Annotated in this window: 108 protein-coding genes and 6 pseudogenes (1 of these 114 only partly in view); 53 read left to right on the forward strand and 61 right to left on the reverse strand. The window is 71.7% G+C overall.

Annotation, left to right across the window (positions count from 1 at the left end):
* The 4 genes and pseudogenes from ACLF5H_RS14415 to ACLF5H_RS14430 all read left to right on the forward strand — a co-directional run.
* Positions 1-675, forward strand: a pseudogene (locus tag ACLF5H_RS14415) (serine/threonine protein kinase); the annotation flags it as partial.
* 159 nt (positions 676-834) lie between these two features.
* Complete coding sequence (locus ACLF5H_RS14420; protein WP_421676468.1) at positions 835-1,536, forward strand: DUF4232 domain-containing protein; 702 nt, start codon at positions 835-837, stop codon at positions 1,534-1,536.
* A gap of 115 nt (positions 1,537-1,651) precedes the next feature.
* Positions 1,652-2,875 carry an SLC13 family permease gene (locus ACLF5H_RS14425; protein ID WP_421676469.1) on the forward strand — a complete coding sequence of 408 codons (1,224 nt, stop codon included), beginning with the start codon at positions 1,652-1,654 and terminating at the stop codon, positions 2,873-2,875.
* A gap of 15 nt (positions 2,876-2,890) precedes the next feature.
* A complete protein-coding gene (locus tag ACLF5H_RS14430) occupies positions 2,891-3,382 on the forward strand; it encodes a universal stress protein (protein WP_421676470.1) in 492 nt (163 codons plus the stop codon).
* A 92-nt stretch (positions 3,383-3,474) separates the two neighbouring features.
* Here ACLF5H_RS14430 and ACLF5H_RS14435 read toward each other — a convergent pair whose 3' ends face one another.
* Positions 3,475-4,443: an aldo/keto reductase gene (locus tag ACLF5H_RS14435; RefSeq protein ID WP_421676471.1), complete on the reverse strand. Its 969-nt coding sequence runs from the start codon at positions 4,441-4,443 to the stop codon at positions 3,475-3,477.
* Between the two features lie 101 nt (positions 4,444-4,544).
* Here ACLF5H_RS14435 and ACLF5H_RS14440 point away from each other — a divergent pair, with 101 nt between their 5' ends.
* A complete protein-coding gene (locus ACLF5H_RS14440; protein ID WP_421676472.1) occupies positions 4,545-5,351 on the forward strand; it encodes an endo alpha-1,4 polygalactosaminidase in 807 nt (268 codons plus the stop codon).
* Positions 5,352-5,487: 136 nt separating this feature from the next.
* Positions 5,488-6,345: a hypothetical protein gene (locus ACLF5H_RS14445; RefSeq protein ID WP_421676473.1), complete on the forward strand. Its 858-nt coding sequence runs from the start codon at positions 5,488-5,490 to the stop codon at positions 6,343-6,345.
* On the opposite strand, the gene ACLF5H_RS14450 is transcribed toward ACLF5H_RS14445, so the two are convergent.
* From ACLF5H_RS14450 to ACLF5H_RS14460, 3 genes are all read right to left on the reverse strand, one after another.
* Positions 6,342-6,884 carry a flavoprotein gene (locus ACLF5H_RS14450; protein WP_421676474.1) on the reverse strand — a complete coding sequence of 181 codons (543 nt, stop codon included), beginning with the start codon at positions 6,882-6,884 and terminating at the stop codon, positions 6,342-6,344. The two genes, ACLF5H_RS14445 and ACLF5H_RS14450, sit on opposite strands and share 4 nt — an antisense overlap.
* 62 nt (positions 6,885-6,946) lie before the next feature.
* Positions 6,947-7,723 carry a thioesterase II family protein gene (locus ACLF5H_RS14455; RefSeq protein ID WP_421676475.1) on the reverse strand — a complete coding sequence of 259 codons (777 nt, stop codon included), beginning with the start codon at positions 7,721-7,723 and terminating at the stop codon, positions 6,947-6,949.
* Complete coding sequence (locus tag ACLF5H_RS14460; protein WP_421676476.1) at positions 7,720-8,718, reverse strand: LLM class flavin-dependent oxidoreductase; 999 nt, start codon at positions 8,716-8,718, stop codon at positions 7,720-7,722. Before ACLF5H_RS14460 ends, ACLF5H_RS14455 begins: the two co-directional genes overlap by 4 nt.
* A 348-nt stretch (positions 8,719-9,066) precedes the next feature.
* On the opposite strand from ACLF5H_RS14460, the gene ACLF5H_RS14465 reads away from it, so the two are divergent.
* The 5 genes from ACLF5H_RS14465 to ACLF5H_RS14485 all read left to right on the forward strand — a co-directional run bounded on the left by ACLF5H_RS14465 (position 9,067) and on the right by ACLF5H_RS14485 (position 13,687).
* Positions 9,067-9,936: an AfsR/SARP family transcriptional regulator gene (locus ACLF5H_RS14465; RefSeq protein WP_421676477.1), complete on the forward strand. Its 870-nt coding sequence runs from the start codon at positions 9,067-9,069 to the stop codon at positions 9,934-9,936.
* Positions 9,937-10,319: 383 nt separating this feature from the next.
* Complete coding sequence (locus ACLF5H_RS14470) at positions 10,320-11,774, forward strand: flavin-containing monooxygenase (RefSeq protein ID WP_421676478.1); 1,455 nt, start codon at positions 10,320-10,322, stop codon at positions 11,772-11,774.
* 196 nt (positions 11,775-11,970) lie between these two features.
* Entirely contained in the window at positions 11,971-12,936 is a 966-nt protein-coding gene (locus ACLF5H_RS14475; RefSeq protein ID WP_421676479.1) for an alpha/beta hydrolase, read from the forward strand.
* 110 nt (positions 12,937-13,046) lie between these two features.
* Complete coding sequence (locus tag ACLF5H_RS14480) at positions 13,047-13,310, forward strand: hypothetical protein (RefSeq protein ID WP_421676480.1); 264 nt, start codon at positions 13,047-13,049, stop codon at positions 13,308-13,310.
* Between the two features lie 164 nt (positions 13,311-13,474).
* Positions 13,475-13,687, forward strand: coding sequence for a hypothetical protein (locus ACLF5H_RS14485; RefSeq protein WP_421676481.1), 213 nt, complete (start codon positions 13,475-13,477; stop codon positions 13,685-13,687).
* 442 nt (positions 13,688-14,129) lie between these two features.
* On the opposite strand, the gene ACLF5H_RS14490 is transcribed toward ACLF5H_RS14485, so the two are convergent.
* Genes ACLF5H_RS14490 through ACLF5H_RS14500 form a run of 3 tightly spaced genes read right to left on the reverse strand, consistent with a single transcriptional unit; the run spans position 14,130 to position 20,600 of the window.
* Positions 14,130-15,713: a long-chain-fatty-acid--CoA ligase gene (locus tag ACLF5H_RS14490; protein WP_421676482.1), complete on the reverse strand. Its 1,584-nt coding sequence runs from the start codon at positions 15,711-15,713 to the stop codon at positions 14,130-14,132.
* Positions 15,710-20,248 (reverse strand): type I polyketide synthase, encoded by a 4,539-nt coding sequence (locus ACLF5H_RS14495; RefSeq protein ID WP_421676483.1) that lies wholly within the window; start codon positions 20,246-20,248, stop codon positions 15,710-15,712. The genes ACLF5H_RS14490 and ACLF5H_RS14495 overlap by 4 nt, the downstream gene beginning before the upstream one ends.
* Before the next feature lie 25 nt (positions 20,249-20,273).
* A complete protein-coding gene (locus ACLF5H_RS14500; protein ID WP_274506008.1) occupies positions 20,274-20,600 on the reverse strand; it encodes an acyl carrier protein in 327 nt (108 codons plus the stop codon).
* 135 nt (positions 20,601-20,735) lie between these two features.
* Between ACLF5H_RS14500 and ACLF5H_RS14505 the strand changes: the two genes are divergently transcribed.
* Positions 20,736-22,190, forward strand: a complete 1,455-nt coding sequence (locus ACLF5H_RS14505) for a CoA transferase (protein ID WP_421676484.1) — start codon at positions 20,736-20,738, stop codon at positions 22,188-22,190.
* Between the two features lie 35 nt (positions 22,191-22,225).
* Complete coding sequence (locus ACLF5H_RS14510) at positions 22,226-22,783, forward strand: carboxymuconolactone decarboxylase family protein (protein WP_421676485.1); 558 nt, start codon at positions 22,226-22,228, stop codon at positions 22,781-22,783.
* 493 nt (positions 22,784-23,276) lie between these two features.
* On the opposite strand, the gene ACLF5H_RS14515 is transcribed toward ACLF5H_RS14510, so the two are convergent.
* The 3 genes from ACLF5H_RS14515 to ACLF5H_RS14525 form a co-directional block, all read right to left on the reverse strand.
* The gene (locus ACLF5H_RS14515; protein ID WP_421676486.1) at positions 23,277-23,486 is read right to left on the reverse strand and encodes a ferredoxin; all 210 of its coding nucleotides are present in this window, start codon (positions 23,484-23,486) and stop codon (positions 23,277-23,279) included.
* A gap of 12 nt (positions 23,487-23,498) precedes the next feature.
* Complete coding sequence (locus ACLF5H_RS14520) at positions 23,499-24,728, reverse strand: cytochrome P450 (protein WP_421676487.1); 1,230 nt, start codon at positions 24,726-24,728, stop codon at positions 23,499-23,501.
* 162 nt (positions 24,729-24,890) lie between these two features.
* Positions 24,891-25,349, reverse strand: a complete 459-nt coding sequence (locus ACLF5H_RS14525; protein WP_421676488.1) for a nuclear transport factor 2 family protein — start codon at positions 25,347-25,349, stop codon at positions 24,891-24,893.
* 190 nt (positions 25,350-25,539) lie between these two features.
* On the opposite strand from ACLF5H_RS14525, the gene ACLF5H_RS14530 reads away from it, so the two are divergent.
* Complete coding sequence (locus ACLF5H_RS14530; protein ID WP_421676489.1) at positions 25,540-25,989, forward strand: nitroreductase family deazaflavin-dependent oxidoreductase; 450 nt, start codon at positions 25,540-25,542, stop codon at positions 25,987-25,989.
* A 96-nt stretch (positions 25,990-26,085) separates the two neighbouring features.
* Here the strand turns inward: ACLF5H_RS14530 and ACLF5H_RS14535 are convergent, their stop codons facing one another.
* Complete coding sequence (locus tag ACLF5H_RS14535; RefSeq protein WP_421676610.1) at positions 26,086-27,057, reverse strand: cation diffusion facilitator family transporter; 972 nt, start codon at positions 27,055-27,057, stop codon at positions 26,086-26,088.
* A 230-nt stretch (positions 27,058-27,287) separates the two neighbouring features.
* Between ACLF5H_RS14535 and ACLF5H_RS14540 the strand changes: the two genes are divergently transcribed.
* Positions 27,288-28,304: a glutathione S-transferase family protein gene (locus ACLF5H_RS14540; protein ID WP_421676490.1), complete on the forward strand. Its 1,017-nt coding sequence runs from the start codon at positions 27,288-27,290 to the stop codon at positions 28,302-28,304.
* 28 nt (positions 28,305-28,332) lie between these two features.
* Positions 28,333-28,707, forward strand: a complete 375-nt coding sequence (locus ACLF5H_RS14545) for a DUF4235 domain-containing protein (protein WP_421676491.1) — start codon at positions 28,333-28,335, stop codon at positions 28,705-28,707.
* A gap of 18 nt (positions 28,708-28,725) precedes the next feature.
* Here ACLF5H_RS14545 and ACLF5H_RS14550 read toward each other — a convergent pair whose 3' ends face one another.
* Positions 28,726-29,208 (reverse strand): pyridoxamine 5'-phosphate oxidase family protein, encoded by a 483-nt coding sequence (locus ACLF5H_RS14550; RefSeq protein ID WP_421676492.1) that lies wholly within the window; start codon positions 29,206-29,208, stop codon positions 28,726-28,728.
* A gap of 309 nt (positions 29,209-29,517) precedes the next feature.
* On the opposite strand from ACLF5H_RS14550, the gene ACLF5H_RS14555 reads away from it, so the two are divergent.
* Positions 29,518-30,468 carry an NADP-dependent oxidoreductase gene (locus ACLF5H_RS14555; RefSeq protein WP_421676493.1) on the forward strand — a complete coding sequence of 317 codons (951 nt, stop codon included), beginning with the start codon at positions 29,518-29,520 and terminating at the stop codon, positions 30,466-30,468.
* A 126-nt stretch (positions 30,469-30,594) separates the two neighbouring features.
* Positions 30,595-30,975: an anti-sigma factor antagonist gene (locus tag ACLF5H_RS14560; RefSeq protein WP_421676494.1), complete on the forward strand. Its 381-nt coding sequence runs from the start codon at positions 30,595-30,597 to the stop codon at positions 30,973-30,975.
* A gap of 20 nt (positions 30,976-30,995) precedes the next feature.
* Here ACLF5H_RS14560 and ACLF5H_RS14565 read toward each other — a convergent pair whose 3' ends face one another.
* The 9 genes from ACLF5H_RS14565 to ACLF5H_RS14605 form a co-directional block, all read right to left on the reverse strand.
* On the reverse strand, positions 30,996-31,940 hold the full coding sequence (locus ACLF5H_RS14565; RefSeq protein WP_421676495.1) for a ribose-phosphate diphosphokinase: 945 nt from the start codon (positions 31,938-31,940) through the stop codon (positions 30,996-30,998).
* A 43-nt stretch (positions 31,941-31,983) separates the two neighbouring features.
* Positions 31,984-32,859 (reverse strand): hypothetical protein, encoded by an 876-nt coding sequence (locus tag ACLF5H_RS14570; RefSeq protein ID WP_421676496.1) that lies wholly within the window; start codon positions 32,857-32,859, stop codon positions 31,984-31,986.
* The gene (locus ACLF5H_RS14575) at positions 32,811-34,121 is read right to left on the reverse strand and encodes a glycosyltransferase family 39 protein (RefSeq protein ID WP_421676497.1); all 1,311 of its coding nucleotides are present in this window, start codon (positions 34,119-34,121) and stop codon (positions 32,811-32,813) included. The genes ACLF5H_RS14570 and ACLF5H_RS14575 overlap by 49 nt, the downstream gene beginning before the upstream one ends.
* 153 nt (positions 34,122-34,274) lie before the next feature.
* The gene (locus tag ACLF5H_RS14580; RefSeq protein ID WP_421676498.1) at positions 34,275-36,044 is read right to left on the reverse strand and encodes a complex I subunit 5 family protein; all 1,770 of its coding nucleotides are present in this window, start codon (positions 36,042-36,044) and stop codon (positions 34,275-34,277) included.
* Positions 36,044-36,403, reverse strand: coding sequence for a sodium:proton antiporter (locus ACLF5H_RS14585; protein WP_421676499.1), 360 nt, complete (start codon positions 36,401-36,403; stop codon positions 36,044-36,046). The genes ACLF5H_RS14580 and ACLF5H_RS14585 overlap by 1 nt, the downstream gene beginning before the upstream one ends.
* Positions 36,400-37,140: an MnhB domain-containing protein gene (locus ACLF5H_RS14590; RefSeq protein WP_421676500.1), complete on the reverse strand. Its 741-nt coding sequence runs from the start codon at positions 37,138-37,140 to the stop codon at positions 36,400-36,402. Before ACLF5H_RS14590 ends, ACLF5H_RS14585 begins: the two co-directional genes overlap by 4 nt.
* Complete coding sequence (locus tag ACLF5H_RS14595; protein WP_421676501.1) at positions 37,137-37,397, reverse strand: hydrogenase subunit MbhD domain-containing protein; 261 nt, start codon at positions 37,395-37,397, stop codon at positions 37,137-37,139. Before ACLF5H_RS14595 ends, ACLF5H_RS14590 begins: the two co-directional genes overlap by 4 nt.
* A gap of 60 nt (positions 37,398-37,457) precedes the next feature.
* Positions 37,458-37,910: a monovalent cation/H+ antiporter complex subunit F gene (locus ACLF5H_RS14600; RefSeq protein WP_421676502.1), complete on the reverse strand. Its 453-nt coding sequence runs from the start codon at positions 37,908-37,910 to the stop codon at positions 37,458-37,460.
* Positions 37,907-38,101, reverse strand: a complete 195-nt coding sequence (locus tag ACLF5H_RS14605) for a hypothetical protein (protein ID WP_421676503.1) — start codon at positions 38,099-38,101, stop codon at positions 37,907-37,909. Before ACLF5H_RS14605 ends, ACLF5H_RS14600 begins: the two co-directional genes overlap by 4 nt.
* A 291-nt stretch (positions 38,102-38,392) precedes the next feature.
* Between ACLF5H_RS14605 and ACLF5H_RS14610 the strand changes: the two genes are divergently transcribed.
* On the forward strand, positions 38,393-39,634 hold the full coding sequence (locus tag ACLF5H_RS14610) for a lectin (RefSeq protein ID WP_421676504.1): 1,242 nt from the start codon (positions 38,393-38,395) through the stop codon (positions 39,632-39,634).
* A gap of 9 nt (positions 39,635-39,643) precedes the next feature.
* Here ACLF5H_RS14610 and ACLF5H_RS14615 read toward each other — a convergent pair whose 3' ends face one another.
* A complete protein-coding gene (locus tag ACLF5H_RS14615; RefSeq protein WP_421676505.1) occupies positions 39,644-39,889 on the reverse strand; it encodes a hypothetical protein in 246 nt (81 codons plus the stop codon).
* Between the two features lie 89 nt (positions 39,890-39,978).
* On the opposite strand from ACLF5H_RS14615, the gene ACLF5H_RS14620 reads away from it, so the two are divergent.
* Both ACLF5H_RS14620 and ACLF5H_RS14625 read left to right on the forward strand, forming a co-directional pair.
* On the forward strand, positions 39,979-41,019 hold the full coding sequence (locus ACLF5H_RS14620; protein ID WP_421676506.1) for a PHP domain-containing protein: 1,041 nt from the start codon (positions 39,979-39,981) through the stop codon (positions 41,017-41,019).
* Between the two features lie 47 nt (positions 41,020-41,066).
* Complete coding sequence (locus ACLF5H_RS14625; RefSeq protein ID WP_421676507.1) at positions 41,067-41,726, forward strand: HAD family hydrolase; 660 nt, start codon at positions 41,067-41,069, stop codon at positions 41,724-41,726.
* 287 nt (positions 41,727-42,013) lie between these two features.
* Here ACLF5H_RS14625 and ACLF5H_RS14630 read toward each other — a convergent pair whose 3' ends face one another.
* Positions 42,014-42,907, reverse strand: coding sequence for an alpha/beta fold hydrolase (locus ACLF5H_RS14630; protein ID WP_421676508.1), 894 nt, complete (start codon positions 42,905-42,907; stop codon positions 42,014-42,016).
* Positions 42,908-43,142: 235 nt separating this feature from the next.
* Between ACLF5H_RS14630 and ACLF5H_RS14635 the strand changes: the two genes are divergently transcribed.
* The 3 genes from ACLF5H_RS14635 to ACLF5H_RS14645 all read left to right on the forward strand — a co-directional run bounded on the left by ACLF5H_RS14635 (position 43,143) and on the right by ACLF5H_RS14645 (position 45,379).
* Complete coding sequence (locus ACLF5H_RS14635; protein ID WP_421676509.1) at positions 43,143-44,174, forward strand: SDR family oxidoreductase; 1,032 nt, start codon at positions 43,143-43,145, stop codon at positions 44,172-44,174.
* A 50-nt stretch (positions 44,175-44,224) separates the two neighbouring features.
* Entirely contained in the window at positions 44,225-44,557 is a 333-nt protein-coding gene (locus ACLF5H_RS14640) for a hypothetical protein (protein WP_421676510.1), read from the forward strand.
* A 69-nt stretch (positions 44,558-44,626) separates the two neighbouring features.
* Entirely contained in the window at positions 44,627-45,379 is a 753-nt protein-coding gene (locus ACLF5H_RS14645; protein ID WP_421676511.1) for a dienelactone hydrolase family protein, read from the forward strand.
* A gap of 30 nt (positions 45,380-45,409) precedes the next feature.
* On the opposite strand, the gene ACLF5H_RS14650 is transcribed toward ACLF5H_RS14645, so the two are convergent.
* Entirely contained in the window at positions 45,410-46,702 is a 1,293-nt protein-coding gene (locus tag ACLF5H_RS14650) for an ROK family protein (protein ID WP_421676512.1), read from the reverse strand.
* Between the two features lie 93 nt (positions 46,703-46,795).
* On the reverse strand, positions 46,796-47,677 hold the full coding sequence (locus ACLF5H_RS14655) for a DUF3626 domain-containing protein (RefSeq protein WP_421676513.1): 882 nt from the start codon (positions 47,675-47,677) through the stop codon (positions 46,796-46,798).
* Between ACLF5H_RS14655 and ACLF5H_RS14660 the strand changes: the two genes are divergently transcribed.
* The 3 genes from ACLF5H_RS14660 (at position 47,676) to ACLF5H_RS14670 (ending at position 50,795) form a co-directional block, all read left to right on the forward strand.
* The gene (locus tag ACLF5H_RS14660; protein ID WP_421676514.1) at positions 47,676-48,170 is read left to right on the forward strand and encodes an FBP domain-containing protein; all 495 of its coding nucleotides are present in this window, start codon (positions 47,676-47,678) and stop codon (positions 48,168-48,170) included. The two genes, ACLF5H_RS14655 and ACLF5H_RS14660, sit on opposite strands and share 2 nt — an antisense overlap.
* Before the next feature lie 97 nt (positions 48,171-48,267).
* Positions 48,268-49,518: an FUSC family protein gene (locus ACLF5H_RS14665; protein ID WP_421676515.1), complete on the forward strand. Its 1,251-nt coding sequence runs from the start codon at positions 48,268-48,270 to the stop codon at positions 49,516-49,518.
* An 83-nt stretch (positions 49,519-49,601) separates the two neighbouring features.
* A complete protein-coding gene (locus tag ACLF5H_RS14670) occupies positions 49,602-50,795 on the forward strand; it encodes a lactonase family protein (RefSeq protein WP_421676516.1) in 1,194 nt (397 codons plus the stop codon).
* Here ACLF5H_RS14670 and ACLF5H_RS14675 read toward each other — a convergent pair.
* Positions 50,763-51,488, reverse strand: coding sequence for a DUF2470 domain-containing protein (locus ACLF5H_RS14675; RefSeq protein WP_421676517.1), 726 nt, complete (start codon positions 51,486-51,488; stop codon positions 50,763-50,765). The two genes, ACLF5H_RS14670 and ACLF5H_RS14675, sit on opposite strands and share 33 nt — an antisense overlap.
* 149 nt (positions 51,489-51,637) lie before the next feature.
* Positions 51,638-52,243 (reverse strand): TetR/AcrR family transcriptional regulator, encoded by a 606-nt coding sequence (locus ACLF5H_RS14680; protein ID WP_421676518.1) that lies wholly within the window; start codon positions 52,241-52,243, stop codon positions 51,638-51,640.
* 121 nt (positions 52,244-52,364) lie between these two features.
* On the opposite strand from ACLF5H_RS14680, the gene ACLF5H_RS14685 reads away from it, so the two are divergent.
* Positions 52,365-53,924: a cytochrome P450 gene (locus tag ACLF5H_RS14685; RefSeq protein WP_421676519.1), complete on the forward strand. Its 1,560-nt coding sequence runs from the start codon at positions 52,365-52,367 to the stop codon at positions 53,922-53,924.
* A gap of 495 nt (positions 53,925-54,419) precedes the next feature.
* On the opposite strand, the gene ACLF5H_RS14690 is transcribed toward ACLF5H_RS14685, so the two are convergent.
* Positions 54,420-55,274, reverse strand: coding sequence for a pentapeptide repeat-containing protein (locus ACLF5H_RS14690; protein ID WP_421676520.1), 855 nt, complete (start codon positions 55,272-55,274; stop codon positions 54,420-54,422).
* Between the two features lie 209 nt (positions 55,275-55,483).
* Between ACLF5H_RS14690 and ACLF5H_RS14695 the strand changes: the two genes are divergently transcribed.
* A complete protein-coding gene (locus ACLF5H_RS14695) occupies positions 55,484-56,638 on the forward strand; it encodes a glutathione-independent formaldehyde dehydrogenase (RefSeq protein WP_421676521.1) in 1,155 nt (384 codons plus the stop codon).
* A gap of 55 nt (positions 56,639-56,693) precedes the next feature.
* Here the strand turns inward: ACLF5H_RS14695 and ACLF5H_RS14700 are convergent, their stop codons facing one another.
* Positions 56,694-57,995, reverse strand: a complete 1,302-nt coding sequence (locus ACLF5H_RS14700; RefSeq protein ID WP_421676522.1) for an alpha/beta fold hydrolase — start codon at positions 57,993-57,995, stop codon at positions 56,694-56,696.
* Between the two features lie 469 nt (positions 57,996-58,464).
* Between ACLF5H_RS14700 and ACLF5H_RS14705 the strand changes: the two genes are divergently transcribed.
* The 4 genes and pseudogenes from ACLF5H_RS14705 (at position 58,465) to ACLF5H_RS14720 (ending at position 62,587) form a co-directional block, all read left to right on the forward strand.
* Positions 58,465-59,220 carry a (Fe-S)-binding protein gene (locus ACLF5H_RS14705; RefSeq protein ID WP_421676523.1) on the forward strand — a complete coding sequence of 252 codons (756 nt, stop codon included), beginning with the start codon at positions 58,465-58,467 and terminating at the stop codon, positions 59,218-59,220.
* A pseudogene (locus ACLF5H_RS14710) lies at positions 59,217-60,715 on the forward strand (lactate utilization protein B). The gene ACLF5H_RS14705 and the pseudogene ACLF5H_RS14710 overlap by 4 nt, the downstream one beginning before the upstream one ends.
* On the forward strand, positions 60,712-61,356 hold the full coding sequence (locus ACLF5H_RS14715; protein ID WP_421676524.1) for a LutC/YkgG family protein: 645 nt from the start codon (positions 60,712-60,714) through the stop codon (positions 61,354-61,356). The pseudogene ACLF5H_RS14710 and the gene ACLF5H_RS14715 overlap by 4 nt, the downstream one beginning before the upstream one ends.
* A 76-nt stretch (positions 61,357-61,432) precedes the next feature.
* Complete coding sequence (locus ACLF5H_RS14720) at positions 61,433-62,587, forward strand: ABC transporter ATP-binding protein (RefSeq protein ID WP_421676525.1); 1,155 nt, start codon at positions 61,433-61,435, stop codon at positions 62,585-62,587.
* 27 nt (positions 62,588-62,614) lie between these two features.
* Here the strand turns inward: ACLF5H_RS14720 and ACLF5H_RS14725 are convergent, their stop codons facing one another.
* Genes ACLF5H_RS14725 through ACLF5H_RS14735 form a run of 3 tightly spaced genes read right to left on the reverse strand, consistent with a single transcriptional unit; the run spans position 62,615 to position 64,895 of the window.
* On the reverse strand, positions 62,615-63,550 hold the full coding sequence (locus ACLF5H_RS14725) for an ABC transporter substrate-binding protein (RefSeq protein ID WP_421676526.1): 936 nt from the start codon (positions 63,548-63,550) through the stop codon (positions 62,615-62,617).
* On the reverse strand, positions 63,547-64,218 hold the full coding sequence (locus ACLF5H_RS14730) for an ABC transporter permease (RefSeq protein ID WP_421676527.1): 672 nt from the start codon (positions 64,216-64,218) through the stop codon (positions 63,547-63,549). The genes ACLF5H_RS14725 and ACLF5H_RS14730 overlap by 4 nt, the downstream gene beginning before the upstream one ends.
* On the reverse strand, positions 64,215-64,895 hold the full coding sequence (locus ACLF5H_RS14735) for an ABC transporter permease (protein WP_145484434.1): 681 nt from the start codon (positions 64,893-64,895) through the stop codon (positions 64,215-64,217). Before ACLF5H_RS14735 ends, ACLF5H_RS14730 begins: the two co-directional genes overlap by 4 nt.
* A gap of 197 nt (positions 64,896-65,092) precedes the next feature.
* On the opposite strand from ACLF5H_RS14735, the gene ACLF5H_RS14740 reads away from it, so the two are divergent.
* The 9 genes and pseudogenes from ACLF5H_RS14740 to ACLF5H_RS14780 all read left to right on the forward strand — a co-directional run bounded on the left by ACLF5H_RS14740 (position 65,093) and on the right by ACLF5H_RS14780 (position 72,232).
* Positions 65,093-65,950, forward strand: coding sequence for an AAA family ATPase (locus ACLF5H_RS14740; protein ID WP_421676528.1), 858 nt, complete (start codon positions 65,093-65,095; stop codon positions 65,948-65,950).
* Positions 65,947-67,299 carry a vWA domain-containing protein gene (locus ACLF5H_RS14745; protein ID WP_421676529.1) on the forward strand — a complete coding sequence of 451 codons (1,353 nt, stop codon included), beginning with the start codon at positions 65,947-65,949 and terminating at the stop codon, positions 67,297-67,299. The genes ACLF5H_RS14740 and ACLF5H_RS14745 overlap by 4 nt, the downstream gene beginning before the upstream one ends.
* Before the next feature lie 114 nt (positions 67,300-67,413).
* Complete coding sequence (locus ACLF5H_RS14750; RefSeq protein ID WP_421676530.1) at positions 67,414-68,382, forward strand: pyridoxal-phosphate dependent enzyme; 969 nt, start codon at positions 67,414-67,416, stop codon at positions 68,380-68,382.
* Positions 68,383-68,526: 144 nt separating this feature from the next.
* The gene (locus ACLF5H_RS14755; RefSeq protein WP_421676531.1) at positions 68,527-68,979 is read left to right on the forward strand and encodes a hypothetical protein; all 453 of its coding nucleotides are present in this window, start codon (positions 68,527-68,529) and stop codon (positions 68,977-68,979) included.
* Positions 68,980-69,040: 61 nt separating this feature from the next.
* The gene (locus tag ACLF5H_RS14760; RefSeq protein ID WP_421676532.1) at positions 69,041-69,694 is read left to right on the forward strand and encodes an RNA polymerase sigma factor; all 654 of its coding nucleotides are present in this window, start codon (positions 69,041-69,043) and stop codon (positions 69,692-69,694) included.
* Complete coding sequence (locus ACLF5H_RS14765) at positions 69,691-70,041, forward strand: hypothetical protein (RefSeq protein ID WP_421676533.1); 351 nt, start codon at positions 69,691-69,693, stop codon at positions 70,039-70,041. The genes ACLF5H_RS14760 and ACLF5H_RS14765 overlap by 4 nt, the downstream gene beginning before the upstream one ends.
* 66 nt (positions 70,042-70,107) lie before the next feature.
* A pseudogene (locus ACLF5H_RS14770) lies at positions 70,108-70,731 on the forward strand (pirin family protein); the annotation flags it as partial.
* 87 nt (positions 70,732-70,818) lie between these two features.
* Positions 70,819-71,244 (forward strand): annotated as a pseudogene (locus tag ACLF5H_RS14775) (pirin-like C-terminal cupin domain-containing protein); the annotation flags it as partial.
* 205 nt (positions 71,245-71,449) lie between these two features.
* Entirely contained in the window at positions 71,450-72,232 is a 783-nt protein-coding gene (locus ACLF5H_RS14780; RefSeq protein WP_421676534.1) for an IS5 family transposase, read from the forward strand.
* On the opposite strand, the gene ACLF5H_RS14785 is transcribed toward ACLF5H_RS14780, so the two are convergent.
* The gene (locus ACLF5H_RS14785; protein WP_421676535.1) at positions 72,198-72,674 is read right to left on the reverse strand and encodes a hypothetical protein; all 477 of its coding nucleotides are present in this window, start codon (positions 72,672-72,674) and stop codon (positions 72,198-72,200) included. The genes ACLF5H_RS14780 and ACLF5H_RS14785 overlap by 35 nt on opposite strands.
* Before the next feature lie 292 nt (positions 72,675-72,966).
* Here ACLF5H_RS14785 and ACLF5H_RS14790 point away from each other — a divergent pair, with 292 nt between their 5' ends.
* Positions 72,967-73,344, forward strand: coding sequence for a hypothetical protein (locus tag ACLF5H_RS14790; protein WP_421676536.1), 378 nt, complete (start codon positions 72,967-72,969; stop codon positions 73,342-73,344).
* Between the two features lie 284 nt (positions 73,345-73,628).
* Here the strand turns inward: ACLF5H_RS14790 and ACLF5H_RS14795 are convergent.
* Positions 73,629-74,302, reverse strand: a pseudogene (locus ACLF5H_RS14795) (HNH endonuclease family protein).
* 823 nt (positions 74,303-75,125) lie between these two features.
* On the opposite strand from ACLF5H_RS14795, the gene ACLF5H_RS14800 reads away from it, so the two are divergent.
* Complete coding sequence (locus ACLF5H_RS14800; RefSeq protein WP_421676537.1) at positions 75,126-75,359, forward strand: hypothetical protein; 234 nt, start codon at positions 75,126-75,128, stop codon at positions 75,357-75,359.
* A gap of 88 nt (positions 75,360-75,447) precedes the next feature.
* Here ACLF5H_RS14800 and ACLF5H_RS14805 read toward each other — a convergent pair whose 3' ends face one another.
* The 7 genes from ACLF5H_RS14805 to ACLF5H_RS14835 form a co-directional block, all read right to left on the reverse strand.
* A complete protein-coding gene (locus ACLF5H_RS14805) occupies positions 75,448-75,843 on the reverse strand; it encodes a GNAT family N-acetyltransferase (protein ID WP_421676538.1) in 396 nt (131 codons plus the stop codon).
* A gap of 40 nt (positions 75,844-75,883) precedes the next feature.
* Positions 75,884-76,819, reverse strand: a complete 936-nt coding sequence (locus tag ACLF5H_RS14810) for a phosphotransferase (RefSeq protein ID WP_421676539.1) — start codon at positions 76,817-76,819, stop codon at positions 75,884-75,886.
* Between the two features lie 192 nt (positions 76,820-77,011).
* Positions 77,012-77,665, reverse strand: coding sequence for an HAD family hydrolase (locus tag ACLF5H_RS14815; protein ID WP_421676540.1), 654 nt, complete (start codon positions 77,663-77,665; stop codon positions 77,012-77,014).
* Positions 77,662-78,189, reverse strand: coding sequence for an orotate phosphoribosyltransferase (locus ACLF5H_RS14820; RefSeq protein WP_421676541.1), 528 nt, complete (start codon positions 78,187-78,189; stop codon positions 77,662-77,664). Before ACLF5H_RS14820 ends, ACLF5H_RS14815 begins: the two co-directional genes overlap by 4 nt.
* Positions 78,186-78,734 carry an LOG family protein gene (locus tag ACLF5H_RS14825; RefSeq protein WP_421676542.1) on the reverse strand — a complete coding sequence of 183 codons (549 nt, stop codon included), beginning with the start codon at positions 78,732-78,734 and terminating at the stop codon, positions 78,186-78,188. The genes ACLF5H_RS14820 and ACLF5H_RS14825 overlap by 4 nt, the downstream gene beginning before the upstream one ends.
* Positions 78,731-79,651: a nucleotidyltransferase domain-containing protein gene (locus ACLF5H_RS14830; RefSeq protein WP_421676543.1), complete on the reverse strand. Its 921-nt coding sequence runs from the start codon at positions 79,649-79,651 to the stop codon at positions 78,731-78,733. The genes ACLF5H_RS14825 and ACLF5H_RS14830 overlap by 4 nt, the downstream gene beginning before the upstream one ends.
* Before the next feature lie 34 nt (positions 79,652-79,685).
* Positions 79,686-80,558: an aspartyl/asparaginyl beta-hydroxylase domain-containing protein gene (locus tag ACLF5H_RS14835; protein WP_421676544.1), complete on the reverse strand. Its 873-nt coding sequence runs from the start codon at positions 80,556-80,558 to the stop codon at positions 79,686-79,688.
* A gap of 208 nt (positions 80,559-80,766) precedes the next feature.
* Here ACLF5H_RS14835 and ACLF5H_RS14840 point away from each other — a divergent pair, with 208 nt between their 5' ends.
* Positions 80,767-82,140 carry a transcriptional regulator gene (locus ACLF5H_RS14840; RefSeq protein WP_421676545.1) on the forward strand — a complete coding sequence of 458 codons (1,374 nt, stop codon included), beginning with the start codon at positions 80,767-80,769 and terminating at the stop codon, positions 82,138-82,140.
* Positions 82,141-82,478: 338 nt separating this feature from the next.
* On the opposite strand, the gene alaS is transcribed toward ACLF5H_RS14840, so the two are convergent.
* The 3 genes from alaS to tsaD are packed head-to-tail and all read right to left on the reverse strand — an operon-like array spanning position 82,479 to position 86,762.
* Complete coding sequence (gene alaS, locus ACLF5H_RS14845) at positions 82,479-85,121, reverse strand: alanine--tRNA ligase (RefSeq protein WP_421676546.1); 2,643 nt, start codon at positions 85,119-85,121, stop codon at positions 82,479-82,481.
* 19 nt (positions 85,122-85,140) lie between these two features.
* Positions 85,141-85,710: a GNAT family N-acetyltransferase gene (locus ACLF5H_RS14850; protein WP_421676547.1), complete on the reverse strand. Its 570-nt coding sequence runs from the start codon at positions 85,708-85,710 to the stop codon at positions 85,141-85,143.
* Positions 85,707-86,762, reverse strand: coding sequence for a tRNA (adenosine(37)-N6)-threonylcarbamoyltransferase complex transferase subunit TsaD (tsaD, locus tag ACLF5H_RS14855; protein ID WP_421676611.1), 1,056 nt, complete (start codon positions 86,760-86,762; stop codon positions 85,707-85,709). Before tsaD ends, ACLF5H_RS14850 begins: the two co-directional genes overlap by 4 nt.
* A gap of 428 nt (positions 86,763-87,190) precedes the next feature.
* Between tsaD and ACLF5H_RS14860 the strand changes: the two genes are divergently transcribed.
* Positions 87,191-87,346 carry a hypothetical protein gene (locus ACLF5H_RS14860; RefSeq protein WP_421676548.1) on the forward strand — a complete coding sequence of 52 codons (156 nt, stop codon included), beginning with the start codon at positions 87,191-87,193 and terminating at the stop codon, positions 87,344-87,346.
* 53 nt (positions 87,347-87,399) lie between these two features.
* On the opposite strand, the gene ACLF5H_RS14865 is transcribed toward ACLF5H_RS14860, so the two are convergent.
* From ACLF5H_RS14865 to ACLF5H_RS14890, 6 genes are all read right to left on the reverse strand, one after another.
* Positions 87,400-88,041: a hypothetical protein gene (locus ACLF5H_RS14865; RefSeq protein WP_421676549.1), complete on the reverse strand. Its 642-nt coding sequence runs from the start codon at positions 88,039-88,041 to the stop codon at positions 87,400-87,402.
* Between the two features lie 2 nt (positions 88,042-88,043).
* Complete coding sequence (locus ACLF5H_RS14870; protein WP_421676550.1) at positions 88,044-88,283, reverse strand: RNA polymerase sigma factor; 240 nt, start codon at positions 88,281-88,283, stop codon at positions 88,044-88,046.
* A 42-nt stretch (positions 88,284-88,325) separates the two neighbouring features.
* The gene (locus ACLF5H_RS14875; RefSeq protein ID WP_421676551.1) at positions 88,326-88,676 is read right to left on the reverse strand and encodes a hypothetical protein; all 351 of its coding nucleotides are present in this window, start codon (positions 88,674-88,676) and stop codon (positions 88,326-88,328) included.
* A 3-nt stretch (positions 88,677-88,679) separates the two neighbouring features.
* Entirely contained in the window at positions 88,680-88,880 is a 201-nt protein-coding gene (locus ACLF5H_RS14880) for a hypothetical protein (RefSeq protein WP_421676552.1), read from the reverse strand.
* A gap of 419 nt (positions 88,881-89,299) precedes the next feature.
* Positions 89,300-89,530 (reverse strand): hypothetical protein, encoded by a 231-nt coding sequence (locus ACLF5H_RS14885; RefSeq protein WP_421676553.1) that lies wholly within the window; start codon positions 89,528-89,530, stop codon positions 89,300-89,302.
* Between the two features lie 10 nt (positions 89,531-89,540).
* A complete protein-coding gene (locus tag ACLF5H_RS14890; protein ID WP_421676554.1) occupies positions 89,541-89,738 on the reverse strand; it encodes a DUF6233 domain-containing protein in 198 nt (65 codons plus the stop codon).
* A gap of 568 nt (positions 89,739-90,306) precedes the next feature.
* Here ACLF5H_RS14890 and ACLF5H_RS14895 point away from each other — a divergent pair.
* Both ACLF5H_RS14895 and ACLF5H_RS14900 read left to right on the forward strand, forming a co-directional pair.
* Entirely contained in the window at positions 90,307-96,720 is a 6,414-nt protein-coding gene (locus ACLF5H_RS14895; protein WP_421676612.1) for a DNRLRE domain-containing protein, read from the forward strand.
* Positions 96,717-97,070: a hypothetical protein gene (locus ACLF5H_RS14900; protein WP_421676555.1), complete on the forward strand. Its 354-nt coding sequence runs from the start codon at positions 96,717-96,719 to the stop codon at positions 97,068-97,070. The genes ACLF5H_RS14895 and ACLF5H_RS14900 overlap by 4 nt, the downstream gene beginning before the upstream one ends.
* 293 nt (positions 97,071-97,363) lie before the next feature.
* On the opposite strand, the pseudogene ACLF5H_RS14905 reads toward ACLF5H_RS14900, so the two are convergent.
* Positions 97,364-97,869, reverse strand: a pseudogene (locus tag ACLF5H_RS14905) (hypothetical protein).
* 257 nt (positions 97,870-98,126) lie between these two features.
* Between ACLF5H_RS14905 and ACLF5H_RS14910 the strand changes: the two are divergent.
* From ACLF5H_RS14910 to ACLF5H_RS14920, 3 genes are all read left to right on the forward strand, one after another.
* Positions 98,127-99,584 (forward strand): NF041680 family putative transposase, encoded by a 1,458-nt coding sequence (locus ACLF5H_RS14910; RefSeq protein ID WP_421676556.1) that lies wholly within the window; start codon positions 98,127-98,129, stop codon positions 99,582-99,584.
* 146 nt (positions 99,585-99,730) lie between these two features.
* Positions 99,731-100,348, forward strand: coding sequence for a DUF6461 domain-containing protein (locus ACLF5H_RS14915; protein WP_421676557.1), 618 nt, complete (start codon positions 99,731-99,733; stop codon positions 100,346-100,348).
* Positions 100,349-100,507: 159 nt separating this feature from the next.
* Complete coding sequence (locus tag ACLF5H_RS14920; RefSeq protein WP_421676558.1) at positions 100,508-100,837, forward strand: hypothetical protein; 330 nt, start codon at positions 100,508-100,510, stop codon at positions 100,835-100,837.
* Positions 100,838-100,979: 142 nt separating this feature from the next.
* On the opposite strand, the gene ACLF5H_RS14925 is transcribed toward ACLF5H_RS14920, so the two are convergent.
* From ACLF5H_RS14925 to ACLF5H_RS14965, 9 genes are all read right to left on the reverse strand, one after another.
* The gene (locus ACLF5H_RS14925) at positions 100,980-101,231 is read right to left on the reverse strand and encodes a hypothetical protein (RefSeq protein ID WP_421676559.1); all 252 of its coding nucleotides are present in this window, start codon (positions 101,229-101,231) and stop codon (positions 100,980-100,982) included.
* Positions 101,232-101,706: 475 nt separating this feature from the next.
* The gene (locus tag ACLF5H_RS14930; protein ID WP_421676560.1) at positions 101,707-101,949 is read right to left on the reverse strand and encodes a hypothetical protein; all 243 of its coding nucleotides are present in this window, start codon (positions 101,947-101,949) and stop codon (positions 101,707-101,709) included.
* On the reverse strand, positions 101,946-102,194 hold the full coding sequence (locus ACLF5H_RS14935; RefSeq protein WP_421676561.1) for a hypothetical protein: 249 nt from the start codon (positions 102,192-102,194) through the stop codon (positions 101,946-101,948). Before ACLF5H_RS14935 ends, ACLF5H_RS14930 begins: the two co-directional genes overlap by 4 nt.
* A gap of 1,159 nt (positions 102,195-103,353) precedes the next feature.
* On the reverse strand, positions 103,354-103,566 hold the full coding sequence (locus tag ACLF5H_RS14940; RefSeq protein WP_421676562.1) for a hypothetical protein: 213 nt from the start codon (positions 103,564-103,566) through the stop codon (positions 103,354-103,356).
* A gap of 187 nt (positions 103,567-103,753) precedes the next feature.
* Complete coding sequence (locus tag ACLF5H_RS14945; protein WP_421676563.1) at positions 103,754-104,284, reverse strand: hypothetical protein; 531 nt, start codon at positions 104,282-104,284, stop codon at positions 103,754-103,756.
* A 9-nt stretch (positions 104,285-104,293) separates the two neighbouring features.
* Positions 104,294-104,653, reverse strand: coding sequence for a NucA/NucB deoxyribonuclease domain-containing protein (locus ACLF5H_RS14950; RefSeq protein ID WP_421676613.1), 360 nt, complete (start codon positions 104,651-104,653; stop codon positions 104,294-104,296).
* 67 nt (positions 104,654-104,720) lie between these two features.
* Positions 104,721-105,239, reverse strand: coding sequence for a hypothetical protein (locus ACLF5H_RS14955; protein ID WP_421676615.1), 519 nt, complete (start codon positions 105,237-105,239; stop codon positions 104,721-104,723).
* Positions 105,240-105,975: 736 nt separating this feature from the next.
* A complete protein-coding gene (locus ACLF5H_RS14960) occupies positions 105,976-106,110 on the reverse strand; it encodes a hypothetical protein (RefSeq protein WP_421676564.1) in 135 nt (44 codons plus the stop codon).
* A gap of 329 nt (positions 106,111-106,439) precedes the next feature.
* Complete coding sequence (locus ACLF5H_RS14965; RefSeq protein ID WP_421676565.1) at positions 106,440-106,574, reverse strand: hypothetical protein; 135 nt, start codon at positions 106,572-106,574, stop codon at positions 106,440-106,442.
* 1,484 nt (positions 106,575-108,058) lie between these two features.
* Between ACLF5H_RS14965 and ACLF5H_RS14970 the strand changes: the two genes are divergently transcribed.
* Together ACLF5H_RS14970 and ACLF5H_RS14975 are read left to right on the forward strand one after the other, a co-directional pair.
* Entirely contained in the window at positions 108,059-108,229 is a 171-nt protein-coding gene (locus ACLF5H_RS14970; protein WP_421676614.1) for a helix-turn-helix domain-containing protein, read from the forward strand.
* 103 nt (positions 108,230-108,332) lie between these two features.
* Positions 108,333-109,460, forward strand: a complete 1,128-nt coding sequence (locus tag ACLF5H_RS14975) for a tyrosine-type recombinase/integrase (RefSeq protein ID WP_421676566.1) — start codon at positions 108,333-108,335, stop codon at positions 109,458-109,460.
* A gap of 384 nt (positions 109,461-109,844) precedes the next feature.
* Here the strand turns inward: ACLF5H_RS14975 and ACLF5H_RS14980 are convergent, their stop codons facing one another.
* Positions 109,845-110,250, reverse strand: the 3' end of a protein-coding gene (locus ACLF5H_RS14980; RefSeq protein WP_421676567.1) for a tyrosine-type recombinase/integrase. It continues 746 nt past the right edge of the window; only the last 406 of its 1,152 coding nucleotides appear in the window; its start codon lies off the right edge, out of view; its stop codon occupies positions 109,845-109,847.

A 110,250-nucleotide genomic window follows, 5' to 3' on the forward strand; every position in this document is an offset into this window, starting at 1 on the left:
GACCGGGCGCGGCGCTGGCCCGGCGCCGGTGAGTTCGCCGCCGAGCTGGACCGGCTGGCGGGCGGGCCCGCGGCCGCGCGGAGGCTCGGGTGGCCGCGTCTGGACCGGGTACGGGGGCGGCTGAACACGGTGACGCTGGCGGTGGCCGCGCTGGTCGCCGCCGCGCTGGCGGCGGGCACGGTGACCGTGGTGCTGCACCGCGGCGGGGCCCCGGAGCAGCCGCGGGTGGCGGACGCGGGCGGCCGGGTGAGCGTCCGGGTGCCCGCGGGCTGGGACCGCGAGCTGCGCGACTCCGGCTGGGATCCGCGGGCGCTGGGTCTGGGCTCCGGGCATGAACCGGGCCTGGTGGTGGCCGACGATCTCGCCCGGTGGCCCGATCTGAAGGCCCCGGTCGACGGTGTGTTCGTCGGGGTCAGCGCGCACGGCGATGTCACCGCACGGGTGAAGGCGCTCGCGCACTCCGGCTGTCACTACTCCAGCAGCCGTGACTTCCGCGGCGCCGACTGGCACGGGCTGGTGCGGGCCTGGAGCGGCTGTCCGGACGGCGGTTCGATCACCGAGTCCGCGCTCGTCCCGGCGGGCGGCGCCACCGAGCCGCAGGTGTATGTGCAGCTACGCCAGCGGGGTGACGGCGACGCCACCGATGGCGTACTGCGCTCCCTGCGGGTGCGCTGAGGGGTGAGCCGAGGGTCGGTCCGGGGCCGAAGCGGGGAAAAGAACCCTCGTGTTCCGAACTTTTCCCACCCTCCGTGCATCGGAGTGGGGTGACGGCGCACTCGGCACCGTAGGCACGCGTCCGTCGCGTGCCCCGACCAACCAGGAGTGTTGAGCGACATGGTGTACACCCCACGGTCCGCGCGGCGCGGAGCCCTGTTCGCGGGCTCGGTCGCCGTGCTGGGCCTGCTGACCGCCTGCGGCACCGGCCAGACCGTGCACAGCAGTTCCCCCATGACGTCCTCGGGTACGGCGGCGCCCGCGACCGGCGACTCCTCCGCACCGGCGCCCTCCGGCACCGCGACCACGCCCTCCCCCGCCTCCTCCGCGCCCACCGGCGCCCCCTCGACGGCGTCCACCCGGGCGACCGCCACCTCGGGCGGCGGCACCACCGCGGCGGCGAGCACCCGCTGCCACACCTCCGAACTGCGGGCCTCCGTGGGCCGCAACGACCCGGGCGCCGGGCAGGAGAACTTCCCCGTGGTGCTCACCAACACCTCCGGGCGCACCTGCACCGTGCGCGGCTTCCCGGGCGCGGCCTTCGTGAACGCCTCCGGCGGCCAGCTCGGCCCCAACCCCGGTCGGGAGTCGGGCTCGTCGACGACGGTCACGCTCAAGCCCGGCCAGAGCGCCTGGGCCGGGCTGACCTTCTCCAACCCGGGCGTCAGCGGCGCGAAGACGGCCAAGCCGGCGGCCCTGCTGATCACCCCGCCCGATGAACGCGATCATCTGAAGGTGACATGGCCGGGCGGCGAGGTCCCGGTCTCCGGCAACTCCTCGGCCGTCTTCCTGACCGTGTTCAGCCCCGGCACCGCTCCCTGACCGCCTGGCCCCGGCCGTCGCAAGGCGGCCGGGGCCATCTGTTTTCATGGGCGGGAAAGCGTGATCGAATCCGGAAGGACCCGCCCTGAACAGCGCGCTCGCCGAAGCACTCTCCGTGGTACTGCTCCTCGCGGTGCTCGCCTTCGCCGTCGTACGGCCCTTCGGGTGGCCGGAGGCGGTGCCGGCCGTCCCGGCCGCCGGGATCGTGATCGCCTCCGGCGCCCTCTCCCTCGACCATGCCCGCGCCGAGGCCGAGCGGCTGGGTCCGGTGGTCGGTTTCCTCGCGGCGGTCCTGGTGCTCGCCCACTTCTGCGCCGTGGAGGGCCTGTTCCGGGCGTGCGGGGCGTGGATGGCCCGCTGGGCGGCGGGGCGTCCGGTGCGGCTGCTGACGGCGGTCTTCGTGCTCGCGTCCGCCATCACCGCCGTACTCAGCCTGGACGCCACGATCGTGCTGCTCACCCCGGTGGTGTTCGCCACCGCCGCGCGCACCGGCGTACGCCCCAAGCCGCATGTGTACGCCTGCACGCATCTGTCGAACACGGCGTCGCTGCTGCTGCCGGTGTCCAATCTGACGAACCTGCTGGCGTTCGCGGCGAGCGGGCTGAGCTTCACCCGCTTCGCCGGGCTGATGGCGCTGCCGTGGCTGGCGGCGATCGGCGTGGAGTACGTGGTGTTCCGGCGGTTCTTCGCCGGTGACCTCGCGGCGGCGGCCCCGGCCGGCCGGGACACCGGCGAGCCGCCCGTCTTCCCCCGGTTCGCGGTGGTGACCGTCGGCTGCACCCTTGCCGGGTTCGTGGTGGCCTCGGCGTTCGGCGTCGAGCCCGCGTGGGTGGCGGCGGCCGGGGCGCTGGTGCTGGCCGGGCGGGCGCTGCTGCGCCGCGAGGCGACCCCGGTGGCGGTGGTGAAGGCGGCGGCCCCGGCGTTCCTCGCGTTCGTGCTCGCGCTGGGCATCGTGGTGCGGGCAGTGGTGGACAACGGGCTCGCCGACGCGCTCGGGCAGGTCGTGCCGGGCGGCACCGGGCTGCCCGCGCTGCTGGGGATCGCCGCGCTGGCCGCCGTCCTCGCGAACATCGTCAACAACCTGCCCGCCGTGCTGGTCCTGCTGCCGCTCGCGGCCCCGGCGGGTCCCGGCGCGGTGCTCGCGGTGCTGCTCGGGGTGAACATCGGCCCGAACCTGACCTACGCCGGGTCGCTGGCCACGCTGCTCTGGCGGCGGATCGTGCACCAGCACGAGCACGGCGTGAACCTCGGCGAGTTCACCCGGCTGGGTCTGCTCGCCGTGCCGTCCTCCCTCGCGGTCGCGGTGGTGGCACTGTGGGGGTCGCTGCACGTTCTGTGACGGGAGGCCGATGCGATGCGGGTGATCGTCTGGCTGGTCGAGGGCACCTGGCCCGCCTGTGTGGACGCCGTGCGCGAGCATGCGCCGGAGTCCGCCGAGGTGGTGCTGCTGCATGTCAGCGGGCCCGATGTGCCCGGGGTCGCGCACGGCGCGTTCGCGGGGCTGCTGGGCCGGGGGCACCCGGAGCGCGATCCCGGTGTCCTGCTGGAGGAGCTGGGCGGGACGTCGGCGGCCGAACTCCTCGCGGCGGCGGCCGAGCGGCTGGACCGGCCCGCCGGGTGCGAGGAGCGGACGGGCCGGGTGGAGCGGGAGGTGGTGGCCGCCGCCGAGGGCGCCGACCTGCTGGTGCTGGCCCGGGACGGCGACCGGTCCCGGCTCGGCCCGCGCAGCCTCGGCCCCGCGGTCCGCTTCGCCGTCGACCACGCCCCCTGCCCGGTCCTCCTGGTCTGGCCCGAACCGGCCCCCGGCCTCGCGACCCTCCCGCCTCCGCCGCCGCACCACCCCTGAGACCGCCATGGGGGCCGTTCGGCGCGGCACATCGGGGCGTGCGGCACAGAATCCGCGCCGCACGGACCGTGCTGAGCGAGGCCGCGCAGCGCTCAGTGGCCGCTGATCGCGCGCGGTGTGTAGGGCCGCTCCAGCTCCTCGATCTCCTTTTCGGTGAGGGTGAGTTCGACGGCGGCGACCGCGTCCTCCAGATGCCGGGCCTGGCCGGCGCCGACGATCGGGGCGGTCACCGGGCTCTGGTGCAGCAGCCAGGCGAGGGCCACCTGGGCGCGCGACACGCCCCGCTCCCCGGCGATCCGGGTGACGGCCTCCACGATCGCGCGGTCGCCCTCCTGGTAGAGCTTGCCGCCGAAGACATCGTGCTCGCTGCGCTCGGTGACCGTGCCCCAGTCGCGGGTGAGCCGGCCCCGGGCGAGCGGGCTCCACGGCAGCACGCCGACGCCCTGGTCGACGCAGAGCGGCAGCATCTCCCGCTCCTCCTCGCGGTAGAGCAGGTTGTAGTGGTCCTGCATGGAGACGAACTTCGTCCAGCCGTGCCGCTCCGCCGTGTACTGGGCCTTGGAGAACTCCCACGCGTACATCGAACTCGCCCCGATGTAGCGGGCCTTGCCCGCCTTGACCACGTCGTGCAGCGCCTCCATCGTCTCCTCGATCGAAGTGGCGTGGTCATAGCGGTGGATCTGGTACAGGTCGACGTAGTCGGTGCCGAGGCGGCGCAGGCTGTGATCGATCTCGGTCATGATCGCCTTGCGGGACAGCCCGGCGCCGTTGGGACCCGGCCGCATCCGCCCGTGCACCTTGGTGGCCAGCACGATGTCGTCGCGGTGCGCGAAGTCCTTGAGCGCCCTGCCGACGATCTCCTCGCTGGTGCCGTCGGAGTACACGTTGGCGGTGTCGAAGAAGGTGATGCCCGCCTCCAGCGCCTGCCGGATCAGCGGACGGGCGGCCTCCTCGTCCAGGGTCCATTCGTGGTTGCCGCGCTCCGGCACCCCGTAGGTCATGCAGCCCAGACAGACGCGCGACACGTCCAGGCCCGTCGAACCGAGCTTCACATACTGCATCGTTGCTGCTCCTGCCTTCGGGACGGGTGATCACGGCCGAGCCTACGACGTGGCCGGACACCGCCTTGACGGTCGAGGCGTTTGAACGCTTTGATCCAGACATGTTCCGCGCCGCGTCACTCGTCGTACTGGCCGTCACCGTCTCCGTCCTGACGGGCTGTGCGACCACCGGAAAGGACGACGGCGGAAAGCCGCCGTCGGTCCGGCTGCCACCCCGGCATGCCGGGTTCGACTACCAGATCGGCGGCGCCTATCCCCCGCCGTCCGGCGTCCGCGTCGTCAGCCGCGACCGGTCCGACTCCCCCGCGCCCGGCCTGTACAACATCTGCTACGTCAACGCCTTCCAGGCCCAGCCCGCCGAACGCGCCTCCTGGCCGCGCGACCTGCTGCTGCGGGACGCGCACGGCAGGGTCGTCATGGACAAGGACTGGAACGAGGCGCTGCTCGACATCGGCACCCCGGCCAAGCGGAAGCGGGTGGCGCGGCGGGTGGACGGCTGGATCGACGACTGCGCGCGCAAGGGCTTCGACGCCGTGGAGCCGGACAACTACGACAGCTACACCCGCTCCGACGGGCGGCTCTCCCCCTCCGACGCGATCGCGTTCATCGCCCTGCTGTCCCGGCACGCGCACGAGCGGCACCTGGCCATCGCGCAGAAGAACACCTCCGAACTGGCCGGTGCGCGGCGCCGGGCCGGGCTGGACTTCGCGGTGGCGGAGGAGTGCGGGCAGTACGACGAGTGCGGGGTGTACGCGAAGGCGTTCGGGGACCGCGTGGTCGACATCGAGTACACGTCGGACGGTCTGCGCAAGGCCCTCACCGGCTGGGGCAAGCGGCTGAGCATCGTCCGCCGGGACCGGGACGTCACCACTCCGGGCGCCTCCGGGTATGTGCGGGCGGTGCGCTAGGGCCCGTCCGGGCGGGTGTGTTGGTGCCCCCAGGTGACCGTTCGGCGTGGGAGGCGAGGGATGGTCGTACCGTCGGATGATCCTCAGGGGCAGGCGACCGGCGCGCGGCCGGTCCGGGCCGCCCGGGAGGAACGCGGTGCCGACTCGTCCGACCACCCTGAGAGCACTGGCCGGGGCGGCACTGCTGCCCCTGGCCCTCGTCACCCCGGCCTGGGGCAGCCCGGGCGCCGCCCCGGCCCCGAAGGCCGAGGGCCCGGCCACGCTGTGCGCGGTCGCCGGGACGCTGCGCGGCGATCACGGCCAGCACGCGCTGGTCAGCCTGTGCGCGGGCAGCGGCACCCCGCAGTTCGCGGTCTCCGCCCCGGCCTCCTGCGGCCGCGCCGGCACCCGGGTCCGCTACAGCTGCCGCACCAACGGCACCTGGTCCGCCGAGCGTTCCGGGAAGGCCCTGGCCGGCGGCCCGCTGCCCGGTTCGGGCGACTACCCGGGGCCCGGCACGTACGACATCACGGCCACCGTGCGGGTACGGTCCGCGCCCGCCGGGGTGGACCTCACGGGCCAGGTGCGGGCCACGCTGACGCTGACCGCGCCCAAGGCGCCGCCCACGCACGCCATCACCGTCGACCGCACGACGCTGCGCCGCAACGCCACGACCACGCTTGTCTACACGGTGCGCCGGGACAGTACGGAGGGCGACGGCAGCGCCCGGTTCGGGCTGATCGGCGAGGCCGCCAGCGGTGTCCGGATCACCACCTCCGACGCCCGCTGCGTCAACCCGCTGATGGGCAGGTACCCGGCGAAGACCCGGCTGCCGTACTCCCTGGACTGTGCGCTGACCGAGCTCCAGCCCGGCCACCCGGAGCGGGTCGAGGTCCGTGTCACCGTCGGCGCCACCTGCTCCACGGTGGTCTCCAAGCTCGGCTACTGGATGCCCGACGGCCAGGCCCTGTACACCGGCGGCATGCTGCAGGGACCCGAGCTGACCTGTTCCTAGCCGCGTTCCAGCAGGTCCAGCGCGGTCCTCCAGGGGAACGCCGGGCGGCCGCCGTCGGGACCCGGCGCGCCGGAGTACGGGTCCCCGAAGCGCACGCCCATCCCGCGCAGCCGTACCAGGCTGTCCTGGTAGGCGGGATGGGCGGCCAGCGCGGGGCCCACACAGGGCAGCACCGCGATCGGCACCCCGAGGCCCGCGGCCTCGCACAGGGTGCCGACGGCCAGGGTGTCGCCGATGCCCGCCGCCCACTTGTTGACGGTGTTGAAGGTGGCGGGCGCGACCGCCACGGCGTCGGGCGCCGGGAACGGCCGCGGATCGGCCGGAGAGCGCCATGCCGACCGTACGACCCTGCCGGTACGGTCCTGGACCGCCGCGACGTCGAAGAAGCCGCCCATCGCGACCGGTGTGGCGATGACCCCGACCTCCCAGCCCCGCTCCTGCGCGGCCGCGATCAACTCCCCCACCCCGGCGGCGATACCGGCCGCGCAGACGACGACGTACAGGAACGGCTTCTCGGATGCTCCGGCGTGTTCGCTCACCCGGGAAGCGTATCGACCGGCGACGGGCCGATGCCGTGGTCCGGTGCTCCGGGGTGAGGCCGTCAGAGCCGGGCGGACAGGCGGCGCAGCCGGCGGTCCAGGCTGTGCTGGAGGGCCGCGGTGTGTTCGAAGAGGTAGAAGTGGCCGCCGGGGTACTGGGTCGCGCCGAGGAAGTCGGGGCAGTGGTCGGCCCAGGCGGCCATGTCGCCGGGTGCCACGATGGGGTCGGTGGTGCCGCAGTAGGCCGCGACCGGGCAGGGCGCCGGTTCGCCGTCCTCGCGCAGGCTGCCCGCGGCCAGGAAGTCGGCGCGCAGCGCGGGCATGATCGAGGCCAGGGTGGCCGGATCGAGCGTCGTGCCCTCCGGCATCAGACCCAACTGGCCGACCCGGTCGAGAAGTTCGTCATCCGACATGGTGGCGACGCGGGCCAGTTCGGCGGTCGGCTCCAGGGCCGGGGCCCAGGCCGAGACGCCGAGGAGCGCGGGGGCCGGCAGGCCGTTCCACGCGGTGGCCACGGACAGCCGGTAGGCGAGCAGCGCGCCGAAGCTGTGGCCGAACAGCAGATAGGGCCGGCCGTCGAGTTCGGCCTCGAAGACCTCCAGGAGCGCGTCCAGCAGGGGCTCCACATCGGTGAACGGCTCCTCGCCCAACCGCTCCTGGCGGCCCGGCAGTTGCAGGGTGCGTACGTCCATGGTGGAGGGCAGGGTGGCGGCCCACGCCTGGTAGGCCGGGGCGGTGCCGCCCGCGTGCGGGAACAGGAACACCTGGTGGTCGGCGTGGGGGTCGGCCCCGGCGGTGGTGAACCAGCGGGCACGTCGGGTGCTGCCGGCGGTGCTCATGTGCTCTCCTGATCTGTCTGGCGGGCCGTGGAGACGAGTACGTCCGCTATCTCCCGCAGGTGTGTCTCCGGTCGCAGCGATCCGATGCGGAGCAGGATGTGCCGGGCGCCCGCCCGCACATAGTCGGCGAGGCGCTGCGCGCAGTGTTCGCTGGGCCCCCACGCGCAGGCGCGCATGGCCGACATCTGCTCCAGGGCGCGTCCGTAGCAGTGTTCGAGGTAGTCGTCCAGCTCGACCCTGGCCCCGCGCTCGTCCGGGCCGACCGTGACCGTCAGATACAGGGCCGGGGTCACCGCACCGGCCCGGCGTCCCGCGCGCCGGCAGAGGTCCTCCAGGCGGCGCCGGGCACCGGCGTAGGACTCGGCCGAGGTGCGGGACGACAGCCAGCCGTCGTAGAGGCGGGCGGCCCGTTCGAGCGCGCGGGCGCCGTCGGCACCGGCGGCGAGCCACAGCGGCGGTCCGTCCGGCGCGGCGGGGCAGATCAGCCGGTCCAGGCCCTCCTCCTGCCAGTGCCGGCCCGTGAAGTGCGTGGGCGCGCCGGGCCGGGTGCTGCTCCAGGCCGTCCGCCACAGCGCGGTGACCTCGTCGAGGGTGCCGGCCCGGGCGGCGGACGAGGCGCCCACGGCGGCCAGTTCCTCCTCGGTCTCCGGCACCGGGAAGCCGGATCCCACGCCGAGGACGAGTCGGCCGGAACTGACGTGGTCCAGGCTGCTGACCATGCTCGCGGCCATGAGCGGGTGGCGCAGCGCCGGTGTCATGGCCGCGGTGCCCAGCAGCACCCGGCGGGTCACCGCGCCCACGGCGGACAGCACCACCAGGGGGTCGAGCCGGGGGCGCGCGGTGAGCGAGTCGCCCGTCCACAGGGAGTCGAAGCCGAGCTGTTCGGCGCGTCGCGCGAAGTCCAGCAGGGAGGAGGCGCTGTGCTCGCCGAGGATCGCCTGCTCCCGGGTCGGCAACAGGACCCCCACGCGGAGCGGCTGACGAACGGGCCCCATCACACACCTCTTTCTGCGGTCGCGGTCGGCGGTACCCGCGATCCAAGCAACCCCACCTGACAGGTTCCTGATCGTCCGATGAAAGCGGGCACGGGAATTGGAAAACCGTTAATGCTGCTCCTTAACCGGCCGTGGCTGTGCTCGATAATCAGCACGACAGGGTGGCGAACGCGCAATGATGATGTCCGACATGCACCGGTCCATCCCGACATCACCGGCGGAAATCAGCATTGTTGCAATGGACACGCACTGGCCTGGAAGCGACGGCCGACTCTCCTCGATACTTGCGGTTGCGAAGGTTACTGGAGTCAATTAAAGGAACCGCGCACGGCTCGGCAGGAGGAAAAAGTGATCACCTATTCGCAGTTCGAGGACGCCCATCCGAACAACGACCGGAGACTGCCTTCCGGGCCCTCGGCTCGTGACGTTTCCCCGACGCGTCCGGTCTGCGCGTTCCTGGGCCCCCTGGAGGTGCGCACCGGCGGCCGTACGCACACCGTCGGCGGCAACCGGCAGCGGACCCTGCTGGCGGCACTGCTGGTGAGCCTCGGCCGGCCGCTGGCCGCCGAGCAGCTGTACACCGAGCTGTGGGGGGAGAACCCCCCGCCCACCTTCGAGAACTCGCTCCAGGCCCATGTGTACCGGTTACGCCGGACCCTCCAGCAACTGGCCGGGCCGGACGGCCGGGCACCCGAGCTGCTCACCCGCTCGTCCGGGTACGTGCTGGAGCTGGGTGACGAGGAGACCGACGCGGCGGCCTTCCGGCGGCTGGCCGGCCAGGCCCGCGCCTGCGCCCGGCACGCCCCCGACCAGGCGCTTCAGCTGCTCGACGAGGCACTGGCGCTGTGGCGCGGCGCGCCCTTCCAGGACGTCGCCCAGGGGCCCATGTCGCAGAGCGTGGCGCTGGCCCTGGAGGAGGAGCAGCTGTGCGCGGTCGAGGACAAGCTCTGGCTGGAGATACAGCTGGCGGACCCGGTGCACAGCATCAGTGAGCTGAAGCGCATGCGCACCATCCACCCCTGGCGGGAGCGGCTGACCGAGATGCTCATGCTGGCCCTGTACCGGACCGGGCGGCAGGCCGAGGCGGTGGAGACGTACAACAGCACGCGGCACCGGCTGGCCAGTGAGCTGGGCATGGAGCCCTCGCTCAAGCTGCGCCAGCGGCTCCAGCAGATCCTCAACCAGGCGCCCTCACTGGACGCCGCCGTGCCCGCCTAGGGGCCGGCGACAGGCAGCGACGAGGCTGCGGCAGTACGCCCGGAAAACCGCCGGGGGCGTACCGCCGCAGCCTCGTTCTTCATTTCCGCTCCGGCCTCGCCCGAGAACGTCCGCGGCGCGTCAGCTCCGTGTCAGCGCCACGCGCGAGACTATTCCTCGCGCATACCCCGCACAGGAAATCGGCACGAGCACGAAGAGAGCGCTGTCAAAGCATTCTTCGGTGCTTTTATCCGCCGCGTCGGCGAGGGTTTATTTGCCGTATCCTTTTCTCTTGCAATTATCGTGAGCAAATGTCTGCCCTCGGTCCATCAGTCATTCTTCAGCCGTCGATCAGCAGCCCTGTCCAGGGTGGACCGCGAAGAGGCACTACGAAGGGGATGACTATGGACGAGGACTTCGAGATCGTCATCATCGGCGCCGGGATGTCGGGCCTCGGCATGGCCGCCCGTCTCAAGGAGGCCGGCCGGGACACGTTCACGGTGCTGGAGAAGGCCCCCAGCATCGGCGGGACCTGGCGCGACAACACGTACCCCGGCGCGGCCTGCGATGTGCAGTCCCACCTGTACTGGTACTCCTTCGGCGAGCAGCCCGACTGGAGCCGTACCTACGCCGGGCAGCCGGAGATCCTGCACAACCTCGAACGGTTCGCGAAGAGCCAGGGGCTGATGGAGCACATCCGCTGCGGCACCGAGGTCACCCAGGCCACCTGGTCGGACGAGGACGGCCGCTGGCTGCTGCGCACCGCGCGCGGCGAGCGGCTGCGGGCCCGGGTGCTGATCACCGCGTGGGGACAGCTCAACCTGCCGGCCTGGGCGGGCATCGAGGGCGCGGAGCGCTTCACCGGGACCCAGGTGCACACGGCGCGCTGGCCCGAGGACCTGGATCTGACGGGCAAGCGGGTCGCCTGCATCGGCAGCGCGGCCAGCGCCGTCCAGCTGGTGCCCGCCATCGCGGGGGACACCGAGCGGCTGACGGTGTTCCAGCGGTCCGCCAACTACCTGCTGCCGCGCCAGGACCAGGCGCTGAGCGACGACGAGCGCGCCGGACTGCTCGCCGAGCCGCACTGCTACGACGAGCTGCGCGAGGGCCTCTACCGTGAGCGCGACGGCTGGGCCGTCGGCCTGCGCGACGACGGCAACCCGGTGCGGGACGAGTTCCTGCGGGTGGCCAAGGACCATCTGGCCGCGCAGGTCGCCGACGAGGAGCTGCGCGAGCGGCTCACCCCCGACTACGCGTTCGGCTGCAAGCGGGTGCTGATCAGCGACGACTACTACCCGGCCGTCTCCCGTGACAACGTCGAACTGGTCTCCGAGCCCATCGCGAGGATCGAGCCGGAGGGCATCAGGACCGCGGACGGGCGGCTGCACGACGTCGATGTGATCGTGCACGCCACCGGCTTCCAGCCGCTCGACCGCACCGGCGGGGCGGAGATCGTCGGACGGGACCTGCTGACGCTGCGCGAGGCGTGGAAGGACGGCGCCGAGGCGTATCTCGGGGTGTCGGTCAGCGGCTTCCCGAACATGTTCATGCTCTACGGCCCGAACACCAACCTGGGCCACCACTCGATCCTGTTCATGGTGGAGTGCCAGATCGACTACGTCCTCAAGGCGCTCGGCTCCCTCGACGGCGACCGGAACCGCGCCCTGGACGTCGACCCCGGGGTGCAGCGCCGCTACAACGAGGAGCTCCAGCGGGACCTCGCGGGCACGGCCTTCGCCGCCGGGTGCGCGAGCTGGTACAAGACGGGCGACGGGCGCGTGGTCAACAACTGGCCCGCCAGCATCGAGGCGTACAAGGAGCGCACCGCCGTCTTCGAGCCGCGGGACTACACCCGCTAGGCGGCTGCCGATCCGCTCCCGGTCGGGGCTCGGGGAAGGCACCGCGGCCGTGTCGCGTCCGGCGGTCCCGGGCGGCAACGCCTCGGTGCCGCCCGGGCGTTCACGGTCGCCGCGCCCCGGCCGGCATCGCCCGCGCGGCCGGGTCCCCCGCTTCGGGCGACGCCCCCTTGTTCCGATCCCGGGAAGGAAAGAGACCATGGCCTACGACATCGACCCCGAGCTCGCGGCCGCGCTGGCCGCCCTGCCCAAGGCCCCGAACGGCTCCCTGCTGGACCTTTCCGACATCCGCGCGTGCCGCGAGCGGGTGGCGGCGGCCGAGGAATGGCTCCCCGCGCCCGACCCGGACCCGCGCGTCAAGACCGAGACGCTCAGCGTGCCGCGCGCGGACGGGACCGTGCTCGACGTGCTGATGTTCCACCCCGGCGACGCCGACCACGACCGGCCCGCCCTGGTCTACTTCCACGCCGGTGGGCAGGTGCTCGGCAGCGCCCACGACCGCACGGCCCGGGCGTACGGCGCGGCCCTGGCGCTGCGGCTCGATGTCGTACTGGCCGCCGTCGACTACCGGCTGGCCCCGGAGACCCCGGCGCCGGGCGCGGCCGAGGACGGCCATCTGGCGTACACGTACCTCACCGCGCACGCCGCCGCGCACGGGATCGACCCGGACCGGATCGGGCTCGCGGGCGCGAGCGGCGGCGGGGCGGTCGCCACGGCCACCGCGCTCATGGTCCGCGACCGCGGCGAGCGCCCCCCGCGGCTGCTGTCGCTGCACTACCCGATGCTCGACGACCGGGGCGAGACCCGCTCCAGCCGGGAGATCACCGACCTCGGCGTCTGGGACCGGCAGGAGAACCTGTACGCCTGGGCCACGGTGCTGGGCGACCGCGTCGGCGCGCCGGACGTGCACCCGTACTCCGCGCCCGGCCGCGCCACCGATCTCGCGGGTCTGCCGGACACCTTCATCGCCGTCGGCCAGTTCGACGTCTTCCGCGACGAGGACATCGACTTCGCGCGCCGGTTGCTCGCCGCCGGTGTCCCGGTCGACCTGCATGTCTACGCGCACGCCTTCCACTCGTGGGACGTGTTCGCGCCGCGCTCGGCCCTCGCCAGGACCTTCGAACAGACCTGGCACGACTATCTGCGCCGCCATCTGCACGGCTGAGCCCCGCCGTCCACACCCGTGCCGCGTCGCCGACGATCTGTACGAACTGCCCGGCGCCCGGGTGGTGATGCGCGGGGAAGAAGCCCGGCACCACGCCAAGGAGCCTTCCCGTGGCGGGATCCCACGCGGACAGACCCGCGGCGCTGTCGGCGTCCCCGCCGCTGAACAGACGGGTGCCGTCGCTGAAGAACTGTCCCGACGGGCCCTCGAACGAGGCGAGTTCCACGGCCGTCGTCGCGCACCACGGATCGCCCTGGGCGGTCCGGGTCGAATCGAAGATCCGTGCGCCGGGCCGTATGACCTCCTCGTCGTCGCCGAGGCCCGCGACCGCGATCCTGATGGAGTCGATCCAGGTCATGGGCCGGTCCCAGTAGTAGGCCCGGCCGCAGAGCCGGACCCCGCTCGGGCCGCCCGCCGGCTCCCGCGCCGCGCCCTGCGGCCACGCGGCCGGATCCCATACGGTGGGGATCCCGACGGGGTGCCACACCCAGCCGTCGTCCAGGACGCGCCTGCCGTCCGGGCTCACTTGGAGCGCACCGTGGAAGTAGTCGTGTTCCGGGCGGCCCCGTTCATCGGCGGGGCCCGTGAGCAGGGCGCCGGTCCGCGCGTCGGACACGTCCAGCCGGTTCCGGTCCGTGCGATGGACCACGACGTCACGGTCGCCGCGGCGGGCGAACGCCAGCGAGAACGGCACGGTCTCCTCGTGACCCCCCTGATGCTCCAGGGTGAGCGTGGTCCGGCCGGTCCGTAGCTCGATCACCTCGCCGAGTCGGCCGTAGTCGTTGACCACCGCGGCGAACATCCCGTCGCCGGACGCGTGCAGCCGCCGACGGCACCGGTGGCCTGCCCACGGTTCGCGATCCGGCTCCGTCGCGAGGGTGGTGGCCGCCACCGGCTCATGGATCCCGGCCGCCATGTCCCAGCGGCCGATCGTCCCGTCCGCGCCCAGCACCAGCCACACCGGCCGCCCGGCATCGCGCACCGGCGCCAGGGAGGCGATCTCCCCCACGCCCCTCGGCACCGGGACCTCCCGGACCCCGCCGTCGCCACCGATCAACGCCGTTCCTCCCCGAGACCGAGCCCAAGCCGAACGGGCAGCATATCCAGGCGGGTTCAGCGGACCGGGGTCCTCCCGTACGACGCCGGCCCGCCCCTCGGTGAGGTGGCGGGCCGGCGTCGTGCGGGAGGTGCGGTCAGCTCTTCGCGGCGGCGAGTTCGTCGCGTACCGCCCGGCGCAGTACCTTGCCGCTGGGGTTGCGGGGCAGGGCGTCGGCGAAGTCGTACGACGTGGGCATCTTGAAGTCCGCCAGCCGGCCGCGCAGGAAGAGGTGCAGGTCCCTGGGCCCCGCCTCCTGGCCCGGCTCCAGGACCACCCGGGCGTGCACGGACTCGCCCCAGCGCTCGTGCGGCAGGCCCACCACGGCGGCGCCGGACACGGCGGGGTGCCGGGCGAGGGCGTCCTCGATCTCCTTCGGGTAGACGTTCTCACCCGCCACGATGATCATGTCGTTGACGCGGTCGCGGACGTAGAGGTAGCCGTCCTCGTCGAGGTACCCGGCGTCCCCCATGTGCACCCAGCCCTCCACCACGGTGCGCTCGGTGGCCTCCGGCAGCCGCCAGTAGCCGAGCATCCGGGCGGGGGTGCGCACACAGACCTCGCCGACCTCGCCGGTGGGCAGCACCCGGCCCTCGGGGTCCTCGATGCGCACCTCGATCCCCGGGTAGGGGCGGCCCGCGGCGCGCAGTCGCGGGCTGCCGGGGACATGGTCGGCGGGCGGCAGGCAGACGGCGAAGTTGCCGGTCTCGCTGCTGCCGTAGATCTGGAGGAAGTCGCAGTCCATGAGGTCGATCGCCCGGCTCAGCAGGTCCTCGCCGATCGGCGAGCCACCGTAGACGACCTTGCGCAGCGAGCCGAGGGCGCCCCTGGCGGCGGCCGGTTCGAGGAGCATCAGCTCCAGCATGGCGGGCGCCACGATGCCGGTGGTGACCTTCTCCTCCTCGATCACCCGCACCGCGTCGGAGCTGATGAAGGCGGGCAGCGACACCACGGTGACACCGGCGTTGAACGCCTGCATCGCGTAGGAGAGACCGCCGATGTGGAAGCCGGGCAGGCCGATCAGGCTGCGGTCGCCGGACTGCCAGTCGAGCCAGTCCAGGCCGTTGTCGTCCATCGCCTCGGCGACGTTGAAGAAGCTGCGGTGCGGCAGCACGACGCCCTTGGGCAGCCCGCTGGTGCCGCTGGTGTAGATCTGCACGACGGGGCTCTCCGCGTCGTCCGGCACCTGTCGGCCGCAAGGCTTTCGCGGACCGGTCCCCGCGGCCACCGCGGCCTTGCGGGCGGCCAGCGACTCGGCGCCGGGCATGTCGGCGTCCAGGCAGACCAGGGTGCGCAGCGTCGGCAGCCCCTCGCGCACCTCGGCGGCCACCGGCAGGTGCTCCGCGTCCACCAGCAGCACCTGGGTGGTGGAGTCCCGCAGGATGTGGTCGACCTCCTGGGAGGTCAGCCGCCAGTTGACGGGGACCAGGACCGCGCCGGTGCGGGCACAGGCGAAGGCCAGCTCCCAGTACTCGACGGCCTCCTTGCCGAGGTAGCCCACCCGGGCGCCGGGTACGACCCCGGCCGCGCGCAGCACCTCGGCCGTACGCGCGCTCTCCCGGTCCAGTTCCCGGTAGGTGAGCGACCGTCCGGCGCAGACGACGGCCGGCTGGTCGGGCCGGAGCGCGGCCTGCCGGGAGATCACTTCCCCCAGGGTCCGCGATCGTGTGGCTGTGGTCATCGGTGTGCTCCCGTTCCCGCCTCGTGTGCCGGTGCCTCGGCACCGGACAGCAGTTCTTCGATGTATGCGCCGAGCAGGTCCACGCCGGGCCGGTCGAAGGTGACCGACGCGGGCAGCGTGATCCGGAAGGCCGCCTCCAGCGAGTTGCGGATCTCGACCGCGTTGAGCGAGTCCATGCCGAGGGCGGCGAGTTCGGCGTCGGGTTCGATGTCGTCGGCCGACTCGAAGCGCAGCACGTCCGCGAGCCGGGCCCGCACGATGGCGTTGATCCCGGCCGAGCGGGCGGCCCCCGGGGTGTCGGCCAGGGCGTCGACGCCGGTCGGCGCCCCGTCCGCGGCGGTCCCCGAGACCAGCTCGGCGAAGAGCGCGCTGGGCGCCCTGCGGGCCACGAAGCGGTTCCAGTCGCAGCGGCCCATCAGGACCTGGGCGCGCCCGGCGTCCAGCAGCGCGGGCAGCGCGTCGGTGGCCTCGTCCTCCTCCAGGAGCGTGATGCCCTGCCCCTCCCAGCTGCGGACCAGCGAGGAGCTGAGCTGCCGCCCGGGCTCCCGGGGCGTCCAGGGGCCCCAGTTGACGGCGGTGGCGGGCAGCCCGGCACCGGCGCGCTGGGCCATCAGATGGTCGAGGAAGGCGGCGCCCGCACCGGCACCGGTCTGCGTCGCGGCGCCGAACAGGGCGCCCGCCGTGGAGCAGCCGAGGAAGAAGTCCAGCTCGGGCAGGTCGGCGGTGGCCTCGTGCAGCAGCCAGGCGCCGTAGACCTTGGCCTGGAACACGGCGTCCAGGCTCTCCCAGGTCTGCTGGGCGAGCGGCAGGTCCCGCGCGGCCTCCTGGGCGGCGTGCACCACACCGCCCACCGGGGGCGCGGTGGCGGCGAGTTCGGCCAGGACGCGGGTCACGTCCGGCGCGGAGCCGAGGTCGCAGGCATGGACCCGCGCCGTGACGCCGTCGCCGAGGGCCGGTGCGGGGCCGCCGGTGCGGCTCAGCAGGGCCAGGTGGCGGGCGCCGAGGGCGACGAGGCGGCGGGCGAGGGCCCGGCCGACCATGCCCGTCGCGCCGACCACCACATAGGTGCGGTCGGGGCGGACGGTGAGGGGGCGGGAGTCCGCGGGCACGGGGTCGGCCGTGCGCAGCCGCCGTACCCAGCGCCCGCCGTCGCGGTGGACGATTTCCAGCTCGCTCTCCTGGGCTGCCGTCCACTCCCCCACCAGGCCCGCGGCGCCGTCGCCGCCGGGCGGCAGGTCCAGCAGGGTGACCCGGTAGCCGGGGAACTCGGCGCCCAGGGCGCGGCCGAAGCCCCACAGGGTGGCGGCGGCCGCCGGTTCGGTGTCCTTGTCGCCGGGCAGGTGCTGGGCGCCCTCGGTGACCAGCCACAGGCGTTGGCCCCGGCCGAAGCCCGAGCGGGCCAGCCTGTCCAACACGGCCAGCAGTTCACGGTAGTTGGCCTCGGACTCGGCGCGCAGCCGCGCCGCTCCCGTCTCCTCGCCGGTGTGGGCGCGCCACAGCCAGCACACATCGGTGGGCGGCTCGCCCGCCAGCGCCCCGGCGAGGGCCGCGGGGTCGGGTACGGCGTCGAGGGTGACGCCCTGGGCCGCGGCCGCCTCGGCGAGGGCGCGCGGCAGCCGGTCCGTGTCCCCGGCGACGAGGACGCGCCGTCCGTCGCGGCGGGTGTCCGGCAGGGGCTGCGCGACCCAGTGCTGCTCGTAGAACAGGCCGCCGTTCGCGCCCTGTTGGTCCTCGCCGGTCCGCTCCGCCTGCCAGGCGGCCTCGGCGGCCCGGCGCTGCGGGGTGGGCAGCCAGTACCGCTTGCCGTCGAAGGGGTACGACGGCACGGGGATCCGGCGCCGCGGGGCGCCCTCGTGGTAACCCGCCCAGGAGACGGGCACGCCCGCCTCGTACGCCTTGGCGAGGGAGCGGCGGATCATGTCGCCGTCGCGGTCGTCGCGGAAGGTGCTGCTCAGCCAGACGTGGTCGGCGTCGACGGCCGAGGTCCTGGCCAGCGCGGTGAGCGCGCCGGAGGGGCCGAGTTCGACGAAGACGTGCCGGCCGCGCTGGTCCACCGCCTGGACACCGGCCTCGAACTGCACGGGTTCGAGGAGGTGGCTGATCCAGTACTCGGGGTCCGCCATCTGCCGGCCGCGGGCCACCCGGCCGGTCACGTTGGACACCAGGGCCATGCCCGGGGTGCGGAACTCGACTCCGGCGAGGACCTTGCGGAACGCGTCGGTGATCTCCGCCATCAGCGGCGAGTGGTAGGGCACGGCGCCCTTCAACGGGGTGAATTTCACGCCGCGTTCGGCCAGTTTCCGGCCCGCGTCGGCGAGCGAGTCGTGGCCGCCGGTGAGCAGGCACTGGCCGGGGCCGTTGACGGCGCCGATGGTCAGGTCCGGGTAGTCCTCGATCAGCGGGGCGATCTCGGCGGCGGGCGCGCCGACCGCGGCCATGCCGCCCTTGCTGCGCAGCGCCTCGCTCAGCCGGCCGCGGGCGGCCACCAGACGGGCGCCGTCTTCCAGCGAGAACAGTCCGGCCACCGCGGCGGCGGCGAACTCGCCCAGGCTGTGGCCCATCAGCACCGAGGGGCGGGCGCCCCAGGACAGCCAGAGCCGGGCCATCGCGTATTCCAGGCTGAACAACGCGGGCTGGAGGTAACGGGGTTCGTGGATGCGCTCGGGTGCCTCGCACTCGCCGCGGATCAACGCGCCGAGCGGGACGCCGAGCAGCGGGGTGAGGATGGCGTCGCACTCGTCCAGCGCGGCGCGGAAGGCCGGGTACTGCCGGTAGAGCGCGGCGCCCATGCCGGGGTACTGGGTGCCGGTGCCGGAGAAGAGGAAGGCCACCTTCGGGGCGCTCGCCGAGCCGCCGCGGGCGGTGCCCGCCGCCAGGGACTCGGCCCGCTTGCCCAGGGCCCGGACGGCGCCGTCCCGGTCGCCCACCACCTCGGCGATCCGGTAACGGAAGTGCGCGCGCCCGGTGTTGGAGGTGCGGCACAGGTCCGCGAGCGGGGTGTCGGGGTGGCGGTCCAGGTGGTCGAGGTAGCGCTCGGCGAGCCGGCGCAGCGAGGCGCGGCTCTTGGCGGACAGCGTGAGCACGGCGCTCGGACGGGCCTCGGCCGCCGTTTCCCCGGCGGGTGCGGGCGGCGCCTCCTCCAGGACGACGGAGGCGATCGTGCCCGTCACGCCGAACCCGTTGACCATCGCGCGCCCGGGGCCGGTGCCGGGCCAGGGGCGGCACTCGGTCGGCACGGTGACGGGCGCCTCGTCCCAGGCGATGCGCCGGGAGGGGGTGACGAGGTTCAGGTGCGGGAAGACCGTACGCTCCCGCAGCTGGAGCACCGCCTTGATGAGCGAGCCGGCCCCGGCCGCGCCCTCCATGTGGCCGATGTTGGTCTTCAACGAGCCCACCACCACGGGCCGTTCCTTGGTGTGCGACTGCGCGAACACATCGCTGATCGCGTCCATCTCGGTGGGGTCGCCGAGCGCGGTGCCCGTGCCGTGGGCCTCGACGTAGTGGATGTCGCCGGGGGTGAGCCGGCAGCGGGCCAGGGCGGAGCGCATGACCTGCTCCTGGGCGGCGCCGTTGGGGGCCGTCAGGCCCGCGCTCTCGCCGTCCTGGCCGACCGCGGAGCCCCGGATCACGGCGTGCACGGTGTCGCCGTCGCGCAGCGCGTCGGACAGCCGTTTGAGGACCAGCACCCCGCAGCCCTCGGCGCGGGCGTAGCCGTCGGCCCGCTCGTCGAAGGTCTTGCACGACCCGTCGGCGGAGAGCACCCCGCCCAGCTTCAGGATGGTGTGGTTCTGCGCGTTGTGGATGACGTTGACGCCGCCGCTCAGCGCGATCCCGCACTCGCCGCCGCGCAGGGCCTGTACGGCGAGGTGGGTGGCCGTCAGCGAGGAGGAGCAGGTGGTGTCGACGGTCATGCAGGGGCCGCGCAGCCCGAGGAAGAACGACATCCGGCCCGAGACGGCGCTGTGGGTCAGTCCGGGCGCGAGGTAGCCGTCGAGGTCGGCGGGGGCGAGGTCGGTGGACTCGAAGATGTAGTCGAGGGTGGTGACGCCCATGAACACGCCGGTGTCGCCGTGCCGCAGCGAGGTGGGGTCGATGCCCGCGTGCTCCAGCGCCTCCCAGGCGGTCTGGAGGGCCAGCCGCTGCTGGGGGTCGATGTAGGGGGCCTCCTTGGGGGAGATCGAGAAGAAGGCGGCGTCGAAGCGGTCGACGTCACGGAGGAAGCCGCCGCGCGGCCGGTCGTCGTCCCCTTCCCCGCTCTCGCCGTCGCCGTCGCCGGGGGCCATCTGGCGGCGCTCGTCGGCCGGCAGGGGCCCGATGCCCGAGCGGCCCTCGCGCAGGAACTCGGCGAATGTGTCGACGTCGTTGTTACCGCCCGGAATACGCAGCCCCATACCCACGATGGCGATGGGTTCGTATTTCTCGCGCTCCAGGGCGGCGAGCGCCTCCGCGTGGGCGGCGAGCGCTTCCTCCTTGTGTCGCAGTTCGGCGAGTACGGCGGCCAGTTCGGCCGCCGTAGGATTCGATGTGTCCGACATTTATTCCCTCCGGTCAGGAAAAAGATCACGCACAAAGATGGTCGATCAACTGACCGGCGGTCGGATGGCCGAAAAGGGCGGCTGTCGAAATCTCGCGACCCAGCTTCCGCTCCAGGGAAAGCTTCACCTCGCTCAGCCGCAACGAGGTGAGCCCCAGGTCGAAGAAGCCCACGTCCAGGGCGAACTCCTCGCGGTCGGTCATGAAAAGGGCGTTCCTGAACTCCTTCACCACCAGGTCCTCGATGAGCTCCCGGCGCTCGTACTCCGGCAGGTGATTGAGCTCCTCCACGGCGGGAAAATCATGCGACATCCACGTCACCGCCTCTCTACGAATCGACTGCTTCAGGACCACCGAACCAGCCCTTCCTGATAGTGAACTGATAGCTGGCTGATGACGGTTCGACTTTCATCGGAAGCCCTCCGCGACCCCTCCGAAAATGCCACTCGACCGGTTTACCGCCACCTCATCGGTGCTATGTTTCCGGGCATGGAAGAAAACGAATTCGATCTGATCGGTGAATTAGACAGGACACTGAAGTCGCTCGGCCTGTCGCGTGACGGCGCGGTCAGCGAACTCGTCGTGCGCGGACAGGATCCGCTGGTGCCGTCCACCATCCGGCTGGGCTCGGCCATGGGTATCGCCCTGCTGTCCGCGGCCGTCGGCGCGGCCCAGATCTGGCAGAGCGCGACGGGCCGCCCGCAGCGCCTCGGCCTCGACCTCGGGCAGGCGATGCACCAGCTCACGCCCTACCTCGGCGGCGGCAACACGCTGAACGGCTACGGCTCCAACATGGGCAGCGTCCTCGGGCTGGGCGGCGGGCTCGCCCCCGCGCTGTGGGACCTGTACCGCACCGCGGACGACCGCTGGGCCATCCCGATCGCCTGCTATCCGAGCACCCGCGACGCCTTCCTCGACATGCTCGGCACGGCGCACACCCGCGAGCACATCGGCGCGGCCGTCGCGAAGCGGATCTCCTGGGACCTGGAGGAGGAAGCGGCCGACCGGGGTGTCCCGCTCGCGATCGTCCGCAGCCGGGAGGAGTTCCTCGCGCACCCGCAGGGCCGGGCCGTGCTGGACGAACCCCTGGTGGCCGTGGAGCGGGTGGGCGACGCCCCGCCGCGTCCGCTGCCGGCCGGCGCCCAGCCGCTGTCCGGTCTGCGCTCCCTGCAGTTCACCCATGTCTTCGCGGGCACCGCGGCCGGCCGGGTGCTCGCCGAGCAGGGCGCGGATGTGCTGCATGTGTGCGAGCCGAACGCCTTTGACCACGATCTGTGCTGGAACGAGACCGGGGTCGGCCTGCGCTCCGCCCGGCTCGCCCTGGACTCCGGCGGCGACGGCCGACGCGCTTTCGAGGAACTGCTGCGCAGCGCCGATGTGTTCGTGCACAACCACCGGGCAGGCAAGATGGCCCGGCTCGGGCTCAGCCCCGAGGAGTGCGCCGAGATCTCGCCCGGCATCATCCATGTGTCCGTGCGCGCCTACGGCCACAGCGGTCCCTGGCGGGACCGGGGCGGCTTCGACCAGCACGCCCAGGCGCTGACCGGCGTCAACTGGAGCGAACGGCGGGACGGGCGCCCGGAGTTGCCGCCCGGCCGGATGCTCAACGACTACCTGGCCGCGTATCTCGTCGCCGCCGGTGTCATGAGCGCGGTGCTGCGCCGTGCCCACGAGGGCGGCAGCTACCGGGTGCGGGTCTCCCTCGCCGGTGTCTCCAACTGGGCCTATCAACTGGGCACGTTCACGCCCGAGCAGGTCGAACGGCTGCTGCCCGCCACGCCGTTGGCCCAGCCGGAGCGGATCACCCGGGCGACCCCGCTCGGCGAACTCTCCCTCGTGGCCCCGCCGGTCACCCTGAGCGAGACCCCGCCGGCCTGGCGCGGCCCGCTCCTCGTCCCCCGCGGCTCGTCACAGCCCCGCTGGCTCGACGACGAGTCCTCCTGACACCCTCCCACCGCCTTGCCCCAAGGAGAGACCCCATGTCCCGCATCCCCTGCCTCGACACCGAGGCGCTGCCCGAATCCCTGCGCTCGCTCAGCCAGGGGCGCGTCATCAACGTGTACCGGATGCTCGGCCACGCGCCCCGGTCGGTCACGCAGATCGCCCGGCTCGGCGCCGCGCTCTTCGCCGACGCCAGCCTCAGCGCGATGGACCGCGAGCTCCTCATCCTCACCTACGGCACCGTGTTCGAGGCCGAGTACGAGTGGGCGCAGCACGTGCCCATCTCCCGGGCCGTGGGCGTCACGGACGAGCAGCGCGCGGCCCTGCGCGCCAAGCGGTACGACGCCGATGTCTTCACCCCGGCCCAGCAGGCGCTGGTCACCTTCGCCGCCGCCGCGGCCGCCTCGCCGCTCGTGGACGACGCCCGGTACACGGCCGTCAGCGCCCACTACACCGAGGAACAGATCGTCGAGACCCTCGTCCTGGCGGGCTTCTACTTCCTCCTGGCCCGCGTCTGCACCGTCCTGGACGTCGAGATCGACGCGGCGGAGAGCGACGAGCTGGTACGGATGGCGCAGAGCATGCACGCCAACTGAATCTCCGGCGACGGGCGACCCGTCCGCCGTCCCCGCGCCGGTCGGCCTCGGCGACGACCGGCACGGACACCACCCCCGCCCCAACCAGGCGGCAGCTCTGAAGGCGCCGCTTCGCCGGTCGGCGCAGGGCCGGGAACCGGCTCGAACACCGCCCTGGCCCGTCGGCAGGCAGCGGCCAGCCGGGGCGCCGCCCGCCGACCCACGGCAACGGCGACGGCGAGCGCGCGCCGCCCCACCGGTCGGCCTGGGACGACAAGCTGGTTCAAACAGCGACCCCTGCCCGGTCGGCCGACGACGTCACCGACCGGACCGGAGCGAAGCCACACCGCTCGACCCAACCGCCCCGGCCCGTCGGTCGGGGCGACAACCGGTCCGGGCACTACTCCGGCCGGCCCACCGACCTGACGTACAGGCGGGCAGGGGGGCAGGGGGGCGGGCAGGCCCATCGCCCACTGCCCCTGCCCGCCCCTCGCCATCCCCCCACTCAGTCCACCTACGCCTCCGCCGCCGCCGAGTCCGTCACGGTGATCGCGCCGACCGGGCACGCCCGGGCGGCCTCGCGGACGTTCGGGTCGCCCGCGCCGTCCTCGCGGCCGGGGATCAGCATGCTGAACCCGTCGTCGTCCTGGGTGAACACACCCGGCGCGGTCAGCGCGCACTGGCCCGCGCCGATGCAGACGTTCTTGTCGATCTCGATGTGCATGAGCTGAGCCTCTTACCAGGTCACGGGGAGTTCCAGCATCCCCTGGATCGTGTCGCCGGGTTTGAAGGGGATCTCCTCGGCGGGCGCGGCCAGCCGCAGTCCCGGCAGCCGGGCGAGCAGGGTGCCGAGGGCGATCTCCAGCTCCGCGCGGGCCAGGTTCTGGCCCAGGCACTGGTGGATGCCGAAGCCGAACGACACGTGGTGCCGGGTGGGCCGGTGGAGGTCCAGGGCGTCGGGGTCGTCGTACTGGCCCGGGTCCCGGTTGATCACCGACGTGGAGAAGAAGACCCCCTCACCGGCCCGGATGGTGGTGCCGTCGATCTCGATGTCCTCCAGCGCCACCCGCGCCAGCGCGTCGACGATGGACAGCACCCGCATCAGCTCCTCGACGGCCGCGGGCAGCAGCGCCGGATCCGCGCGCAGCTCGGCCAGCCGGCCGGGGTTCTGGAGCAGGGTGAAGGTGCCGAGGGAGATCATGTTGGCGGTGGTCTCATGGCCCGCGACCAGCAGGATCACCGCGAGCGAGACGGCATCGGCGCGCTCCAGAGTGCCCTGGCGCAGCTGCTGGTGGACGAGGTCGTCGAGGACGCCGTCGCCGGGCTCGGACTGCCGGGCCTTGGCGTCGACGAGGCCGCCGAGATACTCCTCCAGGCGGTCGCGGGCGCCCTGGCTGTCCGCGGCGGTCGGCCCGCGCAGCAGCCGCCGGGACTGTTCCTCGAAGAACTCGTGGTCGGCGTAGGGCACGCCGAGCACATCGCAGATCACCATCGACGGCACGGGCAGTGCGAAGGCGGAGACCAGATCGGCGGGCGGACCCTGTTCGATCATCGTGTCCAGCAGGTCGTCCACGATCCGCTGGATGGCGGGCCGCAGCCCGCCCGCGCGTTTGAGGGTGAACGACGGGATCATCATCCGCCGCTGCCGCTGGTGCTCGGGATCGTCCTGGCCGAGCAGCGCCACCCGGCGGTCGCGGACGCCCTCGAAGCGGGGGGAGATCGACGGGAACTCGCCGCGGCGGCGGTCGCTGGACAGCCGGGGGTCGGCGAGCAGGGACCGGGCGATGGCGTGCCCGGTGACCATCCAGACCTCGCGGCCGTCGTACAGGGTGACGCGCGCCAGGGGCCGGGCCTCGCGCAGCGGGGCGTAGCCGGTCGGCGGGTGGTAGGGGCAGGTGCGGTCCTGGGGGAAGGCGACGGGGTCGGCCGGGGTCGCCGGTCCGGTGATGTCCGTCAGTTCCGTCATGGAAAGACCTCGCAGACGAAGAAGTGCGTCGTGCCGATCTTCATTAGATGCCTCAGGCACCTATGGGTCGATGACAAGTTCAGCCACTTCAAGGATCCTCCCGATCCGTCCGAATCGCGAAGGTAGGAGGGTCTGGTTCCGGCCAGACGGCGCAACCGCCGCTCACCGCGCCCCGGCGTCCCCCTCGCGCGGGGCGAAGGCACGGGCCACGGCGAGGCTGTCCTCGTACACGTGATGGCGTACGACTACGCCCTCGCGGACCGTGAGGTGCAGGGCGAACCGGGCGGTGTAGGAGCGGCCGGTCGATGCGGCCGTCTGCCGTATGACGCCGAGGACGACCGCGTCCTCGCCGTCGGCCAGGATCCGTTCGACGACGGTGTCCGCCTTCTCGGGGACGTGGTGGGCGGCCAGCTCCCGGAAGTGGGCGGCCGCGTCGGCGCGGGTGGCGCGGTGCCGGATCCACGGGGTGTCCGGGCTGCCGTGCTCCTCCTCGGGCCAGTCCAGCCGCCAGTCGCAGTCCTCGGCGTACAGCTCGGCGATCCGGTCCGGGTCGCCCGCGCCGATCCTGACCAGGAGTTCCTGGACGGCGGCGCGGGTGTCGGGGGTGGGGTCGTACGTCATGGCGGGCACTCCTCGGGTCGGATCCGGTCTCGGACGGCGACCACTGTGCCAGGGGCGGTGAGGGTGACGCGATGACCGCGGAGGTAATGATCCCGGCGCCGCGGGGAAGCACGGTACGGATGAAGCGTGCGGGCGCCGGTGTTGGAAACGGCGCACACGCATGCGTAGGAACGACGAAGGGGACGGATCCATGCCTCTCAAGGGTGAGTACGAGCCGAGCCCGGAGCAGTGGGTACGCGATCAGGTGGAGTTGTACGAGAGTTCCGGCGGGACGAAGGGCAACACCCTGCTGGACACCGGGATGCCGGTCATCGTCCTGACGACCCGGGGCGCGAAGAGCGGGAAGATCCGCAAGACGCCGCTGATGCGGGTGGCGCACGAGGGCGCGTACGCGGTGGTCGCCTCGCAGGGCGGCGCGCCGAAGCACCCGGTGTGGTACTTCAACGTCAAGGCCGATCCGCATGTCGAGTTGCAGGACGGTCCGGTCAAGCAGGACATGCGGGCCCGTGAGGTCACCGGCGACGAGAAGACCCGGTGGTGGGAGCGGGCGGTCGCGGCGTACCCGCCGTACGCGGAGTACCAGCAGAAGACCGACCGGGAGATCCCGGTGTTCGTGCTGGAGCCGGCCAAGGAGAGCTGACCGGCCGCCGGAGCTGACCGGCCGCCGGGGCGGTGCCCGCCGGAGAATTCTTCACCCGGCGGGTGTGAACCGTCTTTGGTACGGGCAGTCGTGCCGTCAGGCCCCGCCGCGCTCCCCCGTCGCGGCGGGGCTCTGTCGTGCCTCGCCGTCGGGGCTGTCGGTGACGTCGAGGAAGATCTGGTCGGCGGCCGGGAACGTCGCGGCCAGCGAGCGCTTGATGCGGTCGGCGACCTCCTCGACCCGTTCGCTGTCCAGGCCGGGCACGAGGTCGATGCGGGCGGCCACCAGGATGGAGTCGAGGCCCAGCTTCATGGTGAACAGCGACTCCACGCTGTCGATCTCCGGCTGTGCCCGCAGCAGCGCGCGGATACGGCCGCTGAGTTCCGGGTCGGCGGCCTGTCCGATGAGCTGATCGCGGGCCTCCCGGCCCAGCCGGTAGGCGACGTAGACCAGCAGCACCCCGATGGCGAGCGAGGCGGACGCCTCCCAGGCGACCTGCCCGGTCGCCATGTGCAGGGCCATCCCGGCGATCGCCAGGCTCACGCCGAGCACCGCCGTGCCGTCCTCGGCGACCACCGTGCGCAGCGCCGGATCGCGCAGCGCCGCCCGGCCGCCCCGCGCGCGCACCTGGTACAGGGCGCGCAGCAGCGAGCCGCCCTCGGCGAGCAGTGCCACGCCCAGCACGATCAGGCCCACCACATAGCCGCGGGACGTCTCCCGGGTGCCCTCGCGCAGTGCCTCGAAGCCCTGGAAGAAGGAGAAGCAGCCGCCCATCACGAAGATCCCGACGGCGGCGAGCAGCGACCAGAAGAAGCGTTCCTTGCCGTAGCCGAAGGGGTGCCGGGCGTCGGCGGGGCGGCGGCTGCGGCGCAGGGCGGCCAGCAGGAACACCTCGTTGAAGGAGTCGGCGACCGAGTGCGCGGCCTCCGACAGCAGCGCGGGCGATCCCGAGATCACCCCGCCTGCGGCCTTGGCCACGGCGATCAGCAGATTGGCCCCGAGGGCGACGAGGACGGTGACCTTGGTACGGCGGTCGCTCGCCCGGCTGCGCCGCTCGCGGGCCCGCACCCGGCGGTCGGTGGCCCCGGTGCGCCCTTCGGCGCGGGCGGCCCCCGCCGGGGCGGTCCCGTGCTCCTGTCGTTCCGGTGATGTTCCGCTCACGGGGGCCGACTGCCCGGGGGCCCGGGAATCACACCGTGCGACTGCCCGGAAACGGGGAAGTCGGTGCTCTGACGGAGAAGTCGGTGCTCCGGGGAACCCGGCGGCGAGGGCCCGGGACCCGGTGGCGAGGAGGAGACATGGGCGGTGACGGCAACCGCGCCTACGGCCACAAGAGCTTCAGCCGGTCGCGCAGCCACTTCCGGGACCGGATCACCGCGGACGGCCGGGACGGGTGGCCGGTGGCGGCGGGGCGCTACCGGCTGGTGGTGTCGCGCGCGTGCCCCTGGGCGAGCCGGGCGGTGATCTCCCGTCGGCTGCTCGGCCTGGAGGACGCGCTGTCCATGGCGGTCGCCGACCCGATCCAGGACGACCGCAGCTGGCGGTTCACCCTGGATCCGGACGGCCGGGACCCGGTGCTCGGCATCCGCTACCTCGGCGAGGCGTACGACCGCCGGGAGAGCGGGTATCCGGGCGGGGTGAGCGTGCCCGCCGTGGTGGACGTGGGCAGCGGGAAGCTGGTCACCAACGACTACCAGCGGCTCACCCTGGACCTCGCCACCGAGTGGACGGCCCTGCACCGCGAAGGCGCCCCGGACCTGTATCCGGCGGTCCGCCGCGACGAGATCGACGAGGTGATGGCCGGGGTGTACGAGGACGTCAACAACGGCGTGTACCGGGCCGGGTTCGCCACCCACCAGAAGGAGTACGAGGAGGCCTGCGCGGGTGTCTTCCGGCGGCTGGAAATGATCGCCGAACGGCTGGCCGGACAGCGGTATCTGGTCGGCGACACCCTCACGGAAGCGGACATCCGGCTGTTCACCACGCTGGTCCGGTTCGACCCGGTCTACCACGGCCACTTCAAGTGCAACCGCTGGAAGCTGGCGGAGGACCCGGTGCTGTGGGCGTACGCCCGTGACCTGTTCCAGACGCCGGGGTTCGGCGACACCGTCAACTTCGACCACATCAAACGGCACTACTACCAGGTGCACACCGGTATCAATCCGACCGGCATCGTGCCGCTCGGCCCCGATCTGGCGAACTGGCTGAGCCCGCACCACCGCGAGGAACTGGGCGGCCGGCCGTTCGGCGACGGCACGCCCCCGGGCCCGGTGCCCGAGGGCGAACGGGTGGCCCCCGCGGGCCGCCCCGTATGAGAACCCCCTGACGAGGAAGGAGTCATCCATGTCCAAGTCGAAGAAGACCAAGCTCCCCTTCGTCTACCAGCCGATCGGCTTCGTGCTCAGCTGGGCGAGCGGCGCGGTCGCCGGTCTCGCCTTCAAGCAGGCGTGGAAGGCGATGCGGCACGAGGACGACGCGCCCACCGCCCTGGACGAGGACCGCCGGCTGCGCGACATCCTGCTGGCCGCCGCCCTCCAGGGCGCGATCTTCGCGGTGGTGCGCAGCGCCGTGGACCGCACCGGCGCCAAGGCCATCGCACGCTCGACGGGCGTGTGGCCGGTGGCCGAGGACCACGAGAACGGCACGGGGAGCAAGGCGGCGGGCAAGGCCGGCAAGGCCGGCAAGCGGGACAAGGGCGGCAAGCGGGGGTGGCGCTGAGGCGCCGTCCGGCCGCCCTCAGCCGTCGGCCCCGTCGGCCCCGTCGACCAGCCACCGGCCGTCGCGCATGAGGTCCCGCCCGGGCAGCTCGTTCGCCTCGCGCCAGGCCTGGATGCGCTCGGGGACGACCCGGAAGTACAGATAGCGGGTGGCCAGCCGCCGGGGGTCGAAGCCGGTCTTGCCCGCGAAGACCTCCGCGTCCTCCTCGGGCAGGTCCTCCGGGCTCACCGACTGCACGCCGCCGTCCACGACGACGACGTCCCGGGTCGTCCCGATGCCGAGCCTGACCCGGCCACTGTCGACCAGATTGCGGCCGGTGGGGCTGTCGGCCGGGGTGGCGAACAGCAGGAGGGCGCCGTCCCAGACGAAGGACAGCGGCACCAGATGGGGCGCGCCGCCGTCGGGCCCGGCCGTGGCCACCCAGGCGTCCTCGTCGTGGTCCAGCCGGTGCAGGGTGTCCTTCTTGCGCTGCTCGGCGGTGCGGGCGGGCGGCGGGGTCATCGCGTCGGCCTCCTGATGGGATGCGGGTGCGCTCCAGTGTGGCCGCCGGGGCGGGGCCCGCGCATGAGGTCTGCCCCCGACGGCGCGTCTTCGCACCGTTCCCGAGCCGGCCGCCGACGCCGACGCCGACGCCGAAGGAGTACAGCACCCGGTCGGCCTCCCGGCGCTCCAGGCGTCGGGCCCGCCGCCGTCGTAGATCTTCCCGTCGCGACTCCGGCGCCCGCCCGGCCGCCCCGGAGGCCGCGCGGGCGGGGTTCCCGTCCTGGTGCCGTTTCGCCGCGGGGGCGCCGCGGGGCAGGCTGGGGGATCATGAACGACGTGACCACCATGCGAGCCATCGGCCAGGACGTCCTCGGCGGCCCCGGGGTACTGCGCGAAGTGACGCTGGAGCGGCCGGCACCGCGGCCGAACGAAGTGCTGGTCCGGGTGCGGGCCGCCGGGCTGAACCCCACCGACTGGAAGCACCGCGCCACCGGCGGGTTCCTCGGCGAGCCGCCGTTCGTGCTCGGCTGGGACGTCTCCGGGGAGGTCGCGGAGACCGGGATCGGTGTGGCCGAGTTCCGGCCCGGCGACGAGGTCTTCGGCATGCTGCCCTACCCCTTCGGACACGGCTCGCACGCCGAGTACGTGATCGCCCCGGTCCGCGCCCTGTGGCACAAGCCGGCCGCGGTCGACCACACCGAGGCGGGCGCGCTGCCCCTGGTGTCGCTGACCGCCTGGCAGGCCCTGACCGAGCGGGCCGGGGTACGGCGGGGGCAGCGGGTGCTGATCCAGGCGGCGGCCGGTGGGGTCGGGCATGTGGCCGCGCAGATCGCCAAGGCGCGCGGCGCCCATGTGATCGGCACGGCGAGCGCGGCCAAGCACGACTTCCTGCGGGAGATCGGCGTGGACGAGCCGGTCGACTACCACACCACCGATGTCACCGAGGCGGTGCGCGACGTGGACGTCGTCCTGGACACCCTCGGCGGCGAGACGGCCCTGCGCTCCCTGCGGACGCTGCGGCCCGGCGGGATCCTGGTGTCGATCGTGCCGGTGGGCTCCCGCGAACTGTACGAGGAGGCCGAGCGGCTCGGCGTACGGGCGGTACGGATGCTGGTGGACGCCGACCGGTCCGGCATGCGGTCGGTCGCGGAACTCGTCGAGTCGGGGAAGCTGAGGGCGTCGATCGCCGGGACGTACCCGCTGGCCGACGCCGCGAAGGCGCACGAACAGGGGGAGACCGGGCGCACCACGGGGAAGCTGGTGCTGCTGGTCGACTGAACGGCCCCCGGACACGCGTGAAACCCGAAGACATATGTCAATCGAACATGCTCAAATTCCTTCCATCGAGGGTAACTTGACGGTCGGAGATCCGACGTCCGGGCGCGGGTGGGAGGTGATGCCGAGGTGCGACGGGAACCCGTGTCCCTCACCCGGCATCTTCGGGTGTACGCATACCGTGCGCACACCGTCCTGGAGTTCCGGGGCGAGATCGACCTCATCGCGGCGGCGGAGATCCTCCCGCTGCTGGACCGGATCACCGGCCGCCCCGGCGCCCGGGTCGTGCTGGATCTGCGGCCCGTGGAGTTCTTCGACTGCTCGGGGCTGCGCCTGCTCTACCGGGCGCGGACCCGGATCCTCGGGCACGACGGGCAGGTGCACCTGGTGTGCACCCACCCGCTGACCCTGCGCGTCCTGCGGGTGACGGGCCTGTCCCGGCTGCTGCCGCCGCACGCCACGCCGGACGCGGCCCTGGCCGGAGCCGGGTCCGCGTCCGGGGCACGGTGAGGGGACTCACCCGGGCGGGCTCACCCCTCCTCGAACAGGGCGCTGACCGACTCCCCGTTGTGGATGCGCCGTACCGCCTCGGCGAGGGCCGGGGCGATGGACAGCACGCGCAGCTTGTCGGTGTGCTCGTCGGCCGGAATCGGCACGGTGTTGGTGCAGACGATCTCCAGCACGTCCGGCTGCTCACCGAGCCGCCCCAGCGCACCGGCCGCGAACAGCCCGTGCGTGCACGCCACCCGGATCGAGCGCGGACCCAACTCGCGCAGCCGGTCCAGGAGTTCGAGCACGGTGCTGCCCTTGGCGATCTCGTCGTCCAGCACGATGACATCCCGCCCGGCGATCTCGCCGATGACGGAGCTGATGCTCACCCGGTCGTCCGCGTACCGCTGCTTGGCACCGGCCGCCACCTGCGCGCCGATGCGCCGGGCGAAGGCGGCGGCCTCCTTGGCGTTGCCGAGGTCCGGGGAGACGACGGTGGTGCGCGAGAGGTCGTACTGCCGGAAATGCGCGGCCAGTTCGCGCAGCGCGTGCAGATGGTCCACCGGCACCGAGAAGAAGCCGTGCACCTGCGGGGAGTGCAGGGTCATGGCGAGGACCCGGCTCGCGCCCGCCGCGACCATCAGATCGGCGACGAGCCGGCCGCCGATGGAGATGCGGGGCGCGTCCTTCTTGTCGGAGCGCGCGTAGGAATAGTGCGGCATGACGACGGTGATCCGGGAGGCGGAGGCGCCCCGGGCCGCGTCGCACATCAGCAGCAGCTCCACCAGGTGTTCCTGCACCGGCTTGACCAGCGGCTGGATCAGGAAGACGTCCCGTTCCCGGCAGTTGGCCTGGAGCTGTACCTCCAGACAGTCGTTGGCGAACCGGCTGACCCTGGTCGGACTCAGCGGCACCCCCAGATGCGCGCAGACCTCCTCGGCCAGTTCGGGATGGGCACTGCCGCTGAAGACGGCGATGTCTCGCACGATCTGCTCCTCGCATGATCATTCCGGGCTGCCGCCGCTCATGCTACTGGCCGGGGCCGCAGCGATAGAGCGTCCGGGCGGTCCGGCCGGGCGCCGGGGGCGCGGCGGGGGTCTCCGTGCCGCCGTACGCCGAGGCCGGGACCTTCGCGCAGGTGGCCTCCACCCAGTCGGCGATCCGCGTGGCCACGGTCGGCCCCGCGGGCGCGTTACCGGTACCGGCGGCCAGGGGGCCGAGCCCGGCGGGGCCGCCCGCGAGCACGTACCGGACCTGCCCGGCCGCCACCAGCCGCCGGAAGTCGGCCTGCGCGGGGAAGGGCACCTTGCCGCTGAACCCGCCGAGCGGCAGGACGTCGGCGCCCGCCGACAGGATGTACGGGGAGGCCGCGTTCCAGTTGGTGGTGGCGAACACATAGCGGGCCCCGCCCTGATGGGCGCGGGTGTAGGCGAGGAGGCGGCGTTCGTCGGGGGTCAGGGAGCCGTCCGAGGCGATCCCGGCCAGGGCGGCGAAGCCGGAGGGGGAGGCCGTGTGCGCGCCAACAGCCTGCGGGCCCGAACTCCCCCTCCTCTGCTCCCGGTCGGGGGTGGTCGGGCCGACCGAGCCCATGCCCGAGGTGCCGTACGCCGGGTTGAAGACCTGCACCGCCCAGGCGCTCGGGGCGAGGAGCAGGGCCGCGAGGGAGGCGGCGAGCCCGGCGAGCGCCGACCGGGCGCCGGTGCGCGGCCGTTCGGGCCGGGCGAGGGCCAGCAGGACGACGGCGGCGAGGCCAGATCGGAAGAGCGGCAGGGCCCAGGCGCGCCGCCCGCCCGCGCGGTGGGCGCGCCACATCAGCACCGTCCCGGCGCCGGTGAGCGCGGCGAGCGGCGCCGCGATCACGCCCATGTAGTAGGTGTGCGGGCCGACGCTCCCGGCGCTGAACACCAGGAAGTAGGTGGCGAGCCAGGCGCCCCACAGCAGGAACCCGGCGCGCGAGGCGTCGGTGCGCGGCCGTCCCCGCCGCCAGAGCAGCCCGCAGCCGACGGCCGCGGCGGCGAACGGGTAGAACCAGCCGGTCTGCGCGGCGAGCGTGGTCCCGAACATCTTCGCCCACCCGTTCTGCGCGCCGCCGAACCCGCCCGCGGCCAGGGGTGAGGCACCCGAGGGCGGCTGCGCGCCCCGCCGCTCGGACGTCCGGTGCGCCCCCGCGCGTACGGCCCCGGGCCCGGAGATCGGAAGAGCACACCTCTTCCGATCTCGCGTACGGCCCCGGGCCCGGCCGCGCCCCTCGCCCCGGCGCCCCGGTGCCCGCCCCCCTGCGTCGCGCTCACGCTCCCGGTGGCGGCCGCGCTGATGCCGAGCGAGCCGAAGCGGTTCAGGAAGTTGTAGCCGACGACCATGCTGAACGCGGAGTTGTTGGTGGTGCCGTCGACGTACGGGCGGTCCTTGGCGGGTACGAGGGTCACCGCGAGCATCCAGGAGGCCGAGACGGCGGTCGTCACCAGGGCGGCCAGGCCGAGGTGGGCGAGGCGGCGGCGCAGCGCCAGCGGGGCCGAGACCAGGTACACCAGGGCGAGGGCGGGCAGGACGGCCCAGGCCTCCAGCATCTTCGCCTGGAAGGCGGCGCCGACCCAGACCCCGGCCAGCAGCAGCGGGAGCGGCCGGCCCGCCCGCGCGGCCCGCTGGGTGGCCTCGGCGGCGAGCAGCAGGCACAGGGTGAACGCCGGGTCCTCCACCGAGGTGCGGAACAGGCCGACGGCGACCGGGGTCACCAGGAACGCCGTGGCCGCGAGGAGGGCCGCGTGCGTCCCGGCCCAGCGGTGCACCAGGCGGTACAGCACCAGCAGACTCGCCACGCCCTCCAGGACCTGGGGCAGCGTCAGGGTCCAGGGGTGGAAGCCGAGGAGGCGGGCGGACAGGGCCTGCGGCCACAGGAATCCCGGGGATTTGTCGAGCGTGATGGAATTCGCTGGGTCGAAAGAGCCGTAGAAGAACGCCTTCCAGCTCCCGGTCATGCTGCGGGCCGCGTCGGCGTAGAAGGTGTGGTACTGGCTATGGGTGATGCCCCACGCGTAGAAGACCGCGGCGAGGACGGTGAGGAGCAGGAGTGCCGGACGGGCGTACGAGGGCTCGCCCACCGGGGTTTTCCAGGGTGCGCGGCGGCCGGTGCCGGGGGCGGCGGCCGCGTCGAGAACGTTCGTTGCCATGCCCGGAAGTTTTGGTCACGCCGGGCGCCCGGCACGCCGTGTCGCGCCCTCTTCAAGGAAACTCTCATCGCGAACAGAGCAATTCTTTGAACGCACGATACGGAATTTGCTCCGGTAAAGCGGAGTCATTACCCGCGGCGCGTCGACCGCCCGTCAGCCGCCGAGTACCCCGGGCAGGGCCAGGGCCGCCAGCAGGGTGGTGCCCAGCAGGAGCCAGGCGACGTAGTCGCCGACGTGGCCGGACTGGAGGCGGCGCAGGGGTGTCATCCACGCGGGGGCGGCCGGGCGGTGGGAGCGGGTGACGGCGGCGGTGGCGAGGGCCGTGGCGAGGGCGGCGGAGACCAGGCCGAGCAGGACGCCGTGGAGGGTCCAGGCGGCCGAGGCGTGGGCGCCGCCCGAGCCCGCCTCGTTGACCGAGCGGGCCACGAGGTCGCCGAAGCCCGGGACGGTGCCCACGGCCAGGGCCCCCGCGAGGAGCACGGCCGGGACCGTCGTCATCGTGTCGGGCACCCGGCGCAGCAGTCCGGACGTCTCGGGCCGCTCCGCCGAGCCGCTGGTCTCGTACGCGTCGGTGTCCTCGGGCGGCGGTCCGAGCCCGAGGAAGACCCGGGCGGCGACCCGCAGCACCGCGCCCGCCGTGACCGCGGACGCGAGCACGTACACCACCGTGAGCGGCCCGCCGACCGCCTCCTCGCTGACCGCCTTGCCGAGCCCGGTGCCGAAGGGCGGCAGCCCCGCGAGGGCGAGCCCGCCGATCGCGAACAGCACGCCCGTGGCCCGCAGTTCGCGCGCCCGGCCGTGCAGTTCGTGCTCGTCCACGCTGCCGAACCGGTCGAGGAGCGCGCCCGCGCAGGCGAACAGGGCGGCCTTCGCCCCGGCGTGCCCGAGGATGTACAGGGCGGCTCCGTCGTCGCCCTCGGGGGTGAGCACGCCGACGGCCACCAGGAACAGGCCGGTGTGCGCGATCGTGGAGAAGGCGAGCAGCCGTTTGATGTGCCGCTGGTACCAGCACATGACGGCCCCGGTCACCGCCGTGAGCACGCCGAGGGTGACCAGGGCGCGGGTCAGATCGGCGGCCGGGATGCCGCCGGGTCCGGCGAAGACGGTGCCGTAGACGCGCCAGACCCCGTAGACACCCAGTTCGACCATCACTCCGGACAGCAGCATGCACACCGGGGTGGGGGCGACGGCGTGGGCGTCGGGCAGCCAGAAGTGGAAGGGCACGGTGGCCGCCTTCACCAGCAGCCCGGTCAGCACCAGCACGAACGCGGCGAGGACCAGCGCGTCCGGCCCGCCGTGCCCGGCCGAGGCGTCCAGGCCCCGGCCGATCTTCGCCATCGACAGCTCGCCGGTACGGGCGTAGAGCAGGCCGATGCCGGTCAGCATGGCGTACGCGCCGAGCGAGTTGACGACCCCGAAGGTCAGCGCGCCCTGTACGGCCTTGGCCTCGTCGATGCGGAAGCCGGTCAGCGCGTACGCCACCACGCTCATCAGCTCGAAGAACACGAAGGCGTTGAACAGGTCGCCGGCCAGGGCGAATCCGCACATGGCGCCCTGGAAGACCAGCATCAGCGCGGGGAACGAACCGGCGTGGCCGCGCGGTGGCTCGTCGAAGTAGCGCCAGGAGTAGGCGAGCGCGGAGAGGGTGAGCAGACAGACGAGGGTCACCATGCCGAGGGAGGGGCCGTCCCCGATCACCTCGATGCCGACGCTCTCCCCGCCGACGGGCACCCAGCCGCCGACCCATTCGACCATCGGCGGCGCGGAGTTCAGCAGCAGGACGAGGGCCAGCCCGCCCGTGGCGGCGCAGACGAGCAGGCCGGTCAGCTCGGCGGCGGGCCGCGGCAGCCGACGCCCGGCGGCGGCCAGCAGGGCGGCCCCGAGCAGCGGCACCGCGACGAGGAGCGGAAGCAGATGACGCATCAGCCGCGCAGCTCCCGCAGTTCGTCCGGGTCGAGGGTGCCGTGCCGCTTGACGATCTGGAGCACCAGGGCGAGCAGCAGCGCGGTGACGGTGGCGCCGACCACGATGTCGGTGAGGGTGAGGGCCTGCACCACCGGGTCGACCAGCGGCCGGGTGCCGGGCGCGATGTCCGAGAAGACCGGCGCGGTGCCGCCGGACCGGTAGCCGACCGCCAGCAGCAGGATGTAGGTGGACACCTGGCACACCGAGAGGCAGCCGACGGCATGGATCAGATTGCGGCTGGTGGCGAGGCCGTAGCAGCCGGTCAGAAAGACATAGGCGGCGATCAGGTACGGCAGCACCTGCATCAGGGCACTCATCCCGCGTTCTCCTCCACGATCTCCACGGCCTGGTCGAGGAAGTTGGCGAGCAGCACGACGACCGCGCTCGCCACCTCCATGCCGACGGCGGCGTTCAGCAGCGGTACGAGGCCGCCGGAGGACAGCGTGTTGAACGTGCCGTACGGCAGCAGTGTGTTGGCGAGGAACGCGGTCCCGGCCAGCACCCCGGCGAGGCCCAGCACCAGATACGCGCAGACGGACAGGGCGTCGGTCGCCCCGAAGGCGCCGAGGGGGCGGACGCGCTCCAGCGCGCGGTAGTCGGCGCCCAGATAGAGCAGATGCAGGGCGGTCGCGGCGACCACTCCTCCTTGGAAGCCGCCGCCGGGGCTGAGCTGGCCGTGGGCGACGATGTACAGGCCGCAGACCAGGGCGACGGGGACGACGAGCAGGGCGTAGCGCCGTACGGGCCGGGCCACTTCGGCCGGCCGCGGTCGCTCGCGGTGTTCGTCGCGGGCCTGGCGCAGCAGCACCACGCAGCCGAGGACGGCGGCGAACAGGATGCTCATCTCGCCGAGGGTGTCGTAGGCGCGCTGGTCGAAGTTGACGGAGGCGATGGTGTTGGCGGTGTGCCGGGCGAGGGAGGCGCGCACGGCCCGGGTGCCGTAGGGATGCGAACGGCCGCCGAATCCGGGCAGGTCGAGGCAGGCGGCGGCCAGCAGGGCGGCGAGCCCGGCGCCGCCGACGGCGAGCAGCCACAGCCGCAGCCGCCGGCTCACCGCGCGCCGTCCCGGTCCCGGCGGCGGCGCCGGATCTTGCGCACCGACAGCATGATCAGCAGCGGGGTGAGGGCGGCCCCCACCGCGAGTTGGGACAGGCCGACGTCGGGAGCCTGGAGCACGGTGAACAGCACGGCCAGGAGCACCCCGAGCACGGAGAGCACCAGGGCCTGCCGGGCGGGGTCGCGCTGGGCGACGGCGGCGGTCGCGGCGGCGGCGACGAGCAGCAGGGCCACCAGGATCAGGGCATCGGACATACGGCACCTCCCCCGTCCCCGGTCCCCCGCCCGTTCCCCCGGCCGCCTTCCCGTCCCGGGTCAGCCACCCCGCACCCCCCGGAAGCCGCCCGACAGGGCCCGGGAGGCGATCAGGTTGCCGCCGATCAGCAGCGCGCCGATCACCAGCAGTTTCACCATGGCCCGGCCCGGTCCGGTGACCGCGCAGAGAGCGATCACGACCGCGGCGCCCACCCCGGCCATGGCGTAGGTGAGCCCCCAGGCGCTCGGCCGCCGCCCCTCCAGGTCCTCGTGCAGCAGCCGGGCGAAGACCAGGGTGCCGACCGGTCCGAGGAGGGCGAGCAGCAGGGCGAGATCGAGGTAGGCGGGGCGGCCGTACCCCTGGGCGAGCAGCAGCAGGGCCGGGCACAGGGCGGCGGTGGTGAGGTTCTGGGCGATGACGCGGCGCGCGGTGGGGCCGGTGGTCACGCCCCACAGGGCGGCTGCTCCTCCCCCGCCGAGTTCGACGGTCGCCGCGAGGATCCAGCCGTTCACCGCCAGGTCACCGCCCGCCGCCCGGCCCGTGCCAGCAGCGCGCCCACGGCGGCGACGCTCGCGCCCACGATCCGCTCCAGGGTGTCGACGGTGCTGATCAGCACCAGCCAGAGCAGGGCCAAGGCGCCCCACCACAGGAGGAGTTCACCGGTGCCGAGGAGGACCGCACGAGGCGTCGTACGCCGTCGCATCCACCGCCTCCTCTGGCCCCGCTCTCGTCCGGCCGCTTCCGGTTCGCGGCGGTGTGTCCGCTTCGCCGCTCGGTGCATCCAAGCACCGCCGGGCCCCTGGCGGAGCGGCGGCACGCGGGTCCGCGGGCGGAGTGCCCCGGGAGCGTGAACGGAAACCGGTGGGCGCCCCGACCCGTCAACAGCGGGTCCCCGCCAGCCTCTTGACGCCCACTTATCTCACTCCTTAAATCAAGAGGCATCGCTTCATCCGAGAGTCCCCCCCCAGAGCCTCCCCCCACCGATCGGAGAGCCATGGCCTCCCCCCGTCTGCTCCGCGGCTGTCTGTTCGCCGCCCTGTCCGCCGCGCTGGTCGGCGCGGCCGCCGTCGGCCCCGCGCAGGCGCGCCCCGCCGACCGGATCGCCCCCGCCGCGACCGTGAGCACCTTCTCCGACACCTTCGACGGGCCCGCGGGCTCGGCGGTCGACTCCTCGAAGTGGACCCAGGAGACGGGCGACAACGTCAACAACCACGAGCGGGAGTACTACACGTCGGGTACCAACAACGCGGCCCTGGACGGCCAGGGGCATCTGGTGATCACGGCCAAGAAGGAGAACCCGGCCGGATACCAGTGCTGGTACGGCAGTTGCCAGTACACCTCGGCGCGGCTGAACACGGCCGGGAAGTTCGACGCCCGGTACGGGCACGTCGAGGCGCGGATGAAGATCCCGCGGGGGCAGGGCATGTGGCCCGCGTTCTGGATGCTTGGCACGCCGGTGAACTGGCCCGACTCGGGCGAGATCGACGTGATGGAGAACGTCGGGTTTGAACCCTCGACGGTGCACGGCACCATCCATGGTCCCGGCTACTCCGGCTCGGGCGGCATCGGCGCCGCCTACAGCCTGCCGAACGGGCAGGCGTTCGCGGACGGTTTCCACACCTTCGCCGTGGACTGGGCGCCGAACTCCATCACCTGGTCGGTGGACGGCACCGTCTACGAGCAGCGCACACCCGCCGACCTGGGCGGCAAGACCTGGGTGTACAACGACCGGCCGTTCTTCCTGATCCTGAACCTCGCGGTCGGCGGCTACTGGCCCGGCGACCCGGACGGCAGCACCCCGTTCCCGGCGCAGCTGGTGGTGGACTCGGTCTCCGTCACCACCAGCGACACGGCGGCGGGGCTCCCGATCCGGGGGCTGGCCGGCAAGTGCGTGGACGTGGCCGGCGCGAACTCCGCGAACGGCACCCCGGTCCAGCTCTACGGCTGCAACGGCACCGCCGCCCAGTCCTGGACGGTCGGCTCGGACGGCACGATACGCGCGCTCGGCAAGTGCCTGGACGTGACCGACCGGGGTACGGCGGACGGCTCGACCGTCCAGCTGTGGGACTGCACCGGCGGCACCAACCAGAAGTGGACCGTCACGGGCGCGCACGACATCGTCAACCCGCAGGCGAACAAGTGCCTCGACGTCACCGGGAACAACTCCGCCGACGGGACCCGGTTGCAGATCTGGACCTGCGCGGGCGGCGCCAACCAGAAGTGGACGGTGGGCTGAGCCGGCGGCTCAGTGCAGCGTCCAGGTGTACTTGCCGCCGCCGACCCAGCGGACCACGTCCGGATCGTCGAGGTCGTGGATGGTGATCCCGTAGGCGGCGGCGACCTGCAGCACATCGGTGACGCTCCGGGCCGCGCCGATCACCTCCCCGTCGATCTCCATGATCCGGAAGGGCGGCTCACCCGGCTTCCCCGGGCACACACCCAGCACCCAGATACGCGGCTGGGATATGTAGGGGGCTGCTTGTTCGGTCATGCAATTCAGGTTAGGACGGAACGTCCTGGAAGGGAGATTCGGGAGGTTTCCCGCGCCCCCGAGGGGCGCCCGGTGTCAGCCTTGGCCGTATGGATGCCGTCGCCGCCCTGGAGCGGATCGCGTTTCTCCTGGAGCGCTCTTTGGCGCCCGCCTACCGCGTACGGGCGTTTCGCACGGCCGCCCGGGTGCTGGACGGGCTTCCGCCCGGGGAGGTGGCCGCACGGGCGGCGGACGGGTCGCTGGAGTCGCTGAAGGGGATCGGGCCGAAGACGGCGCAGGTGGTGCGGGAGGCGCTGGACGGGAAGGTGCCCGCCTACCTGCGCACGCTGGAGGAGGGGAGCGAGGGCGTCGGCCGCGAGGGGCCCGGGGCCGCGCTCCGGGCGCTGCTGCGGGGCGACTGCCACACGCACTCGGACTGGTCCGACGGGGGCAGTCCGATCGAGGAGATGGGGCGGGCGGCGGCCGCGCTCGGCCATGAGTGGACCGTCCTCACCGATCATTCGCCGCGGCTGACCGTGGCCCGGGGCCTCTCCCCCGAGCGGCTGCGCGAGCAGCTGGACGCGGTCGCGGAGCTGAACGCGCGCTGGGCGCCGTTCCGGCTGCTCACCGGCATCGAGTGCGACATCCTGGACGACGGCTCCCTGGACCAGGAGCCCGAACTGCTGGAGCGGCTGGACGTGGTCGTGGTGTCCGTGCACTCCAAACTGCGGATGGACGCCCGCGCCATGACCCGCCGCATGGTGGCCGCCGTACGCGATCCGCACGCCGATGTCCTCGGGCACTGCACCGGGCGCCTGGTCACCGGCCGGGGCCGCCCGGAGTCGCGGTTCGACGCGGACGAGGTGTTCGCCGCCTGCGCCGGGTCCGGTACCGCCGTGGAGATCAACAGCCGCCCCGAACGGCTGGACCCGCCCCGCGGGCTGCTGCGCCGGGCCGTGGCCGCCGGAACCCTCTTCGCGATCGACACCGACGCGCACGCGCCCGGCCAGCTGGACTGGCAGATCCTGGGCTGCGCCCGCGCCGAGGAGTGCGGGGTACCGGCCGAGCGGGTGGTCACCACCTGGTCGGCGGAGGAGCTGCTGGGCTGGACGCGCGAGGGGCGGGTGCCGGCGCGCGTGGCGGGGGCCTGACGTGGTACCCGGCCCCGAAGCGAACGAGTGACAGAGAGGTTCCCCGGATGGAGCAGCGCGCCGCCGTCTTCGATGTCGACGGAACCCTCGTCGACACCAATCATCTGCACGTCGTCACCTGGTGGGAGGCGTTCCGGCAGGCCGGTCACACCGTGCCCATGCACGCCGTGCTCCGGGCCGTCGGCCTCGGCTCCGCGGACCTGATCGCGCGGCTGCTCGGCGAGGACCGCGACCGCGGGCGGGACGCGGAGCTCAGCGCGGCGCACAAGGCGCTGTACGGGCAGTACTTCGACCGGCTCCCCGCCCTGCCGGGCGCCGGTGAGCTGCTGCGACGGCTGCACCACGACGGCTGGACGGTCGTCCTCGCCACCTCGGTGAGCGGCTCGGAGCTGGGCGCGCTGCGCCGGGCCCTCGACGCGGACGAGGCGATCAAGGCCACCGCGAGCAGCGACGACGTGCAGGAGGGCAAACCCGCTCCGGAGCCGGTGGAGCACGCGCTGGAGCTGGCCGGGGTACCGGCCGAGCGAGCCGTGTTCGTCGGGGACACGGTGTGGGACATGCGGGCGGGCGCCAAGGCTGGGGTGCGGTGCGTGGGCGTGCTGTGCGGCGGGATCCCCCGGGCCGATCTGGTGGAGGCCGGTGCGGAGCGGGTCTACGCGGACCCCGCCGACCTGCTCGCCCACCTCGGCGACGGCCCGCTGACCTGAGCGCCCCGCCGTGTGGCGCAGGTCACCGGCGGGGGGTGGAACAGCGGACGCGGGTCACCCGTTGAACCAGGCGTGGGTACGGACGGGACAGTGTCCCCGGGCCTCACCTTTTGCCCACAGGGACGATCGTTCGGCTGAAGCCCTGTGGAGCCTTTCGCCGAGAGGCGACCGCCGTCCGCACCCCCTCTCATACCGCCCCGGCCGTGCGTCCCCCCGTCACGGCCGGGGCTTCCTCTTTTCCGGTTCTCCGGCCCCCGTCGGCTTCCGCGCCCCCGTCGGCCGGCCGCCTATCCGCCGATGCCCGCCGCGGCCAGCATCCGGCAGATCCCGGTGGTGGCCGTCGTGGTCCCGGCCGCGCCGAGGAACTCCCGCAGGTCCGCGGTGAGACGTTCCGCGTGGGTGAAGAACAGGCCGTGGCCGCCGTTCTCGTACACCTTCAGGACGGCGTCCGGCAGCAGCCGGGCCAGCCGTTCACCCGTATGGGCCAATGGTGCGGAGGTGTCGTGGGTGCCGTGCACGACGAGCACGGGTACGTCCACGGCGGGCAGCTCGGCGGTGAGATCGAGGCCGGTCACGACGGCCCGTACGCCGGTGGCGGCGCGGGGCGTGGCCACCAGGCAGCGGTCGATCAGATACCGCGTATAGGCGTCGGAGACCTCGTTTCCCGCGCTGGTGACGGCGAAGAACGCGTCCGCGAAATGGGTGAACCAGGCGGGCCGGTCGCGCCGGAAGAACTCCTCATCGGCCCGTACGACCGCCGGATCCAGGCCGTCGGGCAGCCGCTCCGAGCGGAGGATGCCCGGGCTGACCCCGCAGACCAGCGCGGCCCCGGCGACCCGGGACGAGCCGTGCCGGGTCAGGCAGCGCACCACCTCGGCGGTGCCGACGGAGTGCGCGACCAGGGTGACCTCGCGCAGGTCGAGGTGGTCGAGCAGCCCCTGGAGGTCGTCGGCGAGGGTGTCGAGGTCGTATCCCGACCAGACGTCGTCCGAGCGCCCGTGGCCGCGCCGGTCCAGGCCCACACAGCGGTATCCGGCCTCCGCGAGCGGCAGCATCTGGTGCTCCCACATCTCGTGGCCGAGATAGGCGCCGGCGACGAAGACGGCGACGGCACCGCGGGCGGGGCCGTGGTCGACGTAGTGCAGCCGGGTGCCGTCGACGGGGCTGTCGTAGTACGGCATGGGGGTCCTCCTCGGGATGTGGCGCGCGTGCACCGGCGGGCGCGCGGGGCGGCGGTCCGCCGATGATCCCGATCGTGCCCAAAACGGACCGCGCGGTCGATTACCCGGCACGTCAAGCACGTGTGTCCGAGTGCCCCCTGCGCGTGTGCGGGCGGACCGGCCGGGTACCCGGCCGGTCGTCGCGGACCCCGCGCCGAAAGGCGGACCCTTCGCCGGACGACGGAAGGAGCCGAAGGTGAGCAGCTCAGCGCGGAGCACGGTGGTGGTCACGGGGGCCACCGGCAATGTCGGTACGAGCGTGGTGCGCCTGCTCTCCCAGGATCCCGGGATCGCCTCGGTACGCGGCCTCGCGCGCCGGATGCCGCAGTGGTCGCCGCCGGGGACCGAGTGGTCCGCGGTCGATCTGGCGGCGGACCGGACGGACCTCGCGGAGCGGTTCGCGGGCGCGGACGCGGTGGTCCATCTGGCGTGGGCGTTCCAGCCGACGCACGATCCGACGGCCACCTGGCGGACCAATGTGCTCGGCAGCATCCGGGTGTTCGAGGCGGTCGCCGCGGCCGGGGTGCCGGTGCTGGTGCACGCCTCGTCCGTGGGTGCGTACTCGCCGGGGCCCAAGGACCACGCGGTGGACGAGTCCTGGCCGACGCACGGCTGGCCGGACGCCGCGTACTGCCGGGAGAAGGCGTATCTGGAGCGCACCCTGGACGTGTTCGAACGCGATCACCCGGAGGTGCGGGTGGTGCGGATGCGGCCCGCGTTCCTGTTCAAACGGGAGTCGGCGAGCGAGCAGCGCCGGATCTTCGGCGGCCGCTTCCTGCCCGGACCGCTGGCCCGCCCCGAGCTGCTGCCGTTCCTGCCGGACGTCCCGGGCCTGCGCGTCCAGGCGCTGCACACCGACGACGCCGCCGAGGCCTACCGGCTCGCGGTGCGCTCGGCGACGGCCCGGGGCGCCTTCAACCTCGCCGCCGACCCGCCCCTCGACGCCGCGGTCCTCGGCGAACTGCTCGGCGCACGTCCGGTACGGCTCCCGCGTACGGCCGCCCGCTCGGCCCTCGCCGCGGCCTGGAATCTGCGCCTGCTGCCGGCGTCCCCGCATCTGTTCGACGCGGTGCTGCGGCTGCCGCTGATGGACTGCGCACGCGCGCACGAGGAGCTGGGCTGGCGGCCCCGGTGGACGGCCACCGAGGTGCTGGAGGAGTTCCTCGAGGGACTCCAGCGGGGCGGCGGACTGGACACCGCGCCGATGCGCGGCCGCAAGGTGGGCTGACCCGCGACGACGTTCTGACCGCACGGCAAGGGGAGGAAGGCGAGAACATCATGGCCGAACAGCGCGCACAGGAACCCGTCGGGGCACCGGAACCGGACCCGGTCCCCAGGGACATGCCCGACCAGCAGGCGCGGTCCGACGATCCCTGGGACCTGCCCGCGGACCGGCCGCCGGACCGGCCGCCGGACCGGCGGGCAGACGAAGCACGGGACCAGGACGGCGGAGGCGCCCGGGACGACAGGGACGACCAGAACGACCGGGACGACGGGGATCTCGGGGACGAACTGCCCGACACGGACGAGGCCGGTACCGGTCCCCGCGGCGCGCCGCGCACGGCCACCGTTCACCCCGAGCACCCGGGTCCGGACGAGTCACCTGCGTGAACGTCCGCCGTCCCCCGCACGGTTGATCTCCCTTGCGCGCGTCCGGGACGCGCGCAAGGATGATCGATCATGCCCACCAAGTCTCTGCTCGTGCCCACCCCGGACGGCGTCGCCGACGCGTTCGCCGCCTTTCCCGACGACGACCGGCCCCACCCCGCGGTGCTGATGTACCCCGATGCCTTCGGCCTGCGGCCCGTGCTGGAGGAGATGGCCCGGGAACTGGCCGGGCACGGGTACTACGTGCTCGTGCCGAACGCCTACTACCGGCAGGGCCCGGCGCCGCTGATCGACCTGCCCGCGCACATCGGCGAGGAGATCCGGCCCAAGGTCATCGCCCAGCTGCTGCCGCTCGTCGACGCGCACACCACCGAACGCGTACTGCGCGACGCCGACGCCTATCTCGCCTTCCTGGCCGAGCAGCCCGAGGTCGCCGCCGGGCCCGTCGCCGCGATCGGCTACTGCATGGGCGCCGTCCTGGCCATGCGCACCGCGACGGCCCATCCGGACCGGGTGGCCGCGGTCGCCGGGTTCCACCCCGGTTTCCTGGTCACCGAGGACCCCGACAGCCCGCATCTGCTCATCCCGGGGCACCTCACGGCCGAGGTGCATCTGGGCCTCGCCGAGAAGGACATGACGCCCGAGGGCATCGCCACGATCGACGAGGCGTTCGAGGCCGCGGGGGTCGCTCATCGCACCGAGGTCTACCCCGGCGCCGTCCACGGCTTCACCATGGCGGACACCGACGCCTTCGACGCGGCCGCGTTCCAGCGCCACTGGGACCGGCTGCTCCCGCTCCTCGGCCGGGCGCTCACCGGGGCCTGAGGTTTTGGAGCAGGGGCTCCTGAAGACCCGTCACGCGCCCGGGGTCCGCTCCCGCAACGCCGTCCGCCAGGCGGGGAGCGGGCTCTCGGGGGCCGGGGCGGGACGGTGGCCGCCGCTGGTGAAGAAGTCGGCCAGGGGAAGGATCGCGGCGCCGACGGTCACGGCGTCCGGACCGAGGCGGCCCAGTTCGATGGTGACCTTGTCGGCGGGGTGCCGCAGGGCGTACGTCGTCGCATGCCGGCGTACGGCGGGCAGGAACCGGGTGCCGAGCTGGAGCCCGGCCCAGCCGCCGACGATGATCCGCTCGGGCTGGAAGAGGTTGATCAGGTCGGACAGGCCCGCGCCGAGGTACTCGGCGGTCTCCTCCAGGACGGCCAGCGCCACCGGGTCCGCCGGGCCGGTCTGCGCCGGGTAGGCGGCGGCGAGCATGGCGGTGAGCGCGGTCTCCTCGTCGGCCTCGGCCGGTGGACGGCCGCCCTCCTCGCGCCAGCGGGCGAGCAGCGACTCGGCGCCCGCGTACGCCTCCAGACAGCCCGGGGCACCGCAGCGGCAGCGGCGCCCGCGCACCCGCACCGTCAGATGCCCCCACTCGACGGCCCGCCCGTGCTCCACCTCGGGGGTCACCAGGCAGGCGCCGACGCCGGAGCCGAACAGCACGACGACGGCGTTGCGGGCACCGCGTCCCGCACCGAACCACATCTCGGCCTGGCCCAGGGTCTTGGCGCCGTTCTCGATGAAGTACCGCACGCTCTGCGGCAGTTCGGAGGTGGCGCGGAGCAGCTGCTCCAGCGGGACCGCGTCCCAGCCGATGGTCTGCCCGTGCACGACGGCGCCCCGGTCGGCGGTGTGCTCGACGATGCCGGGGACCCCGACCCCGATGCCCAACAGCCGCTCGGGCACGGCCGCTCGGGCTTCCAGCACCTCGGCGACGCCCTCGCGGATATGTCCGGCGATGACCTCGGCGTCGTACCGCTGGTCGGTCAACGGACGCTCGGTGCGGGCGAGTTCGTTCAGGGCCAGGTCGAACAGCTCGACCCGCACCCGGGTCTCGCCGACGTCGACGCCGATCATCTGTCCGCTGTCCGGGGCGACCCGCAGCAGCGTGCGCGGCCGGCCGCCGTCCGAGTCGACGCTGCCGGCCTCCTCGACCAGCCCGTCGGCGACCAGATCGGCGACCACATTGCTGACCGACCCGGAGCTGAGACCGGTGGCCGGTCCCAGCTCGAACCGGCTCAACGGGCCGTCGAAGTACAGCCGCTGCAACACGGCGGTGCGGTTGCCCCGCCGAAGATCACGCACCGTGCGCCCGTTCCGCCCCGCCATGCGGCTCCTTTCACGAACCATGCCCGACCTGCAACATACTCCTTCGGGCGCCCGGAACGCGACTTTCCTCCAACCCTTAGTTCATGCTGTGAGCTAAGCAAGAGGCGCGCCGAAGCGGGCCAGGGTGTGCCAGAGCATTTTCAGGTGCTGGAGGTCATGGTCGCCGGTGCGGGCCGCGTCGCCGAGGTGGCGGGGGGTCAGGGGGCCGTCGGAGGCGAGGCGGGTGCCGAGGGCGGTGTGGTGCGGGCCGCGGTAGTCGGCGTGGTGACGGAGGCGGTCGATGGTGAGGACGTAGCCGGGGTGCCATTCCAGGGGGAAGGGGAGGTACCGGGCGGCCGTCTCCACCGGGGTGCCGCGGTAGCTCGCGTCCAGGACCAGGGCCTCGACGTCCCGGGCGAGCAGCACTCCCCCGTGGACATGGCTCTCGATGTAGTCGTCGAGGGCGTCCCGCTCGTCCGCCTCGGCGAGGGCGATCAGCCCCATCGCGGCGGCCACGCCGAAGTCCGTGGGCTCGGCGGCGCTGTCCGGGTAGCAGAAGGTCGCGCGGGCCGTGGCCCGGGCGGTGAGCCGTAGGTGTGAGGAGCCGAACCGCGGGGCGGCGCCCACCAGTTGGCGGCGGAAGTTCAGCGCGCCGTACACCGGCCGCGCCGCGGGCTCGGCCTCGTCGTAGGCGCCCCCGAAGATCCGGCTCTCCCAGCGCCACCGGTCGCCGCCCGGATGCGCGGTGAGCCCGCCGGTGCCGGTGTCGGTGTCGGTGTCGGTGTCGGTGTCGGTGTCGGTGTCGGTGTCGGTGTCGGTGTCGGTGTCGGTGTCGGTGTCGGTGTCGGTGTCGGTGTCGGTGTCGGTGTCGGTGTCGGTGTCGGTGTCGAAAGCCTGTCCGGGAAATCCATTGGCCCGCCCTCCCCTGAGGTACCTAGGCTGATCAGGGGCCCTATCTTCCCGGGTCCGGCGCACGCACGACGAAGGATTTTCCATGAAGCCGCTCACCGACCAGGACATCCGCAGCTCTTTCGTGAACTGCTCGAAGGGTGAGGCCAAGCGGCTCGCCGTGCCCCGGGACCTGGAGGAACGGCCCTGGGAGGACCTGGACTTCCTCGGCTGGCGGGATCCGGGCGCGCCCGACCGCAGCTATCTCGTGACAGAGCGGGAGGGCCGGCCGACCGGCGTCGCGCTGCGCTTCCCCTCCTCCCAGCGCGGCTTCCTGCACCGCAGCATGTGCTCCCTGTGTCTGACCACCCATCGCGGCGGCGGGGTGTCCCTGATGACCGCGCGCAAGGCGGGCACGGCGGGCCGCGAGGGCAATTCGGTCGGCCTGTACATGTGCACGGACCTGGCGTGCTCGCTGTACGTGCGCGGCAAGAAGACCCCCGACACCGGGATGCGGATCGAGGAGAGCCTGACCGTGGCGGAGCAGATCGCGCGGACGACGGGCAATCTGGCCGCGTTCCTCGACAAGCTGTACGTCTGACTCCCCGGGCCTGACGGCCCCCGCCGGATGGCCCAACCCCGCACCCCCCTCGAACAGCCACGTTCGACGCACCCGGGGAACGGGAACAGGCCAAGGGATGCACGAGGTACGCAAGGGGTTCGAGGGACTGCTGCGTCTGGCGAAGCGCCGCCGGGAGCCGGTGGTCGTCCAGACGCTGCGATCGGCCACGGCGGCGACGATCGCCTACGTCATCGCGCTCCGGCTCAGTCCGGAACCGGCCCCGCTGACCTCGCCGCTGACCGCGCTGCTGGTGGTCCAGGTGACGTTCTACGCCACCCTCACCAACGGCATCCGCCGGGTGAACGCGGTGGTGGCCGGCGTCCTGGTCGCCATCGCCTTCAGTGTGCTGGTGGGCCTGACCTGGTGGAGCCTCGCGCTGCTGATCGTGGCCTCGCTGGCCGTCGGCCATCTGGTGCGGGTGGACGAGTACGTCGCCGAGGTGGCGATCAGCGCGATGCTGGTGCTCGGGGTGACCACGGTCGGGTTCACCGCCTGGGCGCGGATCGTGGAGACGCTGATCGGCGCGGTCGTCGGCACCGCCTGCAATCTGCTGCTGCCGCCCCCGGTGTGGGTGGACGCGGCGGGCCGGTCGATCGAGGACCTGGCGCGCCGGGTGCGGCAGTTGATGCTGCGGATGGGTGAGGAGGCCGCGGACCGCATCCCCTGGGAGCGGGCGGCCGAGCGGCTGCACGAGGCGCGTCGGCTGGACCAGTACATCGCGGAGGTGGACGCCTCGCTGCGGCAGGCCGAGGACAGTCTGCGGCTCAATCCGCGGGTCAAGGAGGGCCTGCTGCACCGGGTGGTGCTGCGCACCGGCCTGGACACGCTGGAGATCTGCACGGTGGTGCTGCGGGTGCTGGCCCGCTCCTTCACCGACCTGGCGAAGGCCCGCGAGTCCGACTATCTGTTCCCGCCCCGGGTCGGGGCGACCGTGGAGGAGCTGCTGTCGGAGATCGGTGACGCGGTGGTCAGCTTCGCGGTGCTGGTGACGGCCCATCTGAGTGCCGACGCCGAGTCCGCGGAGTCCCGGCTGACGGCCGAGCTGCACACCGCGGCCGGCACCCGGGACCGGCTGGCCGAGCAGCTGCGGGAGGAGATCCGCGCGGACTGGGCGAACTGGCAGCTGCTGGGCGCCGTACTGACCGAGACCACCCGGATCATCGACGAGCTGGACACCGAGCACCGCACCCATCGCCTGCTGGAGGAGCTGGACCGGGTCTCGCGCGAGCAGCGCGCCAAGCTGCCCCGGATGACCCGGCTGCGCGAGCGGCTCGGGGTACAGGAGGAGCTGTGGCGCCGTACGGGGTTCGGCGACCGCACGCGGTGAGCGGGCGGGGCCCCGGGCTTGCCCTTCGGGCCCGGCTCGGGCGAGGGTGGCCGTGCACGACCGGGACGACCTGAGGTGGGCGTATGAGCACGCGGGCAGGGCCGGACGGCCGCTGGAGCAGGCGCAGGTTCATCGGGATGGGCGCGGGCGCGGCCGCCGTCGTGGCGGTGCCGGCACCGGCCGCCCCGCCCCCGGACCCCGCGCGGTCCATCGCCCCGGGACACCGGCCCGCCGATCGCGGCGACGGGCCGCGCCCGCTGTACCTGGGCACGTACACCTCCGTGCCGGGCGGCGGCACCGGCATCGGGCTCGCCTCGTACGACCCGCAGTCGGGTCTGATCACCGGGTCCGGGACGCTCACCGGGGTGCCCGATCCGTCGTACCTCGCCGTCCATCCGGACGGCCGGACCCTGTACGCCGTGGACGAGCGCCAGGACGGCGCGGTGACGGCCGTACGGCTCGCCGACCGGCGCCTCCTCGGTACGCGCAGCACCGGCGGCGCGGGCCCCTGCCATCTGTCGGTGCACCCGTCCGGGCGGTGGCTGCTCAGCGCCAACTACACCTCGGGCAGTGTCGCCGTACATCCGATCGACGGCTCGGGCGCCCTCGGCGAGCGCACCGACCTGGTCACGCACACCTCGCCGCAGCCCGGCCCCGGTCAGGAGGGGCCGCACGCGCACCAGTTCCGCACCGGTCCCGACGGCCGCCATCTGCTGGCGGTGGACCTCGGCACCGACACCGTCTACACCTACCGCCTCGATGGCGCGAAGGGCACGCTCACCGAGGTGAGCCAGGCGCACACCCGGCCGGGCGCGGGGCCGCGTCATCTCACCTTCCACCCGGGCGGGCGGCACGCCTATCTGGCCAACGAGGTGGACGACACGGTCGTGGTCTGCGGGTACGACCCCGGCACCGGCCGGCTGACCATCGGCGAACCGCAGTCCACGGGCGCCACCGGGGACGTCACCAACTACCCGGCGCAGCTGCTGGTCACGGCGGACGGCCGGTACGCCTTCCTCGCCAACCGCGGTCACAACAGCATCGCCCGGTACGCCGTCGAGGCCGACGGGGCCCGGCTGCGGCTGCTCGGCACGGTGCCGGTGGGCGGGGACTTCCCCCGGCAGATCGCCCTCTCGCCGGACGGCCGGCTGCTGTTCGCGGCGAACCAGCGCTCCGGCACGGTCACCGTCTTCCAGGTGGACGCCGACCGCGGTGAACTGCGGTCCGCGGGCGAGCCGTTCGCGTCACCCGTCGCCGTCTGCGCGCTGCCGCTGTAGCGTCCGGGGGCACCCGGCGGCGCTCGCCTGCGCCAGCAGGGCGTGCACCCGCTCGGTGAGCTGGCCGAGGTCGTCGGCGGGGGTGTGGAAGGGCAGGCGTACGTCGCCGTGGGCGCGGGTGCGTTCGATGCGCAGGGTCAGTCCGTGCCGGTCGACGGCGAGCGGCAGCACCCGGATCGCGGCGTGCAGGCTCTCGGGCCGCACCAGCCGGGTGAGCCGCTCCACGGCGTCCGGGTGGGCCTCGGCGAGATGCGTGAGCAGCCCGGCCTCGGCGACGGCCAGCGGGTCGGGGCGGGCGGTGGCGAAGTCGTCCGGGTCGACGAGTACGGCGCCGCAGGAGCGCCGCAGCACCACCCGGGCGGGGTGGAAGTTCAGGGCGCCGTCGGCCGGGGTGAGCCGGCCGGCCAGCCAGAGGCGGGCGCGGATCCGGTCGCGGACGGGTACGGGGGCCACGTCGGCGAACTCCAGTACCGCGCGGGAGTCCTGGCGCGGGAGGCAGAGCGCCGCACCGTGCAGGGCGCTGTCCTCGGGCACGGTCAGCAGCACCGCGCCCTCGTCGGTCACGGTGTGCGCGCCGACGTACTCCTCGCGGGCGCCGCCCGCGGTCACCGCGCACGACCACGCGGCGGCGAGCACCGAGCGCGCCTGTTCCGCCGCGCCGGGGGCGGCCGTCCATGCCTGGGTGTCACCCATCCGAGACCTCCTTAGGTAAGCCTTGCCTAACTTATCGGAGATCGAGGCGCACGCCAACCAGGCACCCCGGGCAGATGCCGCCGCTTCACCGGGCGCGGCGGGGCCCAGCCGTTCGCGCCTCAGCCGTTCGCGCCTCAGCCGTTCGCGCCTCAGGCGATGGCGCCCAGCAGCGCGCGTGCGCACAGGTCGCGCACCTGCTCCCGGCTCAGCTCGCCCGCCCGCAGCCACTCCAGGCAGACGGCGGTGGTGAAGGCGAGCCAGCCGCGCACGGCGAGGCGCAGATGCGGGGCGCCCTCGAGGACCGGCCCGAACTCGGGGTCGGCCGCGAGGGCGGCGAGGATCTGCTTCTCCTGTGCGGCCAGGGCCCGTTGATAGACCTTGCGTACGGCCTGGTCGCCCGCGGCGTCGGCGCGGTGGAAGGCGCGGAAGCCATGGGCGTGGGCCTCGACGTAGCCGAGGTAGGTGTCCAGCCCCGCAGTCAGCTGCTCGCGCGCCGGCACGCCCGGCTCGGCCGCCGTCATGCGCAGCATCCGCTCGCTCTCGCGCTCCACGACCGCCGCGAAGAAGTCCCGCTTGTTCGGGAAGTAGTGGTACAGCAGCCCCCGGGACACCCCGGCGAGATCGGCGACCTGCTCGATCCACACCTCGTCGTACGGGCTCTCCGAGAACAGCCGCGCGCCGACCGTCAGCAGCTGCTCACGGCGTTCGCCGGTGCTGAGGCGGCGCCGGGCGCGTTCCCCCTGGTTCGCGGGCATGGCGTCACTTTACTTGACGTCGGTTCAACAAGCGGACCAGACTGAGGCCGTTGTTGAATCCACGTACAACAGGCGTGCGCCGGGGGCTCGACGGCCCGCCGGGTCAAGGGAGATCGGCGTCATGGCGCAGACGACGGAGAGCGCGCGGACCACGGACGCGGCCGGGGAGCCGCGGCTGCCGAAGGGCTTCCGTAGCGCCGAGCTGGGGTGGCCGGAACTGGACCGTGTCCCGCATCCGCCGCGCCGACTGCCGCTGCTCGGCGATGTGGTGGGCGTCGACCGGCGCAGGCCCGTCCAGGACTCGATGCGCCTGGCGCGCGAGCTGGGGCCCGTTTTCCGGCGCCGGATCTTCAACAAGGAGATCGTGCTGGTGTGGGGGGCGGGGCCGGCCGCCGATCTCGCCGACGAGTCCCGGTTCGCCAAGCATGTCGGGCTCGGCGTGGCCAACCTCCGGCCGATCGCCGGGGACGGGCTGTTCACCGCGTACAACCACGAGCCCAACTGGCAGCTGGCGCACGACGTCCTGGTGCCCGGGTTCAGCCGGGACGCGATGGAGGGCTACCACGGGATGATGCTGGCGGTCGCCGGGCGGCTGACCGACCGCTGGGACCGGGAACTGGCCGCGGGGCGGGCGGTGGACGTGCCCGGGGACATGACCAAGCTGACCCTGGAGACGATCGCGCGGACGGGGTTCGGGCACGATTTCGGCTCCTTCGAGCGGGACCGGCCGCATCCCTTCGTCTCGGCGATGATCGGCACGCTGACCTACGCCCAGCGGCTCAACTCCGTGCCCGGCCCGCTGGCCCCGCTGCTGCTGCGCGGCGCGGCCCGGCGCAACGCGGCCGACATGGCGTATCTGAACCGCACGGTCGACGCCCTGGTCGAGGAGCGGCGCGGGTCGGGTGGCGGTGCCGGGGATCTGCTGGACCGGATGCTGGCCACGGAGCATCCGTCGACCGGTGAGAAGCTGTCCGCGCACAATGTCCGCCGCCAGGTCATCACCTTCCTGGTCGCCGGGCACGAGACCACCTCGGGCGCGCTCTCCTTCGCCCTGTACTACCTCGCCCGGCACCCGGACATCGCCGCGCGGGCGCGCGCCGAGGTGGACCGTGTCTGGGGTGACACCGGGCGCCCGGGCTACGAGCAGGTGGCCAAGCTGCGCTATGTGCGGCGGGTCCTCGACGAGTCGCTCCGGCTGTGGCCGACCGCGCCCGCGTTCGCCCGTGAGGCCCGCCGGGACACGGTGCTCGCCGGGGACCATCCGATGCTCCGGGGCGCGTGGGCCCTGGTCCTCACGCCCATGCTGCACCGGGACCCCGCGGTCTGGGGCGAGCACGCGGAGGACTTCGACCCGGACCGCTTCACCCCGCAGGCGGTACGCACCCGCGCCCCGCACACCTTCAAGCCCTTCGGCACGGGGCTGCGCGCCTGCATCGGCCGCCAGTTCGCCCTCCACGAGGCCACGCTCGTCCTCGCGCTCCTCCTCCGCCGCTACGACCTCCACGCGGACCCCGCCTACCGGCTGAAGGTGACGGAACGGCTGACCTTGATGCCGGAGGACTTCCGGCTACGACTCTCCCGCCGTGCGCTGCCCGTACGGACGGCGGAGCGGGAGATCGACGGCACTCCTGGAGACGGCTGCCCGGCGCATGCGAACGAGGGTGTGGAGGGCGGGGGTTGAGGGATCCGGCCTCGGGTGTGCCTCGGATGTGGGTCGCCCGGGGTACGGCCGGGTGCCGGAGGCGACGGCTCGGCGACGGTCGGCGTGACGCGGGATCCGGGAGATCAGAGGGATCGGAGTGGTGTCGGGACGGGCAGGGGCCGGTTCGGGTACCTTCGGCGGCCCCGTGCGGGGCGACCCGTGCGGGCGACGCCGGACCGGGCCGCTGCGGGAACGCTGGCGGAGCCCCGGTGCCGCGTCGTCGGGTCGCGCGCCGGACCGGCGGCCACGGCACCCGGCCACCCCGCGCACCTGTCGGCGCGTCAGCTCGGGAACGGGTCGGGGGCAGCGGGGCACGCCTGTTGTACGGCGGGTGGGAAACCGCCGGACCCCAACGGCCGCCGAGCCATGTCCACCACCTGCCACCCCGCCGCCCGCCGACGACACTCCGCCGCGACCACGGCGGCACCCGGTCACACCGCTCCCGGTGCCCCGGACGCTCCCCCGGCGTCGGCGTTACTCCCCCGCCGCCGTCCAATGTCCCGGCCGGTTCAGCGTCGTCGGCAGCTTCGTTGCCGTGTTTCCCCTCGCGGCGTTCAGCTGCGGCTGGGTGAGGAAGAAGGCGCCGGTCAGGTCGGCGTCGGAGAGGTCGGCGTCGCGCAGGTCGCTGCCGATCATGTCGGCGTCGCGCAGATCCGCGCCGGTGAGGTCGGCGGCGATGAGGTAGGCGCCGCGCAGGGTCGCCCCGCGCAGGTCGGCGCCCCGGAGCCGGGCGCCCATCAGATCCGCGCCCCGGCGGTCCTTGCCCTTGCCGCCCTTCTTGCCCTTGCCACCGGCCGCTCGGGCCCGCACCAGTTCGCTGGTGCGCAGCAGCAGGACGTTGATCTCCGAGCGGTGCGCGGCGACGTCCAGCGCGGCCAGGTCCTCGGCGGGCAGCAGGGTGAGGCGTTCGGTCTCCGTCAGTGCCCGGCGCAGCTCGGGGTGGAGTGACCGGGCGGCGGGCAGGGACAGCGCCTCGGTCAGGTACCAGAGCAGCTCGTGCAGCTGTCGTACGACGGGAAACACGTCGGACATCCGGCGGGCCAGGTCCTTGGGCGCCGTACGCCAGTCCTGTCCGTCGAAGGTGTGCCGTGAGACCTTCTGGCCCGCGCCGAAGCAGTCGTAGACGGTGCAGCCGGTGAAGCCCTTGTCCCGCAGCCGGGCGTGGATGCCGCAGCGGTGGTCGGCGGCGAGGTTGGGGCACGGCCTGCCCGCGGGCTTGTCGAGCGCGAAGTCGGCGGACGCGGCGAAGGGCAGGGCGACACAGCACAGCCCGAAGCAGCTCGCGCAGTCCCCGCGCAGCTCCGGGAGGCCGGCTGTCTGATCTGGCATGAGCACAGCCTACTTGCGCCGACCAGCCGGAATCCGGGCCCGCCCGGCCGGGGGTTGCGGCCCCCGCCGGACGGGAGTTACCTGGAAGTACCGGCGGTGAAGCGCGCGCACGGGGGCTCCGGCACGTACCGGGGGCCCGGGCCGGCGCCTGCTCCCGGCGGACCTGGCTCGCCGCCGTCGTCCAGCGTTCCACGCGGAGGTGACCCAAGGTGAAAGCCGTCGTCTACGAAAAGCCGTTCAGCGTGGCGGTGCGAGACGTCGATGATCCGCGGATCGAGCACCCCAACGATGTGCTCGTACGCGTCACGTCGACCGCGATCTGCGGTTCCGACCTGCATATGTACGAGGGCCGCACGGCGGCCGAGCCGGGCATCGTCTTCGGCCACGAGAACCTCGGGGTGATCGAGGAGATCGGCAGCGGGGTGACCTCGCTGTCCGTGGGCGACCGTGTCGTGATGCCGTTCAACGTGGCCTGCGGTTTCTGCAAGAACTGCCTCGCCGGGGAGACCGGCTTCTGTCTGACGGTGAACCCCGGCTTCGCGGGCGGCGCCTACGGATATGTGGCCATGGGCCCGTACGAGGGCGGTCAGGCCGAGCATCTGCGGGTGCCCTTCGCCGACTTCAACTGTCTGAAACTGCCGCCGGGCGAACAGTTCGAGACCGACTTCGTGCTGCTCGCCGACATCTTCCCGACCGGCTATCACGGCTGTGAGCTGGCCCAGGTGGCCCCCGGTGAGAGCGTGGCCGTCTACGGCGCGGGTCCGGTGGGTCTGATGGCCGCCTACTCGGCGCTGCTGCGCGGCGCGTCCCAGGTGTTCGTGGTGGACCGGGTGCCCGAGCGGCTGGCCAAGGCCAAGGAGATCGGGGCCGTCCCCATCGACTTCACCAAGGGCGACCCGGCCGAGCAGATCAGGGCGCGGACGCACGGCGAGGGCACGGACAAGGGGGTGGACGCCGTCGGCTACCAGGCCCAGGCGCATGACGACACCAGCCACGAGGAACCCGCCATCGTCCTGAACGCGCTGGTGGAGACGGTACGGGCGACCGGCAGGCTGGGCGTGCCGGGGCTGTATGTGCCGTCCGACCCGGGCGGGCCCGACGAGCACGCCAAGCACGGCCAGCTCCTGGTCTCGATCGGCAAGATGTTCGAGAAGGGCCAGAAGATGGGCACCGGCCAGTGCAATGTGAAGCGGTACAACCGCCAGCTGCGCGATCTGATCATCGCCGGGCGGGCCAAGCCCAGCTTCGTGGTCTCCCATGAGCTGCCGCTGGACCAGGCACCGCAGGCGTACGAGAAGTTCGACAAGCGGATCGAGGGCTACACCAAGGTCGTACTGCACCCGGGACACGCGCTCGCCGCGTGAGGTCCCGCCGTACCAGGGGTCCGGGCGCCCGCACGGGGTGCCCGGACCCGCCGTGTCACACCTCGTCCCGGACCACCGCGAGGAGCCGGTCGAGCACCCGGGGCGCGCCGCTGCGCAGCCCGTCGTGCTCGTACTCGTCGGTGACCCAGGTGCGCAGCCCGCGGATGGCGCGGGCGGTGTCCAGCGAGTGGCCCGCGTCCACGTACATGTCGTCGTGGTAGACGGCCGCGGCGACCGGGACCTCGTTGGCGGCGAGGCGGTCGCGGTCGTACAGCGGGGTCCAGTCGGTGCGGGCGGCCAGCAGTTCGGCGGTCTCGCGCAGCGGGCGCAGGGCGGGGTCGGTCTCGAACATCCAGGGGTGGATGGTCTCGCCGGTGAACAGCAGCGGCTCGTCACCGGCGAGCGTCTTCGCGGCGTCGAACCGGGGGAACTCGGCGCGGACGCGTTCGGCGGCCCAGGCGGTGGGGCGGGCGTCCTGGCCGTAGATCGACTCGTGCACGAGGGCGTAGAGGGGGTGGCCCGCGAACGAGAGCAGGCTCTGGACCTGCTCCTGGAAGGCGTCCGCCAGTTCGGGCCCGGCCGGGGTGCGGACGAACGCGTCCGCCAGGAGGTGGTGCAGGCGGTGGCTGCCGTCGCCGCCGCCGAGCATCAGGCCGAGGGACTGGAACGCCTCGACGGTGAGGCGGTAGCCGTTCGGCAGGACCACGTCATGGGTGAGCAGGTGGTCGGCGATGCGGCGGGCCCGCTCGATGTCCTGCGGGTACCGGGCGTAGTGCGCGGTGACCTTGCGTTCGATGCGGGGGTAGGCGGCGCGGTAGACGTCCTCGGCGTGGGCGTCCAGGGCGGGCAGTCCGCCGGTGATCAGGGCGGTGTCCAGGCCCTCGGGGGCGAGCGAGAGGTACGACACCGTGCAGAAGCCGCCGAAGCTCTGGCCGAGGACGGTCCAGGGGGCGCCGCCGGTGACCTCGGCGCGGACGGCCTCGCAGTCGCGCACGATGGAGTCGGCGCGGAAGTGGGCGAGGTAGTCGGCCTGTGCGGCCGGGCCGCCGCGCCGCGGGAGGGTCTGCCGGGTGGCGGGCGTGGAACTGCCCGTGCCGCGCTGGTCGAGCAGCAGGACGCGGTACTCGTCGAGCGCGCGGTCCAGCCAGGCCTGCCTGCCGATGAAACGATTCGCTCCAAAGCCGGGACCGCCCTGGAGGTACAGCAGCCAGGGCAGTTCCTTGTCCGCCTTGTCCCCCGCGACCACCTCCCGCGCGTACAACTCGATGCGCTCGCCGCCGGGATCGGCGTGGTCGAGCGGCACGGTGAACCGGCGATCGGTCAGGACGACGCCGGGCTGGCGGTAGCTGATGCTCAACGGGTCTCCCGGGAGGGGTGGGGTGGACGGGTCAAGTTCAGCACATGGGCGGTGCGCCGGGGCGGACGGGTGCCGGGCCGCCGCAGCGTGCGGTCGCGGCGCGTCGGCGCCGGGGGCGGCAGGGGCGGCAACACGACGCTCTTCCGATCTGGGGCGGCAGGGGCGGCAGGGGCGGCAGGGGCGGCAGGGGCGGCAGGGGCGGCAGGGGCGGCAGGGGCGGCAGGGGCCGGAGTACCGGAAGGCGCCCTCCGCGATGTCCTCCAGCGCCTCCGCGCCGGGGACCGCCTCAAGCGCGTCCCCGACGGTTCCCCGTGCGCGGGAGGGAGACCATCCGCGACGTCGCACCGCTGGACCCGGTGCCCTCCGCACATGCCAGGGCGCGCGCCACGCGCCGGATCCCCGGTCCGCGCCACCGCCCCCGAGGAGACTAGGCTGCATCGCGCCCCGTGATCCCTCCCGAGGAGCCGCGATGCGTGTCGCCCTGTTCCTGACGTGTGTCAATGACACGCTCTATCCGGAGACCGGGAAGGCCGTGGTGAAGCTGCTCGCGAGGCTGGGGGTCGAGGTCGAGTTCCCGCTGGGGCAGACCTGTTGCGGGCAGGCGCACTACAACACCGGGTACCGGCACGAGGCGGAGCCGCTGGCGCGGCGGTTCGCGGAGGTGTTCGGAGAGTACGAGGCGATCGTGACGCCCTCCGGCTCGTGCGGGGCGATGGTGCGGGAGCTGTATCCCCGGATGGGCGAACGGGCCGGGGCCGAGGGCCGCGGGGACTCGCTCGCGCGGACCCTCGCGCCGGTGGTGCCGAGGACGTACGAGCTCACGGAGTTCCTCGTGGACGTGCTGGGCGTGACGGACGTGGGCGCCTGGTATCCGCACACGGTGACCTATCACCCCACCTGTCACGGCCTGCGCAGCCTGGGCCTCGGGGACCGGCCGCGCCGCCTGCTTACGGCGGTGCGGGGGCTTGACCTGGTGGAACTGCCGGGCGCGGAGGAGTGCTGCGGGTTCGGCGGCACCTTCGCCGTGAAGAACGCCGCCGTCTCGGCCGCGATGGGCACGGACAAGGTACGCAACGCTGAGTCGACCGGCGCCGAGGTGCTGTGCGCCGCCGACAACTCCTGTCTGATGCACATCGGCGGCACCATGACCCGGCTCCGGGCGGGCATCCGGCCCGTCCACATCGCGGAGATCCTGGCGAGCACGGAGGAGGACCCGGCGCTGTGAGCGGCACATTCGTCGGCATGCCGGCCTTTCCCGAGGCCGCGCGCACGGCCGTGGACAACCCGACCCTGCGCGGGAATCTGCGGCACGCCACCCGCACCATCCGGGCCAAACGCGCCGCGGCCGTCGCCGAGTTGGCCGACTGGGCCGAGCTGCGGGAGGCGGGCCGCCGGATCAAGGACCACACGCTGCGCCATCTCGACCGCTATCTGGAGCAGTTGGAGGCGGCGGTGACCGCGGCCGGTGGCACGGTCCACTGGGCCGAGGGCGCCGACGAGGCCAACCGGATCGTGGCCGAACTGGTCAGGGCGACCGGCGAGTCGGAGGTCGTCAAGGTCAAGTCGATGGCGACCCAGGAGATCGGGCTGAACGAGGCGCTGGAGGCCGAGGGCATCCGCGCCTACGAGACCGATCTCGCCGAGCTGATCGTGCAGTTGGGCAAGGACCGCCCCTCGCACATCCTCGTCCCGGCCATCCACCGCAACCGCGGCGAGATCCGCGACATCTTCACGCACGAGATGGCCGCCTGGGGCCGCCCCGCCCCCGAGGACCTGACCGACACGCCCGCCGATCTCGCCGAGGCCGCCCGGCTGCATCTGCGGGAGAAGTTCCTGCGGGCCGAGGTCGGCATCTCCGGCGCCAACTTCATGGTCGCCGAGACCGGCACCCTGGTCGTGGTGGAGTCCGAGGGCAACGGACGGATGTGCCTGACCCTGCCCAGGACGCTGATCTCGGTCGTCGGCATCGAGAAGATCGTGCCCACCTGGCGCGACCTCGAAGTCTTCCTCCAGACCCTCCCCCGCTCCTCCACCGCCGAGCGGATGAACCCGTACACGTCGATGTGGACCGGCACGTGGGACGAGGACGGCCCGCGCGCCTTCCACCTCGTGCTGCTCGACAACGGCCGCACCGACGCCCTCGCCGACCGGGTCGGCCGCCAGGCCCTGCGCTGCATCCGCTGCTCGGCCTGCCTCAACGTCTGCCCCGTCTACGAGCGGGCCGGCGGACACGCCTACGGCTCGGTCTACCCGGGCCCCATCGGCGCCATCCTCACCCCCCAGCTCCGGGGCACCGCGAGCGAGATCGACGCCTCGCTGCCGTACGCGTCGAGCCTGTGCGGCGCCTGCTACGAGGTGTGCCCGGTCGCCATCGACATCCCCGAGGTGCTGGTCCATCTGCGCGAACGGATCGTCGAGGGCGGCCCGGCGGTGCGGCGCGGCAACAAGGTGGTGCTGCGCCCGGCCAAGGGGCACGCGGCCGAGCGCGCCGCGATGCGGGCGGCCGCCTGGGCGTTCGGGCACCCGGGCGCTGGGCGTTCGGGCACCCGGGCGCCCTGCGCACCGGCCAGCGGCTCGCCGCCCGCTCCCGGCGGCTGCACCCCCGTACCCTGCCGGGCCCCGGCCGGGCGTGGTCCGGCACCCGGGATCTGCCGACCGTGCCCGCGGAGCCGTTCCGCGACTGGTGGCAGCGCACGCGCGGCGGAAAGGACGGCAAGTGAACAGCAGGGAGCGGATCCTGGGCTGGGTGCGGCGGGCGCTCGCCGACGTGCCCGCGGACGAGCGGCCGTACGAGGAGGCCGTGCTCCGGGAGTATCTGCGCGAGCACGGGACGCGGACGGTCGAGGAGACGGTCGATCTGCTGGCCGAGAACCTCGCGGACTACCGGGCGATCGTGCATCGCGCCGACGCGGCGGATCTGCCGCTCCTCATCACCCGGCTGCTGGCCGTGCAGGGCGCCGAGGAGGTGCTGGTGCCGCCCGGGCTGCCCGCTGACTGGCTGGCGGCGGCCGACCCGGTGCGGGTCTACGACCGGGCGGACCTCACCCCGCAGCGCATGGACCGGGTCGGCAGCGTCGTGACCGGCTGCGCCGTGGCGATCGCCGAGACCGGCACCATCGTCCTCGACGGCTCCCCCGACCAGGGCCGGCGCCGCATCTCGCTGATCCCCGACCACCACATCTGCGTGGTCCGCGTCCCTTCGCAGGTCGTGGCGTCGGTGCCGGGGGCCCTCGAACGCCTCGACCCCACCCGCCCGTTGACCTGGATCTCCGGCCCCTCGGCCACCAGCGACATCGAGCTGGACCGGGTGGAGGGCGTCCATGGGCCGCGCACGCTGGAAGTGATCCTGCTGGACGACTGAACCGGCGGACGAAAACCACCGGTACGGCGCCCGGCGTCGCCGCGCGTCGCACCGGCGGGGCCGTTAGCGTGAGGACATGATCCGGTTCGAGCAGGTCACCAAGCGCTACCCGGACGGTACGACGGCCGTGGACGACCTCTCCTTCGAGGTGGCCGAGGGTGAGCTGGTGACGCTGGTCGGCCCCTCGGGCTGCGGCAAGACGACGACCATGATGATGGTGAACCGGCTGATCGAGCCGACCTCCGGGCGGATCAGCGTCGACGGCGAGGACATCGCCGCGGTCGACCCGGTGCGGCTGCGCCGCCGTATCGGGTACGTCATCCAGCAGGTGGGCCTCTTCCCGCACCGCACCGTGCTGGACAACACGGCGACCGTGCCCGCGCTGCTCGGCTGGAAGCGGGCGAAGGCGCGGGCCAGGGCCGCCGAGCTGCTCGACCTGGTGGGCCTCGACCCGAAGACGTACGGGCCGCGCTATCCGGAGCAGCTGTCCGGGGGACAGCGCCAGCGGGTCGGGGTGGCGCGGGCGCTGGCGGCGGACCCGCCGGTGCTCCTGATGGACGAGCCGTTCGGCGCGGTCGACCCGGTGGTGCGCGAGCAGTTGCAGGACGAGTTCCTGCGGATGCAGGAAGCGGTGCGCAAGACGGTGCTGCTGGTCACCCATGACATCGAGGAGGCCGTGCGGCTCGGCGACCGGATCGCCGTGTACGGGCAGGGCCGTATCGAGCAGTTCGACACCCCGGGGGCGGTGCTGGGGGCGCCGGCCACGCCGTACGTCGCCTCGTTCGTGGGCGCGGACCGGGGGCTGAAGCGGCTCTCGGTGACCGCGATCGAGCCGGACGATCTCCAGCAGCCGCCGGTGGCCCGGCCGGACGAGCCCGCCGAGCGGGCGCGGCGGCGGCTGAGCGAGCAGGGCGCGCGCTGGGCGGTGGTGCTGGACGAGCGGGGCGATCTGCACGGCTGGGTCGGGGTGGCGGATCTCGCGGCGAGCGGCACGGTCGGGGAGTTCGGCCATCGGATGACCGCGTGGGTGCCGGTCGGGGCGCCGCTGAAGCAGGCGTTCGGGGTGATGCTCCAGCACGACGCCGGGTGGGTCGCGGTGCTCGACGGGGCGCGCTTCCTCGGGGTGCTGACCCCGGCGAAGCTGCACGAGGCGCTGCGCCGCTCGGTGGACGCGGACGCGCGGGGCGTGGCGCGCGGGCAGGTGCCCTTCGACTCCGTGTCCGACGCGTGAGCCCGGTGCCCGCGGACCCCGGAGGGCCTATGTGAGCAGGCCCTTGTCCCTGAGGTAGGCGCGGGCCACGTCGGCGGGGAGCCGGCGCCAGTCGTCGACCTGCTCGTTCAGGTCGGCCAGGTCCGAGGTGGTGAGGACGTCGTTGAGCCGCCCGAGGGCCTTGGTGACTCCGGCGCCGCCCGCGCGGGCGCGGTTGACGACCGGGACCACGTAGTCGGCGTTCTGGAGATGCCGGTCGTCGGCGAGCAGGACCAGGCCGAACTGGTCGAGGGTGGCGTCTGTGGTGGTCGTCAGCACCATCTGGTCCCGGCCCTGCTGCACCGCCCGCTTGGCCGGGGTGGTGCCGACGCCCTTGGGGTCGACGCCGGTGACGTCGATGCCGTACTCCTGTCTCAGGCCGGGTGCGCAGTACGGCCGTTGCACGCATTCGTCGCCCGCCGCGAGCCGTACCTTCAGGCCCGAGGCGCCGAGATCGCTGAGCGTCTTGAGGTGGTACCGGCGGGCGTAGTCGGCGCTCACCGCGAAGGCGTTCTGGTCGACGGCCCGGCCCGGGGGCAGGACGGTGAGTCCCCGGGGGGCGGCGAGCGCGCGCAGGGCGTTCATCGTGGCGTCGAGGTCCGGTGAGCCGACCGGTTTGGCGTCGGTGCCGTGGATCTTGGCGTTCAGCCAGTCCGCGAAGGTGGCGGCGAACTCGGGCACGACGTCGATCTGGCCGGACTCCAGGGCGGGTTCGTACAGCTCCCGGTTGGAGACGGTGAGGACGGAGGTCCGGTACCCGGCCCGGTTCAGCAGCTGGGCGTACATCTGGGCCAGCAGATCGCTCTCGGTGAAACCGGCCGAGCCGATGGTCAGATGGTGGCTGTCCCCCGGCGGCGCGGTGACCCGGCCGCGGTTCTCCAGGGAGGGGCCGGTGGCGCAGCCGGTGAGGGCGAGGAGCACGAGCAGCCACGGGACGCGTCTCATCGCCCTCCCCTCGCCCAGGCGGGGCCCAGCCGTTCGGCGATCTCGAAGCCGCCCTCCACGAGGAGCGCGAACACGGCGACCAGCAGGGCGCCCGCGACCACCTGGGGCGTGCTGGCGAGGTTGAACCCCGCGGTGATGATCCGGCCGAGCCCGCCGCCGCCCGCGAGCGCCGCGATGGTGGCGGTGGCGACGAGTTGTACGGCCGCGATCCGCACCCCGTTCATCAGCAGGGGGAGCGAAAGGGGCAGTTCCACGTGAAACATCAGCTGTCGGCCGGTCATGCCCATGCCCCGGGCCGCCTGGACGACCCCCCGGTCGGCCTCGCGCATCCCGACATAGGCGTTGGTGAGCAGCGGCGGCACCGCGAACAGCACCAGGGCGACGACGGTGGGGCCCTCGCCCCAGTTGCCGACCGGGGTGAGGAGCAGCAGGACCAGCACGGCGAAGGTGGGGACCGCCCGGCCGGCGTTGGAGATGTTCACGGCGAGCGCCCCGCCCCGGCCGAGATGGCCGAGGACCAGGGCGACGGGCAGCGCGATCAGACAGCTCAGGACGAGGCAGACCACGGTGAGCAGAAGGTGCTGGAGCAGCCGGTGCCACACTCCGTTGTCGCCGGACCAGTGCGCGGGGTCGGCGAGCCAGTCCCAGGTGGCGGTGAGGGTGCTCATGCGCGTGCCGCCCTCGTCCAGGGGGTGATCAGCCGCTGGACGCCGAGCAGCAGCAGGTCCGCGGCGATGGCGATCAGTACGCAGAGCACGGAGGCGGTGAGCACCTGGGCCTTGAAGTAGGTGTTCATGCCCGCGTAGACGAGGTTCCCGAGGCCCCCGTAGCCGACGATCGCGCCGACCGTGACCAGGGAGACCGCGGAGACGGTGGCGATGCGCAGCCCGGCCATCGCGGCGGGCAGGGCGAGGGGCAGTTCGACGGTGAGCAGCAGCCGGATCGGGCCGTAGCCGAGGCCGCGCGCCGCCTGCCGGGTCTCCTCCGGGACCGCGCGCAGGCCCGCGAGCAGATTGCGGACCAGGAGGGTGAGCGAGTACAGCACCAGACCGGCGACGACGAGGGTGGCGGAGAGGCCGTAGAGGGGCAGGAGCAGGGAGAACATCGCGAGGGACGGGATGGTGTAGAGGATCGTGGTGAGGGCGAGCACCGGTCCGGCGGCCCAGCCCCAGCGGCGGGCCAGCACCGCGAGGGGCACCGCGATGAGCAGGCCGATCAGGACGGACAGGGCGGTCAGCTGGAGGTGCTGGACGACCGCGTCGAGCAGGATCCCGCGGCGGCTGCTCAGATAGGCGCCGCAGATCCACTCGTTGCGCGCGAGACAGTCGTCGGGGGCCGCGGTCACGGGTCCATTGGACCGGCGGGCGGGGCGGGGTGCGCGCGGTGGGGGGCCGTACGAGGGAGGGGGCGTACGAGGGAGGGGGCGTACGCCCCCCCCAGCCGGGGTTCCTGCGTGACAGGGGTGCTGAACAAGCGCTTAGATAGGAGGGCTCGGGTGGCATTCCGCGCCCGGCTCTCCCCCGACCCCGCCGGAGGCCCCCGTTGTTCACATCCGTCGACGACGTCTCCGCCCGCCTCGCCGGGACCGGCTACCTCGCCTCGCCCGCGGTGGCCACCACCGTGTTCCTCGCGGCCCGACTGGGCAAGCCGCTGCTGGTGGAGGGCCCCGCCGGGGTCGGCAAGACCGAACTGGCCAAGGCCGTCGCCCGGGTGGCCGATGCCCGGCTGGTGCGGCTCCAGTGCTACGAGGGCGTGGACGAGTCCCGGGCCCTGTACGAGTGGAACCACGCCAAGCAGCTGCTGCGCATCAGCGCGGGCCGGGACGAGAGCTGGGACGAGGCACGGACCGACATCTTCAGCGAGGAGTTCCTGCTGCCGCGCCCGCTGCTGACCGCGATCCGCGGCGACGAGCCGACGGTGCTCCTGATCGACGAGACCGACAAGGCCGACGTCGAGATGGAGGGCCTGCTCCTTGAGGTGCTCAGCGACTTCCAGATCACGGTGCCGGAGCTGGGCACGGTCACCGCGACCCGCCGTCCGTTCGTCGTGCTCACCTCCAACGCGGGCCGGGAGCTGTCCGAGGCGCTGCGCCGCCGCTGCCTGTTTCTGCACATCGGCTTCCCGGAGGAGGAGCTGGAGCGGCGGATCGTACGGCTGAAGGTGCCGGGCCTGCCCGCGGCGCTGGCGGAGTCGGTCGTCCGGGTGGTCGGGGCGCTGCGCGCGATGGACCTGCGCAAGGCGCCGTCCGTCGCCGAGACCGTCGACTGGGCGCGCACCCTGCTGGCGCTGGGCGCGGACACCCTGGACGAGACGGTCGTACGGGACAGCCTCGGGGTGATCCTCAAGCACCAGGAGGACATCCAGAAGGCCGCGGCCAAGCTCGACCTGGACGCGCTGTGACGGACCCCGCCGAGCGGATCACCGGCCTGGTCGGGGCGCTGCGGGCGCACGGGGTGCGGATCGGCACCGGGGAGACGGTGGACGCGGCCCGCGCGGCCGAGGCGCTGGGGCTCACGGACCGGGAGCTGCTGCGCGAGGGGCTGGCCGCGACCCTGCTGCACGGCCCGGCCCAACGCGCCGTGTTCGACCCGGTCTTCGACCTCTACTTCCCGCGCGGGGTGGGCGCCCCGGACACCGGCCCCACCGACCGCGAGAGCCTGCGCGACCGGCTGGCCGAGGCACTGGCGGCCGACGACCGCGCGCTGCTGGCCCAGTTGGCGGCGCAGGCGGTCGACGGGTTCGGCGGATACGGGAGTTCACCGGGGTCGGACGGCTGGTCGGCGTACCAGACCCTCGAACGGCTGCGCCCGCAGACCCTGTTGGCACGGGTGCGGGCGGACGTACGGGCCGGGGCGGGCGTCGGCGGTGACTTCGCCGACCGGTTGCTGGACGACGAGATCCGGCGCCGTATCGAGGAGTTCCGGCGGCTGGTCGGCGCGGAGGCGCGACGCCGGGTGGCCGAGCGGCGCGGGCGGGACGAGATCGCCCGGCGCGCGGTGCGCCCGACGGCCGACCGGGTCGACTTCCTGTTCGCGGGCAGGGACCAACTGGCCGAGCTGCGCAGGGCGGTTCAGCCGCTGGCGCGCAAGCTCGCCACCCGGCTCGCCGCGCGCCGCCGCCGGGCCGCGCGCGGCACCGTCGATCTGCGCCGCACCCTGCGCTCCTCGCTGTCCACGGGCGGCGTCCCGATGCGCCCGGTGCTGCGCAGGCGCCGTCCGGTCCGCCCCGAACTGGTGCTGCTCTGCGATGTGTCCGGCTCGGTGTCGGGCTTCTCCGACTTCACGATGCTGCTGGTGCAGGCGCTGCACGACCAGTTCAGCAAGGTCCGGGTGTTCGCCTTCGTCAACCGGCTCGACGAGGTGACCGGACTGCTCGACCACGGCCGCGCCGACCCCGAGGGCCTCGGCGCCCGCATCCGCGAGGAGGCCACGCTCACCGGCTGGCACGGCAGCAGCGACTACGGCATGGCGCTGGGCGAGTTCACCGAGCGGTACGGCGCCGCGGTCGGCCCGCGCACCACGGTGTTCGTGCTCGGCGACGCCCGCACCAACCAGAGCGACCCGAACCTGCCCGCGGTCCGCGAGATCGCCCGGCGGGCCCGGCGCGTGTACTGGCTGAACCCGGAGCCGGCCGGCCAGTGGGGCACCGGGGACTCGGCGGCACCGGCGTACGCGGACCTGGTGGAGATGCACGAGTGCCGTACGGCGCGGCAGCTCGGGGAGCTGGTGGGGCGGCTGCTGCCGGTGTGAGGGAGGGACGTACGGGACCTGCGGAGTGACGTACGGGACCTACTGTGATCGACTGATCGTCGTATCGCCGTCACCGCACCGAGGGCCCCCGCCCTCCTCTCCCGAGGATCAGCCATGACGCATCCGCCCGTGCCGCTCGGCACCTTCCCCACCCCGCTCGAACCGGCGCCCCGGCTGGCCGCGGCGCTGGGGCTCGGCCCGGAGGACCTGTGGGTCAAGCGGGACGATCTGACCGGTCTGGGCGGGGGCGGCAACAAGATCCGCAAGCTGGAGTGGACGGTGGGCGCGGCCCTCGCCGAGGGCGCGGACACGCTGGTGACCACGGGCGCCGCGCAGAGCAACCACGCCCGGCTGACCGCCGCCGCGGCCGCCCGGCTGGGGCTTGACGCCGTCCTGGTGCTGCGCGGCGCCCCCGGTGCCGCCCGCTCCGGGAACCTCGCGCTCGACGGGCTGTTCGGGGCCCGGCTCGCCTGGGCGGGCGAGGTGGACCAGGCGGGTCTGGACGCGGCCGCGGCCGAGGTGTGTGCCCGGCTGCGCGCGGACGGGAAGCGCCCCGCGCTGATCCCGTTCGGCGGGTCCGGGGTCCTGGGCGCCCGGGGCTACGCGCGCTGCGGCGAGGAGCTGCGCGCGCAACTGCCCGGACTGCGCACGGCGGTGGTCGCGCTCGGTTCGGGCGGCACCATGGCGGGCCTCGTCGCCGCTCTCGGCACCGGATGCGTCCTCGGCGTCGACGTCGGCGCGCTGGCCGACCCGGCGGCCGCGGTGGTGGCGTTCGCCGCGCCGCTCACCTCGGAGGAGGTCCTGGCCGAGCGGCTGCGGGTGCGGCGGGACCAGGTGGGCGCGGGGTACGCGGCGCTGACGGAGCCGGTGGCGCAGGCCCTGCGGCTGGCCGCGCGCACCGAGGGGATCGTGCTGGACCCGACGTACACGGGCCGGGCCCTGGCCGGGCTGGCGGCGGCGGTGCGCGACGGCGACGTACGTCCTGGCGAGAAGACCGTGTTCGTGCACACCGGGGGGCTGCCGGGGCTGTTCGGTCATCCGGCGGCGGTGACGGCGGCGGAAGAGGGCGCGGGGACTTACTGAGGGGGCGGACCCGGGGGTGAGCGAGGCGGTGAGGGGCGCCCGAAAAATTCTCGGCCGGGACCCGCAACCCCGACCGGGGTCGGACGTCTGTCCAGGTGGAGGCCTCCACTTCGACCAGTTGTCCGACCAGCCCTGAAGGAACCCATGTCCGCACATCGTGTCCCCCGCCCGCTCCGCGCCCGCAAGCTGCGCACCGTCCTCGGGGTCTCCGCGCTGGGCGCGGCACTCGCCGTCACCGGCACCGTGGCCGCGCAGGCCGCGCAGTCCGACCACCACGCCGCGGCGACGCCGAAGCCGGTGCCGTCGACCCCGACGCGCACGGCGACGCCGAGCCCCGTGCCGTCGGTCCCCGGCGGTACGGCGACCCCGCGCCCCGTCCCGTCGGTCCCCGGCGGTACGGCGACCCCGCGTCCCGTGCCCTCGGTCCCGGGCGGAACGGCGACCCCGCGCCCCGTCCCGTCGGTTCCGGGCGGTACGGCGACCCCGTCGCCCGTGCCCGCGCCGCCGCGCTCCGCGTCCCCGTCGCCGGTGCCGTCGACGCCCGCACATCCGCACCACGGCCCGGCCGTTCCGGCGCCGGTTCCGCCGCAGCACTGAGGTAGGGCGGGTGCGGGGAGCCGCCACAGGGCGGTTCCCCGCGCCCGGTCCCGGGAGATCCATGACGACAGCCACACCACCGGCGGCCCTGCCCTGGGAACGGGCCGCAGGCGCCCGACTCCCTTCCTTCCGGCGGGGATTCACCCGGCTCCTCGCCCGCGTCGGCATGGACGCGGGCACCGTGTCCGGGCCGCGTCCCCCGGCCGCGGGGGCGACCGCCCCCGAACCCCCGCCCGGGATCGAGGAGTTGTACCACCACCGCAGGTTGCCCCTGGTGCGCCTCGCGGTGCTGCTGGTGGACGACCTGCCCACGGCCGAGGACGTCGTGCAGGACGCGTTCACCGCGCTGTTTCGCCGACACGGCCACCGGCTCGCCGCCCTGGACGACCCGGAGGCGTATCTGCGGACCAGTGTGGTCAACACGGCCCGCTCGGTGCTGCGTCGGCGCAGGACCGTACGGGCGCACCCCCCGGCGCCGGAGGGCCACGCGCCCGCGCCGGAGGAGGACGTGCTCATCCATGAGGACCACCGGGAGGTGCTGGCGGCGCTGGGCACCCTGACCCGGCGCCAACGGGAGGTACTGGTGCTGCGCTACTGGTCGCATCTGACGGAGGCCGAGATCGCGGCGACGCTCGGTCTGTCGAGAGGGGCCGTCAAGTCCACGGCCAGCCGGGCCCTGGACGCGCTCGGCCGGCGTCTGGAGGGTCTGCGATGAACAACTCCCCCGTCGACGGATCCGTCCGGGAACCCGTCGAGGAACGGCTGCGCGCCGCCCTGGCCGCCCGCGCGAACGCCGTCGGACCGGCCGATCTGCGCCCCCTGCGCCCGCCGGTCGACGCGCTCAGGGCCCGCCGCCTGCCGCTGCGCGGCACCGTGGTGGGCTTGCTGGCCCTGGCGGCGGTGGCGGCCCTCGTCCTGTTCACCCTCCACGGCGGCGGGAGCCGCCCGGCACCCCCGGCCCACCATCCGCGGCCGACCGTCGGCACTCCCTCACCGATGCCGAGTTCCGCGTCGCCCACGCCCGTGGCGAGCCCTTCCGCCCCGGCTCCGCACCCGCGGTGAGCGCGATGGCGAATTGCACCCGTGCGCGCTCACCGGTCCGGCGTCGGCACCGCTAAGTTGGGCGGCATGAGCAACCTTGACCGCGCGCCCGAGCCGACCGTCTGCGGTGGCCGTGGATTCGTCGTCGCCGAACCCGTCCGCGAGCTGCTGAGCCCCCGCCAGGTCAAGCTGGGGGAATCGACCGAGGTGCGCAGGCTGCTGCCGAACCTCGGCCGCCGCATGATCGGCGCGTGGGCCTTCGTCGACCACTACGGCCCGGACGACATCGCCGACGAGCCCGGCATGCAGGTCCCGCCGCACCCCCACATCGGGTTGCAGACGGTCAGCTGGCTGCACGAGGGCGAGGTGCTGCACCGCGACTCCACCGGCAGCCTCCAGACGATCCGGCCCCGGCAGCTGGGCCTGATGACCGCGGGGCGCGCGATCAGCCACTCCGAGGAGAGCCCCCGCCCGCACGCCCGTCTGCTGCACGGCGCCCAGCTGTGGGTGGCGCTGCCCGACGCACACCGGTACACGGAGCCGAAGTTCGAGTTCCACGCCGAGCTGCCGACGGTCACCGCGCCGGGCCTGACCGACACGGTGCTCCTCGGCGACCTCGACGGCTCCGTCTCCCCCGGCACGGCCTACACCCCGATCGTCGGCGCCGACCTCGCCCTCGCCCGGGGCGCCGAGGTCCGGCTGCCCCTGGACCCCGACTTCGAGTACGACACGGTGCTCCTCGGCGACCTCGACGGCTCCGTCTCCCCCGGCACGGCCTACACCCCGATCGTCGGCGCCGACCTCGCCCTCGCCCGGGGCGCCGAGGTCCGGCTGCCCCTGGACCCCGACTTCGAGTACGGCGTCCTCGCGATGTCCGGCGAGGTCCATGTGGACGGCGTACCGGTGCTGCCCGGCTCGATGCTCTACCTCGGCTGCGGCCGCTCCGAACTCCCCCTGCGCGCCGAGTCCGACGCCGGGGTCATGCTCCTGGGCGGCGAGCCCTTCGCCGAGGAGCTGATCATGTGGTGGAACTTCGTCGCCCACTCCCAGGAAGAGATCGTACAGGCTCGCGAGGACTGGATGAAGGGGGTTCGTTTCGGCGAGGTGAAGGGCTACGACGGGGCTCCGCTGCGCGCACCGCAGCTGCCGGAGGTGCCGCTTAGAAGCCGTCGTCGTACCGATCACGGTGAGCATCGGTTCGATGGGTGCGCCTCGGGCGGGTGATCCTCACCGGGTGCGCGCATGAAAACAGGGCCTCCTGGTCAGCTCGGGATTGTCGAAGCCCGAAGCCCAGGAGGCCCTGGTGTCTCAGTCTTGCGCTGTCCTGCCCGCAGAGTCCAACTCGGTTCCCCGGTCGTGTGATTGCCTCGCTCACCAGTTCGGGAACGCGGCCGACCGTCCCGAACGTGCACGGACCTATCCCTCCGACATGACCGACGCCGAGTGGGCCCAAGTTCGGGTGTCGCTGCCCGTGCCGGGATGGCTGGAGGGCCGGGGCGGGCAGCCGGAGGGCTACTGCCACCGGCAGATGATCGACGCCGTGCGCTATGTAGTCGACAACGGGATCAAGTGGCGGGCGATGCCGGCCGACTTCCCCGCCTGGGACCGGGTCTACGCCTTCTGGCGCAGGTGGCGGGACAAGGGCTTCACGCGCGAACTGCACGACCGGCTCCGTGATCGCGTCCGCGAGGCCGCAGGACGCGACCGGGAGCCCACCGCGGGCATCATCGACGCACAGTCCGTGAAGGCCGCCGCCTCCGTGCCCGCCGCGAGCCGAGGCTTCGACGGCGGGAAGAAGGTCAACGGCCGCAAGCGACACATCGTGGTCGACACACTCGGGCTCCTGCTCGCCGTGATGGTCACCGCTGCCTCGGTCACCGACCGCGAGGCCGGGCAGACGGTGCTGGCCGCACTGCGCGAGCGGCACTGGCGGATCACCCTCGTGTGGGCGGACGGCGGCTACACCGGAAAACTCGTCGACCTCGCCCGAAGCGTCCTCGGCTTCGCGTTGACGGTGGTCAAGCGCACCGACGACGCTTCGGGCTTCGTCGTGCTCCCGAAGAGGTGGCTGGTCGAGCGGACGTTCGCGTGGCTGATGAGCTCACGCCGCCTGGCCCGTGACTACGAGGCCCGCACCGACAGTTCGGAGGCCATGATCTGGTGGTCGATGAGCATGGTCATGAGCCGACGCCTCGCCCGTCGACGCTGCTGAACATCCCCGGGCTCTCCTCGGTCAGCCAGCCTCGCGCGGCCAGGCGCTTGGTCTTCGACCGGACACCCTCGACCTTCGCGGGAACCGGTTCCAAGCCCAACGCCGAGGCGAGCTGCCGGCAGTCCACCGCCTCGTCCCGCTCCACGAGGATTTCCATGATGCGCCGGTAGTCCGGCGCGAGGATGGCGGCGTCGAGCCCTGCCCGCCACACCGGCACCACCGAGCCGGGCACCGCACCCGCGACCGGCACCGGCCGGTCGGCGTCGACATTCGGCGCCTGTCCGCGCTCATTCGGCTCCGCCAGGACCTGCCAGACCGTTTCACGGGCGATCACGAATCGCTGCCAGACGGCTTCCGCCTCCCGGAGTTCCGCCTGGAGATCCTCAACCCGCTGCCGGGCCGCACGCTCCCGCTCCTCCAACAGCCCCATCACCGACGGCATCAGGCACCTCCACCGAACAGACGACACGACACGTCATCCCTGCCGCAGAGACGCCGTCCTCACTCCCGACCAGCGGTAACTCAGCGATCACCTTCGGCACGACAACGGCTTCTTAGTGGCTCAACACATGCATTGCAGGATGGTCAGCAAGCGCGTCGCCGAGGACATCCACGAGCGCGGGCTGCTCGTTGGCGATCTGTTAGTGGGATCCTGAAAGATCATCAAGTGGCAGCGATATCAATATCGTTGTCCTCCGATGAACAATCGTGCCACTAGTGTTGTGGAGTCAACTGTGAACTGGTCCAGGAAGCTGGCGGGTACCGCCTTGGCCGCCCTGTCCGCCCTGCCGTTGTCCCTCGCAGGCGGAGTCCAGCCCGCGAGCGCTGACACCCGGGGTTCGTGCCCCTATCCGTACGTCTGCGTCTACAGCAACAACTCGGCCAGTGGCAGCCCTTCCGCCATGTACCGCGATATCACCAGCAACTACCAGACGGTCACCCCCCGCGACCCCTTCAGCATCATCAACACCCGAAACGATGACACCGTCTACGTCCTTTACGTCTACGGTGGCCAGATCACTTCCGACTGCCTGGCGCCCAACGGGGGCTTCTACAGCACCTCCAACACCACGATCGCCGGCATCCGCATCGACGACCGGTCGTACTGCTGACGCCGGAAAGCGCAGGGGGCCCGGAATCGCCAATCGCCGAGCCCTATCGATCGTCCTACCGAGCGCGACCGCCTCGGTCCAGCACCCTGCACGTCCTCTGGCGCCGCATCGGCACCCACGACATCCTCACCGGTCCTGAGCCGAGCTCGATGTCTGCTTGCCAACGGTCCAGACACCGGCGCAGGCTCAGCACCCGCTGACGGTGGTGCTGTTCGTGCTCGCTCCTGAGGGTGCGGGGGCCGGTCGTGCAATCGGGAAAACGACTACACGGCCGGCCGGTTCGGTTACCTGGCCAGCGTTACGGTGAACGGGGTGTTGGGGCACTGGTCGAGCTGGTCGGCCAAGGCCTCGTGCTCGCCCTCGTCGACGGTCAGGCCCCAGCGGGTCTTGTCTGCCACCCAGTCGGTCACGTACGTGCACCGGTAGCCGGAGGCAGCCAGGTGGTGGGGTCCTGGTCCCCTTTCGACCGGTTCGAGGCAGCCGACACCGCGATCAACGCGCGCTGGTCCCCGAGGTCGTTGGCGTAGGCCTCCCGCACGGCCGCGGTCCATGCGGAGGCGCCCGAGTCCCATGCCTCGGCGAGCGGGACCAGGTGGTCGATGTCCAGACCGCTCGGGCCGGAGATGTAGCGGTCGTCGTACGGCGAGTACCACTGCCCGCCCGTGAGCGTGCACTTCGCGCCCTGTACCGGGGCGACGACCGCCTCGGTCTTGAGGACCTCCGCGCGGGTGTTGCAGCCGTCGTGGTCGGCGTCGATCCAGTGCTTGAACTTGCTGCGCTCATAACCGCTGCGGTCCTCCGCCCTCACCGGCAGCTCGGCGAGAGCGTCACGGACCTGCAGGGTCACCGTCTGACCTGCAGTACGGGAGGGCGGTGCCGCCGTAGCCGTGTGGGCGGCGGCCGGGACGAGGATGGTGCTGAGGGCGGCGGCGTAGCGGCGCCGAGGCGGCGTTGACATCAATGAGTGCCGGGCATCTGCGATCGCAGGTGCGTACGCAACTCTGTACACGAAACCTCGCCCTCGCGCATCTATAGGTGCGTTAGGGTGGGGTTGCAGCCTTCGTTGCAGGCTCAGTAAAAGCATCGGGGCCCCCGTCCTTGGCCGACGAGAGCCCCGTGCCCGCGTTTGACGCCGTCGCCAGCTCAGGGCTATGGAGCTGGGGGCGGCGTCAGTGGTAGGGCCAGATCCACGTGTGGATCATCTGCCCCAGCCAGAACGCCGTGGCCGCTGTCGGAGCCATCCAGAGTCGGGTGCGCCGACGCACCCTCTTCCAGTTCACCGCCTTTGGCCGTTTGTGCTTGCCCATCGTGTCCCCTTCGGGGTAGTGGGACCGGCGTCTTGGCTGCCGAGCCCCGGGCCCGAGGACCCGCCAGGCGCGGCCCCTCCGAAGGTTCGCTCTGGGAAGCACTGAACAACCTACACGGTGTCAGAGACAGCCACGGGCCGTTGAGGGATGGCAAGTTGACCTCGGCATCACACAAGGCCAGCTACGCCGTCAGCACAGCGTTACCCGGCCGGGCGGCCGGGTAACGGGCTGGTCGCATGCAAAGCGTGAACATGCCCATCTTTGGCTCTTCTTCATCGAGATCCCAACAGGCAGGGCGGCCGGACGGCCGGGTAACCCGGTGTGCACAAGGTCCACGATTATCCAAACTCATGATGCTCGTCACACTCTTCTCATGGCCCCTGCGCACACGGATGTTCCTCGGCCTACGGGACAGCGGGGAGGACCCCTATGAGACGGTCCAGCCGCATGTAGAGCGCAGGCCCGGGGGAGGCGTTGGAGACAGAGTTGGGCGCCCGTCTCCAGCCGTTCCAGGACCGCTACGACCAGGCCGTGGCGCAGGGCGACACGGACGGGCTCGCCGGGCTCTGTGGGGGCAAGCACGGCCGCTGGGGGCGGATCTGCGTGCTGCCCGACGGGCACGAGACCTCGATGGAGGAACCGCACTGGGGCCGCGACGGCGAGGGCCGGCCGATCGCGTGGGTGGGCAGCGCCCCCGACGACTGGTGAGCGGCGGCGAGAGACGCGACAGGACCCCGGGGCGCAGGGCGGCCCGGGGTCCTTCGCTGTCCGGGGCCAGCGGCACCGGTCCCAGGCCCTACACGCACTGGGGTGCGATGTCCGAGGGCTCTGAGCTGCGGCATCGCACTGGAGTGCGTGTAGGGCCTGGGACCCTCAAGGCGCTCCCCCGGCTGTACCAGTGGGGAGTCGGGAGTAGGTCGTGGTTCCCGGCAGGGAGAGCTGAACCATCTGACTTGGCTTGGTGACGGACTTTGAAGGTGCGGCCATTGTGAAGTCCGTCCTCTGCCGCGAGGATGCCCCAGCTCCACTGCGCGCGAGGGGATTCGGCGGCTCGGGCCAGGGCCGCGCGGATCATCTCGTGGGCTTGGTCGAGGGTGAGGGGCTTGCCAGTGGTGTGCCGGATGGAGGCTCCGCTGTAGATGCGGGCGAGGTCGGGTGCGTCGTCGGGGGCCAGGGCGCGCAGAGTCACCATGCGGCGGGGTCAGCTCCTTCGCGGTCGGACGGTCGGCGGTTCAGTGCATGCGAAGCGCGAGAAGCGCCATGCCAGCGGTGGCGGCGCGGTGTTGGTAGGCGCGGAGGTCGGGGGCGCCGGGGGGCGCGGGCTTACGGGCGTTGCGGTGCCAGTGCCCGGTGAGCGCAGCCAGGAACGCCGTAGTGGTGTCCGGGCTGATGGCGGTGGCGGGGTGGTCGCAGAGCAGGCGGGCGATGTCTGCGGGCGCGTGTCCGGCGAGGACGAGTTGGGGTGCGAGGGAGGCGGCGTCGATGCAGGCCGGACCGGTGGTGGCGTGGGCCCAGTCGACGAAGGTCACCCCGCGGTCGTGGTCGCGGACCATGTTGTCGGCGCGGAGGTCGCCGTGGACGATGCGGTCGCCGTGAGCGAGAGCGGGCCAGGCGGCCTCGAGCTCGGCGAGTTCGAGCAGCCGGTGGCGTACGTCGGGGTTCAGGTCGCCCGGCGGGTTCGCGAGCAGGACGTTCCAGCCGTGGAGGCCGGCCGCGCCGGAGGGCGTGCCGACGACCGCCGTTGTGTAGGCAGTCGGGGCGGGGTTGGAGGTGAGCTTGTCGAGCAGGGCCCAGGTCTGCCCGGCGTCGGACGAGGCCGGGGAGAGGTCGGGGTGCGGTCCGTCCAGGTGGGCGATGACGACGGCGGTCCAGTCGGCGGCGCGGTGGAGCCCCAGGAGCTCGGGGGCCGGGGCGCCGGGAGGCAGTACGTCCAGGATGTTGGCTTCGTGGACGTTGGCGTCGGTCAGCGGGTCGTCGTCGGGAGCGGCCTTGACGAAGACCCGTCGGCCGCTGGCGAGGGTCAGGGCTGCGGCGAGCTGGTGGCCGAAGCCGCCCGCCGGGGTGGCGGCGTCCACGACGGTGGAGCCGAGGGCGGTTTCGAGGCGGGTCCGCAGCGGGGTGGGGACGTCTGTCCATTTCAGACGGCCGACGGGGGGAAGCGAAGACATGGAGGCGACTCACAGGTGGGTGGCGGTCAGGGCGCGGGGGTGAGCGCCGGCCCGGACCGTGTGAGGTGGTGCCTCAGTGGTCCCGGCCGGCGCTTGGCGCCTGTCGCCGCATCACGCGCATGCCTTGAGTCCCTCAACCGTCGGGAAGGGCACCCGTCTTGGGTGCCCTTCCACTGTAGCGGGGCGGGTGGGTCAGGTCGTGGGGATTGGGGTCAGGTGATGCAGGAGGGACGGTCCGATGCGGGTGGGGTCAGGCAGGAGGTGGTGGGCTCCGGCCGTGTGGAGGGCGGCGGGCGGGTGCCAGCCCCAGGTTGCGCCGAACGCGAGGACACCGGCGGCGCGCGCGGCGCTCATGTCGCCGGGGCTGTCCCCGACGAATACCGCCTGCTCGGGCCGGACGCCGACCCGGACCAGGGCGGCGTGCAGACCGTCGGGGGCCGGTTTCGCGGGTGCGTCCTGTCGGGTGATCACGACGTCCAGCAGGTCCGTGAGAGCAGGTGGCAGGTACCAGGGCAGGCGGTCGCGGTCCTGGAGGGTGACGACCCCGAGCGCGACGTTGACGGCGCGCAGGGCCAGCAGCCCGGTGAGCACACCGGCGAACGCGGTGGGCAGTGCGGCGGCGAGTGCGCCGTCCCACCACCGGCTGCAGGCGTCGTCCGGGTCGGCGACCCCCAGAAGGGACAGGACCTCAGTGCGGGGGCGGCGCAGGGCGCCGGGCGGGAGATCCGCCGGGGTGGTGCGGTGGCCGGTCGCACACGTCGCGACCGCCGCCAGGGCGGCGCGCACGGCCGGGCCGCTGTCGAGGAGGACGCCGTCGAGGTCGAAGAGCGCTGCTTGCCGGGTCACCGGGCACTTCCCGGATCGGTGAGCAGCGCGGCCAGGGTCATCCGGTGCTCGGTGAGCAGGGTGGTGGCCCCGGCGTCGCGGTTGAGGACGCAGAGCGCGGTGGTGACGCGGGCGCCCGCGATCTGTAGCAGCCGGGCGCCGCGCAGGAGACTGGCCCCGCTGCGGGCGGTGTCGTCAATCAGGACGGTGCGGCGGCCCTCCAGGCCGGCGCCCTCGATCTGCCGCCATGTCCCGTGCTCCTTCGGCGCGGCCCGTACGTAGGCCGCGGGCAGCCCGGTGTGCAGGGACACTGCGGTCACGAGCGGGATCGCCGCGAGCGCCGGCCCGGCCACCACCTCGGTGTCCGAGGGCAGCAGGGCGGCGAGCGCGGCCGCGGTCTCCCGGAGCAGCAGCGGGTCGGCGGCCAGCTGGTAGGGGTCGAAGTAGGAGTCGAGGGTGCGCCCGTCGGGGAGCTGGTAGGGGCCGGGCCGGAACGCGGCACCGATCCGGTCCGTGAGGACGGCGGACGTCGTCGGGGCCGTCATCGCGAGCTCCCGGAAGTGAGGGCACTCAGGTCCTTCTCCAGCGCGGCGGCGTCGGGAAGGTCGGCGAGGAACCCCAACGGCCGGGTCGGCCCTTCCACCAGCCACTGCTCCGCACGGAGGAAGGTGCCGAGGCGGCAGGCGGCCGGGCCCAGCAGCCGCACGGGGACGGGGCGGATCGTCGTCGCGTAGTACAGGGCCGCGGTCACCTCGTGCAGCGTGCCGACCCCGCCGCCCATCACCACGACCAGGTCCACGTCGTCGAGGTACGCGTGCAGGCGCATCCCCATCGTCGGCGCGTACACGGCGTCGGTGACGTGCGGGTTGAACGGTCCCCAGTCCTGGTCGGCCAGGGTGACCGCGGTGACCGGTACCCCGTGGCGGGCGGCGCCCTGAGCAGCGGCTTCCATCAGGCCGTTGTAGCCGCCGTGCCGCAGCCCGTACCTGGCCGCGCCCAGGGCGTCCCCGGCGGCCAGGGCGAGGTGCTGTTCGCCGGGGCGGGCGACGACGCCGGCGAACAGCGCCGCGGTGCGCGCGGGATGGGTCATGACTGTCCCTCCTGGTTCTGATAGGCGCGATAGGCGGTGATCTCGTCCGACAGGGCGGCGACCGCGTGCGGGGCAACCCGCCCGGTCAGGCGCACGATCCGCTCCAGCGCTTGGTCCGCCTGCGCGACGGTGGGTACGGGAGGGCCGCTCAGGGCGTCGGTCAGCTCTGCCAGGCAGTCGCGACCGATCGTCGTGCGACCCACTTCGTCGGGCAGGTGGTACCAGCCGTGGTGACGGGAGTGCGGGACCAGGGCGGTGCGGATCATGTCCCGGCACGTGGCGTGCAGCTGGTGCAGGAGCCCGTAGGCGATGTACTCCTGGCCGCGTAGGACGCGTTTGCGGAGCATCGCGTGCAGGACCATCGCCTGCACCAGCAGCGTCGAGCAGTCCGCCGGCGCTGCCGCCGTACGGGCGAGCTCCGTGGCCGTCTCCGCCCGGGTCGCCGCGTTCCCGTCCGGGTGGGGGCCGGTGTCGGTGCGGGTCTCCTGCCAGAGGAGGCGCGGGCCTATCCGGCGGCGCAGCGCGTCCACGGCGCTGTCCGGGCAGAGGTAGAGGTCGAGCTGGAGCAGGTGCCCGTCGTGCGGGAGCAGATAGACGAAGCCCGCGCCGCCCAGGTCGCCGACGATGGTGTCGCGCCAGCCGGGCAGCAGTGCGCCGAACTCGGTGGACATCACCGCGTCCAAACTGGCCATCAGTGTCAGCAGGCGGTCGTCCCGTACGGCGACGACCAGGTCGACGTCGGACAGCCGGTCCGCCGTGCCGGTCGCCAGGGAGCCCCGCACGAGCAGCTGCGTCACCGCCGGAACATCGGAGAGCATCTGCACCAGATCGGCCAGCACCGTCAGCTGCGGGGGCCGGTGGGCGTAAGCCAGTTCCTCCAGCGGCGACAGCGGCGCCGGGGGTGTTGCCGTAGTCATTCGGCGTTCCTTCCTGCGGGAGAACAGGTGCGGGTCAGCGGGCGAGCAGGTGCTGCTTGGCCTCCTTCCATCGGGTGGCGTCCGTGTCGGCCCCGCGGTTCGTGTGGAGTTCGGTGATCAGGTCGTAGGCCCCGCCCTCGGGGAGCGCGTAGGCGTAGTACGCCCGCAGCAGGACCTGCTCAGCGGAGGCGAGGAACCCGAGCGAGGCCAGTTCCGCGGCCTGCTTCATCAGCCGGCTGCGGTCGGCGGCCGTCAGCACCGGCAGCCGGACGGCGTCGCCCGTGCGCAGGTGCGGGTGGGCGGCGAGCTCCCGGTAGGCGTCGTCGGTGTAGACGTCGGCGATCAGGTGCAGCCGGGCCGGGCCGGTGGCATTGCGGACCCCGTGGGCGCGGGACGGCGTGAGCCGCCACAGGGAGCCGGCTCCCATGTGCACCCGGGCCCCTGCCGTAACGAGGGCCGCCGACGGGTTGGTGACGAGCGGGATGTGCAGACGGTGCCGGCCGCGCTCGTTCAGCTCCGCGTAGTCGCGGTGCTCCCACAGGTAGGAGTGCGGCTCCAGGCGGGCGAGACGTACGTACATGAAGTCCAGTCCCAGCCCCGCCAGGAACCCCTTGGTAACGGGCATGCGGTCCAGGAGGGTTGTCGGGCCAGGCCGGCCATCACCGATCAGGACGTCGTGCGGGTCCCCGTCGACGGAGTGGTTCATCAGCGAGGCGGTCCACCAGCCTCCGGACTGGTACTCCCCGTAGGCGACCTTCCCCCGCGTCGGCGCCCCGAGCGCTTCCGCCCGCATCCGCTCCACCAGTGTCTCGTCCAGGTCGGCCAGCCGGGCCACCTGCTCCAGCAGCTCCGGCCCCGGACTGTCCGTCTCGGTGGCTGCCGTCGTGGCGAACGTCATCGTCCCCATGCGTCTCTCCCGACACCTCGGTCCTGCGGCGGCCCGGCCGGGCCGCTGGGACTCACCACACCGCGCCCGCCGCCCAGGGCACAGAGCGGCGGCGTTGCGGCCGGTTGCCGCCGGTTGCGGTGAGTTGCGGTCCGGTCCCGGTGCCCTTCCCACGCCTCTGCGTTGCCGGAAGACTGGTGGCCCGTGTGCTCGCGAAAGGGATGCCGCCGTGACCGTGGACACCACCGCCGAACAGCACCCACTCGCCTACCTGCTCTCACAGCGCGGGATGAGTAACGAGGCGTACCTGTTCCGGGTGGCCGCGCAGCACCGGCGTATGGGGTACGGGCAGATGGGGCACCGTAAGGAGAAGGCGTCGCGGTGGGTCAGCGGCGAGAACGCGCCCACCCTGCGCACCCAGTTCGCCATGGCCGCGCTGGAGAAGATCCCGCCCGAAGCCGTACTCGCGCACGGGTGGCCGGGCTGGCTCTTGCTCGCCGTGCCCGACGACCACGCCGTTCTCACCGCCCCGTGGACCACCACGGCGACCGTGCACGCACTGGAGATCGCAGGAGGTCCGGTGGACCGCAGGAAGTTCCTGATCACCACATCCGTCACCCTCACTGGCACCGTCGCCCAGTGGTCCGGTGCCGCCCCCGCGGGCGCCGCCTCCACCGGCGGCCGCCGTATCGACGACAGCACCCCCGACCGGTTCGAACGCCGCCTGGAAGAACTGCGACACCTTGACGACGAGCTGGGCTCCGGCGAGGTATACGCCGCCGCTCGCGCCGAACTACGGCTCATCCTCAGCGCGCTCAAGGACGCCTCCTACAGCGAGCGCGTCGGGCGCCGGCTATTCGGCGCGGCAGCCGAGGCTTCCCGGTCGGCCGGCTGGACGGCGTACGACAGCGGCCGGATCGCCGCAGCCGAACGTCACTACGTCACCGCCATGCGGGCCGCCGCGAGCGCCGACGACCCGGTCGTGGGCGCGAACGCACTTGCGTTCTGGGCCATCCAGCAGTACTCCACCGGCAACCCGCGCGGCGCGGTCGACCTCATCGACGCCGCCCTGGCCCAGGCCCCGCGCATCGGCTCCGCCCGCATGACCGCCATGCTCCACGCCCGAGCCTGCCGGGCCCACGCGCACGCCGGCGACGCCCGCGCCGCCGACCGCTCCGCCAACGCCGCCCTGGACACCTACACGAACGCCGGCCCGATGGAAGCGGACCCGGCCTGCGTCTACTGGTTCAACCTCGGCGAAACCCATCAGCTCCTTGGCAGCTCCGCCCTCAACCTCGGCAACCCCCGCCAAGCCCTCAAGCACTTCCAGGACGCCTCCACCGCCCACCACAGTGACGGCGAGGCGTACAACGGGGACGCCTTCCCGCGCGGGCACGCCATCTACCTCGCACGCCTCGCCGAAGCCCACCTCGCCCTCGGCGACATCGACGCAGCCATCGACACCGCGCACACCGCCGTCGCCCGCATGGGCGGCGTCACCTCCGCACGCGGCACCAACACCCTGAACGACCTCCGGCAGAAACTCAGCCGCCGCCGCGGCGTACCCGTCGTCGCCGACTTCCTCAACTACACCGCCGACTAACGGCGTGAGCAACATCTCGGGCCGTGGGGCTACGTGGTGGCCGGGACGGGTTCGCTGAGGCGGTCCGGACGGCTCCCCGGCCTCGGGCGAGTTGGCGCAGCTCGGAGCGCACCGTCGGTACCGAGGGGGCACTCGGCTCTCTCCGCTCAAGCATCGCAACCTCAACGTGTTCGGCCGTTACAGCTTCACCGCCTCGACCCCAGCCGCTGGCGCCCTGCGCCCCCTGCGCGACCCGGACGCACGAGAACTGGACGAGGACGACGGCACTTCGGATTGACCGGTTTGTGGGAGCACCCTCGTTCTCGTTCCTGCGGGGTGGCGATTGTGATCGGGGATGGTCAGTGTCCGGCGATGAGGCGGGGCAGGTCTTCCAGAGCGCTCGTCAGGCGGTCGGGGGACAGACCGCCGCCCTGGGCGAGGTGCGGGGAGCCGCCACCGCGGCCGTTCATGAGACGCTTGACCAGGTCCGAGGCGCTCAGTCCGGTGTCGTGCGCGGCTTGATTCACGGCGATGACGACGGTGCCAGTGGGCAAGGCGACGGCGACCGTCCCAGGGGCGGCCGGCAGGCGGTCGAGGACGGCGGTGGCCAGGGCACGGGCGTCGTCCGTGCTGCCCTGCGTGGTGGTGGTGACGACCTGGACGCCGTTAGCGTCCACGGCCGCGCTGGCGAGTTCGCCCGCGCGGGCATGGGTGGTCTGCTGCTTGAGTCGGGTGTTTTCCCGGTCGGCGGCTTTGAGCCGGTCCAGCAGACTTGCGATCTTCTCCGGCAGTTCCGTGCGTGGTGCGCCGAGCTGTTCGGCGATCCGGGTCACGAGGTCGCGTTCACGGGCGAGGTAGGCGAATCCTTCGATGCCGACCGCGGCCTCCAGCCGGCGCATTCCGGCGCCGACGGAGCCTTCCGAGGTGACGGCGACGGTGCCGATCTGGGAGGCGTGCTCGACGTGGGTGCCGCCGCACAGCTCGCGCGACCAGGCCCCGCCGATTTCCACGACGCGGACCTTTTCCCCGTAGGTCTCGTCGAACAGGGCGAGCGCTCCGAGTTCCTTGGCCTCGGGCAGGGTCATCCACCGCACTGCGACGGACAGGTCGCGGCGCAGGGCGCGGTTGGCGACGTCCTCGACCTCGCTGCGGACCGTGGCTCCCAGGGCGCGGCGCCAAGGGAAGTCCAGGCGGAGGTAGCCGGGCCGGTTGTAGGAGCCAGCCTGCAAGGCGGTCGGGCCGAGGACCTCGCGCAGGGCCGCGTGCAGGACGTGGGTACCGGAGTGAGCCTGGCGTGCACCGAGCCGCCATTCCGCGTCCACCGCGGCGACCACCGCGTCGCCGAGGGCGAGTTCTCCGGCGGTGATACGGACCTGGTGGACGACCAGACCGGGCAGTGGCCGCTGTACATCGAGCACTTCGGCTTCTCCCGAGGCGGCGGTCAGGCGCCCGGCGTCACTGTCCTGGCCGCCGGACTCGGCGTAGAACGGTGTGCGGTCCAGGACGACGCTGAAGATTTCGCCCTCCCGTGCGACCTGCACTCGGCCGGAAGTACCGAGGACAGCAAGGATGCGGGATTCGGTGGTCAGGGTTTCCCAGGCCCGCCAGTTGGTCGTGCCGTGCTCGTCCAGGACGGCCCGCAGGGTGCTGGTATCGAGGGCTCCGCCGGACTTGCGGGTGCGCGCGTCGGCCCTGGCTCGTTCGCGCTGTTCGTTCATCAGCGCGGTGAAGCCGTCCCGGTCGACCTCAACGCCCTGTTCGGCGGCCATCTCCAGGGTGAGGTCGATGGGGAAGCCGTAGGTGTCGTGCAGGAGGAACGCCTGGGCGCCAGGCAGGGTCCGGCCACCGCTGGCTTTGACTGTGGTGACGGCGGTGTCCAGGACGGTGGTGCCCTGCTTGAGGGTGGCCCGGAAGGCGTCCTCCTCGCCGTACGCCTGGTCCGAGATCCGGGCGAAGACCTCGGTGACCTCCGGGTAGCTGGGCGCCATGCAGTCGCGGGCCACGGGCAGCAGCTCGGGCAGGGCCGGGTCGCCGTAGCCGAGCTGGCGCATGGAGCGCACTGCGCGGCGCAGGATGCGGCGCAGGACGTAGCCGCGGCCCTCGTTGCCGGGTGCCGTCCCGTCGCCAAGGAGCATCAGGGCCGTGCGGACGTGGTCGGCCACGACCCGCAGGCGCACGTCGGCCTGGGCATCGGCCCCGTACCGGATGCCGGCGAGGTCGGCGGCGTGGTCGAGGACGGGGCGCATCTCGTCGATCTCGTAGAGGTTGTCCACGCCCTGGAGGAGGGTGGCCATGCGTTCCAGGCCCATGCCGGTGTCGATGTTGCGGCGCGGTAGCTCCCTGAGGATGGGGTAGCCGGACTTGCCGGGGCCCTCGCCGCGCTCGTACTGCATGAAGACCAGGTTCCAGAACTCCATGTACCGGTCCTCGTCGATGGCTGGCCCGCCTTCCCGGCCGAGCGCTGGGCCGCGGTCGTAGTACAACTCCGAGCACGGGCCGCAGGGGCCGGGCACGCCCATGGACCAGAAGTTGTCCTCGTCGCCGCGGGCCACGATCCGCTCGTCGGGCAGGCCGGCGACCTGCCGCCAGATGCCGCGGGCGTCGGTGTCGGAGTGGTGCACGGTCACCCAGATCTTGTCCGGGTCCAGCCCGTAGCCGCCCTCGGCCCGAGAGCGGGTGGACAGGTCCCAGGCGTAGGTGATGGCCTCCTCCTTGAAGTAGTCCCCGAAGGAGAAGTTGCCGTTCATCTGGAAGAACGAGCCGTGCCGGGTGGTCTTGCCGACCTCCTCGATGTCTAGGGTCCGCACGCACTTCTGCACACTGGTCGCCCGCTGCCACGGCGGTGCGGCTTCACCGGTGAAGTACGGCTTGAAGGGCACCATGCCCGCGTTGACGAACAGCAGCGTCGGGTCGGGTGTGGGGAGTGGCGCGCTGGGGACCACGGTGTGGCCGCGGGCGGCGAAGTGGTCGAGGAAGCGGCTGCGGATGTCTGCGGTGAGCACGAGCGTTCCTTCGGTTCGGTCACAGGGGGCGGGCGGCGGCCTTGGCCGGGTGCCCGGGTCCGAGGAAGACCGCGCTACCGGTCCCCTCGGGAGCGGGGTGGGTGGCCTGGGTCCAGCCCAGACGTATGTAGAAGGCAACGGCGGCACAGGCGTGGGCGGAAGTCAGCAGCCAGCACCGGCCGTCGGGCGCATCCTCGGTGACCGCGTCCAGAAGGGCGGCACCCGCACCCCGACCGCGGGCAGCGGTGGCGTCGGCGAGTTCGTCGACCTCCCGCCCTCCCAGCCATCGCGCCGTACGCTCCGGCCCGAGGGCGAGTGCCGCTTGCGGGTAGCAACGGCCGGAAGGAAAGGGGTCGGGTGTCATCCAGGCGGTGGCCAGCCCGACCAAGGCGCCGTCCCGGACCGCGTCGGCAGCCGTGAACCCGGGCCGTGCGACGTCGTCGGCCAGCCGCCGCAGGAACCGGCCCGAGGCCGAGGAGTCCTCCCTCCAAGGTGGCCCGGTGAGCGCCTGCGCGTAGACGCGACGTACCTCGCCCTCCCGGGCCAAGAGCTCGGCGCCCGGCAGTCGGTGCACAACGACGCCGCTCATGCGACCCGCGCGGGTCCCGCGGCCGGATGCAAAGCCGCGTACTCCAGCGGTGCCGACGGGTCGATCGACACATCCAGCTGCGCCGGATCGGCACCGGCCCGCACCAGGAGGTCGCCGACGGCGGCGATCATCGCCCCGTTGTCGGTGCACAACGTCAGCGGCGGCACCCGCAGCTCCACCCCGGCGGCCTCGCACCGCTCCTCGGCCAGGGCCCTCACACGTGAGTTCGCCGCAACACCGCCGACTACGACAAGGGTGCGCACCTCGTATCGGCGACAAGCTGCCAGCGCCTTGCGGGTCAGGACATCGGCGACGGCCTCCTGGAGGGAGGCAGCGCCGTCGGCCAGGGGCAGTTCCTCGCCGCGCCGGTGGTGCTGCTCGGCCCAGCGAGCTGCCGCCGTCTTCAGCCCGGAGAAGGAGAATCCGTACGGGTTCTCCTTGGAACCCAGCAGCGGGCGGGGGAAAGCCACCGCGCAGGGGTCGCCCCCACGGGCGGCGCGGTCGATGGCCGGCCCGCCCGGATAGGGCAGGCCGAAGACACGGGCGACCTTGTCGAAGCACTCGCCGGCAGCGTCGTCGATGGTGTCGCCCAGGTGCAGGATCGGATCACGGACAAGATCCCGCACTAGCAGCAGTGAGGTGTGGCCGCCGGAGACGATCAGCACCATGCACGGGTCGGGCAGCGGCCCGTGCTCCAGCGTGTCGGCCGCAACATGACCAGCCAGGTGGTGTACCCCGTACAGCGGGACTCCTGCGGCATAGGCCAGCGCCTGCGCTCCCGATAGTCCGACCTGGAGCGCGCCGGAGAGACCGGGCCCGGTGGTCACCGCCACGGCGTCGATGTCCCCCAAGCCGATCCCCGCCTGCCCCAGGGCCTCCTTCACCACGGGGCTGAACGCCTGGAGATGGGCACGGGAAGCGATCTCGGGGACCACACCCCCGAAACGGGCGTGCTCGTCCATGCTCGACGCCACCACGTGCGCCAGCAGCCGACCGTCGGAGACGATCCCGGCCCCGGTCTCGTCGCACGACGACTCGATGCCCAGCACCACCGGAGCAACCACAGCGATCCTCTCTCGCACATCAAACGTTCTTGCAAACTATGTGCAATAAGTATCCCGCAGCCGCAGAAGCCGGTCGCGCCGCCCTTCTCGCAAATGTTCGTTTCTCAGCCCCGGGCAGGACTCTGGAGGCCGGTGCCCACGCCGAGGTCCGCCGATTCCGTGCCGACCGTACCTACACCCAGCGCCGTGCCCGCCCGTGCTTCTCCTCCGCGCTACGACCGGACGAAGTGGGCGGCAAGAAGATCGGCGTACAGCGGGGCAACACCTTCCACCTTTTCGAAGGAGGTCCTGGCGCGTCAGGGCGCGGCTGTCGTCTCCTACGGGACCCACAACGAGATCTACCTGGATCTCCAGGCCGGCAGGCTCGATCTCTTCTCGACGACGTCGCTGCGGCTCGCCCCGCGCAGATGGTGCCGGTGGGCCCGCAGCTCACCGACGCGAGGCACTTCGGCCAGGGCCAGGCCGTCGCCGTCCAGAAAGGCGATGCGCGGCTGGGCAAGTTCAACGATGCGCTGGTCGCGCTTCGCGCGGACGGCACTCTGGAGGCCCTGGCCAAGAAGCACTTCGCCTGACCTGGGTCGGGGCCCGACCGTTGATGCGGGCCCCGTTCCGGCGGACCGGCGTGTCAGCAGCTGGCGGAGAACTCCTCCAGCTGGTCGGCCAGTGCCTGGTCCGGGTGATGGAACTCGCCGTTGGCGTCCTCGACTTTGAGGCGCTCCACTGCTTCGCGCAGAGCTTGCGGATGGCGGACCCGTGGCTGGACGGGCCAGGTGGGGCGGCGGGCGAAGGCGATGTCGAGGTCGAGGACGATGTCGTAATCCAGGTCGAGGGCCTGGCACATCCAGTGGTCGGCGTCCCGGAGTTCACCGCGGCGCAGGTGGAACAGGTGCAGGCAGTAGGCGGCCGTGGCGTGGCCGGCTCCGGCGGCGTACTGCCACCACCACAGCGCCCCTTCCGGCTTCTTCGCGAGGTTGAGCAGGCAGCCGAAGTGCAGGGCGCCGTCGATGTCGACCAGGTCGTCCGCGATCCTGGCCAGGTGCTCGGCGGCCTCGTCGCTGCGCAGGAGGCGCACGGACAGGGCCTTCAAGGTCGCCTCGGCGGCATCGAGGCGGGTGGGATGGTGACCTTGGGGCGCGGGCTGGGCGCCGAACATGAGGGCGGCGGTGACGTCACGGACGATCTCCTGTCTCAGGTCGTCGAGTTCGTCGTCGGTGACCGTGTCGGGGATGGCCGCCTGGTCGAGGATCCTGTCGATGTGGCGCGGCACGTCTACTCCTTCTCCTCGTCGTCGCCCAGTTTGATGCCGAGTTCGGTGGCGATCCGCCGGCGGGCCACACGCCAGTGCGTGCGTACGGTGCCCACGTGGATGCCCATGATCTCGGCGACCTTTTTCGGCGGGTAGCCCAGGACAAATTGCATGATCACCACGTCGAACTGACGCTCGGGCAGCACGGCGATGGCGGTGTAGAGGCCGATCGGGGACTCCAGGTCCGCCATCTGGGAGCGCATGGCTGACAGGGTGGCACGCACCGCCTCGTAGATGGCGGTGGTTCAGTCGTTTGTTGACGCAGTCCTGGAGCGGCCGTCGGCGGTCGGCGCGATCGTCATGCGGGCGTGCGTCTCCACGCGGAGTTTGAGCGCCCGCCACGCGTACGCCTCGGGGCCGCCCTCCTCCAGGAGGACCGCCTTCCAGTTCAGGGCCAGGTGGGTGTAGAGGCTGCGCACGACGGCCTTGGCGGCTTTCTCGCTGCCCAGCATGGTGGCGGCGTAGCGCAGCTGCGGCCGAGCGTACTGGCGGTAGAAGGCGTCCAGGGTCGTGGGCATCTCGTAGTGGATGCCGTGCAAGGCGTTGAGGTCCTCGAACGAGGTGGGCAGGGTATGGGCGTCGCTGTCCTCGCTCATGAGTCAGGCCCCCGTGTCCCGGGCGGCAACCGTGGTGGTGGGCGCGCTCACGGCAGTGCGGCCCTGCTGGAGGTGGCGCGGTTCAGCGACGCCGACCGGGGCGCCAGCGGGCGGCAGGCGGCGCGCCCCCGTGCGGAGGCCGGGGAGGAAGACGCGGACCGGGGTGATCACCGCCGTCGGCGCGAACAGTTCGTTGTGGGACACGGGCCTTCTGGTCCTTCCTACCGAGCAGCGTCAACCCGCCCGTGGGCAGGGCGGATTGCGCTGGAGGACACCGCGGTGGGTCCTCGGGCGGCAGCATTTCGGATCAGAGGGCCCAAACGCGCAGCGCTCACCCGATCTTTTTCTGACCCAAGGTGATCGCGCGTGTGCGCACAGAAATTAACCCGCCAGTAGATTACCGTTCGTACACGTACCGTGACCAGCGCGAACGCCCTTCGGACGGAAGCGCAAGGGGCTACGGAAAACGCCATGAACTGCCGAGCCGACGATCACTCTTGTGGTCGACGTCACATCCCCAAATCGTTTCGCCATCCGGACAGCAGGCCCCACCACGAGCAGGTCGCGCCACCAAGGGCTCGACGGTACGAGGGAAGACGTAGACCGTGAGGCGACCAGCGAGGTCAGCGAGCAGCGCCGTCGGCGGAGGACGCCTCGGCCGCCCGGCAGGCCCGGCAGATGACCTCGACCCCGGGCCCGTAGCGGCGGCTCAGGCCCTGGCAGCGAGGGCAGTAGCCGACCTGCGCCGGTGAGCAACCCAGCAGCTGCGCTGTGGCGGCCGGGTCGATGCGCCGCGGCGTGCCGTCCACGTCTTCGACTGTAGGCCCGCTGTCCCGCTGCGCCAGGTCAGCCACGGTGCGCTCCTCACTCAAGGTCGACTCCCAGCCTGTTCTCCGGTCGGCAGATCAGGCACGGCTCGGCCCCGATCACCGGATCCGTGAGCACCATGCGGGCCTGCTTCGCGCTGATCGCGGACGGCGTCCGGCGCCCCTGCCGGATCGTGCAGCCACCGACGTGGACGATGACTGGCAGCGGATCCGTCGGCCCGAACTTCGACTCCATCAGGTATTCGGCCGACGGCGGCTGCCGCTGGGGTCCGGTCCGCCCTGCCGGGTGCTCCCGGCTGGGGGACGACGAGGACGCACGCGCGAGGGCGTTGCGGCATCCCGGATGCCATGCCGCTTTGAGGTCTCTCGTGACGTCAGGGAAGCGGCGGTGAGGCGACCCGACACAACTCTTGTCAAATTCTTACCGATTGCTCCGCTTTTTCTTCCATGCCTTGGAAAAATCTTGAACCGGCCGAGGGGAACCCCCTTACGGCATCGCGGCATCCGCCACATGCGGATCTAGGGTTACAGAAGCCCCATCAGGACGCTCATAGCCGAGTACTCTATCGACTTACCTTTTATTATTCTTTACTAAATCAAGTCCCTTACTTGACTAATCTCTTCGCATCCCATGGGTTTATTGCGAACCTTCAGTGAAGATCAGTTCGTTTCTGATGCTCCGCGTTGCGGAGTGTCAAGGGAGGGAGCTGATCGTGCGTCACAGACCTGTGGCCCAAGACAGAACGAGAAGGGGCTGGTCGCGCCACGCGCGACGGCTAAGACAGATCGCTATCGGTGTGGTGATGCTGTTCGCGGCCGAGGCCGCCCTGGTGTCGCAGAACACCGGCATCGCGTTCGCCACGCCGCCATCCGGTAGGTCGGCGGAGTCCGCTCAGTCGGACGCCACCAAGGCGTCAGGTCCTGCGCGGGCGCAGGAAGAGGCGTCTGCGGTGCTGATGGCACGTCTGCAGGACCGGAAGATAGAGGTGTTGTCCGCTCGGGCGACGGATTCGACGACGTATGCGCTGCCCAGCGGTGAGTTGGAGACGGAGGCGTACGCGGGTCCGGTGCGAGTGAAGCAGGACGGCGTGTGGAAGGACATCGACACGTCGCTGTCCGACACTGGCTCCGACCTCACGCCAGCCGCAGCGGCTGCTGACGTCGCTGTCTCCGACGGTGGTGACACGGATCTGGCGTCGGTGACCAAGGGCAAGGAGTCCTTCGGCCTGGGCTGGGAGGACAAGCTGCCGACCCCGACGGTCAAGGACAGCACCGCCTTCTACGACTTGGGCAGTGGCCAGACCCTGTCCGTCACGGCGCTAGCGCAGGGTTTCTCGGAGAACGTCAAGCTGACCGAGCGGCCTGACAGCGGCGTGGTGTCGTACCGGATTCCGCTGAACCTGGACGGGCTGAAGCTGTCCCAGGCCGACTCCGGGCACCTGCTGCTGAAGAACAGCGGCGGTGACCTGATGGCCGAGGCGCCGGCCCCGATGATGTGGGACGCGAGCAAGGACCCGGCCTCCGGCGAGTCCGCGCACCAGGAGCAGGTGGCGACGAAGGTCGAGACTGCGGCCGACGGCTCGCAGACCCTGGTGCTGACCCCGGACAAGGACTTCCTGGCCACCGCGACCTACCCGGTGACCGTGGATCCCACCTCCACCCTCGCGGTGACCACGGACACGTGGGTGCAGAATCCGGACTACCCAGACTCTCAAGTGTCCTCGCAGGAGCTGAAGTCGGGCACGTACGACGGTGGTACGGACACGGCGCGCTCATATCTGAAGTTCGACGTGTCGAAGGTCACGGGCAAGCACATCACGTCGGCGACGATGTCGCTGTACTCGTACTACTCCTCCAGCTGCTCCAGCACCGCGGTGACCCAGGCCAAGCGGGTCACCTCCACGCTGAACACCACGACCCTCACCTGGGGCGCGCAGCCGTCGACCACGACGACCAACATGGCCACCAACGGCGGCCACTGGGGCTACTCCTCGTCGTGCCCGGCGAACTGGTCGAACTGGACAGTGACTGGGATGGTCCAGGACTGGGCCAACGGCGCCACGAACAACGGCATCCAGGTGCGCAGCTCGGACGAGACGGACTCCACGAACTGGCGGCGCTTTCGTTCGGCTAACTACACCACCTCGGGGTACGCGCCGAAGCTGGTCGTGACCTACAACTCGTACGCCACCACCTCCGGCGCGGCGATCTCGCCGAGTGCCCTGAACGCTTACAACGGCAAGCGGTACGCGACCTCTCTGACGCCCGCGCTGTCCGCGAAGGTCACCGACGCCGACGGGTCTTCCGTCAAGGGCCAGTTCGAGATCACGGCCGACCCGGCCTACGCGGACACCACATACTCCTACACGGCGACGAGCGGAAACGTTTCTTCGGGTGGGAGTGCCTCGATCACCGTGCCCGCCGCGTCCGCGCTGCCGGCCGGCAAGCACCTGCGCTTCCGTGTCCGCGGCTATGACGGCACCGACTACGGTCCCTGGTCCGGCTACACCACGTTCGTGATGAACACCGGGCTGCCTGCCGCTCCCGTGATCAAGTGCGCCGCCTACCCGGCCGGCGCCTGGACCGCCAAGGCGTCCGGCGGGGTGCCGTGCACGCTCGACACCACCTCCACCGACGGCGCCGGATTCCAGTGGAGTCTCGACTCCACGGTGCTCGGCCAGCGCGCGCTGGACACCACCGACGGCACCGGGGGCGACGAACAGACCGTCACCATCGCCCCGGGCAACGGCCCGCACACCCTGCGCGCCCGCACCGTCGACTCCGGCGGCAACCTGTCGTCGGCCACCACCGTGTACTCCTTCGGCGTGGGCAGCGGCTCCCTCGGGGTGACCGCCCCGCGCGATGGCGCCTGGACCACCTCCGACGTCGACCTCAAGGCCAGTGGCGACGCCGGTTTCACCGGCGCGACCTGGGAGTACCGCCGCGGCGCGGCCGACACCTGGCACACCGTCCCGGTGGGCGACGTCTCGGCGGGCTCTGCCACCGTCTCCGCCTGGCCCGTCACGGTCACCGGCGGCACGGCCACCGCGCTGACCTGGCACATGGACGACACCTTCGACGACGACGGCACCGTCCAGCTGCGCGCCACCTTCACGGACGGCGGGTCCAAGGCTTCCAGCACACCCGTCTCCGTCACCCTGGACCGGGCCGCCGGCTCGGCACCGCAGCAGAACGTCGGCCCCGGCAGCGTCAACCTGCTCACCGGCGACTTCGCCATGACGGCCGACGACGCCTCCGTCTTCGACGCGACCGTCTCCCGCACCTTCTCCTCGCGCGCCGTCGACACCGAGACCGCCGGACAGGCCCCCGTCTTCGGCCCCGGCTGGGTGTCGTCCGTGACGGCCACCACCGGCATCGGTTACACCAGCCTGCGCAAGACCTCGGGCACCTCGGTGTCCCTGATGAACGCCGACGGCAGCTCGGTTGCCTTCACTCGCTCCGGCACCACCACCTGGACCGCCGAGCCCGGCGCCGAGCAGATGACACTGACCGGTGCCCTGGACCAGGACACCTTCACGCTGAAGGACACGGTCACCGGTGTGGTGTCCACCTTCGGCCGACTCACCGACGCCACGACCTGGACCCTGCGCACCAGCCAGCAGTCCACCGAGGACTCCACCACCACCGTGGCCGTGGAACCGGTGACCTCCGGTGCCCGCACGCTCAGTCGGCCCAAGTACCTGATCTCGCCCAACAAGGCAGTCGACAAGGACAACACCGCGTGCGCCGCCAAGCCGAGCACGGCGGGCTGCCGCGTCCTGGAGTTCGTCTACGCTGACTCCACCACGGCTGCGGCTGGCAGCCTTGGTGACATCAAGGACCAGGTCAAGCAGCTGAAGGTATGGCTCACCGACCCCGGCGCGAGCGCGGCCACCTCGACCGTCGTGGCCCAGTACGCCTACGACAGCTCCGGGCTGCTGCGCGAGGCCTGGGATCCGCGGGTCTCCACTGCCCAGAAGGAGACGTACACCTACGACGCCGCCGGCCGCGTGGCGACGTACACGTCCGGTGCTGAACTGCCCTGGACGCTCAGCTACAGCACCGGCGGTGACGGCAACGGCCCGGCCGGACGGCTGCTGAAGGCCTCCCGGCCCACCCTGACGCCCGGCACCTCCGGCACCACCAACGGCACCGCCACGACCTCGGTCGTCTACGACGTCCCGGTCTCCGGCAGCGCCGCGCCCTACCCGATGGACGCCGCCTCGGTGGCCGCCTGGGGCCAGAGCGACGTGCCTACCCGGGCCACCGCGGTCTTCCCGGCCGATCAGGCGCCCGCCGCGAACAACGGCACGGCCCTGACCGCGGCCGACTACCGCCGGGCCACGATCACCTATCTCGACGACGACATGAACACCGTGAACGTCGCCGAGCCCGGCGGGCACATCTCGACCAGCGAGTACGACACTGACGGCAACCAGGTCCGGGACCTGACCGCCGCCAACCGCGAACTCGCGCTCGGGAAGACGACCAGCTCTGACGCGCTCCTCGCGGCCGAGCTGGACAAGGTCCGCGCGGACGCCGCGACCACCGCGCAGGGCACCGCCGAGGCGGCCCTGCTGCTGTCCGACACCAGCGTCTACGGTCCCGGCACCAACGGCACCTCCCTGGAGCGGGAAAGCAGCGGCCCGCTGCACACCGTCACCCTGCGTACCAAGGTCACCGCACCCGCCGGCGGCACTGACCTGCCGGCCGGCACCCCGGCCCTGCCCGGCACCAACGGCACCTCCCTGGAGCGGGAAAGCAGCGGCCCGCTGCACACCGTCACCCTGCGTACCAAGGTCACCGCACCCGCCGGCGGCACTGACCTGCCGGCCGGCACCCCGGCCCTGGCCCGCGCCCACACCGTGCGCGCCTACGACGAAGGCCGTCCCGACACCTCCCCGGTCGCCGACCAGGTCACCACCGAGACCACCGGCGCCCTGATCGAGGGGTACCCGGCCGACGCCGATGCCGACACCGTGCGCACGGTGTACGACTGGACGACCGGCCTCGCCGTCAAGGAGATCCGCGATCCCTCGGGCAAGGCGATCACCACAACCGCCGCCTACGACGCGGCCGGCCGCCAGGTGAGCACCACCCTGCCGGGCGCCTCCACGACCGGAGCGGGCACGACCACGGCCGTCTACTGGGCCACCACCGGCGACTGCGCCGGGCACCCCGAGTGGGCAGGACTGGTCTGCACGATCACCCCAGCCGGCACCGTCACCGGCAGCGGTGACAACCCCACCCAGCTGGTGAGCAAGTCCTTCACCTACGGCCGCTGGGGCCAGGCCGACACCGTCAAGGAGACCGCGAACGGCGTCACCCGCACCACCACCTCCAGCTACGACCAGGCCGGTCGTGCGCTCGGGACGACCGTGACCGGCGGCACCGGCACCGCCCTGCCCGCCACCACCGTCAGCTACGACGACTCGGGCCTGGAGACCAAGGTCACCGCCGGCGGAAAGACGATCACCTCGACCCTCGACCGCCTCGGCCGTGAGATCGCGTACGACGACGGCACAGGCAACACCACCCGCACCAGCTACGACTTGCTCAACCGAGCCCTGACCATCACCGACTCCGCCACCTCCACCTCCACGTATACCTACGACACCACCGCCGAGCCGCGCGGGCTGCCGACCTCGGTCGCCGACTCGGTCGCGGGCACCTTCACCGGCACCTACGACGGCGACGGTCAGCTCGTGAAGGAGACCCTGCCCGGCGGCACCAAGCTCACCGTCGACTACGACGCCGATGGCCGGGAGACCGGTCGCGAGTACACCGCCTCGGACGACACGACTGTGCTGTCCGACCACGGCGACTACACCGTCTCCGGCCTGCTCGCCTCGCACGCGCAGACCGACGGCGGCACCCTCGTCAGCGACTACGGCTACGACAGCGTCGGCCATCTGACGTCCGCGCAGGACGATACCGGTTCGACGTGCACGACCCGGGTGTACACGTTCGGTGACGACCGTAGCAACCGCACCGGCCTGACCACGTCCACGGTCGCCGAGGCCTGCGGGGGCACCAGCACACCCACGACCGACAGCACGTCCTACACGTATGACAGCGCCGACCGTCTGGTCACCGCGACCCGCGGCACGACCACGGCGAAGACGGTGTACGACGCCTTCGGCCGCCGTACCACCGGCACCGACGACACAACGGCCGCCTACTACACCGGCGACACGGTCCGGCAGGTCACCAAGGGATCCACACGGACGACCTGGGGCCTGGACGCGGCCGACCGGCAGGCGACCGTCACGGCGGAGACCCAGGGCACGGACGGAACCTGGAGCACCACGTCGATCACGACCCGGCACTACCGCTCCGGTGCGGACACCCAGGCATGGAGCAGCACGACGGCCGGCACGACCACCACGGTCAGCCGCAACGTCGTCGACCTCACCGGCGCACTGAGTGCCCTCACGAACGCGAGCGGTAGCGTCGTGCTGCAACTGTCCAACCTGCACGGCGACATCAGCGTGCAACTGCCGCTCGCCTCGGGCGGTACGCCGGTGGTCCAGCACTTCGACGAGTACGGAGCCCCCGACACCACCACCGCCACCGGCGGCTACGGCTGGCTCGGCACCGCGGCACGCGCTGCGGACGCCCCGGGCGGACTGCTGATGCTGGGCGCCCGCGGCTACGACCCGGCCACCGGAACCTTCCTGCAGACGGACCCGGTGCCCGGCGGCGGCGACAACGCCTACGGCTACTGCTCCGGCGACCCCGTCAACTGCACGGACACCGCGGGTACCTTCGACTACTGGTTGAAGTACAACGTCGGAAACCCGCACATGTCGGCGCACCGGTACTTCCAGAAGTTCCGGGACAACTTCAACTGGGTCTTCCCGATCGGCGGCCACCCCAGCAAGCTCAGCCACGTCGGCCAGAAGATGGACCTCTGGGTGAAAATTCTCGGCGTCAAGATCCAGTTCCCCGTCAAGGTGAAGAGCATCACCTCCAACGGCTGGCGCTTCAACACCCGCTGGGGCCACCCCGACTACCCCGGCTTCATCTCCTTCTACTTCACCCATCTGAAGAGCGGTCAGATGCGGATCACCATCCACGGAAACGTGCCGCCCGGGGCGGACGCCTGGTTCATCGGCAAGAGCAACTACGTGAAGAAGGCGAAGAGCACCTGGTCCAAGCTCGTCAGTAACCTCAAGGACCTGACCCACTACATCAACACCATGGGTGACGCATGACGCGCCCGGAAAAGAACAACATGACACTCCCCTCCCGCAAGACGGGCGCGCTCCTCGCCCTGGTGTACCTGGTGGTGGTGTTCGGCCTGGACTACCTGAGCGTGGAACGCGGTCAGGACGCCGCGAGCGTGGCTCTCTCAGTCATCACCTTCCCGTCAGGCTTCGTGACGACGATCCTCTTCCTCCTCGGAGCGGTGGTCTTCGGCTACGACGACTACAGCCCCGGCCCCGACACGTACGCCCCGTCCGTCCACGCCATCGCGGGCATCGTCCAGGTCGTGCTGATCTGGCTCGTCCTGCGGCTGCTGCACAAGCGGCAGGAGAACACCCTGAAGGGACCGCGTCCCTAGAACCACCTCGCGTACCAACCGGTAGGCCCGGGTCACCCGACCCGGGCCTACCGCCTTTCGGCCCCCACTGCTTATTACCGATATTCCCTCAAATCCGGCAGGGGCGTTTCGAGCATCTCATCATCCGCTTGGACACCTGCTAGCGGCATTGCCGCCCGGACCCGCCGAGCGTTACAGATCCGGGCCACCGACCCCGCCCGCCGCCACCCAAGTGGGACCTGTGTCCGAGCCCGGATCGGCGGACGCCGATGGCCTCGGAGTCGGTCACGTCATCCGCTGGTCGATGATTGCCCTCATGAACCGCCGCCCGGGCGCACAGCCTCATCAATGCGCTGTTCTGCCGGCAGGGTGAACCTTCCGGGCTTTGACTCCACCAGCCAGCCTCGTTCCACCAGCCGCTTCAGCCGTGCTCTCGCACCCTCGACGCGTGAGGCCGAAGCGCGGTCCCAGCCGAGCACCACGGCCGCCCGCCTGGCACCCAACCCGTCACCCCCGGCCTCAGCCGCAGCAGCCATCACCGCCCGGTAGTCCACCGACAGGTCTTCGACCCCGGCCGCATTCTCCCGATGCGACATCGCACGGCGCGGGCCACCGGCTTCCTCGGTGGCGCTCCAACGACCGTCTCGGCCGGCTGTTCCTCCTCGGCGAGCGCTTCCAGATACTGCTCGAGGCCGATCGTCCGAAGCCTGAGAACCTCCTCGGCATCCACCAAGTCCGCCCGCAAACGCCCCAGTTCGGCTTCGAGTTCCTCCACTCGCACGGCAGCAGCCCTCCGCCGCGTCCCCAGGACCGCCCGCATCGACGGCATCCGCCACCCCCACGCCGACTCGATCAGCAACGAGTCGAGACTCCCGCCACAGCCGCAATCTCATGCCTGACCAGCGGAGTCCGCATACGGCATTCGGAAAGCGAACGACCTCTGAGCTTGTCCTTTATCTTCCGGACCCGAACGATGTCTCGAACTGAGTCGCTCACCTGGGGATTCGCCGGACGAGAGAGCGGCCTTCGTTTGATCCTGTGCTCCGTCACGATGAGAACCAGTCGAAGGCCGTTGTCATGAGTGTGGTGTGCCCGGATGTTCGAAGAGAAGCATTCGCGGAAGCGTCACGCTTCCGCGCAGAGTTCTACGCGTGTCTGACCACCCGGCGTGACGAACTGTTCGGTCTGACCGACGCGCTGTTGTGCGTCGACGGGCCGGTCACCTCACCGGTGGACCTGACGCTGGTGCCCGAGCACCAGCGTGGGCACGGCGCGCTGTACGGAGCTCTCAACCGGGGCAAGATCGACGTCAGGAGGCTGCGCACCTTGCTCGCCGGGCTTCCGTTGCCCCGGTTCGAGGGCGGGCGCTTGGTGCTGGCAGTCGACGTGTCGCCATGGCTTCGCTCGGACGCACCGTGCTCGGCGGACCGGCTGTTCTGCCACGTCTACGGCCGGGCGAAGTCCGCCTCCCAGTTCATCCCAGGGTTGCCGTACTCCTTCGTCGCCGTCCTCGAGCCGGGTGCCACCTCGTGGACCTCGTTCCTGGACGTGGTCCGACTCGGACCCGAAGATGATGCGACCGCAGTCACCGCCGCCCAGCTCCGCGCCGTCACCGAGCGGCTCATCTCGGCCGGCCAGTGGACGCCCGGCGACCCGGACATCACGATCGTCATGGACGCGGGTTACGACGTCACCCGCCTGGCCTGGGTCCTGAGGGATCTTCCTGTCGAGTTGGTCGGGCGGGTCCGCGGCGACCGGGTGATGCGGCTGCCGAAGCCCTCGGCCAAGGGATACGCCCTGGCCTACCCCCAGGGCGGACGGCCGCCGAAGCACGGCAAGGAGTTCCGCTTCGCCCAACCCGAGACCTGGCCCGAAGCGGCGATCACCACCGTCACCGACACCGCCAACTACGGCAAGGCTGAGGCCCAGGCGTGGGACCGTGTTCACCCGAGGTTGACCCACCGCTCGGCCTGGCTGGAGCACGACGGTGAACTCCCCGTCGTTGAAGGTACTTTGGTCCGGCTGAAGGTCGGGCACCTCTCCAAGGAACGGGAAGCACCGCCGCTCTGGCTGTGGTCCTCCAGCACCGGCGCCGCCCCGGCAGACGTGGATCTGTGGCGGCAGGTGTTTCTCAGGAGATTCGACCTTGAGCACACCTTCAGGTTCACAAAGCAGACTCTCGGCTGGACCACTCCAAAGGTCCGTACTCCCGAGGCCGCGGACCGGTGGACATGGCTCGTCGTCGCGGCCCACGCCCAACTCCGCCTCGCCCGGCCGATGGCCGCCGACCTCCGCCGGCCCTGGGAGAAACCAACTGGACTCGACCGGCTCACTCCCGCCCGGGTCCGCCGAGGGTTCAGGAACATCCGCGCCCACCTGCTCTGTCCGGCCCGTGTTCCCCAACTCCGCGGCATCGGCCCCGGACGCCCACCCTGCACCAAGAACCGGCACCCCGCACCCCGCTACGACGTCGGCAAAACCGTCAAACGCCCCGAGACCCTCAAGGCCATCGGCAGACCCGGCAGATCTTGGTAGATATAGAGCAAGCCACGTCCGTTCCGTCGTCCAAGCACGCTGCGCCTATGGATGGTCAGGAGAACAAGTGGGGCCGATAGTCGGCCGTGACGGGCTGCGGCGGCTGGCCGGTGGCCTGTCAGTGGCGCCTGGCACCATGGCCACCCATGAACGCTGAACCGGCCGAACGCTCCTGGCTCCGCGACTTCCACCGCGGCTTCCTGCTTGAGGGCTACACCCTGACGCTGGTCCGCGGGCTCACTCCGCGTGAGTACCTCGATCGCATCGGCGCCCAGCCGCAGGAAGACTGCGAGGGCTTCGATGACTTCATCGCCCGGGACCGCGAATTCCAGGACGATCAGGACGACTGGGGCGTCCGCATGTTCGTCGGCGTCACCCTGGTCCACGACGAGGGCGCCGATTGGGTCCTGGCCCTCGAGATCAACGGCGGCATTGAGATCCACACCGATGCGATGAAGCACGCCACTCGCGGCACCCGCGGTGTCTCGCACTTCCGCAGCCCGAACGCCATGTCTCTGTTCTCCTGGTGGGAGGAAGGTGAGCTGCGCACTCGCTTCGAAGGTCCCCTCCATCGAGAAGGCAGCACACCGGACCACCTCCTTGACCTCATGCGCGAGACGGGGTTCGACCTCGAAACGGGCGCCTACAGCCTGGAGAACTACGTCGCACTCGCGGAAGAGCTCACCGGCGTCCACCTGACCGCGAACATGCTCGAAGACGGCAACTACGCCACGGGCATTCTCGAGATCCCCACCGAACACTGAACCGGTGTCGTCATCGATGTTACCGATACGCACGACACCCGCACATACACCAAGCTCCCCAACCCAGCGCACGATCAGCGTTAGATCGGCTGCAAGGCCATGCGGGTAGATAAAGAACAAGCTGAGTGACTGTTTTCGATCCCGGTCGTTGGGCGACGTATGGCGGAGAGCGAAGGCATCACGGGCTGTGTTGATCCGGACCCGCGTGTGCGGCTTGCTCAGATGGCCGACCGCGCGTCAGTCCTGGTGGAACTCGACAGGCTGACGGAGCAGATCGCCATGCGGCTGAACGGGGAGATGTACTCGGGCCCGAGCGCACTCACCGTGGAACGGCAGGAGGCGGCGGAAACGCTGTCCAAGCTCGCCGGGCTGCACGAAGACGATGACCTGAGCGACCAGGCGGTCGTTGATGATCTGCACGAATCCCTCGCTGTGGCGACCGAGCTGATCAAGATCCTGCAGGTGACGACAGACCCTGCTGCGGGCTGACTTGCGGCGGATGGCCGGCGGTGGCTCTCGGCTTCTTCGAGCGATCCGCGCACCAGCAGGTGCGTCACGGCCGGGGCGGCCGACAGGGCCTGGACCAGGTCGCCCAGGACGGCGAGCTGCGCGTCGGGTGAAGGGGCCGGGCTCAGGGGCGGGCGAGCAGGTGGGCTTTCGCCACCCGCCACCGGCTCACGTCGGTATCCGCGCGGCGGCCCGCGTGGAGTTCGGCGATCAGGTCGTACGCGCCGCCCTCCGGCAGGGCGTAGGTGTAGAAGGCGCGCAGCAGCATCTGTTCCGCCGCGCCGATAAAATCGCGGGCGTCTACGCACCCAGCTACCACACCCAGCTCGCCATGGCCGCGCTGGAAGGCATCCCGTCCGAGGCGATCCATGCCCATGGCTGGCCGGGCTGGGCGACGTCTACGACGCGGCCCGCACCGAACTCCGTATGATCCACACGCTCGAAGACCTGCGCAAAAAACTCGCCCGACGTCGCGGCATCCCCGCCGTCGCCGACTTCCTGGACTACACCGACACCGAATGAGCTCCCACGGTCCGCCCGGCCAGGGGGATGCCCTGTACACCGTGCTCGGGGGGGGCCAGATCCGCCAGCGGGCCGTGTCGGCATAGGGCGCGGCGGCGGCGAGGCGGTCCAGGCGCTCGTAGAGGGCTCGTACGAGCCGGGTGGTGTTCTGGACACAGCGGGCGGTACCTTCCGGCAGGGCGGACAGGCGTCCTTTGGCTTCGCGGGGGACGACTTCGGCGGAGGCGCCCGGCCGTCACTCTTGGGCAAGGCGGCGGCGAGACGGCAGCGCGCGTGGCCCATCCGGGTGAGCGAACGCTGCGACTGCGGTGTCCACAGCCGCAGCGCCTCTACCGTGCGGCCATGGACGACACCCCGGTGCCTGAGCCGCTGCGGCGGGCGATCCACTCAGCGGTTTCGGCATCGGTCAGCAGCAGCGCCTGGGCTGGGCGGGCGTCACCGTCGACGTGGACACGGCCGGGGTGGGCGCTGGCCTTCGGAGCGGGCCGCTTCCAGGTGCTGGCGCTGTCCAGAGCGATGACGGTGGCGAACTGCTCGCGGGCGGCCGGGGACGTGGCCCTTCCCCGGTTCACTCCCGGAATGTGGCGGTAGTGGATTCGATCCGCTCGTCCAGCACAAGAGTGTGCCCGGGTTCACGGGCCGAGGCCGGCTCCAAGTCGTCGAGCCAGTCACTGAGTCGGCTATGCAGTGGGCCGCAGGCACGGCGGTTCGGATCGAAATCGGTGAGCGTCTTGTAGGGATTCCGGCTGTAGGCGCCTTCCCAGAGGCTGTCAAGGATGGCTACCAGGTTGTCACCGGACACTTCGACACTCTGCATCCCGTTCTCGTGCTTGGTGATGCGACCGGGTACGAGGTTGGGGTCCTTCGTGAATCCTGCGGGCGCCGTCGGGCCTGGCGTCTTCGGCTCCGATCCGTCTTGTTTGATGCTGGTGAGCCACTCTGGCGACCAGGTACCGAAGGCCCTTCGGGCGAGGAACGTCCAAGTGTCTTCGTGGCAGGTGAGTGAAATGTAGGAGACGGTTGCGGCCTTCTTGAGGGCTTGCAGGTGATATCTGTACAGGTAGATATACGTTTCCTGCGCCTTCGCGTCTTTCTCGGCCTTCTCCGCGTCGTTCTCCGCCTTCTTCTGCCGTTCTGCGGCCTCACGCTCCTCTTCCTCGGCTTCCCGTTCCTTCGCCTCGCGGCGGTCCTCCTCCCGCCAGCGTTTTTTTTTGCTCCCAGCGATCCGCCTTGATCGCCCGCTTCTGCTCCTGGTTTGCCTTCCACTGGTCCATCAGTGTCTTGAGCATCCACGCCCTCCCGTTACACGTCGTGCATCAATGATCCCCGCGCTGTAATGGATGGTGGGCTGATCAGCAAAAATATAGGGCTTATATCCAGCCAACTCCTGCCGCCCGCGCGACCATTGCATCCGGCGATGCGTGCTCCAGCCGTCTGTGGTCGGTCGGGAAGACACTCCCGGTCCCGGTCCCGGTCCTGGTCGGCGGGAGCGGCGCGGCGGACCGGGCTGCCGCGCGACCGGGCCGAGCCATGCCCCGATCCCCGGCCGCGGCCGTACCGCCCATCCTTCACTCCAGCCAGGGGATATGGACAGAGCGGCCGCAACGGGGATGTCCGAGGCCCGACCACGGCAAATCCGTGTGGTGACCTGCGAGAACGCGGAGACGGTGCGTCGGCTCGCGCAACAGTGAGCGCAACCCTTGTCGCAACCTGCAGCGCAAGAGCCAGGCGCACCCCGTGTCGCAACCCCGTGCTTCTGGCCAACCGGGTCGCCGGCCCACGCGGCCCGGATGATTTCCCGGGCACGGGCCTTGGCCTGGCACGGCTCGAGGCGTGGCGCCAGTACCGAGGGTGTCTTCCAGTCGGGTGCCACCGCAGCCGGACGGACGAGCGCAGCAGAAGGTGGCGCAGGGCGGCGGTGCCGCGGAGGCGAGCGCGGCCCGTCGTTGGTCAGCCGAAGCGGGCGCACGCCCACCCTACGCAGGATCAACCCAGACTTCGAAGTCGAGTCCGCCGACCTCCACTCGGAGTCCGACGTCACCCCGGGGCTCGCGGATCGGGGCGACGCCGCTGACCAGGGAGTGCGTCTCCAGAAGCTCCACGATCAGGTCGCGGACGCCTCCACAGGACGGGCCCTTCGTTGGCGTGATCTCAAGATCCTCCGCGTCCATCCCAGCCCTCCAGCTCATCGCTCGTCCGTCTCCCTCTCGACAGCTGGCGGCGCGAGTCGCGGAAGCCCCCAGACCGTTCCTCAGACACGTTCGAATTCTGAGCTGGGCGAACACCAGCCAGGACTTTGAACACAGCCTCTAGGGGCCGGATCCGTTACGGCCGTTGTTGGCCCGGCCCCCGCTGAGATCACCTTGTAATCGGGATTCAGTTGGGTGTTCTAAGGCTCATGCCGTAGGCATCACTCGTCTTGATCACTTGTGTCGGTGCTGCGGGCGCAGGCCATACCTGGATGAGGTGTTCCTCTACGGGGTCATCCTCGACAATGAGTTCCTCCTGTCCGGCATCACGGCCCCGAGCATGCACGCGCACCCGGAACGGGCCGGGGCCCGCGGCGGTGAAGGCCGGCAGGAGCGGTGCCTCGTCTTCCATGTCAGTAGTGACGCGGGGGCTTGCGCCGGGGAGCAGCAGGCTCACCTCGACGATCTCGTCCCAGGCACCGTCGTCGGCGGGCCCTGGTTCAAGTTCGGTCACCTCGACGGTGACGGCGACTTGGCCGGTTTCAGTGCCCGTCATGACGACGGCGAAGTCACCCGGGTCGTGAAGAACGCCGGGAGCCGCGATGGGCGCCACGAGACCATTGAACCCGGTGTAGTTCCATTCACCGACGTCGAAGACGTCGCCGTTCATCCAGTACTGATTGTTGCTCGCCCAGATCCGGGCGGTTGCCGAGACCACAGCCACCTCCTACACGGCAACCCAGAAAGGGTCACCGTCAAGTACACGGTCCGACTTCCAAAAAGCTCCTACGCGCCCACCCTGCGAGTTCTGCTCACTTGTCGGCACCCAGGCCCAGCCCCAGTCGGGCTGCTTACTCAGAGAGGCCCCCTGGTTGGTCTTCGCGAACGGGTATTCGTCACAGGACTTGCCCGCTGGACGCTTCCGTGACTTAGGGCAGGCTACATTGCGGTTGTCGCTCTCCACCTTCGGTTTGATGCTACGCGTCAGCGGCTTTCCGTCAGCTTTGCGTCCGAAGTGGCTGGGGCCCGCCGCCTGAATGCGGCGAATATTCGCCGCAATGTTGGGGAGCGTTGCCATGGTGGTCATCGTGGGTATGTAGCCCGGAAGTACGCAGCCGGCACCCTGCCCGCCGATCAGGTTGTCGCACCGGAATTCAGGTGACGTTTCGCGGATGCCAGGCCCACTGAACCCGGGACTCGGCGCGAAGGAGTAGCTGGCCTTCGTCCTGTTCTGCGTCGTAGCGCTGTCGGAGAAGGTGACGGTGCCCTGGGCCTCCTCGCCGATCTTCACCGGCTATTCCCCGAAGTCCCGCAACGGAAGCCTTGCAGGTCCCACCACAGCTGACGGACAGACTAAGGGTCAGCCCTCTGATGTTGGCATCGCCCGTATAGCCGTGGATCTCAAGCGAGACCTTGTCGGTGAAAGTGCGACTTTTGACATTCAGTTGGATCTCGTGTGCCGTGACAGCATCAACAAGTCCCTCTTTGGTCCCCACGATGACGGGAACGGAGTGGTGGACCTTGGCGCATGCGTAGGTGCGGTTGTACAGGTTGCTGCCGACCGCCGTGCACGGTGACGCGGCGACGGGCTGCTGAGCCGCGGCGTTGGCGGTTTGGGTAGCTGCCGTGAACAGCAGTAAAGCCACACCGACGACGGTTGCGAGTTTGCGCATGGTTTCCCCTGCATGGAGTGGTCGCAGTCACCTTATCTCCGCCGAAGTTGAGGGAAGCCACCGAGCGTCCTAAGGACCGCCCTGTAAAGGAACTTCGGGTACGGCTCGGGCACGGCCGAGTCCAGCAGGTCTGGTGAGTCCTCTGTCTCCCCCTAGCCGACGAATGTCGTCATCTGCTCCTCAAACCTCGCGAAGACCCGTGACTAGCCGACATGGGACACCCGAGCCTGCTCGGACAGCTATGCCGTAGGCGCCGCCCGCGCCCGCTTCCTGCGTGTCGCATGAACGATGCACCGGTTGTGACGAAGGCTGGGCCGACAATACCCTTCTCCATACCGCTAACGAACGAGCCCTGACCACCGCCGAGTTTCCGTTGCTGACCGTCAACAACCCACCCGACAATGACGACGATCCGCTCAGGATCGCGGCGGCCTGCTCCCGGCGTACGGTTCACCTCCGCCTGCCCGGAGCGGACTCCATGGACGGCCAGTTCGCCGGTCCCGACTACGGTTCACCTCCGCCTACGCAGAGCGGACGTGCGGGGAGGACGGGGGGCGCTGGCCGCGGCGGTCCGCTCCGCGCAGGCGGAGGTGAACCGGTCTGGGCCCGCATCGAGCGCGAGGCCGCGTGGTCCGCTCCGCGCAGGCCCAGGCTGCCTCAGCCTCGCAGCTGCCGCCGGCTCCCTCCTCTGGGCTCGAACCGTATAGGGACCGACGGCGCTACCGTCGGCCCCACGTCACGTGCCCCAGGGGAGGAACAGGGCCAGTGCGGCCAGGACCTGGCCCAGGCCGGGAAGAATGTGCCGTAAATCCTCGGGCCGCGCCTTCGCCACCACCGTGCGCGCCACGATGGCGACCACGGTAAGCAGCACGACGATGACCGCGAGCCGTCAGCGGGGCCGCTCGCTGTCCTCCGCCAGCGGGGCCGCTTCCGTCGAAGAGCACGGTGTCCGATCTACAGGGCCTCGCCCGCAAGCAGTCTCTGACGGCCGGGGCCGCTGCAGCATCCGGGTCGGCGTCTGTGCTGCGGGTTGGGAGCCGGGGTGGTAGCCCCGGCAGTCGAGATCCGGGCGTTGACACGGCGTCGGTGCGCCTTCCTCGTTAGCCGCAGCGACGAGGAGGGGCGCTGGCCGGCTGGGAGCCGGGCCTCATAGAAGGCGGCGATCCTGGCCCCCAGATCGGCTAGCGCCAGCTGCCCACTTCAGCTCAGGCCGAGCCTGCTCAGGGCGGTGGTCCAGTCGGTGACGATGGCCTGCTGGGCCGCCTTGAGGGTGGTCTTCCCAGAGCAGACCGCGGTGTGCAGCTTCGACTCGACGGGGTCCTTGAGGTTGTTCACGCCCGAGCCGGTCTTGTGGCCGGGGTCCGGGGGCTCGACCCACAGGTTGCGGGCGGTCGTTGGGGGCGCCGCCGAGTTCGAGGGAGATCAGGTGGTCGTACTCGGCGTCGCCGAGGCGGCCGGTGTAACTGTAGGAGGCGGCGTTCGCGCGCTTCTCCGGTCCGGTCACACTCTCCGGGGGCCGGATGCCCTTCGTGTAGCCGCTCTTGCGGCAGATCGTCGATGCGAGGTTCGCCTACGTCACCGCCGGTGATGTGGCGCCGGGAGTACACGTGGTGTCCTCGATGGGCTCGCCCTTCTCGTACCGGTAGCGGCAGTTGTCCGCGGCCGGCTGCTTCTGCACCATGTACGTCTTCTGCGGCCCTGCCCCGACCGGAATCCTCGCCGCACCAGGAGACGCAACCGTGCCGGACGGCCCCGCCGCGGGCGTACCGTCCTTCCCCGAAGTAGCCGAGCCTGGTTGCGAAGCGGATGAGCAGCCCGTCAGCAGCAGGCAGGACAGCAGCACAGGTGGTACCGCGCGGCGGACGAGTTCCATGACGACCCCTCACGGTCGAGCAGCAGATGGCCACAAGCTCCCCCGCCCAGACGACCACCTACCTCTCATCGCCGGGCGCACAGGTGTACGCAGGCTCACCAAGCGATGCCACCGAGTGCCGGACGCCGTCGACTGCGCCGGACCGAACTCAGCCTGCAGTTCAGCTAAGTTCGCGGCCGGGTGATCGTCGTCCAAGTGGCTCATGGCGTGGCCGCGTTCGTCGGGATGACGGGCCAGGCGGGCCATTACCCACGCGGTCCGGGCGTCTATCCCCGCACCGAAGTCGGCGGCCAGGCGTCGGGCCTGCCACGTTGTGCAGGGGGCGATTACCCGCCGCGCGAGGGGGAACGGAGCCGGCCGGTGCGGGCAGTCGGCTGTCCCACCGTGTCGTGGGAGAGGCCGTCATCGTCGTACAAGCGCAACATGCGAGCAGCGCTCATCACCACGAACCTTCGAATCAAGATCCGGACCATGCCCGGACCAGCCAACTGCAGCTTGTGGCGATCGGAGTTGTTTTCGCTGGTCAAACTGCATCTGAGCCGTGTACCACCAGCAGACCAAAAACCTGCTAGGAGCCTCCATGCCACGACCAACGGCGTCCCAACACAGGAGACAGCCGAACGGGACAGAGCATGCGCTGAGGAAGACGCAAGCGAAGATCGAACCGGACGCCGACGAGAAATCGACTCCACGGAGCCTAGTGCCTGCAACTCCCGATGGTGTGAGCAACGCACAGCCGACGCCTAGGTTCTGGGGCACGGACGAGTGACGGACGATAAGAGCCATTTTCAAGAGCTCAGCGGCCCGCAACATAGCCCCTCTTCGTCGGTTAGGCAAACCGGCGACCGGACGGACCATGGAACTGTCATCACTGCTACCCACCAATAAGATCAGTGGGCGAAAGAGCATTCGACCGGACTCTTGAGGGACTATGAAAGCACAGTTCATGAGCGCGCGAGAAACGGCTGAGTATCTAAACGTTTCCGTTTCGTGGATCTACAGGAATGCCTCGGGTTCAGGACTCGCCCCGTACAGGTTCGGATCAGGTGTCAACGCAAAGATTCGATTCAAGGCGTCGGAAGTCGAGGCATGGGCTAAGCAGCAACGCGTCCTGTAGGGCGATGAATTGTCGACTTGGACTAACCAGTTGCTGCGTTGCGACTGTTAGACATTAGCGCTTGATCGGATATTTTTCTGTGTCTCGTTCGTTGATTCGTGGAATGGGTTCGTTCTTCAAGGTGTGTGAGCATCCGCGGTCCCGGTGGTCGAAGTGCCCTCACTCCTACAAGATCCGGTTCCGTTCGTTGGCCGGAAAACAGGTAGAGGAGTCGGGGTTTGCAACCCAGGACAAGGCCATCAGGCGTCTGACGGAGATCTACAACGAGAAGAAGGCTGCCGGCCCGCGAACGCAAGCCAGGGTAGAACGGCTGGCGATCTATGGGGCGATGCGGTTCGAGGAGTACGCGACGGAGTGGAAGGCCGGCCAGCGGGACCTGGGCCCAGCCTCGGTCCGGCACCTAGACTCTCTGCTACAGCATCACCTCTTTCCTGCCCTGGGCAGTCGACGGATGAACACGTTCGACCCCAAGATCGTCGACGGCTTCATCCAGACCATGGAACGCCAAGGCGTTGGCCTGGCTACGCAGGCCAACGCCTTCGACAAACTCAAAGCAATCCTGCTGGACGCCCACCGGCTGGGCTTGTTCGACGAGAGTCCCCTTGCGGGTGTGAAGGCACCGCAGTACGACCCCGAGCGCGCAGTCATTCCCTCACCGGAGCAGTTGCGGCGGATACGTGTTGCCGGCGACGACCGCTTCTTGCTGATCGCGGACCTGATGAGCGGCTGTGGTCTGCGTAATGGCGAGGCGGCGGCGGTCAACCTCCGTAACATCGTGGCCGGCGATGTCTACCGGGTCACGGAACAGGTCAACCAGACCACCGGCCAGTACGCCCCGCTCAAGCACCGAATGTCGAACGAGTACCGTGACGTACCCCTGCCTGTGCGGGTCAGGCAGACCATCGAGCGGTATGCCGACAAGCACGGCACCGTCAACGGCTACCTGCTGCGCCACCCGAGCGATCCATCCCGGACGTTCCCGCACCACTGCCTCAGCAACCAGTGGCGACGCATCAAGAAGGCACGGATCGACATCCCCCAGGGAATGGTGATCTACGGCTTCCGGCACTTCTTCGCTTCCAACTGCCTCACCCACGGCATACCCATCACCGACGTGGCTGAGTGGATGGGGCACAAGAACATCGCCATCACTTTCAAGACTTACCGTCACCTTATGCCAGGCTCGGTCAGCACAGCCGCGAGAGTCCTCAACCTGGACCTCGCCGCGTAGCCTCACCCGGGGGAGGGAGTGGCCCGACGGTCTGCCCGAACCAGCTACCCCACGCCGGTCTTCGCTCTCGTTCGCCGTCTCGGCCATGAAGTCCCACGTCGCGGACGGTGCGGGCGCGGCCTGCCACGCTGAACGGCGACGGTCCGCGACTCCCCCGTCCAAGGCACGACTGTGAGCGGCAAGGAGCACGGTGAACTGGCTCAGCGACCGTTGGCCCTTACCACTACCAGAGGGTAACCCAGGGACATCGCAACGGCCCTAAAGGCTGAGGTTGGGCGGACGGCTCGCAAGCCCGGAGCAACCCGTCCGGACGGCACGCTATCTCCCCAGATGTATGTTGCCTGCGGCGTCGGGGCCCTCGCTTGGCCAAACGTGGGTTTCCGCTCAGACAGCAAGGTTGAGGTTGAGCACCCTGGCGGCCGTGCTGATCGAACCGGGCATCAGGTGCCTGTAGATCTTGAACGTGACGTCGAGGCTCCTGTGCCCCATCCACTCGGCAACGTCCGTGATCGGAATGCCGTTGCTCAGGCAGTTGGATGCGAAGAAGTGACGGTTCCCGTAGAGCACCATCCCTTCCGGAATATCCACCTCACCTGCTGCCCTGATCCGCCGCCACTGATTCTCCATTCCCCAGTGCGGATACGGCTTGCTGGGGTCGGTCGGCTGACGCAGAAGGTAGCCGTCGACCGTTCCGTACGTCTCGGCGTACCACTCGATCGTCTCCCTGACCCGAGGGGGAAGCGGAACGTCGCGGTAGTCCCCCGCCTTACGGTGCTTAAGCGGGCCGTAC

The sequence above is a fragment of the Streptomyces sp. LaBMicrA B280 genome (assembly GCF_049222185.1).
Taxonomy (GTDB): domain Bacteria; phylum Actinomycetota; class Actinomycetes; order Streptomycetales; family Streptomycetaceae; genus Streptomyces; species Streptomyces murinus.

Excerpts from the sequence above, each read along its gene's own strand:
- ACLF5H_RS14970 (WP_421676614.1), top strand. The coding sequence starts at position 108,059 with ATGAGCGCGCGAGAAACGGCTGAGTATCTAAACGTTTCCGTTTCGTGG.
- ACLF5H_RS14475 (WP_421676479.1), top strand. The coding sequence starts at position 11,971 with ATGGCCTACGACATCGACCCCGAGCTCGCGGCCGCGCTGGCCGCCCTG.
- ACLF5H_RS14720 (WP_421676525.1), top strand. The coding sequence starts at position 61,433 with ATGATCCGGTTCGAGCAGGTCACCAAGCGCTACCCGGACGGTACGACG.
- ACLF5H_RS14420 (WP_421676468.1), top strand. The coding sequence starts at position 835 with ATGGTGTACACCCCACGGTCCGCGCGGCGCGGAGCCCTGTTCGCGGGC.
- ACLF5H_RS14950 (WP_421676613.1), bottom strand. The coding sequence starts at position 104,653 with ATGACCACCATGGCAACGCTCCCCAACATTGCGGCGAATATTCGCCGC.
- ACLF5H_RS14705 (WP_421676523.1), top strand. The coding sequence starts at position 58,465 with ATGCGTGTCGCCCTGTTCCTGACGTGTGTCAATGACACGCTCTATCCG.
- ACLF5H_RS14585 (WP_421676499.1), bottom strand. The coding sequence starts at position 36,403 with ATGAGTGCCCTGATGCAGGTGCTGCCGTACCTGATCGCCGCCTATGTC.
- ACLF5H_RS14530 (WP_421676489.1), top strand. The coding sequence starts at position 25,540 with ATGCCTCTCAAGGGTGAGTACGAGCCGAGCCCGGAGCAGTGGGTACGC.
- ACLF5H_RS14460 (WP_421676476.1), bottom strand. The coding sequence starts at position 8,718 with ATGGGGCCCGTTCGTCAGCCGCTCCGCGTGGGGGTCCTGTTGCCGACC.
- ACLF5H_RS14605 (WP_421676503.1), bottom strand. The coding sequence starts at position 38,101 with ATGCGACGGCGTACGACGCCTCGTGCGGTCCTCCTCGGCACCGGTGAA.
- ACLF5H_RS14875 (WP_421676551.1), bottom strand. The coding sequence starts at position 88,676 with ATGAGCGAGGACAGCGACGCCCATACCCTGCCCACCTCGTTCGAGGAC.
- ACLF5H_RS14870 (WP_421676550.1), bottom strand. The coding sequence starts at position 88,283 with ATGCGCTCCCAGATGGCGGACCTGGAGTCCCCGATCGGCCTCTACACC.
- ACLF5H_RS14610 (WP_421676504.1), top strand. The coding sequence starts at position 38,393 with ATGGCCTCCCCCCGTCTGCTCCGCGGCTGTCTGTTCGCCGCCCTGTCC.
- ACLF5H_RS14780 (WP_421676534.1), top strand. The coding sequence starts at position 71,450 with ATGACCGACGCCGAGTGGGCCCAAGTTCGGGTGTCGCTGCCCGTGCCG.
- ACLF5H_RS14725 (WP_421676526.1), bottom strand. The coding sequence starts at position 63,550 with ATGAGACGCGTCCCGTGGCTGCTCGTGCTCCTCGCCCTCACCGGCTGC.
- ACLF5H_RS14645 (WP_421676511.1), top strand. The coding sequence starts at position 44,627 with ATGCCCACCAAGTCTCTGCTCGTGCCCACCCCGGACGGCGTCGCCGAC.
- ACLF5H_RS14580 (WP_421676498.1), bottom strand. The coding sequence starts at position 36,044 with ATGCGTCATCTGCTTCCGCTCCTCGTCGCGGTGCCGCTGCTCGGGGCC.
- ACLF5H_RS14915 (WP_421676557.1), top strand. The coding sequence starts at position 99,731 with ATGAACGCTGAACCGGCCGAACGCTCCTGGCTCCGCGACTTCCACCGC.
- ACLF5H_RS14670 (WP_421676516.1), top strand. The coding sequence starts at position 49,602 with ATGAGCACGCGGGCAGGGCCGGACGGCCGCTGGAGCAGGCGCAGGTTC.
- ACLF5H_RS14850 (WP_421676547.1), bottom strand. The coding sequence starts at position 85,710 with ATGAGCGGCGTCGTTGTGCACCGACTGCCGGGCGCCGAGCTCTTGGCC.
- ACLF5H_RS14920 (WP_421676558.1), top strand. The coding sequence starts at position 100,508 with ATGGCGGAGAGCGAAGGCATCACGGGCTGTGTTGATCCGGACCCGCGT.
- ACLF5H_RS14525 (WP_421676488.1), bottom strand. The coding sequence starts at position 25,349 with ATGACGTACGACCCCACCCCCGACACCCGCGCCGCCGTCCAGGAACTC.
- ACLF5H_RS14910 (WP_421676556.1), top strand. The coding sequence starts at position 98,127 with ATGAGTGTGGTGTGCCCGGATGTTCGAAGAGAAGCATTCGCGGAAGCG.
- ACLF5H_RS14650 (WP_421676512.1), bottom strand. The coding sequence starts at position 46,702 with ATGGCGGGGCGGAACGGGCGCACGGTGCGTGATCTTCGGCGGGGCAAC.
- ACLF5H_RS14660 (WP_421676514.1), top strand. The coding sequence starts at position 47,676 with ATGAAGCCGCTCACCGACCAGGACATCCGCAGCTCTTTCGTGAACTGC.
- ACLF5H_RS14975 (WP_421676566.1), top strand. The coding sequence starts at position 108,333 with ATGGGTTCGTTCTTCAAGGTGTGTGAGCATCCGCGGTCCCGGTGGTCG.
- ACLF5H_RS14640 (WP_421676510.1), top strand. The coding sequence starts at position 44,225 with ATGGCCGAACAGCGCGCACAGGAACCCGTCGGGGCACCGGAACCGGAC.
- ACLF5H_RS14625 (WP_421676507.1), top strand. The coding sequence starts at position 41,067 with ATGGAGCAGCGCGCCGCCGTCTTCGATGTCGACGGAACCCTCGTCGAC.
- ACLF5H_RS14515 (WP_421676486.1), bottom strand. The coding sequence starts at position 23,486 with ATGCACATCGAGATCGACAAGAACGTCTGCATCGGCGCGGGCCAGTGC.
- ACLF5H_RS14470 (WP_421676478.1), top strand. The coding sequence starts at position 10,320 with ATGGACGAGGACTTCGAGATCGTCATCATCGGCGCCGGGATGTCGGGC.
- ACLF5H_RS14810 (WP_421676539.1), bottom strand. The coding sequence starts at position 76,819 with ATGTCTTCGCTTCCCCCCGTCGGCCGTCTGAAATGGACAGACGTCCCC.
- ACLF5H_RS14615 (WP_421676505.1), bottom strand. The coding sequence starts at position 39,889 with ATGACCGAACAAGCAGCCCCCTACATATCCCAGCCGCGTATCTGGGTG.
- ACLF5H_RS14440 (WP_421676472.1), top strand. The coding sequence starts at position 4,545 with ATGTTCCGCGCCGCGTCACTCGTCGTACTGGCCGTCACCGTCTCCGTC.
- ACLF5H_RS14730 (WP_421676527.1), bottom strand. The coding sequence starts at position 64,218 with ATGAGCACCCTCACCGCCACCTGGGACTGGCTCGCCGACCCCGCGCAC.
- ACLF5H_RS14690 (WP_421676520.1), bottom strand. The coding sequence starts at position 55,274 with ATGCCAGATCAGACAGCCGGCCTCCCGGAGCTGCGCGGGGACTGCGCG.
- ACLF5H_RS14680 (WP_421676518.1), bottom strand. The coding sequence starts at position 52,243 with ATGCCCGCGAACCAGGGGGAACGCGCCCGGCGCCGCCTCAGCACCGGC.
- ACLF5H_RS14785 (WP_421676535.1), bottom strand. The coding sequence starts at position 72,674 with ATGCCGTCGGTGATGGGGCTGTTGGAGGAGCGGGAGCGTGCGGCCCGG.
- ACLF5H_RS14455 (WP_421676475.1), bottom strand. The coding sequence starts at position 7,723 with ATGAGCACCGCCGGCAGCACCCGACGTGCCCGCTGGTTCACCACCGCC.
- ACLF5H_RS14900 (WP_421676555.1), top strand. The coding sequence starts at position 96,717 with ATGACGCGCCCGGAAAAGAACAACATGACACTCCCCTCCCGCAAGACG.
- ACLF5H_RS14835 (WP_421676544.1), bottom strand. The coding sequence starts at position 80,558 with ATGGGGACGATGACGTTCGCCACGACGGCAGCCACCGAGACGGACAGT.
- ACLF5H_RS14685 (WP_421676519.1), top strand. The coding sequence starts at position 52,365 with ATGGCGCAGACGACGGAGAGCGCGCGGACCACGGACGCGGCCGGGGAG.
- ACLF5H_RS14805 (WP_421676538.1), bottom strand. The coding sequence starts at position 75,843 with ATGGTGACTCTGCGCGCCCTGGCCCCCGACGACGCACCCGACCTCGCC.
- ACLF5H_RS14820 (WP_421676541.1), bottom strand. The coding sequence starts at position 78,189 with ATGACGGCCCCGACGACGTCCGCCGTCCTCACGGACCGGATCGGTGCC.
- ACLF5H_RS14595 (WP_421676501.1), bottom strand. The coding sequence starts at position 37,397 with ATGTCCGATGCCCTGATCCTGGTGGCCCTGCTGCTCGTCGCCGCCGCC.
- ACLF5H_RS14435 (WP_421676471.1), bottom strand. The coding sequence starts at position 4,443 with ATGCAGTATGTGAAGCTCGGTTCGACGGGCCTGGACGTGTCGCGCGTC.
- ACLF5H_RS14495 (WP_421676483.1), bottom strand. The coding sequence starts at position 20,248 with ATGTCGGACACATCGAATCCTACGGCGGCCGAACTGGCCGCCGTACTC.
- ACLF5H_RS14620 (WP_421676506.1), top strand. The coding sequence starts at position 39,979 with ATGGATGCCGTCGCCGCCCTGGAGCGGATCGCGTTTCTCCTGGAGCGC.
- ACLF5H_RS14765 (WP_421676533.1), top strand. The coding sequence starts at position 69,691 with ATGAACAACTCCCCCGTCGACGGATCCGTCCGGGAACCCGTCGAGGAA.
- ACLF5H_RS14575 (WP_421676497.1), bottom strand. The coding sequence starts at position 34,121 with ATGGCAACGAACGTTCTCGACGCGGCCGCCGCCCCCGGCACCGGCCGC.
- ACLF5H_RS14665 (WP_421676515.1), top strand. The coding sequence starts at position 48,268 with ATGCACGAGGTACGCAAGGGGTTCGAGGGACTGCTGCGTCTGGCGAAG.
- ACLF5H_RS14925 (WP_421676559.1), bottom strand. The coding sequence starts at position 101,231 with ATGGGCATGGATCGCCTCGGACGGGATGCCTTCCAGCGCGGCCATGGC.
- ACLF5H_RS14895 (WP_421676612.1), top strand. The coding sequence starts at position 90,307 with ATGCTGTTCGCGGCCGAGGCCGCCCTGGTGTCGCAGAACACCGGCATC.
- ACLF5H_RS14890 (WP_421676554.1), bottom strand. The coding sequence starts at position 89,738 with ATGGAGTCGAAGTTCGGGCCGACGGATCCGCTGCCAGTCATCGTCCAC.
- ACLF5H_RS14555 (WP_421676493.1), top strand. The coding sequence starts at position 29,518 with ATGAACGACGTGACCACCATGCGAGCCATCGGCCAGGACGTCCTCGGC.
- ACLF5H_RS14940 (WP_421676562.1), bottom strand. The coding sequence starts at position 103,566 with ATGAGCTGGAGGGCTGGGATGGACGCGGAGGATCTTGAGATCACGCCA.
- ACLF5H_RS14750 (WP_421676530.1), top strand. The coding sequence starts at position 67,414 with ATGACGCATCCGCCCGTGCCGCTCGGCACCTTCCCCACCCCGCTCGAA.
- ACLF5H_RS14540 (WP_421676490.1), top strand. The coding sequence starts at position 27,288 with ATGGGCGGTGACGGCAACCGCGCCTACGGCCACAAGAGCTTCAGCCGG.
- ACLF5H_RS14955 (WP_421676615.1), bottom strand. The coding sequence starts at position 105,239 with ATGCGCAAACTCGCAACCGTCGTCGGTGTGGCTTTACTGCTGTTCACG.
- ACLF5H_RS14655 (WP_421676513.1), bottom strand. The coding sequence starts at position 47,677 with ATGGAAAATCCTTCGTCGTGCGTGCGCCGGACCCGGGAAGATAGGGCC.
- ACLF5H_RS14760 (WP_421676532.1), top strand. The coding sequence starts at position 69,041 with ATGACGACAGCCACACCACCGGCGGCCCTGCCCTGGGAACGGGCCGCA.
- ACLF5H_RS14755 (WP_421676531.1), top strand. The coding sequence starts at position 68,527 with ATGTCCGCACATCGTGTCCCCCGCCCGCTCCGCGCCCGCAAGCTGCGC.
- ACLF5H_RS14830 (WP_421676543.1), bottom strand. The coding sequence starts at position 79,651 with ATGACTACGGCAACACCCCCGGCGCCGCTGTCGCCGCTGGAGGAACTG.
- ACLF5H_RS14675 (WP_421676517.1), bottom strand. The coding sequence starts at position 51,488 with ATGGGTGACACCCAGGCATGGACGGCCGCCCCCGGCGCGGCGGAACAG.
- ACLF5H_RS14430 (WP_421676470.1), top strand. The coding sequence starts at position 2,891 with ATGCGGGTGATCGTCTGGCTGGTCGAGGGCACCTGGCCCGCCTGTGTG.
- ACLF5H_RS14825 (WP_421676542.1), bottom strand. The coding sequence starts at position 78,734 with ATGACCCATCCCGCGCGCACCGCGGCGCTGTTCGCCGGCGTCGTCGCC.
- ACLF5H_RS14505 (WP_421676484.1), top strand. The coding sequence starts at position 20,736 with ATGGAAGAAAACGAATTCGATCTGATCGGTGAATTAGACAGGACACTG.
- ACLF5H_RS14935 (WP_421676561.1), bottom strand. The coding sequence starts at position 102,194 with ATGCAGAGTGTCGAAGTGTCCGGTGACAACCTGGTAGCCATCCTTGAC.
- ACLF5H_RS14630 (WP_421676508.1), bottom strand. The coding sequence starts at position 42,907 with ATGCCGTACTACGACAGCCCCGTCGACGGCACCCGGCTGCACTACGTC.
- ACLF5H_RS14520 (WP_421676487.1), bottom strand. The coding sequence starts at position 24,728 with ATGACGGAACTGACGGACATCACCGGACCGGCGACCCCGGCCGACCCC.
- ACLF5H_RS14490 (WP_421676482.1), bottom strand. The coding sequence starts at position 15,713 with ATGACCACAGCCACACGATCGCGGACCCTGGGGGAAGTGATCTCCCGG.
- ACLF5H_RS14545 (WP_421676491.1), top strand. The coding sequence starts at position 28,333 with ATGTCCAAGTCGAAGAAGACCAAGCTCCCCTTCGTCTACCAGCCGATC.
- ACLF5H_RS14510 (WP_421676485.1), top strand. The coding sequence starts at position 22,226 with ATGTCCCGCATCCCCTGCCTCGACACCGAGGCGCTGCCCGAATCCCTG.
- ACLF5H_RS14550 (WP_421676492.1), bottom strand. The coding sequence starts at position 29,208 with ATGACCCCGCCGCCCGCCCGCACCGCCGAGCAGCGCAAGAAGGACACC.